The following is a 111961-nucleotide window of genomic DNA, read 5'->3' as shown; positions in this document are numbered from 1 at the left end:
GCTTCGCCATCCACCGCGGCTTCCGCCGCAACGGCTGGATTTAGGGGCCCCTCAGGGCCTCTTCCTGTCGGCGAGGACGACCAGCGCCAGTCCCGCCAGGATCACCCCGAGCGCCGGGTAGGCCGCCACCGGCGGCACCTGGCCCAGCCACAGGGCGGCGACGAGGGCCGCGCCCGGGGTCTCCAGCAGGATGGCGGTCGAGGTGGTGGAGGGGCCGAGGCCGCGTACGACGCGGTTGAGCAGGCTGTGCCCGAGGAGTTGGGCGGCCACGGTGAGGGCGACGAGCTTGGCCCAGGTCGTCGCGTCGTAGCCGCCCAGTGCGGAGCCCGAGGCGAGGCAGACGGCCAGCAGCACGACGGCGGTCGTGGCGTAGCAGACGTACGTGTACGCAGTCGTGCTGACGGTCCGTCGGACCTCGGCGCCCAGCAGTACGTACGCCGCTGCGGCGATGCCGCCGCCCAGCGCGAGCGCGTCGCCCGCGAGGGCGCGGGGTGACAGGCTCAGGTCGACGCCGGTCAGGATCACGACCCCGACCACGGCCAGCACGGTGCCCGCCCAGACCATGGCGGGCGGGCGGTGGCCGCGCAGGCGGAGGAAGATCGTCGTCCAGATCGGGGTGGTCGTGCACAAGGCGGTCGACGAGGCCACGGAGGTCATGGACAGGCTCGGCAGCCAAAGCCCGAAGTGCAGGGCGAGCACGACGCCCGCGGTCACCGACAGCAGCAGCGCGCGGCGGCCCATGCGGCGCAGTTCGCCGCGGTTGTGGCGCCGGAGCAGGGCGAAGGGGCTCAGCGCCCCTACGGCCATGGCGTTGCGCCAGAAGGCGATCGCCAGTGCGGGGGCGGCGGTCGCCGCGATCAGCGGGGCGGAGAAGGAGACGCCGGTGATCGCGATCGCCAGCAGCGTGAAGTCCAGCGGGGTGGCTGCGGTGGCTGCCACAGGGGCCGCCGCTGCGGCTCTGCTCTTGGCGCTGCGCGCCTGCGTGCTGGGCACAGCTCTCCTCGGGAGGGGGTTACGGACCGGACCCCACCAGCGTAAGGCCCATCATGGCCTGTACTCATGACAATGGATCCGTACCCCGACGCTGTCGGGGTACGGATCCATTGCTGGGATCAGCCGTTGTCGCCGGCGGTGGCGCCCGCGCGGGTGCGGCGGCGACGGCGGGCGGGCTTGGCCTCGGCGTCGGTGTCGGCGGACGCGGCGGCGGGGGCCTCGGCGGGGGCCGGGGCTTCGACGACCGCTGCGACGCGGGTGCGGCGGCGGCGACGGGGCGCGGGCTTGGCGTCGTCGTCGGCGGCGGGAGCGACCTCGGCCGGGGCGGGGGTCACCTCGGCCGCGTCGGGCGTCTGACCGGCGCGGGTGCGGCGGCGCTGGCGCGGGGGACGGGCGGGGCGCTCTTCCTCCGTGACGGGAGCGGAAGCGGCGGCGGCGGGCTTGCGGCCGCCACGGGCACCGCGGCCGCCGGTCTCGCCGAGGTCCTCGACCTCCTCCGCGCCGAGGCCGGCGCGGGTGCGCTCCGCACGGGGGAGGACACCCTTCGTGCCGGCGGGGATGCCGAGCAGCTCGTAGAGGTGCTCCGAGGTCGAGTAGGTCTCCTCGGGCTCGTCGAAGGGCAGGTCCAGCGCCTTGTTGATGAGCTTCCAGCGCGGGATGTCGTCCCAGTCGACCAGCGTGATGGCGATACCGGACGCGCCCGCGCGGCCGGTGCGGCCGACGCGGTGGAGGTAGGTCTTCTCGTCCTCCGGCGTCTGGTAGTTGATGACGTGGGTGACGCCTTCCACATCGATGCCGCGAGCCGCGACATCCGTGCAGACCAGGACGTCGACCTTGCCGTTGCGGAAGGCGCGCAGCGCCTGCTCGCGGGCGCCCTGCCCGAGGTCACCGTGGACCGCGCCGGAGGCGAAGCCGCGCTTCTCCAGCTGCTCGGCGACATCGGCGGCGGTGCGCTTGGTGCGGCAGAAGACCATGACGAGGCCGCGGCCCTCGGCCTGGAGCACGCGCGAGACCAGCTCGGGCTTGTCCATGGAGTGGGCGCGGAAGACGTGCTGGGTGATGTTGGCGACAGTCGCGCCCTCGTCGTCGGGCGAGGTGGCGCTGATGTGCGTCGGCTGCGACATGTAGCGGCGGGCCAGGCCGATGACGGCGCCCGGCATCGTGGCCGAGAAGAGCATCGTCTGGCGCTTGGCCGGCAGCATGTCCATGATCTTCTCGACGTCCGGCAGGAAGCCGAGGTCGAGCATCTCGTCGGCCTCGTCGAGGACGAGCGCGCGGACGTTGCCGAGGTTGAGCTTCTTCTGCCCGGCCAGGTCGAGCAGCCGGCCCGGGGTGCCGACGACGATCTCGACGCCCTTCTTCAGGGCTTCGACCTGGGGCTCGTAGGCCCGGCCGCCGTAGATCGCGAGGACGCGTACGTTGCGGACCTTGCCGGCGGTCAGCAGGTCGTTGGTGACCTGCTGGCACAGCTCGCGGGTGGGGACGACCACGAGGGCCTGCGGGCCGTTGACGAGGGCCTCGGGCTTGGCGCGGCCGGCCTCGACGTCGATGGGGACGGTGACGCGCTCCAGGAGCGGGAGGCCGAAGCCCAGCGTCTTGCCGGTGCCGGTCTTGGCCTGGCCGATGACGTCGTTGCCCGCGAGGGCCACGGGGAGCGTCATCTCCTGGATCGGGAACGGGGTGACGATGCCGACAGCCTCAAGGGCCTCGGCGGTCTCGGGGAGAATCCCGAGGCTGCGGAAAGTCGTGGTGGTGGTCAGGATGCTTGCCTCTTCTGTGAGACGCGGCACTGAGCAGTGAGGGGGGTCGAGCGACGAGGTAAGGCGTAACCAATACGTACGTCACTGACCGCGCGGGGTGTTGGTACACAGCCGTGAGTGGCTGAGAAAGCGCGGGACCGCTGCCCTCGCACGTGTCGCGAGTGGGCCCCTCCCCATGTGAGGAGGGTGGTCGTGGAGCCGATCGGGCCACCGACCGGGCATCCAATTGCAATGCGTGCATTTCGTGCGTTTAATGCGTCACCCGCCTGTGTGAAACCGGCGGGCTCATATCACTGTACCCCGGAATCACGCAGCTGCGGCGGATGGATTTTCCCGGCATGCGAGACGGCACGCGAGCCGGACGGTCGGATCGGCGACCGACAGGGTGGTTGCCGCCCAGCCCAGGCGGGCTATTGTGCCCAGCATGGAGACGCCTGACCAGACGCCTGACGAGACGCCTGACGAGACCGAAACGACGATCGCCGCCAAGAACTGGGCGGCGGCCTCCGCCGAGCCGCAGTACCGCGCGGCGGTGGTGGACCTGCTGGGCGCCCTTGCTTACGGCGAGCTGGCCGCCTTCGAGCGGCTCGCGGAGGACGCCAAGCTCGCGCCGACCCTGTCGGACAAGGCGGAGCTGGCGGCGATGGCCTCCGCCGAGTTCCACCACTTCGAGCAGCTGCGGGACCGCCTCACCGCGATCGAGGCGGAGCCGACCGCCGCGATGGAGCCCTTCGCGGCCGCCCTGGACGAGTTCCACCGGCAGACCGCGCCGTCGGACTGGCTGGAGGGCCTCGTCAAGGCCTATGTCGGCGACTCGATCGCCTCCGACTTCTACCGCGAGGTCGCGGCCCGCCTCGACTCCGATACGCGCAAGCTCGTCCTGTCCGTCCTCGACGACACCGGCCACGCGTCCTTCGCCATCGAGAAGGTCCGCGCCGCGATCGAGGCCGAGCCCCGCGTCGGTGGCCGGCTCGCCCTCTGGGCCCGCCGCCTCATGGGCGAGGCCCTCTCCCAGGCCCAGCGGGTCGTCGCCGACCGCGACGCGCTCTCCACGATGCTCGTGGGCGGCGTCGCCGACGGCTTCGACCTCGCGGAGGTCGGCCGCATGTTCACTCGCATCACGGAGGCCCACACCAAGCGGATGGCCGCGCTGGGCCTGGCGGCGTAGTGCGGTGGCCGGGGACGTTCGGCGGGTTGCGCAGCCGCCGGCTGCGCTTAGGGCCTGTCCGGGCGATCATGAACGGCCCCTTCGTCGCCGCCGCGACATCAGCCGCTGGCGCGGCGGGCGGCACCTCGCGGCGTTGCCGGAATGCCCACAGACGAACCAGTCTGCGGGCATTCCGGCGCCTTGCGATGCACCGCACCAGACGACGCCGCTGTGACATCAGCCGCTGGCGCGGCGGGCGCCCATGATCGCCCGGACAGGCCCTAGTCCTCAATCGCCGGACGGGCTGAATTCAGCCGCTACGCGGGCCGGGGCGATGACGAGCGGGGGCCGCGCCGGTCCGCCGGGCGGACGAGCAGCGAGAGGAGCGCCACGGCGACGGCGGCGGCCACCATCAGGGTGAGCAGCACATGCCCGGCCCCGAGGATCGCGCGGGCCAGGAAGCCACCGATCAGCGCCGCCACCGGGCCGGTCGCGAGGACGAGGGCCGGTGCGGGCAGTCTGGCGGCGAGCAGCCGCACCGCGGCATAGGCGGCGGCCAGCCCAAGGGCTGCGAACGCGAGCGCTTCCCACATCATCGTGGCCCTCCCCGGGGATTGTTCGGACGATGACGCTCATACCCCAGGAAGAGGGGAAACGAAACGGCGGGCCGCCCCAATGGGCGACCCGCCGCAGCGTTTTGCTGGAGCTAGAGCGAGGCGCCGAAGCCGACCCGGCGCGCGGCCGGTTCGCCGATCTCGACGTACGCCAGCCGGTCGGCGGGCACGAGCACCTTGCGGCCGTGCTCGTCCGTCAGGCTCAGCAGCTTGGCGGCGCCGGAAAGGGCGTCGGCGACGGCCTTCTCGACTTCCTCGGCCGACTGCACGCTCTCGATGTTGATCTCGCGCGGCGCGTGCTGCACGCCGATCTTGACCTCCACGGCTTTTGTCCCTCCGATGGTCTGGCGGTGTACGCAGCTCACATTAGCCGCGTGGACGCTTTCGTGATCCGCAGGCCGCAACGCCCACAGCGAACAGAATCAGTGCTCGGATCAGTGCTCGGACCCGTGCAGCGGGAAACCCGCGATGCCGCGCCAGGCCAGCGAGGTCAGCAGCTGCACGGCCTGGTCGCGCGGGACCGGGCTGCTGGTGGCCAGCCAGTAGCGGGCGACGACCTGGGAGACCCCGCCGAGGCCGACGGCCAGCAGCATGGCCTGGTCGCGGGAGAGCCCGGTGTCCTCGGCGATGACCTGGCAGATGGCCTCGGCGCACTGGAGCGAGACCTTGTCGACCCGGTCGCGTACGGCGGGCTCGTTGGTGAGGTCGGACTCGAAGACCAGCCGGAAGGCGCCGCCCTCGTCCTCGACGTAGGCGAAGTAGGCGTCCATGGTCGCGTGGACGCGCTGCTTGTTGTCGGTGGTGGAGGCGAGAGCCTCGCGCACCGCGTCGTACAGGGCCTCGCAGTGCTGGTCCAGGAGCGCGAGGTAGAGGTCGAGCTTGCCGGGGAAGTGCTGGTAGAGCACGGGCTTGCTGACGCCCGCGCGCTCGGCGATGTCGTCCATGGCGGCCGCGTGGTAGCCCTGGGCCACGAAGACCTCCTGGGCTGCCCCGAGCAGCTGGTTCCTGCGGGCCCGGCGCGGCAGGCGGGTCCCGCGAGGGCGCGCCTCAGTGTGCTCGATGGCTGTCACGCCGCCTCCCATGTGGTTCGTTCCAGTGCACTGCGAGTGCGCTGCGGTGGCCATCGTACTTTTCAGTAGCGGGGCCGCGCGCCGTGCGAACGCACATTCTCACTGGCTGGGAATCCGTACACCCTCCTCGGCTTCGTACCGTGGCTCGGTTCAGCGGTAGTCGTCCTCGTCCAGCTCCACGACGCGGCGCTGGTCGGCGGCGTCCGCCGGGTCCGCGTCGTCGGGGCGTTCGGTGATGGGAACGTCGCGGTGCTGGAGCAGTTCGATGTGCTGGTCGGCGGCGTCGGCCTCGGGGGCCTCCAGGTCGAGCTCGGCGTCGTCCTCTGTGTCATCGCTGTCAAAGGCGTTCTCGAATGTCTCGATGTCGTCGGACACGGCTCGTCCTCTCTGAGCTGTCTGGACCCGTCGCCTTCCCCTACCTGCGAGCGTAGGAGAGAGTGCCCTGGCGCGCAGAGTGGCAACCAACGCTTTGCGACCTCGGGAGGAAACCAGGCGGACGCGAGTGGCGGCGAACACACAAGCGGATGCGTGATCGTCTCGTAATATGCCTCCATGTCCTCGACGGAGTCCCCCGAAGCGGCCGTTCTCGCCACAGTGCCCGTGCCCCCCTCCGGGGCGAGAGCGGGCGACGGTGAAGCGGTGCGCGAGGTGACGCTCGCCGGCCTGACGCTGACCGTGCGCTCACGGACCGGCACGGGCGGTGAGCCGGCGGTTTTCGTGCACGGCCTGGGCGGCTCCTCGACCAACTGGTCGGCGCTCATGCGGCGCCTCGACGACCGGCTGGACTGCGAAGCGCTGGACCTGCCGGGCTTCGGCTACTCCCCGCCGCCGGACGACGGCGACTACTCGGTCGCCGGGCACGCGCGGGCGGTGCTGCGGCTGATGGAGGCGGACGGACGGGGCCCGGTGCACCTGTTCGGCAACTCGCTGGGCGGGGCGGTGGCCACCAAGATCGCGGCGGCCCGGCCCGATCTCGTACGCACCCTGACCCTCATCTCTCCCGCCCTCCCCGAGGTCCCGCCGCAGCGCAGCGCCCTGCCGACCGGCCTGCTCGGCCTGCCCGGCGTCCCGGCGCTGGTCACCCGGGCCACCCGGGACTGGCCGCCGGAGCGCCGTACGCGCGAGCTGCTGGCGCTTTGCTACGGGCAGCCGGACGAGGTCGGCGAGGAGGCCTTCGCCGAGCACGCGGGGGAGTACGAGCGCCGGGTGGCGCTGCCGTACTTCTGGGACGCGCTGTCGCGATCCGCGCGCGGGGTCCTGGACGCGTACACGCTCGGCGGCCAGCAGTCGCTGTGGCGGCAGGCCGAGCGGGTGCTGGCCCCGACTCTGCTGGTGTACGGCCGCCTGGACAGGCTGGTGTCCTTCCGGATGGCGGCGCGGGCGAGCCGGGCGTTCCGGGACTCGCGGCTGCTGGCGCTGACCGACAGCGGGCATGTGGCGATGATGGAGCACCCCGATCTGGTGGCGCGGGCGGTACGCGAGCTGCTGGACGACACGGCCCACCACGGCACGGCCTATACGGACGGGGGTCCGAAGTAGCCCATGGGCAGGCACAGCGCATCCGGCGGCCGTGAGGGCCGCAGCGACGGTATGGCCGGGGGCTCCGGCTCAGGCTCAGGCATTCCGGGCGGTCCGCCGCCCTCCCCGGCCGCCCCCGGCACGGGCCGGCGGCGGCGGGCTCCCGGCCGGTCGCTGCAGCCCCCTGCGCCCGCCCGGCAGCCCGCCCGGCGCCCGGAATGGGCCTACTCCCATCCCGAGCACCGCGAGCACGACGCCTGGGGCGGCGCCGAGTCCTGGAGCGCGGGCCGCGGCGGTTCCGCCGGGCTGCTCGGCCCGGACGTGGACGACCTCCTGGAGGACGACAGAACGGGCGTGCCCTTCGGCGCGCCCCCGGCCGCCCCGAGGTTCCCCCGCCAGCGCACGCCCGGTGGACGAATACCGGCGCCCCGCCGCGACTTCGTCGAGGCCTTCGACGACCTGCCCCCGGACGGACCCGATTCCGGGTCCGGTTCCGGTTCCGCGGGGCCCCCGCCGAAGGGGGGCGGCAAGGGCCGTACCTTCGGCGGCGCCGGGGCCGCCGCCGTGGTCACCGTCCTGGCCGTCGTCGTCGCCGGGCAGCTCGCGGGTGGCGGCAAGCAGCCCAGTTCCGCCTCCGGCCGGACCTCCGCCACGGCCGCCCGCGCCTCGGACGGCTCGGCCTCCCGCTCCGACTCCCGCGCGACCCCGTCCACCCCGGCCTCGCCCTCCGCTTCGGCGCTCACGTACGAGCAGGCCATGGTGCGCCCGTACGCCCTCAAGGCCGACCTCGCCCTATCGGGCCGCTTCCGCACCATCGGCGGCCACCAGAAGGCCCCCGGCAAGGGCAAGGTCTACCGCGTCCGGGTGGACGTGGAGCAGGGCCTCCCGCTGGACGGCGAGGTCTTCGCCCAGGCGGTCTACAAGACCCTGAACGACAGCCGGAGTTGGGGTCACGGCGGCACCAAGACCTTCGAGCGGGTGTCAACGGGCGCCGCCGACATCGTCATCACCCTCGCCAGCCCCGGCACCACCGATGTCTGGTGCGCCAAGTCCGGTCTGGACACCTCCGTTGAAAACGTGTCATGTGACTCGGCGTCAACTCCGCGCACTCTGATCAACGCCTACCGCTGGGCGCAGGGCTCCGAGACCTACGGCCCGTCCAGGATGCTCATGTACCGCCAGATGCTGATCAACCACGAGGTCGGCCACCGGCTCGGGCACCGCCACGAGCTGTGCCCGAAGAACGGCGCGCTAGCGCCGGTGATGATGCAGCAGACCAAGTTCCTGACCGTGAACGGGCTCACCTGCAAGCCGAATCCGTGGCCTTACCCGAAGGGGTGACAGGCACTGGCCGACTGTTCGTATGCTGATCCGGTTTTGACATCGGACAGGTGCATCATCCAATCTCTTTCGCATGTCCGATGACCGCGCCACCCAGTACGCCGGCTTTCAGCTGGCGCTGATCGGCGTGACCGGGCACACCGTGTCCGACATTCTCTGTCGTTGACCTCCACGGCACCGGACACGTCGAGACCTACCGTCTGACAACGCTGTCACCGTTCCGGCTGCCTTCCCGCGGAAACCTTCCCTCCGCCCTTTTGTCGCCATTTCCCACCACTCGCAGCCGCGAAAGGCCCATTCCCATGCGTCCACTGTCCGTCTCACCTCGCCGCGCCTCGGCGGCAGCCGTCGTACTGGCCCTCGTCGGAGGGGCCGCCGCGTGCGGCCCGGAGGACAGCAGCGCCAAGGCCGGCAACACCGGCACGCCGCAGAAGGGCGGCACGCTCACCGTCCTCAACCAGGCGGCCCAGGAGGACTTCGACCCGGCCCGGCTGTACACCTCCGGTGGCGGCAACGTCCCGTCCCTGGTCTTCCGTACGCTCACCACCCGCAACCGCGAGAACGGCGCCGCCGGTTCCAAGGTCGTCGCCGACCTGGCCACGAACACCGGCGAGCCGAGCGAGAACGCCACGGTGTGGACGTACCACCTCAAGGACGGCCTCAAGTACGAGGACGGCACCGCGATCACCTCGGCCGACATCAAGTACGGCATCGAGCGGTCCTTCGCCGCCGAGCTGTCCGGCGGGGCCCCGTATCTGCGCGACTGGCTGATCGGCGGTACGGACTACCAGGGCCCGTACAAGGACAAGGGCGGCCTCGACTCGATCGTGACGCCGGACGCGAAGACCATCGTCTTCCACCTCAACAAGCCCGAGGGCGAATTCCCCTACCTGGCCACGCAGACCTCCTTCGCACCGGTCCCGCAGGCCAAGGACACCGGCACGAAGTACGAGAACCACCCGATCTCCTCGGGCCCGTACAAGGTGCAGAAGAACGAGAACGACGGCGAGCACATCGTCCTGGTACGCAACACGTACTGGTCGGCCAAGACCGACGCCGAGCGCAAGGCCTACCCGGACAAGATCGACGTCCAGTCCGGCCTCGACGCCGCCGTCATCAACCAGCGGCTCACCACCGGCTCCGGCAAGGACGCCGCCGCGGTCACCACCGACACCAACCTCACCGCCGCCGAACTCGCCAAGATCATCGGGGACAAGGCGCTGGCGAGCCGTGTCGGAACCGGCCACTTCGGCTACACCGACTACATCGCCTTCAACCCGAAGGTGAAGCCCTTCGACAACCCCAAGGTGCGTGAGGCGATCTCCTACGCCATCAACCGCACCACGGTCGTCAACGCGCTCGGCGGCTCCTCCCTCGCCGAGCCCGCCACCACCTACCTGCCCGAGCAGGCGTCCTTCGGCTACCTCGCCTACGACGCCTTCCCGGCGGGCAAGACCGGCAACGCCGCCAAGGCGAAGGCGCTGCTGAAGGAGGCCGGTTACCCCAACGGCCTGACGATCACCCTCACCCACGACCTGACCAAGAACGACGAGCAGGGCCCGGAGGTCGCCACCGCGGTCCAGGAGGCGCTGAAGGCGGCCGGCATCACGGTCAAGCTCGACGGGCAGGAGCACAGCGCCTTCGGCGAGAAGATCCACAGCATCAAGACCGAGCCGGGCATCTTCCTCACCGGCTGGGGCGCGGACTGGCCGTCCGGCGGCCCCTTCCTGGCGCCGATCTTCGACGGCCGGCAGATCGTCAAGGACGGCTGGAACTTCAACAACGCCCAGCTCGACGACGCTTCGGTCAACAAGGAGATCGACGAGATCAACAAGCTGACCGACCTCACGGCGGCGGCCGAGCGCTGGGGCGCGCTGGACAAGAAGATCGGCGAGCAGGCGCTGACCGTGCCGCTGGTCCACCCGGTCTACAAGCGGCTGTACGGCAAGGACATCAAGAACGTCGTGATCAGCGACTGGACCGGCGTCCTGGACATCTCGCAGGTCTCCGTCAAGTGAGGACCGAGGGCCAAGGGCAGGTCTGGCGACGGCTGCGCGCACAGCGCGCGGCCGTCGCCGGCGGCGCCGTGATCGCACTTCTCGTCCTCGTGGCGGTCGCCGCCCCGCTGTTCACCGCCATCGAGGGCCAGAACACCACCGCCTACCACCCCGAGCTGGTCAACTCCGCCGCCGGCGGCGTACCGCTCGGCTCCTTCGGCGGCATCAGCGCCGACCACTGGCTCGGCGTGGAACCCGGCACGGGACGCGATCTGTTCGCCCGGCTGATCTACGGCGCCCGGATCTCGCTCGGCGTCGCCATCGGCGCCACCGTCGTCCAGGTGCTGCTCGGGGTCGTCATCGGCCTCGCCGCCGGCCTCGGCAACCGCTTCCTCGACGACCTGCTGAGCCGCACCACGGATGTCATGCTCGCGCTGCCGTCCCTGGTCTTCGCCATCGCCCTGCTCGCCGTCGTCCCCTCCGGCTTCCCGCGCCCGGTCCTGCTGGTGCTCGTCATCGGCCTGCTCGGCTGGGGCGGCACCTCGCGGATCGTACGGGCCCAGGTCCTCACCCTGAAGTCCCTCGACTATGTGGCCGCCGCCCGCCTCGGCGGCTCCGGCACCTGGCGGATCGCCCGCCGCGAACTGCTGCCGTCGCTGGCCGCGCCCGTCATCACGTACGCGGCCGTCCTGCTGCCGCTGAACATCAACTCCGAGGCAGGCCTGTCCTTCCTCGGCATCGGCGTCCAGCCGCCCACCCCGTCCTGGGGCCAGATGCTCTCCTCGGCGACCACCTGGTACGAGGCCGACCCGGCGTACGTCCTGCTGCCCGCCGGCTTCCTCCTGGTCACCGTCGTCGGCTTCACCCTGCTCGGCGAGGGGGTCCGTACCGCCCTCGACCCCCGCGCGGCCTCGCGGCTGCGGGTGGGCACCGGGCGCAAGCGCGAGGAGGCCTCCGTATGACCGGCCTGTTCACCTTCCTGCTGCGCAGGGCCGGCAGCGCCGTACTCGTGCTGCTCGTCCTGTCGGCGGTCCTCTACGCCGTCTTCTACATCGCCCCCGGCGATCCCGCGCAGCTCGCCTGCGGCCCCAAGTGCGGCGCCGAACAGCTCGCCCAGGTGCGGCAGAACCTCGCCCTCGGCGACCCGGTGTGGCTCCAGTACTGGCACTTCCTCCAGGGCATCGTCAGCGGCCACGACTACAGCACGGGGACGGGGACCGAGCACTGCGGCGCGCCCTGCCTGGGGCTGTCGTACCAGAGCGGCGAGCAGGTCACCGGCATCCTCGGCGACAAGCTGCCCGCCACCGCCTCGCTCGCGATCGGCGCGATGGTGCTGTGGCTGATCATGGGCGTCGGCTCGGGGCTCGTCTCCGCCGTGCGGCGCGGCCGCTTCACCGAGCGCGCGCTGACCGGCTTCACCCTCGTCGGCACGGCCACCCCGGTCTTCATCACCGGCATCCTGCTGCTGATGCTCTTCTGCTCGGTGCTGCAGTGGCTGCCTTATCCGTCGTACGTCCCCTTCACCGACGACCCCGAGCAGTGGGCCTGGAACATGGTCCTGCCCTGGTTCGCGCTGGCTTTCCTCGAATCGGCCAAGTACGCCCGCATCACCCGCAGTTCGCTGCTGGAGACACTGGCGGAGGATCATGTGCGTACCTTCCGCGCCTACGGGGTCAGCGAGCGCGCGATCGTCTGGCGGCACGCCCTGCGCGGCGCGCTGCCGCCCGTCATCGCCCTGTCCGCGATGGACTTCGGCACGCTGTTCGGCGGCGCCGTCCTCACCGAGACCCTCTTCGGGATCCCGGGTATCGGGCAGAAACTCGTCACGTCGGTCCGCACGGAGGACCTGCCGGTGGTGCTCGGCGTGACGCTCGCCATGGGCTGCTTCGTGGTCCTCGCCAACGCCGTCGCGGATGTCCTGTACGCGCTGGCCGACCGACGGGTGGTCCTGGCATGACGTCCCTTGTCGAGGTCACCGACCTCACCGTTGACTTCTCGTCCGACTCCTCGGCGTCGGTCCGGGCCGTGGACGGCCTCAGCTTCACCCTGGAGGCGGGCGGCGCCCTCGGCCTCGTCGGCGAGTCCGGCAGCGGCAAGAGCGCGACGGCCTTCGCCCTGCTGGGGCTGCACCGGGGGACCGGCGCGAAGATCGGCGGCTCCATCCGGGTCGACGGCACCGATGTCCTCACGGCGCAGGACGCCGAGTTGCGCCGGCTGCGGGGCGGGCGGGCCGCGATGGTCTTCCAGGACCCGCTGTCCTCCCTCGACCCGTACTACGCCGTCGGCGACCAGATCGCCGAGGTGTACCGCGTCCACCACCCCAAGGCCTCCCGGCGCGCGGCCCGCGAACGTGCGGCGGAAGTCCTCGACCGCGTCGGCATCCCCGACGCGCGGCGCCGGGCCCGCTCCCGCCCCCACGAATTCAGCGGCGGCATGCGGCAGCGCGCCCTCATCGCGATGGCCCTGGCCTGCGAGCCGCGCCTGCTCATCGCCGACGAGCCCACCACGGCCCTTGACGTCACCGTCCAGGCACAGATCCTCGACCTGCTGCACGACCTGCGTGCCGAGACCGGCATGGGTCTGCTCCTGGTGACCCACGATCTCGGTGTCGTGGCGGGCAGCGTCGACGACGTGCTGGTCATGAAGGACGGCCGCGCGGTGGAGCGGGGCCCGGTGGCCGACGTACTGCGGTCCCCGCGCGAGGCGTACAGCCGCGCGCTCGTCGAGGCCGTCCCCCGGCTCGACGCGGTGCGGCCCGCGAGCCACCCGCAGGAGGACGTACTCCTCGAAGCGGTCGATCTGCGGCGGGAGTTCGGCAGGACAGCGGCCGTGGACGGGGTCTCCCTCACCGTCCGGCGCGGCGAAACCCTCGGCGTCGTCGGCGAGTCCGGCAGCGGCAAGACCACCCTCGGCCGCATGCTCGTCGGCCTGATCGCCCCCACCAGCGGCGACCTGCGCCACACCGTCCCGCGCCGAGCCCTCCAAATGGTCTTCCAGGACCCCGTCTCCTCCCTCAACCCCCGTCGCAGCATCGGCGAGTCCATCGCCGACCCGCTGCGCGCGGCGCGCGAACTGGACGACGCCGCGATCACCGCCCGCGTACGGGAGCTACTGGAGCGCGTCGGCCTCAACCCCGACTGGTACCACCGCTACCCGCACGAGTTCTCCGGCGGCCAGCGTCAACGCGTCGGCATCGCCCGCGCCCTCGCACCCAGCCCCGCGCTCATCGTCTGCGACGAGCCGGTCTCCGCGCTGGATGTCACCACCCAGGCCCAGGTCGTCGACCTCCTCGGCGAGCTCCAGCGCGACCTCGGCCTGTCCCTGGTCTTCGTCGCCCACGATCTCGCGGTCGTCCGGCAGGTCAGCGACCGCGTCCTGGTGATGCAGGGCGGCCGCGTCGTCGAATCCGGTCCGTCCGACCGCGTCTACGACGCGCCCGAGCACCCCTACACGCAGGCACTGCTGGCCGCCGTCCCGGTCCTGGACCCGGAGGAGTCGGCGGCCCGGCGGACGGCACGGCGGGCGCTGCTGCCCGTGGGGTGACCGGTCAGGCCTGGCCGGTCTCCGTCGTGAGATACCGGTCGAAGGCATCACGACTGTCGGGGGTGAAACGCCACCGCTGCAAGGCGGGCCGCAACTCGGACTCGGTCAGCCAGTCATGCCAGGCGACCTCGCGGGGATCTGGAGCCACGACGTCCGCGATGACGGCTTCGTGGACGCCGAGCCAGTGCGGACTGAGCCCGCTTCGGTTCAGGTATCTGAACAGGAAGCGCACCGGCGCCCGGACGCTCATTTCCTCGCTCAACTCCCGTGCCGCCGCGGCCTCGTAGGATTCCCCGACATGCACGGCTCCCCCGACCATGACCTCGTAGTGCCCGGGGAAGCGGGCCAGGCCCTCGGACCGCCGATGGATGAGGATCCGCCCGTGTCCGTCACGGCACACCGTAGAGGCGATCCGGTGCAGCCAGCCGTTACTGATCGCGTCCCTGCGTCTGACCACCCTCAGGACACGGTCCTGATCGTCGACCTGCTCCACCATTTCGTCCATGACGAGCACGATCGCAGGACCTACTGACAGTGGCCCTGCCGGCTGGTCTCGGCAGGCGGCCGCACCATGAAGACATCGACCGGGTCCTGGCTCTCCACCACGAAGCCGTGCCGCTCGTACAGGCGTTGCGCTGCGCTGCCCTGCAGGACGTTGAGGCGGACCGCGCAGCCCCGCGCGTCGGTCCCGGCGAGGAGCGTGCGCAGGACGGCGGAGCCGAGGCCGCGTCCTTGGTGGGCGGGGGAGAGGTAGAAGTGCTCCAGCCAGTGGGAACCGGTGTCGGTGTCCGGCCTCAGGGCGACGCATCCGGCGAGGAGGCCCTCGACGGCGATGACCGAGGTGTGCTGAGGGGAGAAGGCGTCCCGGAAGCGCTGGCGGACGCGGTGGGGGTCGAAGCGGCCGAGGCGTTCGAGATCCGGGCGCATGACCTCGGCGCGGATCTCCACGATCGGTTCCACGTCCTCCGGGGCGGCGGGGCGCAGCGTCCATACTGATTCGATCATGGAGGCAGTATGCGGGGGTTCGGGACGACCGGGGAGGTCAGGTGCGCAGACGTACGTTCATAGCCGCCGGCGCGGCGGGTGCCGTGGCGGTCGGCGGGACCGTTGCGGGGGCCGGGGTGGCGACGGAGACGCTGCCGGGGAGTGTGGCGCTGCGCCGCAGGCTGGGGTGGACGGGGCCGGACGGGACGGTGCCGGATGTGCCTGCGGGGCGGATCGTGCGGCGCGGCGTGACGTCGAAGGCGCGTGGGACGGGCGTCGAGGTGGTGACCATCGCGTCGGCCGGGGTGTCGGAGGCGGCGGCCCGCAGGCTGCCGGTGTGCGTGATGCTGCATGGGCGGGGGTCGTCGGCGTACAGGTTCGTGGGGCTGGGGATGCCGCAGTTCCTCACGCAGGCGGTACGGGGCGGGGCGGAGCCGTTCGTGCTGGCGGCGGTGGACGGGGGAGAGGCGTCGTACTGGTACGGGGACGCGATGACGATGCTGGTCGATGAGGTGCCGGGCTGGCTCGGGGCGGAGCCGAGTGCGGTGCTGGGGATCTCGATGGGCGGCTTCGGGGCGCTGCTGTACGCGCGTGAGCGGGCGGGGCTGGGCGCGGCGGCGCTGCTGAGCCCGGCGCTGTTCCGGACGTGGGCGGACGCGCGGACGGTGGGGCCGTTCAAGGGGGAGGCGGAGTGGGCGGCGGTGGAGCCGCTGCGGCACACCGGACAGCTCCGGCTCCCGGCGCGGGACATCGGGGTGTGGTGCGGGCGGGAGGACCCCTTCCACGGCTCCGCGCAGGCCCTCGCGGCGCTTGTGAAGCCCGGCGTCGCGTCCTTCGGCCACGGGGCCCACGACCAGGGCTACTGGCGGCGCGTGGCGCCTGACGCACTGCGCTTCATCGGCGAGCGTATCGCCGCCAACGCGTAACACTCGCGAAGGTTACGTGCGTTCACCCCTTTTGGTGGTGCGATGGACAACCGTCCGTCGCGCCACCGCCCGCCCGGCATAGCGTCAACGCGCCGAGTCGAGGAGAGAGAAGGGGGGCGCACGTGCGCATCGCATTACTCACAGAGGGTGGTTACCCGTACGCGCGGGGCGATGCCGGGGGCGCTTGGTGCGACCGGCTCGTACGCGGGCTCAGTGGCCACGACTTCGAGGTGTACGCGCTGGGGGGAGGCGGGCGTGGCGGGCGGCCTTTCGAGCTGCCGCCGAACGTCACGCGCGTGCGGACTCCGGAGGACGAAACCGCGCATGCGCATGCGGCGCAGGCCGGACGGCGCCGGTCGCTCGCGCTCGCGCAGTTCGAGGATCTGGCGGGCGTGCTCGCGGAGTGCGGCGCCGAGGCGGCCGGGGCGCTGGCGGACCGTTTCGCCACGGCGCTGTACGGGCTGGCGGACCTGGCGCGGGAGGACGGCGGGCTGCCGGCGCTGTTGCGGTCGGAGCCGGCCTTGCGCGCGCTGGAGGACGCCTGCCGTGCGCAGGGCGTACGTCCGTTGCTCGGCGAGGCGGGCGTCCATGACGTGCTGACGGCCGCCGGTCTGCTGGAGCGGGCGCTGCGGGCGCTGTCGGCGCCCTGGTACGACCCGTACGGCGAGGAGCTGGCCGTCGCCGACCTGTGCCACGCGGTGTCCGGGGGGACGGCGGTCCTGCCGGGGCTGCTGGCCAAACGGTTCTTCGGGACGCCGCTGCTGGTGACCGAATACGGCGTCCGGCTGCGCGAAACGCTGCTCGCGCATCGCGCCGCCGGGTACTCCGCCCCCGTGCGGGCGCTGCTCGCCGCCTTCCACCGGCTGCTGGCCGGTGAGGCGTACCGCCAGGCCGCGTTGGTCACCCCGGGCAGCACGCATGCGCGGCGCTGGCAGGAGCGCTGCGGGGCGGACCGGAGCCGGATCCGGACGGTCCATCCCGGGTACCCGGGGCTCGAATCGCTCGCCGCGCCCCCGGAATCGGAGGGCGGGGACCCGACGCTGGTCTGGGTCGGCCGGATCGATCCCGCGAAGGACCTGATCGCCCTGCTGCACGCCTTCGCCGCCGTGCGCAGGCAGGAGCCCGGCGCCCGGCTGCGCATCATCGGCGCCCCCGGCCCGGCCGGCTCCGCCGGTTACCTCGCGCACTGCCGGGGGCTGGCCGCCCAGCTCTTCCCGGACGAGGCCGCGAACGCGGTCAGCGTGGGCGAGAACCCGGTCTCCTTCGACGAACTCGGCGCGCCCGGGGTGCAGGAGCTGAGCGAGGCGTACGCGGCCGGGGACGTCGTCGTGCTCTCCAGCATCGTGGAGGGCTTCCCGGTCACACTCGTCGAGGCGATGGCCTGCGGCCGGGCGACGGTCTCGACGGATGTGGGGGCGGTACGCGAGGTCATCGGCGGCACGGGCCTGGTCGTACCGCCGCGCAACCCCCGGGCCCTGGCCGAGGCGTGCGTCGCGCTGCTCCGGGACCCGGAACGGCGGCAGCGGCTCGGGGCGGCGGCGCGGGAGCGGGCGCTCGAACTCTTCACGGTCGAGCAGAATCTGACGGCCTTCCGGGAGGCCTACCTGGACCTGGTGGCGCATCACGCGGCCGCGTCCGCGCCGGAGCCGGTGCCGTTCGGGTGCCCCGCGGAGGCGCAGGTGCCGGGCCGCTGGACGGCTCCCGCCCCGGCCTGGGCGGACCTCGCGTGAGCGCGCCGCGTGGGGCTGCCTTGCCCGCGCCCGGCGACGGTGCGCACTTCGACGGTGCTGGGCCGGTGGTGCCTCGGCGGCTGACCGTCCGAGGGGAGGGGGATTCCCCCACCCCGCCCCTTCCCGAAACCAGGGGGCAAGCCCCCTGGACCCCCCAACGCCCTCCGGGCGTGTCCTCAAACGCCGGACGGGCTGAAGGGCGCCGTAATCGTCGCGGCCCCGCCGACCCCGTGCGGGAGCTGATGCACCGCCACGCCGCGCTCTGCGCGAACGCCGTGGACCCGCTGGAGATCGCCGCGGGCCTGGAGGCCCAGGGCCTGACGGACCGGGTGGCGGGACGCTTCCGGCACCGGGATGTGTTCGGCCTGGCCGAGGAGCTGTACGCGCGGGTGCCCGGACCTCCGGTCAGGACCCCCGCACCCGCTCCCGTACCCGCCCCTGCGCAGGCGCCGCGAATCGCGCTGCACCTGCTCCCCGGCGGCATCTGCGCGATCGCGGCGCTGCTGGCGCGCGTATGGGGGCCGGCGGTGTGCGTGGTCGCGGTGCCGCTGACGCTCGCGGCGCTGTTGACGATTCTGCGGGCGGGGCCGTTGCGCGCGCCGGGGCGGCTGGCGGCGGGCGGGGCGTTGTGGACGTGCTGGCTGCTGGGCTTCGCGGTGTACGGGGAGCGGACGATGACCGCACTCGCGAGCGGACACGTGCATGCGCAGGGCCTGTTCACCCCGGCCTCGACGGCGGCGCTGGTGGCGATCACCCTGGCGCCCGCGCCCGCCGCGTGGTGCGCACACCGGTTCGCCGTACGGGCGCGTGCGCATCTCGCGCCGAGCCGTGGGCTGAAGGACTTCGCGGGAGCCGTGAGGCCCCTGCTGGCCGGCACGCTCGGGCTTTTCCTGCTTGCGCAAGTGGCACTGCTGAGCGCGGCGTACGCGGCCGCCGGGGCACCGGTGACACCGACGGCGCTCGCGGGTCCGGCGGCGCTCGGGCTGCTGCTGTTCACGGCGCGGCTGCTGACCGTCCACGGCTATGCGCAGGGCGCGGTGGCCGCGACCGGCACGGCGTGTGCGGCGGAGGGCTTCGCGCTGGTGGCCGCGCCTTTTCACCGGCTGGTCGTCGACCCGGCGGCCGTGGCCGCCGCGGCCTGCGGCTGTGCCGCGCTCGTGCTGGGCGCGTACGCGCTCGGCGTGCTGGCGCGGGCATCCGCGCACACGCACACGCACACGCACTCCTCACACCAAGACCTGGAGCAATGAACGACATGAGAGTCCTCCTGCTGGGCGCCGACGGATTCCTCGGCCGCCATGTGGCAGAACGGCTGCTCGCCGACCCCGCCGTGACGCTGACGACCCTGGGGCGCGGCGACGAGGCGGACGTACGGTTCGACCTGTCCACCGGTAGCCCCGGCGCGCTGGCCCGCTTCGTGGACGCCGTCCACCCCGGCGTGGTCGTGAACTGCGCGGGGGCGATCCGGGGCGGGGCACGGGAGCTGACCCGGCACAACACGATCGCGGTGGCGACGGTCTGCGAGGCGCTCCGGCGCGGCAGCACCGGGGCGCGCCTGGTCCAGCTCGGCTGCGGGGCGGAGTACGGGCCGTCGCCGGCCGGGTCGTCCACGGCGGAGGACGCGGTGCCGCGCCCCGGGGGGCCGTACGGGGTGAGCAAGCTGGCCGGGACGGAGCTGGTGCTGGGCTCGGGGCTGGACGCGGTGGTGCTGCGGGTCTTCACACCGGTCGGCCCGGGGACGCCGACCGGCTCCCCGCTCGGGCGGCTCGCGGACGCGCTGCGCAGGGCGATGCAGAGCGGGGACGGCGAGCTGAAGCTCGCGGGGCTCGGCGTGCAACGCGACTTCATCGATGTACGGGATGTCGCGCGTGCCGCCCATGCCGCGTCCCTGTCCGCCGCGCAGGGCGTGGTGAACATCGGGGGCGGCCGCGCAGTGCGTATGAGGGAGGCGGCGGCCGCGCTCGCGCACGTCGCGGGCTACCAGGGCGTGGTGCACGAGCTGGAGGACCCGCCCATCGCCTACCCCGACGGCTGCGGGGCCTGGCAGCAGGCCGACGTGCGCACAGCGCGCGACCGCCTCGGCTGGCGGCCCCGGATCGCCCTCGAGGAGTCGCTCGCCGATGTCTGGATGGAGGCGGCATGCCGCGTCTGACGCCGACCGGGCTGCGCAGCCGCCTCGGCAGCGGTGACCGGCTCGGCTTCGGAGTCCCCGCGTACGCCCACCCGCTCCTGGCCCCGCAGGAGTGGGCCGAACTGGCCCGCCCGGGGACGCCGCTGCACTGGGTGGCCCTCAATGTGTCCAGGGGCCCGGGCAGCCGGCCCGACCCCCTCTATACGCGGGCCGTGGCGCGGCTGCGCGAGGCGGCGGTGCCGGTGCTCGGCGTCCTGGACACCCGGTACGGGGCCCGGCCCTTCGCCCAGCTGCTCGCGGACGCTCACCGCTACCTGGACTGGTACCGGGTGGACGGCTTCTACCTGGATCGCGCGCCGACCGACGGAGCCGCGCTCCCGGACTGCCGCCGGACCACGACCACCCTGCGGCAGCTCCTGGGCGCGGACGACGGCGGCGAGGGGCACCTTGTCCTCGGCCACGGCAGCCACCCCTGTCCCGGCTACGCCGAGATCGCCGACCAGCTCGTCACCTTCTCCGGCCCCTGGACGACCTACCGCTGGTCCGAGGCCCCGCAGTGGACCGCCGACCACCCGCCGGAGCGCTTCTGCCACCTCGTCCACGGCATGCCCGCGCCGCACCTGGACAACGCCATAAGGGTCGCCCGGTGGCAGGGCGCGGCCACCGTCTTCTTCACCGACCGTACGGATCACGCGGCCTGGGAGGGGCTGCCGGGCTACTGGGACGAGGCGTCGAGGATGCTCCGACGGCAGCCGCTGCCCGGCATGTGACCCAAAACCGTCTCGCACCTCGGGACGACGGTCTCGGAATGAAGAGGGCCGTGGCACTGTTACGGAGAGAAGAACCCGTAATGCTTTACCGACCAACGGAGACCCCGTGTCGCTGCCACCCCTGGTCGAGCCGGCCGCCGAGCTCACCGTCGACGAGGTCCGCAGGTACTCCCGCCACCTGATCATCCCCGATGTGGGCATGGACGGGCAGAAGCGGCTGAAGAACGCCAAGGTGCTGTGTGTGGGCGCCGGCGGCCTCGGCTCGCCGGCGCTGATGTACCTGGCCGCAGCCGGTGTCGGCACCCTCGGCATCGTGGAGTTCGACGAGGTCGACGAGTCGAACCTGCAGCGCCAGATCATCCACAGCCAGGCCGACATCGGCCGCTCGAAGGCCGCGTCCGCCCGCGACTCGGTCCTCGGCATCAACCCGTACGTGAATGTCGTCCTCCACGAAGAGCGGCTCGAAGCCGAGAACGTGATGGAGATCTTCGCCCAGTACGACCTGATCGTCGACGGCACCGACAACTTCGCGACCCGCTACCTGGTCAACGACGCGGCCGTGCTGCTGAACAAGCCGTACGTCTGGGGCTCCATCTACCGCTTCGACGGCCAGGCCTCGGTCTTCTGGTCCGAGCACGGCCCCTGCTACCGCTGCCTGTACCCCGAGCCCCCGCCGCCGGGCATGGTCCCGTCCTGCGCCGAGGGCGGCGTGCTGGGCGTGCTCTGCGCGTCCATCGGCTCGATCCAGGTCACCGAGGCCATCAAGCTGCTCACCGGCACCGGCGAGCCGCTGGTCGGCCGTCTGATGATCTACGACGCCCTGGAGATGACCTACCGCCAGGTCAAGGTCCGCAAGGACCCGGACTGCGCGGTCTGCGGCCCCAACGCCACCGTCACCGAGCTGATCGACTACGAGGCCTTCTGCGGCGTCGTCAGCGAGGAGGCCCAGGAAGCGGCGATGGGCTCCACGATCACTCCGGCGCAGCTCAAGGAGTGGATCGACAACGACGAGAAGATCGAGATCATCGACGTTCGCGAGCAGAACGAGTACGAGATCGTCTCGATCCCCGGCGCGAAGCTGATCCCGAAGAACGAGTTCCTGATGGGCAAGGCCCTCCAGGACCTCCCGCAGGACAAGCGGATCGTCCTGCACTGCAAGACGGGTGTCCGCAGCGCGGAGGTCCTCGCGGTGCTGAAGTCCGCCGGCTTCTCCGACGCCGTGCATGTCGGCGGCGGCGTGATCGGCTGGGTCAACACGATCGAGCCGCACAAGCCCGTGTACTGACAGCGGTTTCCCCGCGCCCTCAAGGGCGCGGGGAACTGCGCGGGCAACCACAGCTCAGATCAGCTTTCCGAAGAACTCCCGCACATCCCCCGCCAGCAGCTCCGGCGCCTCGATCGCCGCGAAGTGCCCGCCCCGGTCGAACTCCGTCCAGTGCGTGAGCGTGCCGTACGCCCGCTCCGCGAGCGCGCGGGCCGGCAGCGCCAGGTCGTGCGGGAACACCGCGACCCCCAGTGGGACCGGGCACGGCTTGGGCTTGGTCCGGTCGGCGAAGGACTCCTTGTACAGCCGGGCCGAGGACGGGGCGGTGCCGGTGAGCCAGTAGAGCATCACGTTCGTCAGCAGCCGGTCCCGGTCCACGGGCCGCAGCGCCGGGTCGGTCCACTCGTCGAACTTCTCGGTGATCCAGGCCAGTTGGCCCACGGGTGAGTCGGTCAGGGCGTAGCCCAGGGTGTGCGGCCGGCTGGACTGCACGACCATGTGCCCGTGGGGCGCGGCCACATAGGCCCTCGTGCGGGCGATCCGGTCCAGGTCCTGCGCCGGGAGGCCGTCGAGCTCCGCACCGGGCGGGGGCAGCGTCGGCAGGTAGTTGAGGTGCACACCGACGACCCGGTCCGGTTCGTACGCGGCCAGCAGCAGCGCGATGCCCATGCCCCAGTCGCCGCCCTGGACCCCGTACGTGTCGTAGCCCAGGCGCAGCATCAGCTCGGCGTAGGCGCGGGCGATGCGCTCGGCGCTCCAGCCGGTCTCGCGGGTCGGGCCGGAGAGGCCGAAGCCGGGCATGGACGGGATGACGAGGTGGAAGTCCTCGGAGAGCGGCTCGATGACGTCGAGGAACTCCACGATCGAGCCGGGCCAGCCGTGGGCCAGGAGCAGCGGCAGGGCGTCGGGTCCGGCGGCGGAGCGGATGTGCAGGAAGTGGATGTTCGCGCCGTCGATCGTGGTGGTGAACTGCGGCAGTTCGTTGAGCCGTGCCTCCTGCGCGCGCCAGTCGTAGCCGTGCTGCCAGTAGTCGGCCAGCTCCCTCAGGCGGGCGATCTCCACGCCGTACTCGGATCCGACGCCGGGCAGGGGCAGTTCGGCCGGCCAGCGGGTGCGGGCGAGGCGGTCGGTGAGGTCGTCGAGGTCCGCCTGGGGGATGTCGATGCGGAAGGGCGTGATCATGTCGGACCGTCCATTGGTCGAATCAATGTTGGCTCGACCAACATAACACCCGAATCGTAGGCCGGGCCAATGAATTGCTAATCTGCGTCCATGGACGTGACCCCCACCGCCGCAGCCGCCGCCCCCGCCCGGCTCACCGGCCGCCCCAGCTGGCTGATCACCCAGACCGCCGCCCATGTGCACCGCATGATGGCCGAGGCCTTCGGCTCCGCCGGTGGCATCCGCTACGGCTATGCCCTGCTCGCCGCCCTGGAGGAGTTCGGCCCCGCCAGCCAGGCCTCGCTGAGCCGCCGCACCGGCGTCGACCGCAGCTACATCGTCGCCGCCGTCAATGAACTGGCCGCCGCCGGGCTCGCCGAGCGCGCCCCCGACCCCGACGACCGGCGCCGCAACGTCGTCGCGATCACCCCGGCCGGCGTGGCGGAACTACGGCGGCTGGACCCGGTTCTGGACCGGGTCCAGGATGAGCTGCTGGCCCCGCTGTCGCAGGACGAACGGGCGCAGCTCGTGCGGCTGATGGGCCGGGTCCGCGAACATCAGGCGGCCCGCTAGGGCCTGGTGCGGTGTGGCTATCCGACCGCGCTCTCGATGACGTCCGGCCGGTTGGTGATGATGCCGTCGACCCCGAGGCCGGCCATCGTCGTGGCCCACACCGTGTCGTCGACCGTCCAGGTGTTGACTCGCATGTCCACCCCGTGCGGCCCGCGCGTGTGGTGCACGGCGTCGACATACGACCAGGTCACCGCCGTGTCGCTCGGGTTGATCTGGTCGGCGAAGGCCGCGTACGACGGCAGCTCGCGGACCGCCGGATTGCCGAGGAAGCCGGTCCGCACGGCCGGGCGCAGCCGGTGCGTGGTGCGCAGGGCGGCGGCGCTGAAGCTCTGGATGACGAGCCGGTCGGCGATGTGGGGGCCGTCGAGCCAGCCCGCCTTGTCCAGCAGGGCGAGGGTCTGCTTCTCGATGCCGGGGTAGAGCTGCGGCTGCTTCAGTTCGAGGAGCACGCCCTGACCGGTGCGGTCGAGCTGCCCCATGTACTGGGCGAGGGTGGGGATGCGCTCGCGCGCGTACTTCTTGCTGAACCAGCTGCCCGCGTCCAGCCGCTTGATCTCCCGGAGCGTGAAGTCCGCGACCCGCCAGGGCTTGCGCGCGGGGTAGAGCTTCTCGACATTCGTCGTGCGGGCCAGCGTCGCGTCATGGATGACGACCAACTGGCCGTCGCGCGTGCGCTGTACGTCGTTCTCGACCCACTCGGCGCCCAGCCGGTGCGAGTTGCGGATCGCGGCCAGCGTGTTCTCCGGTGCGTACGCCGCCCCGGCCCGGTGCGCGTAGATGACCGGCCCGGAGGCGGCGTGCGCGGGGGGCGCCGCCGGGAGGGGGAGGGTGAAAGCCACGGCCAGCGCCAGCAGCGAGCCCATTGCGGTCATGCGTACTCCTCATGTCTGCCGACTTCGGTACGTGAGCGAATCGTGACAGACCGGAACCGAATATGGTCATCCGATTCACCCAGGAGAGTGAGGCCGATGGTCGCAATGGGGGCGCGACACGGGGGTGCGTCCGTTCGGCTTACCTGACGTGCGTATTGTGTTACGAGAGGTAACTCTGTGAAGTGACCTGTTCGCGCTCTCAAAGGGAGACACCCATGCGCATCCGTCGTCTGCTCGCCACCGGTGCTGTCGGCGCCGCGGCCCTCACGGCGCTTGTCGGCTCCGCGGCACCCGCCATGGCGCACGACAACGACCACGGCCGCCCCAGCCACAACCGTCCGTGCGACCACGGCCAGGACCACGACCATGGCCAGGACCACGGCAACTGGGGCCACGACCAGTGGAACGACAACGACGACTGGGGCCACGGCAACTGGGGTCACGACCAGTGGAACAACCACGACGGTCATGACGACCACGGGCACCAGGGCCACCAGTGGAACCAGTGGAACCACCACTGACCACCGCTGGTACCCATGCCAAGGGCGCCCGGCACAGCTCCTGCCGGGCGCCCTTGGCGTAACGACCTGGGGGGCAATAGGGAGCGGCGTCGCGACGACCGGCACGGCCGCTCGCCGCGTTGCCAAAACGCCCTGGTAGCTCCGCTACAAGGGCCTTCCGGCGCCTTGCGACCGACCGCACCGGACGCCGCTCCTCAATCCACTCCCTATTGCCCCCCAGGTCGTAAGCGCGTCACTCCTGCGGCGGCCTGTGCTTCGCCCGGCTCGGCTGCACCCGCAGCGGTTCACCCGGCATCTTCGGGTGGTCCGGCGGATAGGGCAGGTCCCCGAGCCCGTGCTCGCGCTCGTCGCGCGCGGCCAGGTCCAGTACGGCGTCGAGGCGGCACAGGGCCGCCGGGTCGTCCATGCCCGCGTGCACATCGCCGACCTCGGCGTAGCGCCCGGGCATGGTCCCGAGGTCGAAGTCCTCGGGGCGGGCGTCCGGCACCTCGTCCCAGCGCAGCGGGGCGGAGACGGGGGCGTGCGGGCGCGGACGGATGGAGTAGGCGCAGGCGATGGTGCGGTCGCGGGCCGTCTGGTTGTAGTCGACGAAGATCTTCTCGCCCCGCTCCTCCTTCCACCACTTGCTGGTGACCTGCTCCGGCATCCGCCGCTCCAGCTCCCGCGCGATGGCGATCGCCGACCTCCGCACCTGCGTGAAGTCCCACTCCGGCGAGATCGGCACGAAGACGTGCAGCCCGCGCCCCCCGGAGGTCTTGGGCCACCCGCGCAGGCCGAGTTCCTCCAGCAGAGCGCGCAGCTCGTGCGCGGCTCGCACGGCGTCCGGGTAGCCGGTGCCGGGCTGCGGGTCCAGATCGATGCGCAGCTCGTCCGGGTGTTCCAGGTCCGCTCGCCGCACCGGCCACGGATGGAAGGTCAGGCAGCCCAGATTGGCCCCCCACACCACCGCGGCCGGTTCCGTCGGGCAGATCTCGTCCGCGTACCGGCCGCTCGGGAAGCGGATCCGGCCGGTGGGGATCCAGTCGGGCAGGTTCTTCGGCGCCCGCTTCTGGAAGAAGGACTCGCCCTCCACCCCGTTCACATACCGCTCCAGCGTCGTCGGCCGGTCGCGCAGCGCGCGCAGGATCCCGTCGCCGACCGCGATGTAGTACTGGGCCACGTCCAGCTTGGTCCAGCCGCGCTCGGGGAAGTACACCTTCCCCGGGTTCGACAGCCGGACCTTTCGCTCTCCCACGGTCAGCTCGACAGCCTCTCCCATGCGGCCAACGGTAGGCCCGGCGCGCGGGCGGCGCCCGGTGGGCGCAAAATCGGGCTCATGGACCTTCCGGTGATGCCACCGCTGAAGCCGATGCTGGCGAAATCCGCGGCGAAGATCCCGCCCGGCATGCTCTACGAGGGCAAGTGGGACGGCTTCCGGGCCATCGTGTTCCGCGACGGCGACGAAGTCGAGATCGGCAGCCGCACCGGCAAGCCGCTCACCAGGTACTTCCCGGAGCTGGTGGAGGCCGCGAAAGCCGGGCTGCCGCCGCGCTGCGTCGTCGACGGGGAGATCGTGATCGCGACCGCCGGACGGCTGGACTTCGAGGCCCTCCTGGAGCGCATCCACCCCGCCGACTCCCGCGTACGGCTGCTCGCGCAGCGCACCCCCGCCTCGTTCATCGCCTTCGACCTGCTCGCCCTCGGCGACGCGTCCCTCATGGCCGACCCCCTCACCTGGCGCCGTCAGGCCCTCGTCGACGCCCTCGGCTCCGCACCGCCGCCCATCCACATCGCCCCGGCCACGACCGACATCGAGCTCGCCCAGGAGTGGTTCGAGCGCTTCGAGGGCGCCGGCCTCGACGGCGTCATCGCCAAGCGCCCCGACCTCGGCTACCGCCCCGACGAACGGGTCATGATCAAGGTCAAGCACGAGCGCACCGCCGACTGCGTCCTCGCCGGTTACCGCCTCCACAAGTCCGGCCCCGTCGTCGGCTCCCTCCTCCTCGGCCTGTACGACGCCGGGGGCCGGCTCCAGCACGTCGGCGTCTGCGCCTCCTTCCCCATGGCCCGCCGTGCGGCCCTCGTCGAGGAGCTCGAACCGCTGCGCATGCCCACCGTCGAGGGCCACCCCTGGGCCGACTGGGCCGAGGCCGAAGCCCAGGCCACCGGCCGCATGCCTGGCGCCCAGAGCCGCTGGAGCGCCGGCAAGGACCTGTCGTGGGTGCCGCTGCGGCCGGAGCGCGTCGTGGAGGTCGCGTACGACCACATGCAGGGCGACCGCTTCCGCCACACCGCGCAGTTCCGCCGCTGGCGGGACGACCGCGACCCCGCCGGCTGCACCTACGCACAGCTGGAGGAGCCGGTGGGCTACGACCTGGCCGGCATCTTCCCTGACAGCGAATAAGACGTGCCGTCCTAGACTGACCGCATGTCAGCTTCGGATCTCCGGCGCACAGCCGCATTCCGTGCTTCCTTCGCCCGGCGCCAGGCGGCCGAAGTCAGGGAGTCCGAGGGCTGCATGACGGTCCTGGATCCGGACTACGCGGCCTCCCACGAGCACAATCAGCTGGTAGTCGACGGCAGCCCGTCTCCCTCCCGGCTGCTCGCCCGCGCGCTTCCCCACCGCCGGATCACCGTTCTCGACGACGCCGTCGGCACCGCCTGCGCGCCCCTGCTGACAGCGGCGGGTTACGAGCACGAGGCCGAACTCGTCATGACGTACTCGGGGGTTGGGGCCGAGACCGGGGGCTCCGCGGAGGAGGTCGCCCTCGACGACCTGCTGCCCGCCGTCACCCGGCAGTTGCGTGTCTGGATGCCGAACGCGTCGCAGGACGTGGTCCGTCAGCTCGCGGAGCGCCGCACCGCCCGCCGTCGCGGCGCCGCCGACGTCCGCTTCATCGCCGCCCGTGCCGAGGACGGCACGATCGCTTCATGGGCCGATCTCTACCTCGACGGGGACCAGCGGATCGGCCAGATCGAGGACCTCGTCACCGCCGACGCCCACACCCGGCGCGGCCACGCGGACGCCGTCCTCGCCACCGCCCTGCGGCTTGCCGCGCGCTCGTGCGACCTCTTCTTCCTCATGGCCGACGCCGAGGACTGGCCCCATACCTGGTACGCCCGCCGGGGATTCACCCCGATCGGCCGCTCCCACGTCTTCACTCGCTAGGCGGTTGGCGGCGCAGTCCCAGCCGCCGGGGCTTGGCGTCGGACGCGGGCAGCAGGTGGGGAGCGTGCTGTGCGACGGCCGCCATGACCTGCTGCGTCGACGGATTCACCATCGCCGTGCCGGCGATGGTCACGGTCGGCACGGTCTCGTTCCCGTCCGCGACCGAGCGGACGAAGGCCGCCGCCTCCGGGTCCTGCCAGATGTCGACCTCGGTGTGCTGCAGGCCGGTACGGCGCATCCCGAGCCGCAGCAGCATGGAGTACGGGCAACCGGGCCGCGTGTACACGACCACCTCATCGGCTTGCGTGGACATGTTTCCCCTCGCGGCTTGTCGGATCGTCGGCGTATCGGCGTATCGGCGTATCGGCTTGTCGGAGATGGGCCGACGTCATTGTCTCCTTACAGCGCGCCCTTTCGGGTGAGGTGCGTGAACGACAGCCACCCCGGCAGCACCGGGAGCCAGAAGGTCAGCAGCCGGAAGAGCAGCACCGCGGGCGTGGCTACGTCGTTGCCGAGCCCGGCGAGGACCAGGGCAGCGGTCGTGGCGGCCTCGATGGCGCCGACGCCGCCAGGGGTGGGAACGGCGGAGCCGACGGCGTTGGCGGTGAGGAAGACCACCGCGACGCTGGCGTAGCTGAGGCTGCCGCCGAAGGCGCGTACGCAGGCGTCGAGGCAGATGACGTTGACGAAGGTGAGGGCCAGGGTGCCGCCGATGCCGGTGATGAGCTTGGCGGGGCGCTGGAGGACGTCGAGCATGCGCGGGATGACGCCCGCGAAGAGGGAGCGCACCCGGGTGGAGACGAACTTGCGCAGCGCCGGGATCGCGGTGACCACCAGGACCAGGACGCCGGCGGTGAGCAGACCGGCCATGACGGTGCGGGAGGGGGAGAGGGAGGGGGTCTTCTCGGTGCCGGTGATGTAGCCGAAGACGAGCAGCAGGCTGATGTGGGAGCCGAGGCCGACGAGCTGGGAGGCCCCGACGCTGGCGACGGCGAGGCCGGGGCGGACGCCGGACTTCTGGAGGTAGCGGGTGTTGAGGGCGACGCCGCCGACCGCGGCCGGGGCGACGAGCTTGACGAAGGAGCCTGCGACCTGCGCCATGACCGTTTTCACCATGGACAGCCGCTCGGGGACGAAGCCGGCGAGCGAGCACGCCGCCGCCACGTAACTGAGCGCGGAGGCGACGAGGGCGACCGCCGCCCAGCCCCACTTGGCCTCGGCGATGGCGTCGGTGAGGGGGACGCGGCTGATCTGGGAGAGCAGGTAGTAGACGGCGATGGCGCCCGCGATGAAGGTGACCAGGGTGCGCGGCTTGATGCGCTCCAGCCGGACCGGCTCGACCGGGGCCTGCGGGCGGATGAGCAGCATCTCCTGGCGGATCCGGGAGAGCAGGTCCTCCTCGCGGGCCTCGTCGAGCGCGGCCTCGATCGCCTTGCGCTCGGCCCGCTTCTGGGCCTTCGGGTCCGCAGGCTTGCCGTCCACGGCCTCGGTCGCGGCCGCCTTGGCGCTGGTCGCGGCGAGCACGGCCTCGCGCTGGCGCTGCGCCCGCTCGCGCGCGAGCTGCTTGAGCATGGCCCGGGTCGTACGGCTCAGAGCGATCGGCTGGAGCACCGGCAGCGAGTCCGCGACCATGTCGGGCCCGAGCACGGCCACGCCGGAGGCCACCGCGCGCTCGGGGCCGACCCGCAGCGCCAGCGTGGTCAGCAGCTGCGCGACGTCCATCCGCAGGATCATGTCGCCGGCGGCGATCTCGCCGCCCCGCAGGTCGGTCAGGAAGACCGTGCCGGAACGATCCACCAGCAGCGACTCGCCGACCAGCCGGCGGTGCGCGATGCGGCGCGACTGCAGGGCCTTGACCTGCTCCCAGGCGCCCAGCAGCAGGTCGTCGCTCACCGCCTCGTCGGGCAGCGCGTCCAGCGGGTGGCCGCCGATGTGCTCGTAGACCAGCATCACGGCGTCCGGGCCCAGCTCGGAGGTGGCGATCAGCTTCGGGGCGTTCGCCCCGGCGGCGATGGCCGCGTACGCGAGCAGCGCCTCCTGCTCCAGCGCCTGGCGCAGCGACTGCAGACTGCGTCTCTGGTTGATGCCGCGCAGCGCGAGACGGCGCCATACGCGGTAGAAGAAGCCGTGCGCCTGCTGCTCGCGGTCGACGACGGTGACATCGAGCAGGGGGCCGTTTTCGAGGGTGACGATGTAGCGGCGGCCGCGCTCGGAGTCCGGCGACTCGGGGAACTCCTCCTCGGCCCGTACGGCGGTCAGCGGCGCGAAGCCGACGCGGCGCAGGCCGGCCAGGAGGTTCTGGCCGGTGGGGCGCACATTGGGCGAGCCGACGGCGTAGAGCGTTCCGTACGCGACGGTCCAGCCGATCAGGACGGTCGTGATGATCGAGAACGGTGTCGTGTAGCCGCCGACCAGGACCGCGAAGGCGTCCAGGATCAGGACCGCCCACAGGGCGACCCGCCAGCGGGGGCGGCGGGCCATGCCGACGGCCGTCATGTACGCGATGACCGGCGCCAGATAGCCGTGGACGGGGTCGGTGATGCCGCCGCTGGGCGCGTCGCGGGTGAGGGCGTCGCGGATGGCGGCGGGGGCGGCGTCGGAGACCCACAGGTCGGTGGCCAGGGAGACGCCATGCGCAAGGACGGCCGCGAGCACGCCGTCCGCGATGCGCAGGCCGTCCCGCTTGATCAGCCGCTCGACCGCGAAGGCCACGGGCACGATCAGCACCGCCACGCTCGCCGTGAACCCGGCGAACGCGATCAGGGCGTCCGGCGCGTGCGTAGCCCCGTCGGCGATGTCCTGCTCGACGCCCGAGGTCGTCGCGTGCGCGAAGCCGGCGATGCCCAGGACGATGGCGATGCCCAGCATGCCGAACAGGAACCGCATCAGGTCGACGGGCCGGTGCACGCGCGCGGGCAGGATCGGCTCGTCCCGGGCGACGGGATCCGGGTGCGGGGCGCCTTCGCCGGGCTCCGGGCAGCCGGGCTCCGGGCAGCCGGGGTCCGGGCTGTCGGGGTCCGGGTTCTGGGCCTGGCCCTGATCCTGGTCCTGGCCCGGATCCTGGCCCGGGTCCGGGTCCTTGGCCGGCTCCGGAGCGGCGTGGCCGTTCACGCCGGGGTCGCCCGCGGGGGCAGGCGAAGGTGCGCGGGGGGCGTCGCTCGCCCCCGCGTCGTGTTCGTCGGATGTCGCTCGTTGATCTCGTATCACCAGTCACCGCCCCGGAAGATGGTGGCACGAGGCGTGCGCGAGTGGGCGCACGAGGGGGCAATTGCTCGTTCCGCGCGCCCTCGGGGCGCCGTCGCGCCGGGTGCCGAGGCCCGTTGTCGGTGGTCTGCGGCAGGATGTGAGGGGTGAGCGCAGACGAACTGCCGGAGGTCCCGGAGCTCCCGGAGTACGCGGAGCGGGTGCTCGCGGCCGCCGAGGGGATCCCGCCCGGCAAGGTGATGACGTACGGGGATGTCGCGGAGTGGCTGGGGGAGGGCGGCCCCCGGCAGGTGGGGCGCGTCATGGCGCTGTACGGCGGCGCCGTGCCGTGGTGGCGTGTGGTGCGCTCGGACGGGGGCTTCCTTCCGGGCCATGAGCTGGAGGCCCTGGGCCACTACCAGGAGGAGGGCACGCCGCTGCGTGTGGCGTCCCGGGCCGCGCAGGGGCACATACCGCGGCTGGACATGCGACAGGCCCGCTGGGACGGCTCCGGGGACGGACCCGAGGACGGGACCGCGTCCGGAGACGGGGACTGAGGACCGGTGCACGACGACGCTCACACCATCCAGCTTCCGCCATCCGGACCCCGTCCATGCGACGGGCCGTCCGTACGGAGTAGGACGTATCCGTGCGGGACGCCCCGGGGAAGCGGCGGGAGCAGCCCGTGATCTTGCCGCAGGTCGCGTACCGTCGGCACCCGACCGCAACCTGAACAGGCACACACAGAACCGGCGAACCACGTGACCACCTCCTCCACCACCCGATCGCAGTACCGGGGGACGGGCACGCCGGTCGGCGGTTACCGGCTGTTGCGGACCCCGCCCGCACCTGTGACGCCCCCTGTGCTGGACGCCGCCCAGCGGGCCGTGGTCGATCACCGGGCAGGCCCGCTTCTCGTGCTGGCCGGGCCCGGCACCGGCAAGACCACGACCCTGGTCGAGGCGGTCGCCGAGCGGGTGCGGCGCGGGACGGACCCGGAGCGGATCCTCGTCCTCACCTTCAGCCGCAAGGCCGCGGTCGAGCTGCGGGACCGCATGGCCGCGCGCATGGGCAACCAGGCGGTCCCGCCGGTGGCCACCACCTTCCACTCCTTCTGCTACGCCCTGCTCCGCGCCCACCAGGACCCCGAGCTGTTCGCCGACCCGGTGCGGCTGATGTCCGGACCCGAGCAGGACGTCTTCGTACGCGAACTGCTGGCCGGCGAGCTCGAACTGGAACGGGAGGGCCGCCCCAAGAACCGCTGGCCGGACGAGCTGCGCGCCGCCCTCACCACCCGTGGCTTCGCGGACGAGGTCCGCGCCGTGCTCGCCCGCAGCCGCGAGCTGGGCCTCGGCCCGGGAGCGCTCGCCGCCTTCGCGGCCCGCGCGGGACGGCCGGACTGGCGGGCGGCGGCCGTCTTCCTCGCCGAATACCTGGACGTCCTCGACCTCCAGGGCGTCCTGGACTATGCCGAGCTGGTGCACCGCGCCGTGCTGCTCGCCGAGCGGGACGAGGTCGCGCGCGTCCTGGCCACCCAGTACGAGACCGTCTTCGTCGACGAGTACCAGGACACCGACCCCGCCCAGGTCCGGCTGCTGCACGCCCTCGCGGGCGGCGGGCGCACCCTGGTCGCCTTCGGCGATCCCGACCAGTCCATCTACGCCTTCCGCGGCGCCGACATCAACGGCATCCTCGACTTCCCCGACGCCTTCCCGCGCCGGGACGGCCGCCCGGCCGACGTACGCGTCCTCACCGTCTCCCGCCGCTCCGGCGCCCGCCTCCTCGCCGCCACCCGCCTGCTCACCACGCGCATGCCGCTCACCCGGCTCCCCGCGGCCGCCGTCCGCGCCCACCGCGAACTGCGCCCCGTACGGGACGGCGGCGCCCTGTCGGTGCGCACCTATCCCACCCCCGGAGCCGAACTCGACGGCATCGCCGACCTGCTGCGCCGCACCCACCTGGAGGACGGCGTCCCCTGGAACGACATGGCCGTCCTGCTGCGCGCCGGCGCCCGGTCCATTCCCGGCCTGCGCAGGGCGCTCACATCCGCCGGCGTCCCCGTCGAGGTCGACGGCGACGACCTGCCGCTGCACCAGGAGCCCGCGGTGGCCCCGCTGCTCCTCGCACTGCGCGCATGCGCGCGTGACGAGTCCGCCCTCGCCGTGGACGAGGCCCTGACCCTGCTCGGCTCACCGCTGGGCGGCATGGACGCCTCCGACCTGCGCCGCCTCGGCCGCGCCCTGCGCGACGAGGAACGCGCCGCCGGCCAGGCCGTCCCCCGGCCCTCCGACGTACTCATCGCCGAGGCGCTGAGCGAGCCCGAGCGGCTCGTCGCCCACGACCCCGCGTACGCGCGCGGCGCACAGCGCCTCGGCACGCTGCTGCGCACGGCGCGCGAGCTGCTGACGCACGGCGGCACCGCCGAAGCCGCCCTGTGGGCCCTGTGGGACGGCACCCCCTGGCCCGCCCGCCTGGAGCGGTCCGCCGCCCGGGGCGGCGCCGCCGGGCGCAACGCGGACCGGGACCTGGACGCGGTGTGCGCCCTGTTCGAAACGGCGTCACGCGCAGAGGAGCGTACGGGCGGCCGCGGCGCCCTCAACTTCCTCGAAGAGCTCGATGCGCAGGACATCGCCGCCGATGTCCTCACCCGGCGCGCGGTCCGTCCGGACGCCGTGCGCCTGATGACCGCGCACCGCTCGAAGGGTCTGGAGTGGCGGCTCGTCGTCGTCGCCGGTGTCCAGGACGGGCTCTGGCCCGACCTGCGCAGGCGCGGTTCCCTGCTGGAAGCGGACCGCATCGGGCGCGACGGCCTCGCCGAACCGCTCTCCCCGGGCGCGCTCCTCGCCGAGGAGCGCCGGCTCTTCTACGTGGCCGTCACGCGCGCGCGTGAGCGGCTCGTCGTGACGGCGGTCAAGGCAGCCGCCGATGACGGCGACCAGCCCTCCCGCTTCCTCACCGAGCTCGGCGTCGAGCCCATCGACGTGACCCAGCGCCCCCGCCGGCCCCTGTCCGTCGCCGCCCTCGTCGCCGAACTGCGCGCCACCACCGTCGACCCCGCCGCCTCTCCCGCCCTGCGCGACGCAGCCGCCCAGCGCCTCGCCCGGCTGGCCTCCCTCGAGGACGGCGGCCACCTCCTCGTCCCCGCCGCCCACCCCGACCGCTGGTGGGGCCTGTACGAGCCCACCCGCTCCGCCGTCCCCCTGCGCGACCGCGACCACCCCGTCGCCCTCTCCGGCAGCGCGCTGGACCAGCTCGCCAACACCTGCGCCCTGCAGTGGTTCCTCGGACGGGAGGTCAAGGCCGAGCCGCCCTCCACCGCGGCCCAGGGCTTCGGCAACGTGGTTCACGTACTGGCCGACGAGGTCGCCTCCGGACGGACCGCCGCCGATCTGGACGTGCTGATGGAGCGGCTGGACTCGGTCTGGGACGCGCTCGTCTTCGACGCCCCCTGGAAGTCCAGGCAGGAGAAGGAGAACGCCCGCGCGGCCCTGGAGCGGTTCCTGCGCTGGCACGTCATGGAACGCGGTGACCGGTCCTCGGTCGGCACCGAGCACGCCTTCGACGTCACCTTGAACGCGGGCGACGTCGAAGTGCGGATCCGCGGCAGCATGGACCGCGTCGAGACCGACGGCGAAGGGCGCGCGTACGTCGTCGACTTCAAGACGGGCAGGTCGAAACCGACGGCGGCCGAGGTCGCCCGCCACCCCCAGCTCGCCGTCTACCAGCTCGCCGTGCGCGAGGGAGCCGTCGATTCGCTGTTCGGCGACGAACGGCCCCCGCTGGGCGGCGCCGAGCTGGTGCAGCTGCGGCTGGGGGCGGCGAAGCGGGACGGCGGCGACGCGGTGCCCGCCGTCCAGGCCCAGGAGCCGCTGGCGGGGGAGTGGGTCGAGGACCTGCTGGCGGGGGCGGCCGGGCGGGTGCTGGACGAGCGCTTCACGCCCGCGACGGGGCAGCACTGCGCGCATTGCGCCTTCCGGTCGTCCTGCAGCGCGCGGCCGGAGGGCCGGCACGTGGTGGAGTAGCCGGATCCAGCGACCCTGCCCGACCCCGTCGCGCGGCCGCCCACTGTCAGAGCCGCCCGATAGCCTCACTCCCGTGCCTTCCCGACTCTCCGACCCCGAGCAGCTCAAAGAGCTGCTCGGCATCCCGTTCACCCCGGAGCAGCTGGCCTGCGTCACCGCCCCGCTCGCCCCGCAGGTCATCGTGGCCGGAGCCGGATCGGGGAAGACGACCGTCATGGCGGCCCGGGTCGTGTGGCTGGTCGGCACGGGCCAGGTCGAGCCGGACAGGGTCCTCGGGCTGACGTTCACGAACAAGGCGGCCGGTGAGCTCGCGGAGCGCGTACGCAAGGCCCTGCTCAAAGCGGGCGTCACCGAACCCGACCCCGCCGATCCGGAGCACGCGCCGGGCGAGCCGCAGATCTCGACCTACCACGCCTTCGCGGGGCAGCTGCTGAAGGAGCACGGCCTGCGCATAGGCCTGGAGCCCACGGCCCGCCTCCTCGCGGACGCGACGCGCTACCAGCTCGCCGCCCAGGTGCTGCGGGCCGCGCCCGGCCCGTTCCCGGCGCTGACGAAGGGCATTCCGACGCTGGTGAGCGATCTGCTCGCGCTGGAGGGCGAGCTGGCGGAGCACCTGGTGCCGCTGGACGGCCTGCGCGCGCATGACGAGGAACTGGCGGAGCGCCTCGGCGGGATCGACCCCGCCAAGCGCGGCTTCGCCTGGGCGAAGGACGTACAGACGGCGATCCGCGCACGCCTGGACCTCGCCGGGCTGGCGGCCGGGTACCGGGAGCAGAAGCGGCGCCGCGACCTGCTGGACTTCGGCGACCAGATCGCGCTGTCGGCGACGCTGGCCGGGACGCGCCCCGAGGTGGGCGGGATCCTGCGCGAGAGTTACGAGGTCGTGCTGCTGGACGAGTACCAGGACACCTCCGTCGCGCAGCGGCTGCTGCTCGCCGGGCTGTTCGGCGGCGGCACCGGCCACCCCGTGACCGCCGTCGGCGACCCCTGCCAGGCGATCTACGGCTGGCGCGGCGCGTCCGTGGCGAACCTCGACGACTTCCCCCTGCACTTCCCCCGCGCCGACGGCGCCCCGGCCGGCCGGTTCTCCCTCTCCGAGAACCGCCGTAGCGGCGGCCGCCTGCTCGACCTGGCCAACGGCCTCGCCGCCGAACTGCGGGCCCGCCACGAGGGCGTGGAGGCGCTGCGCCCGGCCCCGGGCGCGGAGCGGGACGGCGTGGTGCGGTGCGCGCTGCTGCCCACGCAGGCCGACGAGATCGCCTGGATCGGCGACTCGATCGCCCACCTCGTACGGACCGGCACCGAGCCCGGCGAGATCGCGGTGCTGTGCCGTACGACCTCCCACTTCGCCGACATCCACGCCGCGCTCGTCGAGCGGGACATCCCGGTGGAGGTCGTCGGCCTGTCGGGGCTGCTGCATCTGCCCGAGGTCGCCGACCTGGTCGCGGTGTGCGAGGTGCTGCACGACCCGACTGCCAACGCCGCGCTCGTACGGCTGCTCACCGGCCCTCGCTGGCGCATCGGCGCCCGCGACCTGGCCCTGCTGGGGCGCCGGGCGCGGCTGCTGGTGCCGGGACGCGGCGATGCGCAGGACCGGCTCGCGGCGGCCGTGGAGGGCACGGACCCGGCGGAGGTGATCTCCCTCGCCGACGCGCTGGAGACCTTCCTGGAGGGCGAGCCCGAGGACCGGCTGCCGTTCTCCCCCGAGGCACGGGTGCGCTTCGCGCGCATGGCGGCGGAGATACGCGACCTGCGCAGGGCGCTCGCCGATCCGCTCATGGACGTACTGCACAGGGTGCTGGCCGTCACCGGGCTGGAGGTCGAGCTGTCGGCATCGCCGCACGCGCTTGCCGCGCGGCGGCGCGAGACGCTCAACGCGTTCATGGACATCGCCGCCAACTTCGCCTCCCTGGACGGCGATGCGACGCTGCTCGCCTTCCTCGGGTTCCTGCACACCGCCGCGCAGTACGAAAAAGGCCTCGACAGCTCGCTGCCCGGCGGCGAGAACACGGTCAAGGTGCTCACCGCCCACAAGTCCAAGGGCCTGGAGTGGGATGTCGTGGCCGTCCCCGGTCTCGTACGCAAGGGCTTCCCGAGCGAGCGCGGCCGCGAGCTGTGGGCCACCAACGCCAAGGTGCTGCCGCACGGCCTGCGCGGCGACGCCGCGACCCTGCCGGAGGTCGAGGAGTGGACCAAGGCCGGGCTCGACGGCTTCCGCGAGGCCATGGCCGAGCACAACCGGGTCGAGGAGCTGCGCCTGGGCTACGTCACCTTCACCCGGCCGCGCTCCCTGCTGCTCGGCTCCGGACACTGGTGGGGCCCGACCCAAAAGAAGCCCTTCGGCCCCTCCGCCTTCCTCGACGCCCTGCGCGCGCACTGCGAGGCCGGCCACGGCGAGATCGAGCACTGGGCCGAGCCGCCCGCCGAGGACGCCGAGAACCCCTCGCTGGCCCTCGGCGCCGACCACGCCTGGCCGCTGCCGCTCGACCCGATCGCCCTGGAGCGCCGCCGCCAGGCCGCGAAGACGGTGCTCGCGCATCTGGACGCCCCGGCGCAGGCGGACGCCTACGCCGAAGACCCGGACTGGCCCCCGCCGCCCCCGGAGGAGGAGTACGACTACGAGGACGGCTACGGCTACGAGGACGACTGGTACGCGGAGCCGGACCCGGAGTTCGAACCGGACCCGGAGCCCGCACCGGCGCACGAGCACGTCCCCGCGCCGCGCTCCGCGCTCGTCCCCGAGGAGGCCCGGCTCATCGCCTCCTGGGACCGCGACCTCGACGCCCTCGCGGGCGAACTGCGCCGCGCCCGCGCCACCGTCCGCGACGTCCCGCTCCCCGCCGCCCTCACCGCCTCCCAGCTCATGCGCCTCGCCGCCGACCCCGACGCCTTCGCCCGCGACCTGGCCCGCCCCATGCCCCGTCCACCCCAGCCCGCCGCCCGCCGCGGCACCCGCTTCCACGCCTGGGTGGAGTCCCGCTTCGAGGAACTGCCCCTCCTGGCCCCCGAAGACCTCCCCGGCCTCGAAGGCGACGACGAGATCGCCGACGAACGCGACCTCGCCGCCCTCAAGGACGCCTTCCTCGCCACCCCCTACGCCGACCGCACGCCCTTCCGCGTCGAAGTCCCCTTCCAGCTCGCCCTCGCCGGGCGCGTCATCCGGGGCCGCATCGACGCCGTGTACCGGGACGGCGAGGGCGCCTACGAAATCGTCGACTGGAAGACCAACCGCGCCCCCTCCGCGGATCCCCTGCAGCTGGCCGTCTACCGCCTCGCGTGGGCCGAGCAGCGGCAGCTTCCGCTCGACCGGGTCTCGGCCGCCTTCCTCTACGTCCGCACGGGCGAGGTCGTCCGCCCTGCGGACCTCCCGGACCGCGCGGCGCTGGAGCTGCTGCTGACGGGCGATGCGAACGCGGCCCGCCGGGCCGGATAGGCTCGGTTCCATGAGCACGACCCCGGACAGCGCCGTCCGTAGCGTCCGTACGTACATCGAGGCCCACAAGGCCGCGTTTCTCGATGACTTGGCCGACTGGCTGCGCATCCCCTCCGTCTCGGCGGACCCGGACCGGAACGCCGATGTGCGCGCGAGCGCGACGTGGCTCGCGGCCAAACTGGGCGAAACCGGGTTCCCCGTGGTCGAGATCTGGGACACACCGGGCGCGCCCGCCGTCTTCGCGCAGTGGCCCTCCGCCGACCCGGACGCGCCGACGGTCCTGGTGTACGGGCATCACGATGTGCAGCCCGCCGACCGTACGGACGGCTGGGACACGGACCCGTTCAACCCCACCGTGAAGGGCGACCGCCTCTATGCGCGCGGCGCGGCGGACGACAAGGGCCAGGTGTTCTTCCACACACTCGGGGTCAGGGCCCACCTCGCCGCCACCGGCCGCAGCACCCCCGCCGTGCATCTGAAGCTGCTGATCGAGGGCGAGGAGGAGTCCGGTTCGCCGAACTTCCCGGCGCTGATCAAGGAGCACTCGGCCCGTCTCGCCTGCGACGCCGTCATCGTGTCGGACACCGGCATGTGGTCGGCGGACACCCCGACCGTCTGCACCGGCATGCGCGGGCTGGCCGACTGCCAGATCGACCTCCACGGCCCGGATCAGGACATCCACTCCGGCTCGTTCGGCGGCGCGGTGCCCAACCCGGCAGCCGAGGCCGCCCGCCTGGTCGCGGCGCTGCACGACGCGGATCACCGCGTCAGCATCCCGGGCTTCTACGACGGCGTCGTACCGCTCACCGACCGGGAGCGCGAGCTGATCGCGCAGCTGCCGTTCGACGAAGCGGAGTGGTTGCGCACCGCGAAGTCGTACGCGGCCGTCGGCGAGGCGGGCCACAGCACGCTGGAGCGGATCTGGGCCCGGCCGACGGCCGAGGTGAACGGAATCTACGGCGGCTATCAGGGCCCGGGCGGTAAGACCATCGTGCCGGCGTCGGCACATCTGAAGCTGAGCTTCCGGCTGGTGGCCGGACAGGACACGGACCGGATCCAGGAGCTGGTCGCGCAGTGGGTCGCGGACCGCCTCCCGGCGGGCGCGGGCATCCGGCACGAGATCACCTTCTGGGGCGCGACCCGCCCGTGTTTGACGCCGCTGGACCACCCGGCGCTGGAGTCGGTGGTGCGGGCGATGGGAAGGGCATTCGGTACGGAGATCCGGTTCACCCGCGAGGGCGGTTCCGGTCCGGCCGCGGATCTGCAGGACGTACTGGACGTTCCGGTGCTGTTCCTGGGAATTTCGGTGCCTTCTGACGGTTGGCACTCAGTGAACGAAAAGGTCGAGATCGACCTGCTCATGAAGGGCGTGGAGACCTCCGCTTACCTGTGGAGCGATCTCGCCGAGGCACATACAACGGGGAGTTGGCGGCAGAGTTGAACGGGATGAACGGCACAGGGCTCGTACCGGACACGACGGGACGGCCGCTGGCGCTCGCCCACCCGGGCCTGGACCGGGCCGCGCACCACCGCCTCGACGAGGCGTGGCTGGCCGCGGCCTGGAGCCACCCGACGACCCGGGTCTTCGTGGTCTCCGGCGGCCAGGTGCTGGTCGAGGACACGGACGAGGGCCCGCGGCTGGTCATGACGCCGTCCTTCGACGCGCCGCCGACCGAGGCGCACCGCTACTTCCTCGGCATCGACGAGGACGGCGTGCGCTACTTCGCGCTCCAGAAGGACGCCCTGCCCGGCCGCATCGACGCCGACGAGCGACCCGCCGGGCTGCGCGAGGTCGGCGGACTGCTGCCGCCCGACGAGGCCTCGCTGATGGTCCACGCGGTCGCGCTGGAGAACTGGCAGCGCATGCACCGCTTCTGCTCCCGCTGCGGCGAGCGCACCGTCATCGCCGCCGCGGGCCACATCCGCCGCTGCCCGGCCTGCGGGGCCGAGCACTACCCGCGTACCGACCCGGCGGTCATCATGCTGGTCACGGACGCCGAGGACCGCGCCCTGCTGGGCCGCCAGGTGCACTGGCCGGAGGGCAGGTTCTCCACGCTGGCCGGCTTCGTCGAGCCGGGCGAGTCCATCGAGCAGGCCGTGGTGCGCGAGGTCGCCGAGGAGGCGGGCGTCACCATCGGCTCGGTCTCGTACGTCGCCAGCCAGCCCTGGCCGTTCCCCTCCAGCCTGATGCTGGGCTTCATGGCGCGCGCCACGTCCTCCGACATCGAGGTCGACGGCGACGAGATCCACGAGGCCCGCTGGTTCTCCCGCGAGGAGTACCGCAAGGCCATAGAGGCGGGCGAGGTGCTCGCGCCCTACGGCATCTCGATCGCCGCCCGCCTCATCGAGCTCTGGTACGGCCGGCCGCTGCCGACGACGGACAAGTTCTGACGGGGTCAGACGCCGAGCTTCTGCTTCACCTGGGCCAGCGACGGGTTGGGGAGCGCGGACCCGTCGGGGAACAGCAGCGTCGGGACCAGCTGGTTGCCGTTGTTCACCTGCTCCACGAACTTCGCCGACTCCGGGTCCTGCTCGATGTTGATCTCCTTGTACGCGATGCCCTCGCGCTCCATCTGGCTCTTCAGCCGACGGCAGTAGCCGCACCAGGTGGTGCTGTACATCGTCACAGTGCCCGACATCGCTGTTCGCTCCTAAGGTCAGATGGCCGATCGGTCTGGAGAACGCTAACTCCCGGCCGGGACATTCCTCGTCATCCATCGTGGTCCGAATATCACACCTCAGCTGTGGATAACTTTCCCGGCCGCAACTGCGGACCTGGGAGCATGAGGGGGTGACCGCAACAACCCACTCCCCGCTCTTCCCGGAGTTCCCGGCCGTCCCGGACTCCGCGGACGCCGTGCTCGCCGGGCTCGACCCGGAGCAGCGTGCCGTCGCCACGGCCCTGCGCGGGCCGGTCTGCGTGCTGGCCGGGGCCGGCACCGGCAAGACCCGTGCGATCACGCACCGGATCGCTTATGGGGTGCGGGCCGGGATACTCCAGCCCGGCAGTGTGCTCGCGGTCACCTTCACGGCCCGGGCTGCCGGGGAGATGCGGGGCCGGCTGCGGCAGCTCGGCGCGGGCGGGGTGCAGGCGCGCACCTTCCACTCGGCCGCGCTGCGCCAGCTCCAGTACTTCTGGCCGCGCGCGATCGGCGGCGACATGCCACGCCTGGCCGAACGCAAGATCCAGCTCGTCGCCGAGGCCGGGGCGCGCTGCCGGATCCGGCTGGACCGGGGCGAACTGCGCGATGTCACCGGCGAGATCGAGTGGTGCAAGGTCACCCAGACCGTGCCCGAGGACTACGCGGCCGCCGCCGCGAAGGCCGGGCGGGAGGTGCCGCGCGACCCGGCGGAGGTCGCCCGGATCTACACGGCGTACGAGCAGCTCAAACGCGACCGGGGGGTCATCGACTTCGAGGACGTGCTGCTGCTCACGGTCGGCGTGCTGCAGGACCGCCCGGATGTCGCGGACGCCGTCCGCGAGCAGTACCAGCACTTCGTCGTCGACGAGTACCAGGACGTCAGCCCGCTCCAGCAGCGCCTGCTCGACCTGTGGCTCGGCCCCCGCGACAGCATCTGCGTGGTCGGCGACGCCTCGCAGACCATCTACTCCTTCACCGGCGCCACCCCGGACTACCTGCTCGGCTTCCGCACCAGACACCCGGACGCCACCGTCGTGAAGCTGGTCCGCGACTACCGCTCGACCCCCCAGGTCGTGCACCTGGCCAACGGGCTGCTCGGGCAGGCGCGCGGGCAGGCCGCCCAGCACCGCCTCGAGCTCATCTCGCAGCGCGAGGCCGGTCCTGAGCCGTCCTACGCCGAGTACCCGGACGAGCCGGCCGAGGCGGAGGGCACCGCCCGCCGTATCAGAGCGCTCATCGACGGAGGGGTGCGACCCAGCGAGATCGCGGTGCTCTACCGCATCAACGCCCAGTCCGAGGTGTACGAGCAGGCGCTGGCCGATGCCGGGGTGCCGTACCAACTGCGGGGCGCGGAGCGGTTCTTCGAGCGGCCCGAGGTGCGCGAGGCCGGGCTGCTGCTGCGCGGCGCGGCCCGCGCGGCCTCGGTGCCGGACGCCGAGGACGCCTCGGTGCCGGACCAGGTGCGGGCGGTGCTCGGCTCGCGCGGCTGGTCCGCCGAGCCCCCGGCCGGCTCGGGGGCGGTGCGGGACCGCTGGGAGTCGCTGGCGGCGCTCGTACGGCTCGCGGAGGACTTCTGCCGGGTGCGGCCGGCCGCGACACTCGGCGATCTGGTGGCCGAACTGGACGAGCGGGCGGGCGCCCAGCACGCCCCGACCGTCGAGGGCGTCACGCTGGCCTCGCTGCACTCCGCCAAGGGTCTGGAATGGGACGCGGTGTTCCTGGTCGGCCTCAGCGAGGGCACGATGCCGATCACCTACGCCAAGACCGACGAGCAGGTCGAGGAGGAGCGCCGGCTGCTCTATGTCGGCGTCACCCGCGCCCGGTTCCACCTCGGCCTGTCCTGGGCGCTGTCCCGCTCACCCGGCGGGCGCGCCGGCCGGCGGCCCTCGCGCTTCCTGGACGGCCTGCGGCCGGGCTCGGCGGCCAGGGGCGCCGGCGGCCGCCCGGCGGCCGCCACAGGCGCGTTGGAGCGCGGCCCGGCCGCCGCCAAGCGCAGGCGCGGGCCGGTGTTCTGCCGGGTCTGCGGGCGCACCCTGTCCGACGCGGGCGAGATCAAGCTGATGCGCTGTGAGGACTGCCCCTCCGACCTGGACGAGGCGCTGTACGAGCGGCTGCGCGAGTGGCGGGTGGCGCAGGCCAAGGCCATCGGCCAGCCGGCGTACTGCGTCTTCACCGACAAGACGCTGCTCGCGATCGCCGAGGTGCGGCCCTCCGACCCGCACGAACTGGCGGTTATCGCCGGGGTCGGGGCCCGCAAAATGGACAAGTACGGCGAGGACGTGCTGGCGCTGTGCGCGGGCCGGGAAGTGGGCGGGGAAGCGGCCGGGGAAGTTGATTCGGAAGAGACGGAAAAATAGTTTGCGCACCGCGCGGAAAGCCCCATAGCCTTCGGGACGTGGTCGCCGCGGCTCTTCCAAGAGCGGCGGGAACCATGATGTACTGAGCTTGCACCACCTGCCCTGTCAGCCTTACGAGACGCCGAGAGGAGGCGAAGACCAATGACCATCATCGAGACCAAGCCCGTCAGCACCGTCAAAATGACCGATCGCTCGGTCGTCGCCGCCTGCCCGCTCGGCATTTCGCTCCGTGGCACCGGTGCGTCCGGCCGTCTGCTGCCCATGTCCTCTGTCGTTCTTGAGGTCGTCCGGGAGCGCAGCGAGCGACCGGTCCAGGCACCGGCGGTAGCGGTTGCGGCAGTGGCACAGGTTCAGGCCTATGCCTTTGCGGCGACCACCAACGGTGCCGGAACCAATGGATACGCCGGCCTCGGCGGCTCCAACGAACAGCACGCAGAGCAGAAGACGCAGCACAACCTGAAGTGGGCCTTCCGCGGGCTCGAACCCTGGAGTGATCCAGCCTGATCCACGATCAGGCCGGCACCTTCCAGGGCCGCGGAATCCCAGACCGGGATCCGCGGCCCTTCTGTTTTCAATAAGCCCGAACAACAGATGAGGAACGAACCGACCGTGCACTCCACCCCGCCTGCACCGTCCGTCACCGACCCGAAGCTCCCGCCCGATCACCCGGAGGTCCCCTTGCTGCCCCTGACCGAGCTCGACGACGAGATCGAGCGCCTCGGCGTCCCCGTCCCGTGCCGGACGTTCGACCCGGAGGTCTTCTTCGCGGAGTCCCCGGCCGATGTCGAGTACGCCAAGTCGCTCTGCCAGACCTGCCCGGTCCGCGAGGCCTGCCTCGCCGGCGCGAAGGACCGCCGTGAGCCCTGGGGCGTCTGGGGCGGCGAGCTGTTCGTCCAGGGCGTCGTGGTGCCGCGCAAGCGTCCCCGTGGCCGTCCGCGCAAGAACGCGGTCATGGCATGACCCGTCACGCCCGCCACGCCATCGGAACGATCGACCATCCCCTCACGCACGATCCGAAGAAGCAGGACCCAACGATGAATCCGTCCCTCCACGACACCCCCGCCCCGGCGTCCGACGCGATGACCTCGCGTCAGAACAGGAACCTCGAAATGCAACTCATGCCAGAAGCCCTGGCCCGTGCCCATATGCAAGAACGCCTCTCCGAGGCCGAGCATGAACGCATGGCCCTCCGGGTGGTCCGCGCCCGGCGTCTCCAGCGGCGGGCCGAGCGTGCTTCGCTGCGCGCCCGTCGCGCGCTGGCCATGGCCGTGATGCAGTAGTGACGCGATAGCACGTCACGGCTCTTCACGCAGTAGTAACCGACACATAACGCGGGGCCGGTCGTTTTCGACCGGCCCCGCGTTATTGTCGCGAAGTGGACCAGAAGACGACGGTCGCGACGACCGGAACGACCATCTGCGGCCGCTGCGAATCCGCCCACGACGGACCGCCACCGCTCACCTGGACCTGCTCGGTGGAGAACGGGGTCCGCGTCTATTTCTGCGAGGACTGCGCCCGCACCCACCTCCGCAGCATCGAGGGCCGCCTCGACTCGTCCTGGTGGTGAGACCCGCCGGCCTCGGGTCTGCCCCAGCCTCAGGCCGACTCCGCCTCGTCCCCTTCCGCGAAGCCGGGCAGCCACTCGCGCAGTTCGTCGCGCAGCCGCACCGTCGCCGCCAGCTGGCACAGCACGCCGATGGTGCTCAGGGTCACACGGTGGATCAGCAGATACGACGGCGGCAGATTGAGCTGCTTGCCCAACTGGTGCGCCGGTGACCTCGGGTCCGCGATCCGGGCCGCCTGCGCCCGCATCCAGCCGCGCGCGAAGGCGAACTCCTCCGCCCCGGCGGGCTCGATGATCGGCCGCAGATAGTCCAGTACGGCGTCCGGGTCGAGCTTGATCGTCGGCTTGACGAAGCCCTCCTGGCGCAGCATCGCGTGCACGGCCTCGGCGTCACCCGCCAGGGCCAGCCGCAGTGCCGTGCCGATCGGCAGCGGCAGCCCGTCGGGCAGCCGGTCGACGGTGCCGAAGTCCAGCACGCCCAGCCGCCAGCCCTCCGCCGGGCCGTCGTCGACCAGCAGCCGGAAGTTGCCGGGGTGCGGGTCGGCGTGCAGCAGCCCGGTGCGGGCCGGGCCGGCGAAGAGGAAGTACGCCAGCAGCTGCCCGGCCCGGTCGCGCATGGCCTGGGTGCCGCCGGAGATCACCTCGGACATCGGCATCCCGTGCATCCACTCGGTGACCAGCACCTGGTCGGTGCGGTGCACCACCTCCGGCACCATCACATCCGGGTCACCGGCGAACTCGGTGGCGTGGATGTGCTGGGCCTGGGCCTCCAGCTCGTAGTCCAGCTCCTCCGAGATCCGGTCGCGCAGCTCGGCGATCAGCGGCTTGATGTCCATGCCCGGGATCAGAGGACCGAACAGCCGGGCCACCCGGCCCAGTTGGTTCAGATCCGACAGCAGCGCGTCCCCGGCCCCCGGGTACTGCACCTTGACCGCGACCTCCCGCCCGTCGTGCCACACCGCGCGGTGCACCTGCCCGATCGAGGCCGCCGCGGCCGGCTTGTCCTCGAATTCGGTGAACAGCGACCGCCAGTCCGCGCCCAGCCGCTCCGCCAGCACGCCGTGCACCGTGCGGGCGGGCATCGGCGGCGCCGCGTCCTGCAGCTTGGTGAGCGCCGCCCGGTAGGGGCCCGCGACCTCCTCGGGCAGTGCCGCCTCGAACACCGACAGGGCCTGGCCGAACTTCATGGCCCCGCCCTTCAGCTCGCCGAGGACCTTGAAGAGCTGATCGGCGGTGCGCTGCTGGAGCTCGGTCGCGACCACCTCGGCCGGGCGCCCGCCGAGTCTCTTGCCGAGTCCGAGGGTCGCCCGCCCCGCGAACCCCAGAGGGAGTGCCGCCAACTTGGCCGTACGGGTCACTGCTTTGCGCGGAAGATCAGACATGCGCCCCCTCTTTCCGGTCGGTCACGTCGTCATTGTCCCCTGCCTCTCCTGAACCGACTCACCGAGTTCGCGGGTCGCACCACATAGGCATCTTTTGTCACCCGGCACCGGCCGCAGCTCCATCGCCAGCCGGGCCAGTCCCACTTCCACCCGGGCCCCGCAGCTGGCCGGCTCGCCACCGTCCAGAAAGGCCAGGGCGTGGGCCGTGGCCAGCCCCGCGACCACCGTCGCCAGCGCGATGTCGCAGGCCGGGACGCCGGACCCGCGCCGGGACCGCAGCTGGGCCAGCACCCGTGGCCAGGCCGGGTCCGCGTCGGCCCGCCGCAGGGCCAGGCAGCCCGCGCAGGCCGTGCGTCCCGGCAGGACCAGCGGGCCGATCACCCCTGTGCCCTCCAGCACGCCGGTATAGAGGTGTGGGATGCCCGCGGCGAGCAGCGGCTCCGCGTCGTCCGGGTCGGGTGCGTACGCGTCCAGGCCGTCGCGGGGGGCGATCACGACGAGCCCGAGCCCGTTCTCGGGTACGGCACTTCGCCGGCTGCCGGGTGCCGCCGCCCGCGGGTCGGGCGCGGCCCGGCGTACGGCTCCGCGCGCGGCCGCGTCCCGGCGGTCGCCGATGTGCTCGGCGGGGATGCCGCAGGGCGAGGTGTCCCAGGGCTCGACCCGGCCGCCGTCGCGGACCTCGACCCGGCCGACGCCGGCCGCGGACAGCAGCGCCGCCACGGCCGCGCCGACCCGGCCCGCGCCGATCACCCGCACCCGGGCCGCCCGGCGGTCCCGTATCCGCGCCGCCGCCCCGCCGGGCCCGGAGTGGATCACGGAGAGTGCCGCCAGGTCGGGCCGTAGCCGGTCGAGGGCGGCGGTGCGATGCCGTATCGAGTCGGCCAGTTCGGCATGGGCCGCCGCATCGTCCAGTACGCCGCCCTGCGCGAGCAGCCCGAGCAGCCGCCGGGCCTGCGGTGGTTCGAGCCCGAGGGCCTCGGCCTCGCGGGCCAGCGGGCCCAGGCCCCGGGTGCCGTCCAGTAGGTCGAGGAAGCCGGCTGCGGCTCCGTCCACCGCGTCCAGTACGACGGCGTGGGCCGGATCCACCCCGAATTGGATGCTTTCGCGATTTCGCCAGCTCCGGCGCATCGCGGTCTTGAGCATGGGACGCATGGCCACCCCCGTGGTATCCGTTCGGTCCGGTTCGTGTGACAGGTCCAGAATGCCCGGCAGGGCCGACAATCGCAGAAAGTTATCCACAGGCTGTGAGGGATAGTCATTCGATATGCGCAAGACGTCGATGGAATCCACAGGCAACCGGCCGGGGGACAGGACCCACGGGTCCCCGTACCGGTAACGTCGACACGTGTCCGCCGAACCGGCTCACAGCCTTTCCAGCCAGTCCCCACTCACTTCCGCACGCACCAGCGCGGTCGAGGTACGCCGTAGCGCCCGCCGCCGCCGTACGGTCTCGGCCTACCGCGAGGGCGACCGCACCATCGTCCTCATCCCGGCCCGGATGTCCGCCGCCGAGGAAAAACGCTGGGTCACGCTCATGCTCGACAAGCTTGCCGCCCAGGAAAGCCGCCGGATGCTCGGCGACGAGGAGCTGGCAGCCCGGGCCGAGCAGCTGTCCGGCCAGTATCTCGGCGGCCGGGCGGCCCCGGACACCGTGCGGTGGGTGACCAACCAGAATTCACGATGGGGCTCGTGCACCCCGTCCGAGGGCAGCATCCGCCTTTCGCACCGGCTCCAGGGCATGCCGGAGTATGTGATCGACTACGTACTCCTCCATGAACTGGCGCACCTTCTGGTGCCCGGTCACGGGCCGCGCTTCTGGGAACTGCTGGACGACTATCCGCGCACCGAACGGGCCCGCGGCTATCTGGAAGGCGTGGTGGCCGCGGGCCGGCTGCCGCATCTGCCGACCGGTCGCGAGGAATAGCGCGGATCGGACGGCCCTGCTGTCACAGGTAGCCGTTAACCTGTCGAAAGCACCACATGCACGTACTTACGGATGGGGGACGGTCGTTCGTATGGCCAGGGAATTCCAGCGTGGCCACAAGGCCAAGATCAGCGATCTGACGGCGGGGACAGATCTGTACATCGGTGTGCAGATCGCCGGTGCCGGGTTGTCGTTCGACATCAGCTGCTTCGGGCTCGACGCGAGCGAGCAGCTCTCGGACGACCGGTACTTCATCTTCTTCAACCAGCCGAAGTCCCCCGAAGAGGCGATCCAGCAGCTCGGGCCGCAGGCCGGAGACACCGAATCCTTCAGGGTGACGCTGGAGAAGATCCCCCAGCAGATCCAGAAGCTCTCCTTCACCGCGACCATCGACGGAAACGGCGTCATGTCGCAGGTCGGCCCCGGCTATATCCGGATCGTCGCGGGCGGCGAGGAAGTCGCCCGCTACGCCTTCACCGGTGCCGAGTTCACCACCGAGCGCGCAGTGATGCTCGCCGACGTCTACCTCAAGGACGTCTGGCGCTTCGCGGCCGTCGGCCAGGGCTTCGACGGCGGCCTGGACGCGCTGCTCAAGAACTTCGGCGGCGAGGTGGCCGAGGAAGAGCCGCCGCCCGCCCCCGCGTCCGCCGCCCCGGGCTTCGCGCCCCCGGCCTTCGCCCCGCCCGCCGCCGCTCCGCCCGTCCCCGCCCCCGCGGCCCCGGCCCCCGCCCCGGCCTTCGGCGCGCCAGTCGGCCCGCCGCAGCCCGCCCCGCCCGTCCACGCCGCGCCCACCATGGTCGCGCCGATCGCCGCGCCGGCGGCGCCACCGTTCGGCCAGGTCCCACCGCCCCAGCCGCCGCCGGGCCAGCCGCCTTACGGACAGCCGCAGTTCGGCCAGCAGCCGTCCGGGCAGCAACCGCAGTTCGGCCAGCAGCCGCAGTTCGGGCAGCCCGCGCCGGCCCCCTTCGCGCAGCCCCAGCTCGGGCAGCCGCCCGCCGGGCTCACCGTCGCGCTGGAGAAGTACCGCGAGGCGCCGACCGGCCAGCGCTGGACGCAGCAGAACTCCAAGCTGATCCGCGCCGACCTCTCCCAGGCCGGCGGCCAGCCGGTGCTCGCCAAGCAGGGCAGCATGGTGCTGTACCAGGGCAAGGTCGAATTCGGCTACAAGGGCGCCGGATTCACCGGCCGCATCGTCGGCAACGCCACCGGCCAGGAGATGCAGCTGATGCGCTGCACCGGCCAGGGCCAGGTTTTCTTCGCCGACAACGCCGCCAACCTGCACCCGATCGAGCTCCAGGGCGACGCGATCTGCGTCTCCGCCGAGAACGTCCTCGCCTTCGACGAGTCGTTGCAGCACGAGGTACGCCGCATCGAGGGCCACGGCATCCCCGGCGGCGCCCTGTTCACCATGCTCTTCCAGGGCACCGGCACCGTCATCGTCAAGACCCACGGCACCCCGGTGGTGCTCCCGGTCACCCCGACCACGTACGCCGACAGCAACGCCATCGTCGCCTGGTCCGCCGCCTCGCAGGTGATCCTCTCCAGCCAGGTGCGGCTGCGCCGCACCGCCTACCCGGGCCACAGCGGGGAGACCGTCAACCTCCAGTTCCGCGGCGCCCCCGGCAACTTCATCGTCGTCCAGCCCTACGAGGTGTGACCCGCAATGGACCAGACCCTGATCGCGGGCTTCGCACCGACCCCGGTGACCGCCCGGATGGAAGCCCACGGCGGCAAGATGCTCAAGGTCGCCATGCAGACCGGCCAGGACCTCTTCGCCCGCACCGGCTCGATGGTCGCGTACGAGGGCTTCGTCCAGTACGAGCCCAACCCGCCCGCCGTCCGCCAGATGGCCTCCCAGTGGATCACCGGCGAGGGCGCGCCCATCATGAAGTGCACCGGCGACGGCCTGCTCTACCTCGCCGATTACGGCGCCGATGTCGTGCCCGTCTACCTCAACAACGAGTCCCTGTCGGTGAACGGCAGCAATCTGCTGGCCTTCGACGCCCAGCTCCAGTGGGGCGTCGAGCGCGTCAAGGGCTTGGCGAAGTTCGCGGGCCAGGGCCTGTTCAACGTCGCCGTCTCCGGTACCGGCTGGGTCGCCGTCACCTCGCGCGGCACACCGATCGTCGTCGACTGCGGCCGGGGCGATGACGAGACGTACGTCGACCCGGACGCGCTGGTCGCTTGGTCCTCCGGCCTCAAGACCAAGCCCAAGCGCAGCTTCAAGGCCTCCTCGCTCATCGGGCGGGGCAGCGGCGAGGCCTTCCAGATCGGCTTCTCCGGGCAGGGATTCGTCGTCGTACAGCCCAGTGAAGACAGCACCGACCGCCTCCGAGCACGGGGCTGAGGGGGAACGACACACCATGCAGAGCCCGCTCTTCGCATACACCGAAGTCCAGTCCGACGACCACTACACCCTCCAGAACGACCAGTTGCTGAGGGTCCGGCTCGACGGCAACACCGACTGTCTCGCCCGCAAGGGCGCGATGGTCGCCTACCAGGGCCTGATCGAATTCGACGGCGAATACCGCAGCCAAGGCCAGGCCTACGCCCGTGCCCGCACCGGCGAGGGCCTGGACCTCATGCGCTGCTCCGGCCAGGGCACGGTCTATCTCGCCAACCTCGCCCAGCACATCCATGTCGTGGACGTCGACCACGAGGGCCTGACGGTCGACGCGGCGTATGTGCTCGCGCTCGACTCCGGGCTCCACTACGACGTCATCGCCGTCGACAGCCAGTTCGGCATCTCCGGCACCGGCGCGTACAACCTGAACATCAGCGGACGGGGGAAGGTCGCCCTCATGACCTCCGGCAAGCCGCTGCTGATGCCGGTCACCCCCGACAAGTACGTCTCGGCCGACGCCGACGCGGTGGTCGCCTGGTCGTCGTCGCTACGGGTCCAGATGCAGGCCCAGACCTCCTCGTCCAGCGTCTGGCGCCGGCGCGGGAACACCGGGGAAGGCTGGGAGCTCAACTTCGTGGGGGAGGGGTATGTGCTCGTCCAGCCGAGCGAGCTCATGCCGCCGCAGGGGGCGCAGGTCGGGCAGGGGCTTGCCGCGCAGTACGGATTCGGTCAGCAGGGCGCGCACGGGCAGAACCAGGGCAACATCTTCACGAACCGGTAGGGGGATGCGGGCCGGGGGCGGCTTTCCGCCCCCGGCCCGCATCAAACACCGGACGGGCTGAGATCAGACGCCGATGACGGCTCGCGTACGGGCCAGCAGCGCCTCGACCGAGCCGTCGGCCACCGCAGCGACCTCGTCGAATCCGTACCACTTCAGGTCGAGCGACTCCTCGCTGATCGCCTCGACCGCCCCAGGCTCCGCGATCGCCGCGTACTGGACGTCCAGATGCCATGCGCACGGCGTCTCGTGCCGGTCGAGCTTGACCGGCTCCGCCCGCAGCAGGGTGAGCCCGGCGATGCCGGACTCCTCGGTGGCCTCCCGCAGGGCGGAGTCGGCGAGGGTTGCGTCGCCGGGCTCGCAGTGGCCGCCCATCTGGAGCCACATTTTCAGCTTGCGGTGGAGGGTGAGCAGCACCCGCTCACCGACGGGGTCGATGACGAGCGCGCTGGCTGTGATGTGCCCGGGGCGGCACGGCTTCCACATGCCGTCGTCGTGCTGGGCGAGGTGGTCCAGGTAGTCGAGCCGCAGCTGCTCCTGGGCGGCGTCGGGCGCGTCCCAGTCCTTGAGGACGCGCACCGCGTCCGCGTGCAGTTCACTCACTTTTCGCTGTCGCCCTCGTCCGTTTCGCCATCCGTTTCGCCCCGTGCGGCGTCGCCCAGCATCTTGTCGAGCTCCGAGAAGTCGATCGACTCACGGTGCACGAAGCCGTCCGGGTCGTCCAGGTCTGCCGCGGTCGGCAGCATGTCGGGGTGGGCCCAGAGGCCGTCGCGGCCGTCGACGCCACGGGCGTCGGTCAGGGAGGCCCAGAGCCGGGAGGCGTCCCGCAGACGGCGCGGACGGAGCTCCAGGCCGATGAGGGTGGCGAAGGTCTGCTCGGCGGGACCACCGGTCGCACGGCGGCGGCGCAGGGTCTCGCGGAGGGCGGCAGCCGACGGCAGGTGGGGGGCGGCGGCCGCGTGGACGACGGCGTCGACCCAGCCTTCGACGAGGGCGAGGGCGGTTTCGAGGCGGGCGAGGGCCGCCTTCTGCTCGGGGGTGTCCTCGGGCTGGAACATGCCCTGCTGGAGCGCGTCCTGAAGGGCCTCGGGGTTCGACGGGTCGAGCTGGCCGACCGCGTCCTCCAGCTTGGCGGTGTCGACCTTGATGCCGCGGGCGTAGCCCTCGACGGCGCCGAAGAGATGGGCGCGCAGCCACGGCACGTGGGCGAAGAGCCGCTGGTGGGCGGCCTCGCGCAGCGCGAGGTAGAGCCGCACCTCCTCCTGGGGGACGCCGAGGCCGTTGCCGAAGGCGGCGACGTTCGCGGGCAGCAGGGCGGCCTTGCCGGCCGGGCCGAGGGGCAGGCCGACATCGGTGGAGCCGACGACCTCACCGGCCAGGGTGCCGAGGGCCTGGCCGATCTGCGTACCGAACATCGCGCCGCCCATGGAGCGCATCATGCCGAGCAGCGGGCCGGCCATGGCCTGCATCTCCTCGGGCAGAACATCGCCCATGGCGGCGCCGACCCGCTCGGCGACCGGGTCGACCAGGTCCTTCCAGACCGGGAGGGTCGCCTCGACCCACTCGGCGCGGCTCCAGGCAACCGCAGAGCCGGCCCCGGAGGGCAGCGAGGTCGCGCCGTCCAGCCACAGGTCGGCCAGCCGGACGGCCTCCTCGACCCAGGCGCGGTCGGCGGGGCCGACGCTGGCGTCCTTGGTGCCGTCGGCGGTGCCCTGGGCGACGGTCTGGCGGGCGATGTCCTTGGCCATGTCCCAGTTCACCGGGCCGCCCTCGTAGGAGAGCATCTGGCCGAGCTGCTGGAAGGCGGCGCCGAGGTCGTTGGGGTTCAGGGAGCCGAACATCGCGGCGAAGGGGTTGTCGCCCGCGCCGCCGCCCATGCCGCCGAAACCGAATGGGTTATTGCCGCCGGAAGGCCCTCCTGAGCCGCCGGAGCCGCCCGGCTGCTTGCCGCTGTCCCCGTCCTCGGGCTCCTCGGGAGGGACGCCGAATCCGAATGGGTGGTCGCTCACGGGTTTCCTCGGCTCTGTGTGTTGTGGGCTGTACCTCCAGCCTAGACACCCGTCAGGCAGGATGGCTGCGTACTGAATGTGCGCACCTCGCACTAGAAACAACCGTGGGAGACACCCGGTGAGTTCCCCAGAACCGTCCGTTCGCCCAGAGCGCAGCGCCGAGCGGGGCCCCGCCAAGGCCCCTTCCGGGCCGGTCGTCGCCGTCACCGGCGCGGCCTCCGGTGTCGGCCGGCTGCTCGCGCTGCGGCTCGTCGAGTCCGGCCATGTCAGGAAGGTCGTGGCGATCGACGAGCGGCGCGGCGACGTGCCCGGCGCGACCTGGCGGGTCCTGGACGTACGCGACCCGGTGATCGCCGAGCGACTGCGCGGCGTCGACGTCGTCGTCCACCTCGGGCTCGACCTCGACCTCGAATCCGACCCCAAGGCCCGCACCGCCTTCAATGTGCGCGGTACGCAGACCGTGCTCACGGCCGCCGCCGCGGCGGGGGTACGCCGGGTCGTGCTCTGCACCTCCGCCATGGTCTACGGCGCCCAGCCCGACAACGACATCCCGCTGGCCGAGGACGCGCCGCTGCGCGCGACGGCCGAGGCCAGCTTCGTCGGCGACCTGCTGGAGATCGAGCGCCTCGGCAAGCGCGCGCCGCGTGCGCATCCCGGCCTGAACGTGACGATCCTGCGGCCGACCGTCCTGGTCGGCGGCACGGACACCGCGCTGACCCGGTACTTCGAGTCGCCCCGGCTGCTGGTGGTGGCCGGCAGCCGGCCCTGTTGGCAGTTCTGCCATGTCGACGACCTGGTCACGGCCCTTGAGTACGCGGTCCTGGAGAAGGTCGACGGCGAGATGGCCGTGGGCTGCGACGGCTGGCTCGAACAGGAGGAGGTCGAGGAGCTCAGCGGCATCCGCCGCATGGAGCTGCCCCCGACGATCGCCCTCGGCGCGGCCTCCCGCCTCCACCGGCTCGGGCTCACCCCCTCCCCGGCCGGTGACCTCACCTACACCATGCACCCCTGGGTCGTCAGCGGCAGCCGGCTCCACGAGGCGGGCTGGCGGCCCCACTGGACCAACGAGGAGGTCCTCGCCGAGCTCCTCGAAGAGGTCGCCGGCCGCAACTCCGTCGTCGGCCGCCGCCTCGGCCGTAAGGACGCCGCCACGCTCGGCGCCGCCGCGTCCGCCACGGTCGCCCTCGTCGGCACCGCCGCGATGGTCCGCCGCGCGCGCAAGCGGCGCGGCTTGTAGCGGGCGGGCTTGGTCGGCGCGGGCCGCTGAGGCAGCATGGGGCGTATGGAACAGACGATCCGCCTGCTCGCCATCCGCGACACCGACCTCTCCGTGGACGAGGTCTTCCGCGCCGTAGGGGACGACGCCGCCGGCGGCACCGCGCTGTTCGTCGGGACGGTCCGTGACCACGACGGCGGCTCCGGCGCCGAGGTGACGGGTCTCGCGTATTCGGCGCACCCCTCCGCCGAGCAGGAACTGCGCCGCGTCGCCGAGAAGGTCGCGGCGGACTTCCCCGTTCGGGCGCTCGCCGCGGTACACCGTGTGGGTGAGCTCCAGGTGGGTGATCTCGCGGTGGTCGTGGCCGTCTCCTGCCCGCACCGCGCGGAGGCGTTCGCCGCCTGCCGTCGCCTGATCGACGACCTCAAGCGCGAGGTGCCGATCTGGAAGCACCAGCGTTTCGCCGACGGAACCGACGAATGGGTGGGCGCCTGCGCGCACTAGCCCGAATTCAGCCCGTCCGGCGATTGAGGACAAGCGCAGCCGGCGGGCTGCGCAACCCGGCGAATGCTCGCGGTCACCGCACCGGCGCCCGCACTAGGCCGCGGCCTGCGGTTGCGTAACTTCCTACCCGCCCTGAACGTTGAAGCACTGGGTGGTTAATCTGCTCATACGTTCATGATCGGCATGTTCGGCGTACGTCCGGCATGCGTGGGGTCGGGAGGCCGCAATGGCAGCGCTCGCATGGTTGCTCATTCCGGTGGTTGCCGCGGTCGCGGCTGCGGTCTGGGGCAGTTGGGCTGCGCGGACACGGACCACCGGTGACGGGTCGTCGCTGGCGGATTACGAGCGCTTCCGCGCGGCGATGAGCAAGTCGGAAGCCGGGTCGCGATAGGGGCCGTGGGGCGACTGTCGGACCCGTCCCGTACTGTCGTTCCATGCCACGCCGCACCGCGACGCTGCTCGCTTCGACCCTGACGCTGATAGCGCTGCTCTGCGCCGGACTGCTGCTGCCGGTGCCGTATTCGGAGATGTCTCCCGGCCCGACGGTGAACACCCTGGGGGAGCACGGCGGGGAGCCGGTGCTGCAGATCTCGGGGCGGAAGACGTACAAGACGACCGGCCATCTGAACATGACGACGGTCCGGGTCACGAGCGCGGACTACTCGATGAACCTGGTCGAGGTGGTCGCGGGCTGGCTGGCGGGCGACCAGAAGGTGGTCGAGCACGACACGCTCTACCCCAGCGGCCAGACGGCAGAGCAGGCCGACCAGGAGAACGCCGAGGAGTTCACCCAGTCCCAGGACAGCGCGAAGGTGGCAGCGCTGAAGGAGCTGGGCATCCCGGTGGGCTCGCGGGTGATCGTGTCGGCCGTGGTGAAGGGCGGCGCGTCCGAGGGCCTGCTGCACGCGGGCGACGCGATCAAGGCGGTGGACGGGACGACGGTCAAGGCGGCCGCCGATGTCGCGGAGCTGGTCACCAAGCATCAGCCGGGGGAGAAGGTCGTCTTCACGGTCGTCCCGGCGAAGGACGCGGGCAAGAAGAACGCCGCGACCAAGGATGTGGCGATCACCACCAAGAAGTCGGACGACGACGGCAAGGCGCGTGCGGTCGTCGGCATCCAGGCGGGGGTCGAGCACACCTTCCCGTTCAAGATCGACATCAAGCTGGCGGATGTGGGCGGTCCCAGCGCGGGCCTGATGTTCGCCCTGGGCATCGTGGACAAGCTGACCCCGACCGACCTCACCGGCGGGAAGTTCGTCGCCGGCACCGGAACGATCGAGGACGACGGCGCGGTCGGGCCGATCGGCGGCATAGACATGAAGACCATCGGCGCGCGCAGCAAGGGCGCCCAGTACTTCCTCACCCCGGCGGACAACTGCGCCGAGGCGGCCAAGGACACCCCGTCCGGGCTGCGGCTGGTCAAGGTGAAGACGATCGACGACGCGATGGCCGCGCTCAAGAAGATACGGACCGGGGACACGGCCTCCCTGCCGAGCTGCTCGGCAGGGTGACCGGTTGTCCCCTTGTCCCCGGCGGGCGAGTGAGCCGAAGCGGAGCGGCCGCTGTCGAAAGGGAGAACGCGCGGAGGCTCGCGAGGAACGAGCGAGTCGAGCACGATCGACCGTCGACAGTGGCTGAGCGCAGCGGAGGCGAACCGAGCCCTTAGGAGAACGTCGCCGCCAGCGCCTCGGCCAGCCCCGGGACCAGGCCGGAGCCGGTCAGTACCTCGGTCGGTGAGTCCTTCTCGCGCAGCCGCACCGCGGACTCGCGCGTGCCGTCCCGCAGGACGGCGACCGTCATACGGACCTCCTGGCGCTCGGGGTGGGCGGCGACCCACTTCGCCAGCGCGGTGTCGTCGAGCCCGTCGGGGATGGCGGCTTCGGCGGTCGGCGGGAGCATCAGCCGCTCCACGGTCATCGCGCAGCCGGCGATGACGTCGGGCCAGGCGATCGTGGCGAGGAACTCGTCGAGCGGGGTGCCGGCGGGCAGCTCGTCCTGCTCGATGGGGGTGAGGGCCCCGGCGGTGTCCTCCCCGAGGCCGAGCTGGTCGGCGAGGCCGGGCTCCTGGGTGCGCAGCTGCGCGGTGTCGACGAGGGCGAAGAGGCGGGCGGGCTGGTCCCAGCCGAGCCCGGAGGCGTAGCCGTCGATTTCGAGCACGGCACGGGTGAGGGGGGTGGCGGCAAGTGGTGCACCATCGGACGCAATGTTGGACATGGTCAATATCCTGCCTGTTCCGTGACCAAAACCGGGAACCGAGTAAACGCTGAGTAAGTTGCACCAGTGAAGCTCAATCCACTGAAGCTCAGACGACCGAACGCCCGAACCGATTCTTCGAGGTGCGCACCTTGGTATTCCAGATGCCGGACCACGGCGGAGGTCCGCCGGGGCCGCGGATGAGAGTGGGCCGCCCGTCCCGCCGTACCCGGACGCTGCTCATGACGCTGGGCGTACTGGCCGTGCTGGCCATCGCCTTCGTCATGTTCGCCGGCTTCTGGACCGACTGGCTCTGGTACCGCTCCGTCCACTACTCCTCGGTCTTCACGACCACCCTGTGGACCAAGATCGGGCTGTTCTTCGTCTTCGGGCTGCTGATGGCCACCGCCATCGGGATCAACATCTACCTCGCACACCGGCTCCGCCCCCCGCTGAGCGCGATGTCGCTGGAGCAGCAGAGCCTGGACCGCTACCGGATGGGCATCGCCCCGTTCAAGAAGTGGGCACTGCTCGCCATCTGCTCCCTGGTCGGGCTGATCGCCGGTGCCTCGGCGGCCGGCCAGTGGCGGACCTGGCTGATGTGGACCAACTCCACTCAGTTCGGCACCAAGGACCCCCAGTTCCACATGGACGTCGCGTTCTACGCGTTCGACCTCCCCTGGTACCGCTTCCTGCTGAGCTTCGGCTTCGCCGCCGTCGTCCTTTCGCTGCTCGCCTCCGCTCTGGTCCACTACCTCTACGGCGGCCTGCGCATCACCTCCCCCGGGGGCCGGGCCACGGCGGCCGCGACCGGGCACCTCTCCTTCCTCCTCGGCCTGTTCGTGTCGCTGAAGGCGGTCGCGTACTGGCTGGACCGGTACTCGCTGGCGGTGAAGGCGGGCAACCTGAAGTCCAGCAACTGGACGGGCCTGCGGTATGTGGACGCCAACGCGTACCTGCCCGCCAAGACGATCCTCTTCGCGATCGCCATCATCTGCGCGCTGCTGTTCTTCGCGACGCTGTGGCGGCGCACCTGGTCGCTGCCGCTGATCGGCTTCGGTCTGATGGTGCTGTCGGCGATACTGATCGGCGGGCTGTATCCGGCGATCGTGCAGAAGTTCCAGGTGCAGCCGAACGAGGCCGCCAAGGAGACTCCGTACATCCAGAAGAACATCGATGCCACGCGCGAGGCGTACGGCATCGACGACACCCAGGTGACGGACTACTCGGGCATCAGCACGAGCTCGAAGCAGCAGCTGCGGGACGCCGCCGACAGCGCGGCCGCGATCCGGCTGCTCGACCCGAACGTGGTCTCGCCGACCTTCCAGCAACTGCAGCAGACCAAGGGCTACTACACGTTCCCGTCCACGCTCGACGTCGACCGCTACACGGTGAAGGGCCAGGAGCAGGACACCGTGGTGGGCCTGCGCGAGCTGAAGGTGAGCGGGATCCCGCAGCACAACTGGATCAACGACCACTTCAAGTACACGCACGGTTACGGCGTGGTCGCGGCCAAGGGCACCACGGTCAACGCCAACGGTTCCCCGTCCTTCACGGAGCAGGATCTGCCCGCCACGGGCAATCTGGGCGACTACGAGCAGCGGATCTACTACGGCGAGCAGACCAAGCAGTACTCGATCGTCGGGGACTCCACCACCAAGGAGATCGACTACACCGACGACGACGGCGAGAAGTCCTACACCTACACCGGCAACAGCGGTGTCGGGCTGTCGAACCCGGTCACCCGGGCCGCGTACGCCGTCGCCTTCGGCGAGCCGCAGATCTTCTACTCGGGTGCCATCGGCAGCGACTCGAAGATCCTCTACAACCGCACCCCCAAGGAGCGGGTCGAGGCGGTCGCGCCCTGGCTGACCATCGACGGCGACGTCTATCCGGCGGTGGTCAACGGCCGCGTCCAGTGGATCGTCGACGCCTACACGACGAGCAACGGCTATCCGTACTCCTCGCGCACCACGCTCGGCGACACCACCGCCGACTCGCTGACCACCGGCCAGCGCGCGGTGCTGGCCCAGCAGAACCAGGTCAACTACATCCGCAACTCGGTCAAGGCCACGGTGGACGCCTTCACCGGCGAGGTGAAGCTGTACCAGTGGGACACCAAGGACCCGGTGCTCAAGACCTGGATGAAGGCCTTCCCGGGCACGGTGAAGGCGAAGAGCGCGATCAGCAGTGAGCTGATGGCGCACCTGCGCTACCCGCAGGACCTGTTCAAGGTGCAGCGCGAGCTGCTGACGAAGTACCACGTCACCAAGGCGTCCACCTTCTACAGCGGCAGCGAGGTCTGGCAGGTCCCGGACGACCCGGCCGCCAAGACCGGCAAGTCCGTGCCGCCGTACTACCTGAGCATGAAGATGCCGGGCCAGACCTCGGAGGCCTTCTCGCTGACCACCACCTTCACCCCCAACCGGCGTGACAACCTGGGGGCCTTCATGGCGGTGGACGCGGACGCGACCAGTGCGGACTACGGCGCGATCAGACTCCTCAAACTGCCCTCCAACACCACGGTGTCCGGACCGCAGCAGGTGCAGAGCCTGTTCAACTCCGATCCGGCGGTCGCAGAGAAGATCAAGCTCCTCAAGGGCGGCGACTCCACGGTCGAGTACGGAAACCTGCTCACCATCCCGCTCGACGGCGGCCTGCTGTACGTCGAGCCGGTCTACCTGCGCGGCGCCGACACCAACTATCCGCTGCTGAAACGGGTCCTGGTCCACTACGGCGACGACACGGCCTTCGAGACGACCCTGTCGGAGGCGCTCAACGCGGTCTTCGGAGTCGACAGCGGCGGCACCACCAGCCCACCGGACACCGGCAGCGGGGACGGGGACGGTACGACGACCCCGCCGACCGACTCCACCGTCGCCCAGGCGCTGGAGGACGCCCAGAAGGCCTACGACGCCGGGCAGAAGGCACTGCAGTCCGGGGACTGGGTGGCGTACGGCGAGGCGCAGAAGGACCTGGCAGACGCGCTGAAGCGGGCGCAGGCGGCCGAGAAGGCAGCGGAGAAATCGGGCTGAGGTAGCTGAGTCCAGGCACACCCCCGCGTCGTGGTACGGTTAGGACACAACGGCGCGGGGTGGAGCAGCTCGGTAGCTCGCTGGGCTCATAACCCAGAGGTCGCAGGTTCAAATCCTGTCCCCGCTACTGCATGAAAAGGCCCGGAGTCAACAGACTCCGGGCCTTTTCACTTGTACGAGGGAAGTACCGGTAAAACGCGGGGTAGTTGCACGGCCCGAGGTTTCACCTGGCATCATGTCGGGAAGTCGACAAGTCACTGTAGTGACCTATTGGGTTGCCACATACCAGGTGTGCTGCGGGTACGGATGGTGCGACTATGGACTTTATGGGGGATGGTGCAAGGCTGCTGAATACTCGTCAGACCCATGACAAGGGGCCGACGGGCGAGACTGCGGTGCCCGCGACCAAGCCGACGGTCGCCGAGCTGCTGCCCGGCCCGCGTTCGGCCGATGCCGACGCAGCGTACACCGGCGCGCACTCCGGCACGCACACGGGCTCGTACAGCGCTGCCGACGAGGACCGCCTCGTCGAGTCCGAACTCCCGGACGAGGAGAGCCTGGAGGCCCGCGAGGAGGCCGAGCTGGAGGCCCGCACCCGCCGGGCCGCCGAGCACGGTGACCCCGTCGCCATGAGCATCCTCGGCACCATGCTGCTGCGCCGCGGCGACCTCGAAGGGGCCGAGCCGTACCTGCGCAGCGCCACCGCGAACGGCGACCGCGCCGCCGCCAACAACCTCGGCCTGCTGATGCACCAGCGCGGTTACGCCGACGAGGCCGCCGGCTGGTGGCGGATCGCCGCCGTCGCCGGCTCCTCCGCCGCCGCGCACGCGCTGGGCCGGTACTTCCGCGAGCGCGGCGACGAGCCCGGCGCCGAGTACTGGCTGCGCCAGGCCGCCGAGTCCGGCCACGTACTGGGCGCCTACGCGCTCGCCGACCTGCTGGACCACCGGCGTGATGTCGGCGCCGAGCGCTGGTTCCGGGCCGCCGCCGAGCACGGGCACCGCGAGGCCGCGTACCGCCTGGCCCGGATCTGCGCCGAGCGCGGCGAGGAGCAGGAGGCAGAGCAGTGGTACCACCAGGCGGCCGCCCGCAGGCACCGCCGTGCCGCGCTGCGCCTCGGCACGATCCTGGAGGAGCGCGGCGACAACGCCGAGGCCACCCGCTGGTATCTCACCGCCGCCCGTGACGGCGAGCCCCGCGCCGCCTGCGCACTGGGCTTCCTGCTGCGCGACGCCGGTGACATCGACGGCGCCGCCACCTGGTGGCGCCGCGCCGCCCAGGCGGGCGACGGCAACGCCGCCAACGCGCTCGGCGCGCTGCACGCGCAGGAGGGCGAGACCCAGACCGCGGAGCGCTGGTACCGCGCCGCCCTGGACGCCGGTGACATCAACGGTGCCTTCAACCTCGGCCTGCTCTGCGCCGGCCAGGCCCGCACCGCCCAGGCCGAGCAGTGGTACCGCAAGGCGGCGTACGCGGGCCACCGCGAGGCCGCCAACGCCCTTGCCGTGCTGCTGCTCCAGCGCGGCGACGCGGCGGGCGCCGAGCCGTGGTTCTCCAAGGCCGCCGAGGCGGGCAGCGTCGACGCCGCCTTCAACCTCGGCATCCTGTACGCCAGCCGCGAGGACCAGGCCATGGCACGCCGCTGGTACGAGCGGGCGGCCTCGGCCGGCCACAGCGAGGCCGCGCTCCAGGTCGCCATCACGCTGCAGAAGGAGGGCGACTCGCACGGCGCCGAGCGCCACCTGCGCTGCGCTGCGGGCGGCGGCAGCCCCGAGGGAGCCTTCCGCCTCGGTGTGCTCCTGGACCGCAGCGGCAGCCCCGAGGAGGCCGAGGAGTGGTTCACCCGCGCCGCCGGCCAGGGCCACCGCCGCGCCCAGGTGCGGCTCGGCATGTACGCCGCCAAGCGCGGCGACGTCGTCGACGCCGCCCACTGGTACCGCGAGGCCGCCGAGGCCGGCAGCAGCAACGGCGCCTTCAACCTCGGCCTGCTCCTCGCCCGCGAGGGCGCCGAGCCCGAGGCCGCGATGTGGTGGACCCGTGCCGCCGACGCCGGCCACGGCCGCGCCGCCCTGCGCCTGGCCCTGCTGGCCGCGCGCCACGGCGAGCTGGCCGACGCGCAGTCGTGGTGCGCGCGTGCCGCCGAGTGCGGGCCCGCGGAGGTCGCGGAGCGTGCGGGGCGGCTGGCCGACGCCCTGCGACACGAGCTGTCGGCCTAGGGCCGGTCCGGCCCTAAGTGATTTGCGCTGCTCAGCGGGGGCGAGCTACAGTGAGGACACAACGACGCGGGGTGGAGCAGCTCGGTAGCTCGCTGGGCTCATAACCCAGAGGTCGCAGGTTCAAATCCTGTCCCCGCTACTGCGAAGAAGGCCCGGAACTTCGGTTCCGGGCCTTCTTGTCGTTCGCCGTCCGAATGAGTACGAGCTTGGCTCTCTTCTTGACTTGGACTCTGTCCAGTATAGGATCGACTCTGACGGCCGGGGTCAGGGTTCGTCCAGGGATCCTGACCCCGGCCGACCCATGTTCTGAGCGGCCTACGCGCCCTACGCGGTCTACGCGGTCTACGCGGTCTACGCGGGCACGGCGGAGGCTCGTACGGGCGCCCAGCAGCGCACGATGTCGCGCACCGACACCACGCCCGCCGGGATGCCGCCCTCCTGGACGATCAGGTGCCGGAAGCCGCCGTGGACCATCGCGGCGGCCGCCTCCTCCAGGGTCCACCGGGGGCCGGCGAAGACCACGTCGGTGGTGGTGTGGCGCTGGGCGGTCTCGGTGTCGGGGTTGAGCCCCGCCCCGATCGCGTCGAGGATGTCACGCTCGGTGAGGATGCCGAGGCCGCAGGTGTCGGGATCGAGGACCACCGCCGCGCCGACCCGCCGGGCGGACATCAGCTGGGCGGCCTGGCGGAGGGTGTGGGTGGGGCCGATTGTGAGGACGACGGTGCTCATGGCGTCACGGACGAGCATGGAGTACCCCTTGGGAAACCGTTCACAAGTTCACAAGCTCGGGCATTCTCATGTTCACATGCGCCGCTCGGAGCAGCAAGAGGACTGCGTAGAGTAATCGAATCCGATCAGGCGCTGATCGCAAATCGCTCAAGAACGACCGAGATACCCCAGCAGGTCCTCGTGCAGCAGCCCGTTCGACGCCGCCGCGTTCCCGCCGTACGGCCCCGGGACGCCGTCGAGGCTGGTGAAGCACCCGCCGGCCTCGCGCACCACGACCTCGCACGCGGCCATGTCCCACAGGCTCAGCTCGGGCTCCGCGCAGATGTCCACCGACCCCTCGGCGACCATCATGTACGACCAGAAGTCGCCGTACGCCCGGGTCCGCCACACGTCCCGGGTCAGGTCCATGAAGCCGTCGAGGCGGCCCTGCTCCTCCCAGCCGCTGAGCGAGGAGTACGAGAAGGAGGCGTCGCTCAGGTCCCGTACGTTCGACACGTGGAGCCGGGTCGCCGAGGACAGGCTGCGCCCGGTGTACGCGCCCGTGCCCTTCGCGGCCCACCAGCGGCGGCCCAGGGCGGGCGCGGAGACGACGCCGACCACACCCTCGTCGCCGCCCTCGCCGCGCACCATGAGGGCGATGAGGGTGGCCCAGACCGGCACGCCGCGTACGTAGTTCTTGGTGCCGTCGATCGGGTCGATGATCCAGCGCCGTGGGCCGGTGCCCTCGACGCCGTACTCCTCCCCCAGCACCGCGTCGCGCGGGCGGGCGCGGCCGAGCTGGCCGCGGATCAGCTCCTCGGCCCGCTTGTCCGCTTCGCTGACCGGGGTCATGTCGGGCTTGGTCTCGACCTTGAGGTCGAGAGCCTTGAAGCGCTCCATGGTCGCGGCGTCGGCTGCGTCGGCCAGAATGTGGGCGAGGCGCAGATCATCATTGAAGTCCGGCATGAAGCGAACAGTATCGATCGCAAGCCGTCGAGGTCACGCATGGGACGCCCGGAGCCTTGACACAGGCCGACGGCGAGTCAATTCTGACCGCACGGCCCCGGCCACGGCCCGGCTCTGACCTGGCTCTCCCCCGGCCTCCGGGGCCCTGGAGACGACGATGCCCACAGCACGAGATTCCCTGCTCGACGCGGCCCTGTCGGCGCTCGCGGAACACCCCTGGGCGGCGATCCGCATGGTCGACGTCGCCGCCACCGCCGGAGTGTCCCGGCAGACCCTCTACAACGAGTTCGGCAGCAAGGAAGGCATCGCTCGCGCCCTCGCCCGCCGCGAGGCCGACCACTTCCTCGCCGGCGTCGAGCGCGCCCTGTCCGCCGCCCAGCACGGCGGCGCCGACGCCGGTGACTGCTTCGCCGCCGCCACCGCCTGGATGCTCCACGCCGCCCGCCGCAACCCCCTCGTCCGCGCCACCCTCACCGGCTGCCGCGGCGACAGCCTCCCCGCCGCCGTCGTCACCGTGCCCGCCCAGCGCCGCCTGCGCGCCCGTCAGGACGACCAGCCCCTCACCTCCGGCGAGATCGTCGCCGGCATCCGCGCCCTCGCCGTCCTCACCCTCGAAGCGGGCTTCCCCAAGCTCGACCCCGCCGACATCTCCTGGGCCTGCGAGTGCGCGGTGCGGCTCGCGCTCTCGTACGTCGTCGCACCGGCGGGCACGGACGAGGAAGCGTGCCTCCAGGTCGCGAGGCTCGTACGGGGGCTGCTGGCGCGGGGGTGGTGAGCCGCCGGGCTCTCACAGGGTCAGTGCGACGACCCCGACAGCTGGAGCCCGATGACTCCCACGATGACCAGTGAGATCGAGACGAGCTTCAGCGTGGAGACGATGTCGTCGAGGAAGGCCATGCCGTAGATCGCCGTCCCCGCCGCGCCGATGCCCGTCCAGACGGCGTAGGCGGGGCCGACGTCGAGCTTGCGCAGGGAGAGGGTGAGGAGCCCGAAGGAGCCGAGGGCGAAGAGGCAGAAGGCGATGGTGGGCCAGAGACGGGTGAAGCCGTGGGAGAGCTTGAGGCAGACGGCGAAGCCGGTTTCGAGGATGCCTGCGACCACCACGAGCAGCCAGGCCATGGAATGCCCTCCGGTTTCCGTCTCTGCGGTGCCTGTGTGATGAGCGATCATCACACAGCATGCCCGGAAAAGGAGGTTCAGTCCCCTTCCTTGCGCTCCCGAGTCGCGAGAAGCCGGCGCAGCGAGAAAAGGCGGGCGGGTTCGGCGTGGCCGTCGGCGACCCAGGCGTCGAGCGCGCAGTCGGGTTCGTTGTGGCTGCAGGCGCGGGGGCAGCCCTCGGCGCCGGGTTCGAGGTCGGGGAAGGAGTGGATGACGCGGGAGGGGTCGATGTGGTGGAGGCCGAAGGAGCGGACGCCGGGGGTGTCGATGACCCAGCCGTCGTCGCCGGGGAGGGGGAGGGCCAGCGCTGAGGTCGTCGTGTGGCGGCCTCGGCCCGTCACGGCGTTGACGCCGCCCGTGGCTCGCTGACGCTCCACCAGGGCGTTGACCAGGGTCGTCTTTCCCACGCCGCTGTGGCCCACGAACGCGGTCATGCGGCCCTTGAGGCGCTCGCGGATCTGGTCGACGCCGCCGGTGAGGAAGTCGTCCCGGTTCGTCACCACGTAGGAGATGCCCAGGGGGGCGTAGGTCTCCAGGAGGTGATCAGCTGGGGACAGGTCCGATTTCGTGAGGACCAGGAGCGGTTCCAGGCCCGCGTCGTACGCCGCGACCAGGCAGCGGTCGATGAGGCGGGGGCGGGGCTCGGGGTCGGCCAGGGCGGTGACGATGGCGAGCTGGTCGGCGTTGGCCACGACGACGCGCTCGTAGGGATCGTCGTCGTCGGCCGTCCTGCGCAGGACGGAGTCGCGCTTCTCGACGCGGACGATGCGGGCGAGGGTGTCCTTGGCGCCGGTGAGGTCGCCGACGACGGCTACGCGATCGCCGACGACCGCGCTCTTACGGCCGAGCTCGCGGGCCTTCATGGCGATGATCTGGCGGTCGTCGATGAGCACGTGGAGGCGGCCACGGTCGACGGTGAGGACCATGCCCTCGGCGGCGTCCTCGTGCTTGGGGCGGATGCTGGTGCGGGGCCGGTTGCCCTTGGGGTTGGGGCGGACGCGGATGTCGTCCTCGTCGGGGTTCTTGCCGTAACGCCGCATGGCCTTCAGGCCCGTACCGGGGACACAGGGGAAAGCATGGCGGTCCACATCTCGGGGAAGTCGGGGAGGGTCTTGGCGGTGGTGGCCACGTTCTCCACCTGGATGCCGGGCACGGCCAGGCCCAGGATGGCGGCCGCGGTGGCGAGGCGGTGGTCGTCGTACGTGTGGAAGACCCCGGAGTGCAGCGGGCGGGGGCGGATGCGCAGACCGTCCTCGGTCTCCGTGACATCGCCGCCGAGCTCGTTGATCTCCTTGGTGAGGGCGGCGAGCCGGTCGGTTTCGTGCATGCGCAGGTGGCCCACGCCGCGCAGGACGGACTCGGAGTCGGCCAGCGCGGCGACGGCGGCGATGCCGGGGGTGAGCTCGCCGACATCGCCGAGGTCGGCGTCGATGCCGTGGATGCTGCCGGAGCCGGTGAAGGTGAGGCCCTTTTCGTTGAGCTCGCAGGAGCCGCCCATGCGCGTGAAGAGTTCGCGCAGGGCGTCGCCCGGCTGGGTGGTGCGCTCGGGCCAGTCGGGGATGGTGACGCGGCCGCCGGTGATGAGGGCGGCGGCGAGGAAGGGCTGGGCGTTGGACAGGTCCGGCTCGACGGTGATGTCGCTGCCGAGCAGCGCGCTCGGGTCGACCCGCCAGACGTTCGGCTCGCCGCCGTGCTCGGGGGTGTCCACCTTGGCGCCGGAGGCGCGCAGCATCTCCACCGTCATCTTGATGTGTGGGAGGGAGGGCAGCGTGGGGCCCACGTGGCGCACCTCCACGCCCTGGTTGAAGCGGGGCGCGGACAGCAGCAGCGCGCTCACGAACTGGGAGGACGAAGAGGCGTCGATGGTGACCCGGCCGCCGTCCAGCGCCCCGTTGCCGTGCACGGTCAGCGGCAGCGCGCCGCGCCCCTCGTCGTCGATCCGGGCGCCCAGCACGCGCAGGGCGTTGATCACGCCGTGCAGCGGCCGCTCGTACGAACGCGGGTCGCCGTCGAACCGGATGGCGCCGTCGGCGAGCGCGGCCACGGGGGGCAGGAAGCGCATCACGGTGCCGGCATTGCCGACGTCGACCGTGGCCGGGCCGTGCAGCCCTGCGGGGATGACCCGCCAGGCCTCGCCGCCGTACGGGTTCACGGTCTCGTCGATCTGGACGCCCATCGCGCGCAGCGCCTCGGCCATCAGCACGGTGTCGCGGCTGCGCAGCGGCCGGCGCAGCCAGCCGGGCTCGGAGGCGAGCGCGGACAGTACGAGGGCGCGGTTGGTGACCGACTTCGACCCGGGCACGGTGACGGTCGCGTCGACGGGGCCGGACGCGATCGGGGCGGGCCACAGGGCGGTGTGCGCGGTGTTACCGGTCATGGGTCACAAGCGTAGTGGCTGACGCGAAGGGAGAATCTTGATCGTATCGGGCGAAACCTGAGTGAAACGAATATCTGGTACGCCCTCCGTCCGGAACCCCTCCCGGAACCGCGCCCGGAACCCCGCCCGTCAGAGCCCCAGCAGCCAGCGGCCGCCGCCGAACAGGCCGATCAGCCCGATCGCGTAGAAAAGCAGCATCCACAAGGCTGCCGGGGTGTGGGTGAGGCGCGCGAGCTGGTCGGCGTCCGACTGCGGCGCTCCGCCGTGGCGGCGCTTGCCCTGCAGCTCGAAGACCGGACGCAGGCCGCCGACGAGCAGGAACCAGACGACCAGATACGCGAAAGCGGCCTGCACGGCCGCTGTCGTCAGCCACGACACCAGCAGAAAGGCCGCGCCCGTGAGGATGACGGTCAGTGCTCCGTACGCGTTCCGGATCATCGCCAGCATCGCGATCAGCAGCGCCGTCGCGCCCCACAGCAGGGCTGTTATGTGGCCGTCGGCGAGCAGCAGCGCGCCCAGGATGCCCAGGAGCGACGGCGCGGAGTAGCCCGCGGCGGCGGTCAGCACCATGCCGAGGCCGCGCGGCTTGCCGCGCGAGACGGTGAGGCCCGAGGTGTCGGAGTGCAGCCGGATGCCGTCGAGACGGCGGCCGGTCAGCAGGGCGACCAGGCCGTGGCCGCCCTCGTGCGCGATCGTGATCGCGTTGCGGGTCAGCCGCCATATGCCGTGCGGCACGACGGCGACGAGCGCCACCAGCGCGGTGGCCGCCACGAGCCAGGGGGACGGGTCCGGCTGGGAGCCGACGACTTCGTTCCAGACGTTGGTCACTTGGGTGAACTGCACGAGGGGCACCCTATGACGGCGAGCTGTCAGTCGGCCGTGGCAATCTGGCAACTATGTGCGGACGATACGCAGCGAGCCGAAAGCCGGAGGACCTCGTCGGCCTGTTCGACGTGCGCCAGTGGGACCCGGAGGAGGCGCTCGCCCCGAACTGGAACGTCGCGCCCACGGACACCACGTACGCGGTCCTGGAGCGGCCCGACAAGGAGACCGGCGAGGTCGTCCGGCAACTGCGCACCCTGCGGTGGGGGCTGGTGCCGGGCTGGGCCAAGTCGCCGGACGTCGGCGTGAAGATGATCAACGCCCGGGCCGAGACCGTGCACGAGAAGGCCTCCTTCCGGCGGCCCTTCGCCGCGCGCCGGTGCCTGCTTCCCGCGGATGGCTACTACGAGTGGGTCACGGCGGCGGGGGAGCGGCAGCTTGAGGAGGAGGGGAAGAAGAAGCGGGGCCGCAAGCAGCCGTATTTCGTGACGCCGGTGGACGGGTCCGTGATGGCCATGGCCGGGCTGTACGAGTTCTGGCGGGACCGCACGCTCGCCGATGACCATCCCCTGGCCTGGTGGGTGACCTGCACCGTCATAACCACCGCCGCGGACGTCGAGCCCTTCGCCGAGCCCGCGGCCGAGGACCGGCCGCGGTCCCTGGCTGAGATCCACCCGCGCATGCCGCTGGTGCTCACCCCGGACCGGTGGGACGACTGGCTCGACCCGGCGCGGACCGACCCCGACGCGCTGCGCGACCTGCTGGTGCCTCCGGCGGCCGGGTGGCTTCGGGCGTACCCGGTGCGGACGGAGGTCAGCAACGTGCGCAACAACGGGCCCGAGCTGGTGGAGCCGCTGCCGGCTCCGGAGGAGCAGACGCTGTTCTGACGGTGCCCGGTGCGAAACTGCCCTCATGAGCGAGAGCGAGATCGTCCCGACGGCTGCGGGCGACGCCCGCATCACCTGGCACCGGGCGCGCGACGCGCGCGGCATCGTCGCCCTGAGTCATGGCGCCGGTGGCGGCATCGAGGCCCGGGACCTTCAGGCGCTGGCAGCCGTACTGCCGCGCCGCGGGGTCACCGTGGCGCTGGTGGAGCAGCCGTGGCGGGTGGCGGGCAAGAGGATGGCGCCGGCGCCGAAGGCGCTGGACGCGGCGTGGCGGGAGGTGTGGCCGGTGCTGGCGAGGCCGGGGCTGCGGGTGGTGGCCGGCGGGCGCAGCGCGGGGGCGCGGGTGGCGTGCCGGACGGCGGGGGAGCTGGGGGCGGTGGGGGTGCTGGCGCTGGCCTTTCCGCTGCATCCGCCGGGGAAGCCGGAGAAGTCCCGGGCGGAGGAGCTGCTGGGGGCCGGCGTGCCCACGCTGGTGGTGCAGGGCGGGCGCGATCCGTTCGGGCGGCCGGAGGAGTTCCCGGCGGGCGTGGCGCCCGTCACGGTGCCGTACGGGGACCACGGCTTCGCGGTGCCGAAAACGGCGGACGTCACGCAGGAGAAGGCGCTCGCGCTGCTCACCGACGCCGCCGAGGGATGGCTGGAGGGCGTCCTTCCGTAATGGCGACGTAAGGGCGGCGTGAGGGGAATGAGCCGCCTGCCGTATGCGTTGTGGCGGTCGTACACACGAAAACGGATGCGCAAGCACACGCATGAGTGAGGAAGGCAGCCGCATGGTCTCATCCGCATGCCAGCCCCGCGCCACAGCGCCATATCTGTCATGGCCGCAGTGGCCGGTGGGGGGCGCCGGGAAGGGCTCTGCCGCGGACACGTCCGGCACGCCGATCTCCAGCGGGATATCCTCCGATTCGAGCGGGACCGGTTTTGGCCCCGTGACCGTCTTGGAGGAGGTGGGTCCGGTCACCGGCACCGAAGACAGCACGGCCGCAGGTCCCCAGGAGACGGGCGCCGAGCGCAATGCGCGCTTCGAGCGTGACGCCCTGGAGTTCCTCGACCAGATGTACTCGGCCGCGTTGCGCATGACCCGTAATCCGGCCGATGCCGAAGACCTGGTGCAGGAGACGTACGCGAAGGCGTACGCGTCCTTCCACCAGTTCCGTGAGGGCACCAACCTGAAGGCCTGGCTGTACCGCATTCTCACCAACAGCTTCATCAACTCCTACCGCAAGAAGCAGCGTGAACCGCAGCGCAGCGGCACGGAGGAGATCGAGGACTGGCAGTTGGCGCGCGCCGAGTCGCACATGTCGACGGGGCTGCGCTCCGCGGAGTCGCAGGCGCTGGACCACCTGCCGGACTCCGATGTGAAGACGGCGCTGCAGACGATCCCGGAGGAGTTCCGGATCGCCGTGTATCTCGCCGATGTCGAGGGCTTTGCGTACAAGGAGATCGCCGACATCATGGGGACACCCATCGGCACGGTGATGTCCCGGCTGCACCGGGGGCGGCGGCAGCTGCGCTCGCTGCTTGAGGACTATGCGCGGGAACGCGGGCTCGTCCCGGCGGGCGCGGGAGATGAGAAGGGCTCGGGCACATGAGCTGCGGCAACCCGCATGAGACGGACTGCTCCGAAGTACTCGATCACCTGTACGAGTACCTCGACAACGAGATGTCCGACGACGGCTGTGCGAAATTCAAGCAGCACTTCGACGAGTGCCACCCCTGCCTGGAGAAGTACGGGCTGGAGGCGGCGGTGAAGAAGCTGGTCAAGCGCTGCTGCGGACAGGACGACGTGCCGACGGACCTGCGCGCGAAGGTGCTCACCCGGATCCAGCTGATCCGGGCGGGCGAGGTCCCGCCGGCCGTGCCGGAGCCGTCGGCGGAGGTCGAGGCGGCGGCCGAGGGCTCGCCGGCCACGTAGGCCCCGGGCCCGGGCGTACCACACTGACAAGACGAAAACGCTCTTCGCGCTGGCGAAGGGCGTTTTTCGTACGCCCGGCCGAGGCGCTGACCAGGGACGTTGTCCGGGACGGGGACGGAACCGGACGGTAAGGAGCGGCGGCACCGGTTCCCGTGGTTGGATGCCGCTGAGCGGCACCATGTCGCCAAACCGACAAGCCCGGTGGGGTGTGGATACGCCCGCCGATGGCAAGGAGGACAGATGGGCACCCGCGGCACAACAGCGCAGACGCGGTAACCGGGATCGGCAGGCGGACATTGAGGATCTTCGGCAGAGGACGGCACCGGCCCTCCGCCACCTGGCGGCAGGCGACCGACCGTGCGTTCACGCTGATCGGCGACGGGCGGTACGAGGACGCCGGCGCGCTGCTCACCCGTGCCGCCGACCTGGAGCCCTGGCTCTCGGAGTCCTGGTACAACCTGGCCCTGCTGCACAAGTTCCGGCACGACTGGGAGCAGGCCCGCACCGCCGGGCTGCGCGCCGTCGCGCTGCTGGACCGCGCCCCCGGCGCCCCCGACTGGTGGAACGTCGGCATCGCGGCCACCGCCCTGCAGGACTGGCCGCTCGCGCGCCGCGCGTGGCAGGCGTACGGCCTGAGCATGCCGGATTCCGCCGGTTCCACGGGTGACGGCCCGCTGGAGATGGAGCTGGGCAGCGCGGCCGTCCGGCTCTCCCCGGAAGGCGAGGCCGAGGTCGTCTGGGGCCGCCGCCTGGACCCCGCGCGGGTCGAGGTGCTGAGCATCCCGCTGCCGTCCTCCGGGCGGCGCTGGGGCGAGGTCGTCCTGCACGACGGCGTCCCGCACGGCGAGCGCGCCACGGCCGACGGGGCCGCGTACCCCGTGTTCGACGAGATCGAGCTCTGGGCGCCCTCTCCGGTCCCCACATGGCTCGTCCTGCTCGAAGCGGCCACCGAGGCCGACCGCGACGCCCTGGAGCGGCTCGCCGCCGACGCCGGCTTCGCGGCCGAGGACTGGTCGTCCTCCGTACGGCTGCTGTGCCGTACGTGTTCCGAGGGGCGGATGCCCACGGACGACGGCTCCGGCTCCGCCGCCGCCCGTGACCCGCACGACCACAGCGAGCCCGGCCACCCCGGCCACCTCAGCCACCGAAGCGCCGGCGCCCTGTGGGTGCCCGAGCGCGAGTGCGGCATCGCGGCCCCGGCCACGCTGGTGCGCGGGCTGCTGGACAGCTGGGTCGCCGACAGCCCGGAGAGCCGGGACTGGCGTGATCTCGAAGAGGTCTGCTGAGCGCGCGGTCGCACGTACCCTTGACGGGCCAATGACGAGAAGCCCCAGGAAGGCGTACGGCACACCATGTCGCAGCAGGACACCGAGCAGACCGCGTTCACCGACGATGTGACGGACGCCGAGGAGCGCGAAGCCGCCCACCGCGCCCGTGGCACCGCCCGCCCCATCACCGTCGTCGGCAATCCGGTGCTGCACCATCCGTGCCGGCCCGTGAGCGAGTTCGGCACCCCTGAGCTCGCGCAGCTCATCGACGACATGTTCGCCAGCCAGCGCGCCGCCGAGGGCGTCGGCCTGGCCGCCAACCAGATCGGCGTCGACCTGCGGGTCTTCGTCTACGACTGCCCCGACGACGACGGCGTCCGCCACACCGGCCACATCATCAACCCCGTCATCGACGACCTCCCCGCCGACCAGCGCATCCTCGACGACGGCAACGAGGGCTGCCTGTCCGTCCCCGGCGCGTACGCCGAGCTCCCGCGCCCCGACTACGCGGTCTGCCGCGGCCAGGACCAGCACGGCAACCCGGTCGTCGTCGGCGGCAGCGGTTTCTTCGCCCGCTGCCTCCAGCACGAGACCGACCACCTCAACGGCTACCTGTACATCGACCGGCTCTCCAAGCGCGACCGCAAGGACGCGCTCAAGCAGATGGCCGAGCTCACGCCGAAGTACGAGACCGTGCCCAACGAGGGCTGAAGCTCCCCCGCCGGGGGACACCGGACCGGCGCGTGATGGGGTGGGGCCCGTGATCGGACTCGGCACCCTCGGCGCTCTGCAGATATCCGCGCTGCTCGCGGCCGCCCTGCTGGTGGGTTTCTCGAAGACGGCGATCAGCGGCGTCAGCGCCGTCAGCATCGCCCTCTTCGCCTCCGTGCTGCCCGCCCGGGAGTCGACCGGGGCGCTCCTGCCGCTGCTGCTGGTCGGCGATGTGGTCGCCGTACGCGCCTATCGGCGGCACACGGACTGGCCGGCGCTGCTCAGGCTGCTCCCGTCGGTGGCGGTGGGGGTGCTGGTGGGGGCGGTGTTCGTGGCGCTGGTCGACGACATCGTCATGCGGCGTACGATCGGCGGCTTTCTGCTGGCGATGGCGGTCTACCACGTGTGGCAGCGGCGCCGGGCGCGGGAGGACGTTCCCGATGCCGGACCTGATGCCGGACCCGGTGCCGGACCACGGCGCCCGCACCACGGCCGGGCGCTGGTCTTCGGCCTCCTCGCGGGCTTCACGACGATGGTGGCCAACGCGGGCGGCCCGGCGATGTCCCTGTACCTGCTGTCGGCCGGCTACACGATGCTCGGCTTCCTCGGCACGGGCGCCTGGTTCTTCCTCATCGTGAACCTGTTCAAGCTTCCGTTCAGCATCGGGCTGGGGCTGATCGACGGCCAGTCGCTGGCGCGGGACGCCCTGCTCGCGGGGGCGGTGCTCGCGGGGGCGTACATCGGCCGGGTCGTCGTCCACCGCATCGACCAGAAGCTGTTCGAGCGGCTGGTGCTGCTCTTCACGGTGCTGGCGAGCGTCAATCTGCTGCGGTGAGGGTCCACTTCGCTGGACAGGACCTAGATGTCGAACTCGCCGTCGATGGCGCCGAGTTGGAACGCCCGCCACTCGGCGGCCGTGTAGCGCAGCACCGGCCCCTCCGGCTCGGCCGAATTGCGCATGGCGACGGCTCCGCCCTCCAGGAAGGCGAGTTCGACCTGCCCCTCGGCGGGGTCGCCGCCGGCGCTGACCCAGGTCACGCCGGAGATGTCCATCCCGTACAGCTCGTTCTTCTCGGCCTCCTTGCGCGCGGCGCGCTCCTGCTCCGACTCCTGCGCGTGGTCCTGCGCCTGCTCTGACATGCCGGGTTCCTCCCCGTCCGGTTCGTGCGGTCGTGCGGTCACGCGGTGTTGCCTGCCGTGGACGCCAGCGTAGTGGCGATGTGCGTGATCAGTTCAAGGGAATCACGCGAGGGCAGGGCGGCTGCCCGGACTTCGTCGAAGAGGATGCGGTGGGTCTCGACGTGTGCGTCGTCGTGGAGGTAGCGGCTGCCGGTCGAGTCGGTCACTTCGAGGACGTCGAGCGCGGTGGAGGACGAGTGGAAGAGCACCCGGAACGTCCCGTGGAGCCCTGGATGGACTCCCCGGCGCAGCGGCACGACCTGTAGGAGGGTCCTCGGCCGGTGGCCCAGGACGACGAGTCTGCGGAGCTGGGCGGCCATCACCTCCGGCCCTCCGACCGGGCGGCGCAGAACGCCCTCGTCGAGGACGCAGATGAACTGCGGGGGCGGGTCGCGGTCGAGGATCCGCTGGCGCTGCATGCGCAGTTCGACGCGGTGCCGTACCTGTTCCTGCGGGAGGTGGGGGCCGAGGCCTTCGATGAGGGCGCGGGCGTACTCGGGGGTCTGGAGGAGGTCGGGGACGATCGTGCCGCTGAAGTGGGCGATCCGGTCGCAGTCCGCCTCCAGGGAGAGCATCTCGCGGGCGTCCGCGTCGAGGGTGTCGTCGTGCTGGTGCCACCAGCCCTTCTTCCGGGTGTCCCGTAAGAGGGACAAGAGCGATTCGCGCAGGGCTTGGTCGCCCACCTTGTAGAGGTCGAGCAGGGCGATCAGTTCGAGGCGGCGGATGTGCTGGCGTCCCGTCTCGATCTTGGAGAGCTTGGCCTGTCCGCCGTCTATATGCTCGCTCGCATATTTCTGTGAAATCCTCGCCGACTCGCGGAGCTTCCGCAGTTCGGATCCCAGGTGCTTTTGCCGGATGCTGGGTCCCTGTCGATCTGTCATGCCTCTTCCCTGACGGAATCGAATATATTCCAGAAAGCAATGTGCGAATGCTCCGCGCGTTGTGGGCAACACCCTAGACCGTCGGTGGAAAACAGCCTGAAAGACCGGTCCTGGTACTCACCGCACTCATGTCGTGGTGAGATAACTGCTCGTCCTGGTCTGTGCGTTCGGGTCCGGATTGCCCATGGTCAATTCCAAGAAAAACTCAGGGATGACAGTCGAAAGTTTACCTGGTTCTTATGGAATTCAAAGACGGAGGGACCACGCTCCCGCCTCATGGAAATAAGAGATCTTGCGGCGGGGCCGCAACTCAACCGGCGTCGGTTCATCAGTGGCTTAGTGGGCGGCGGGACCGCCCTCGCGGGAGTTACTTCCGCGCTTTCCCTCATCTCCCTCTCCGGCGGAGATCCGGCGGCGGCGGCCACCGCGACCACCGCTCTCACCATCCCCGAATTGCTCAGCCCGACCACCACGGACGGCGTCGACGTCTACACGCTCGACATGCAGACCGGCACACACGAAGTGATCAGCGGGGTGACGAGCAGCAGCGCGGGCTTCAACGGCTCCTACCTCGGCCCGACCATCAGGGTGTCCAACGGGGACAGCGTCCGGATGGACGTCACCAACAACCTCGGCGCGGACACCACCGTCCACTGGCACGGCGCCCACGTCCCCGCCAAGGTCGACGGCGGACCGCAGGTCGCCTTCGCCAACGGCGAGACCTGGAGCCCGGCCTTCACGATCAACCAGGAAGCCGCCACCCTCTGGTACCACCCGCACGCGCTGGGCACCACCGCCAAGCAGGTCTCCCAGGGCCTGGCCGGGATGCTCATCGTCGACGACGACTCGGACGCCTCCGCCGCGCTCCCCAGCGAGTACGGCGTGGACGACATCCCGGTCATCCTGCAGTGCCTGGCCTCGTCCGCCGCGGGCGACGTCAAGTACGACGTCGCGGGGTACCGGACATCAGGCCTGGTCTTCCCGGTCCTCGTCAACGGCGTCAACGCGGACAACACCACGTTCACCTTCGCCGCGACCAAGCGCCGCATCCGGCTGCGCTTCCTCAACGCCTCGCTGTCGGACATCATCACCATCCAGCGGAGCGACGGCGCCACCCTCACCCAGGTCGCCACCGAGCAGGGCTACCTCACCTCGGCCACCGAGGTGTCCACGATCCGCCTGGTCGCGGGCTCCCGCGCCGAGGTCGTCATCGACGCCGCCGACGCGCCCACCATCCAGGCGGTCATCACCACCGGCTGGATAGCCGGCGGCAGCGGCACCTACCCGATCCTGTCGATCACGGACAGCTCCTCCGACACCCCGGCGGACCTGCCCGACACGCTCAACACCATCACCCGCTACGACACCAGCAGTTTCACGGCCCGCACCATCACCCTCGGCCAGTCCGGGGCGACCATGCTCATCAACGGCGTCGCGGGCACCACCGAGGCGGCCATGGAAGCCAACATGATCATGACGACCCTCGGCGCCAAGGAGATCTGGACCATCAAGAACAGCACGCAGCTGGAGCACTCGTTCCATCTGCACGACGTGCCGTTCCAGGTCATCTCGATCAACGGAACCGCCGCCAGCGGAGTCGACCTCGGCTGGAAGGACACCGTCGAGGTCATCGGCACCGGGACCGTCGTGATCGCGATGGAGTTCACCGACTACACCGACGACACGTACATGTACATGCTCCACTGCCATCTCGCCCAGCACGAGGACGAGGGCATGATGGCCGGCCTCATGGTCACCGCGAGCTGACCGTCGCCCGCACACGCGTCAGCCCCGCCCGACGCAACCGGGCGGGGCTGACGACCTGACCAGCGTGCCAGATCAGCGGATCAGATCGGCGGATCGGAAGCGGATCAGAAGTCGTCGTCGAAGGAGACCGAGCCTTCGACGGCGACCTGGTATGCGGAGGCGCGGCGCTCGAAGAAGTTGGTCAGCTCCTGGACGTTCTGGAGCTCCATGAAGGAGAAAGGGTTCTCCGAGCCGTAGCGGGCGGGCAGCCCGAGGCGTACGAGCCGCTGGTCGGCGACGCACTGGAGGTACTCGCGCATGGACTCGGTGTTCATACCGGGCAGCCCCTCGCCGCACAGGTCGCGGGCGAACTGGAGCTCGGCCTCCACGGCCTCCTCCAGCATGCCGGTGACCTCCTTGGCCATGTCGTCGTCGAAGAGGTCGGGCTCCTCCCGGCGGACGGTGTCGACGACATGGAAGGCGAAGTCCATGTGCATGGACTCGTCGCGGAAAACCCAGTTGGTGCCCGTGGCCAGGCCGTGCAGCAGGCCGCGGGAGCGGAACCAGTAGACGTAGGCGAAGGCGCCGTAGAAGAACAGGCCCTCGATGCAGGCCGCGAAGCAGATCAGGTTGAGCAGGAAGCGGCGGCGGTCGGCCTTGGACTGGAGGGAGTCCAGCTTCTCGACCTCGTTGATCCACTTGAAGCAGAACTGGGCCTTCTCGCGGATGGAAGGGATGTTCTCGACCGCGTCGAAGGCGGCGGCGCGCTCGTCCGGATCGGGGAGGTAGGTGTCCAGGAGGGTCAGATAGAACTGGACGTGCACGGCCTCCTCGAAGAGCTGCCGCGACAGGTACAGCCGCGCCTCGGGGGAGTTGATGTGCTTGTAGAGGGTCAGGACCAGGTTGTTGGCCACGATCGAGTCGCCGGTCGCGAAGAAGGCGACGAGGCGGCCGATCATGTGCTGCTCCCCGGCGGAGAGCTTGGCGAGGTCGGCGACGTCGGAGTGGAGGTCGACCTCCTCCACGGTCCAGGTGTTCTTGATGGCGTCGCGGTAGCGCTCGTAGAAGTCCGGGTAGCGCATCGGACGCAGGGTCAGCTCGAAGCCCGGGTCGAGGAGGTGCTTCTCGGTGGTGGTGGAGCTCATTACTGGCAGGCCTCGCAGGACTCGGGGTTTTCCAGGGAGCAGGCGATCGCGTCGGCGTCGGGGGCCGCCTGCTGTACGGGAATGGGTGCCGCCGCCCGCGCGGACTGCGCGATGCGGGTGGCCGGGCGGGAACGCAGGTAGTACGTGGTCTTCAGGCCCTGCTTCCAGGCGTACGCGTACATCGAGCTGAGCTTGCCGATGGTGGGCGAGGCCAGGAAGAGGTTCAGGGACTGGCTCTGGTCCAGGTACGGGGTACGGGCGGCGGCCATGTCGATCAGGGCGCGCTGGGGGAGCTCCCAGGCGGTGCGGTACAGCGCGCGCACCTCGGCGGGGATCCAGGAGAAGGCCTCGACGGAGCCGTTGGCCTCGCGCAGCGCCTCGCGGGTCTGGGTGTCCCAGACGCCGAGCTTCTTGAGGTCGTCCACGAGGTAGGAGTTGACCTGGAGGAACTCACCGGAGAGCGTCTCGCGCTTGAAGAGGTTGGAGACCTGCGGCTCGATGCATTCGTAGACGCCCGCGATCGAGGCGATGGTGGCGGTGGGCGCGATCGCCAGGAGAAGCGAGTTGCGCATGCCGGTTTTTGCGATGCGCGCGCGCAGGGCGTCCCAGCGCTCGGGCCAGCTCACGGTCACGCCGTAATGGTCGGGGTGCAGGACGCCCTGTGCCGTGCGGGTCTTCTCCCAGGCGGGGAGGGGGCCGTTGCGCTCGGCGAGGTCCGCCGAGGCCTCGTAGGCGGTGAGCATGATGCGCTCGGCGAGCTTGGTGGACAGGGCCTTCGCCTCGGCGGAGTCGAAGGGCAGCCGCAGCTTGAAGAAGACGTCCTGCAGGCCCATCGCGCCCAGGCCGACGGGGCGCCAGCGGGAGTTGGAGCGGCCGGCCTGCTCGGTCGGGTAGAAGTTGATGTCGACGACCCGGTCCAGGAAGGTCACGGCGGTACGGACGGTGGCGTCCAGGCGCTCCCAGTCGATGTCTCCGTCGGCGCCCTCGCCCACCACGAAGGCGCCCAGGTTGACCGAGCCGAGGTTGCAGACGGCGGTCTCCCCGTCGTCCGTCACCTCCAGGATCTCGGTGCACAGGTTGGAGGAGTGGACCGTGTGGCCCGGCTCGGCGGTCTGGTTGGCGGTGCGGTTGGAGGCGTCCTTGAAGGTCATCCAGCCCTGGCCGGTCTGCGCGAGGGTGCGCATCATCCGGCCGTACAGGTCCCGGGCGGGCATGGTCTTCTGGGCGAGTCCGGCCGCCTCGGCCTTGCGGTACGCCGCGTCGAACTCATCGCCCCACAGGTCGACCAGCTCGGGGACGTCGGAGGGGGAGAACAGCGACCACTGGCCGTCGGTGTCGACCCGGCGCATGAACTCGTCGGGGATCCAGTGCGCGAGGTTGAGGTTGTGCGTACGCCGGGCGTCCTCACCGGTGTTGTCGCGCAGTTCCAGGAACTCCTCGATGTCGGAGTGCCACGTCTCCAGGTAGACCGCGGCGGCGCCCTTGCGCCGGCCGCCCTGGTTCACGGCGGCGACCGAGGCGTCCAGGGTCTTCAGGAACGGGACGATGCCGTTGGAGTGGCCGTTGGTGCCCCGGATGAGGGAGCCGCGGGAGCGGATGCGGCTGTACGAGAGGCCGATGCCGCCGGCGTGCTTGGAGAGGCGGGCGACCTGGTGGTAGCGGTCGTAGATGGAGTCCAGCTCGTCGAGGGGGGAGTCCAGGAGGTAGCAGGACGACATCTGGGGGTGCCGGGTGCCGGAGTTGAAGAGCGTCGGGGAACTGGGGAGGTAATCCAGGCGGCTCATCAGGGCGTAGAGAGCGGCGACTTCGTCGGCGGCGCGGGCGCTGTGGTCCTCGGCGAGGCCGGAGGCGACGCGCAGGAGGAAGTGCTGCGGGGTCTCGATGACCTGGCGGGTGATGGGGTGGCGCAGCAGGTAGCGGCTGTGCAGCGTGCGCAGGCCGAAATAGCCGAACAGGTCGTCCGCGGTCGGGTCGATCAGCGCGTTCAGGCGGGCCGCATGCGCATGCACGAATTCGGCGGTGCCGTCGGCGATCAGACCCTCGCGGTGGCCGACCGCGATGGAGGTGGTGAAGGAGGTGACGCCCTGTCCGGCCGCCTCGTCGGCGATGGCGCGGGTGAGCAGGCGCGCGGCGAGCCGGGAGTACTGCGGGTCCTCGGAGATGAGCCCGGCGGCGGACTCGATGGCCAGCATGCGCAGCTCGGCCTCGTCGGCGACGGCGCTGCGGCCGCGCAGCACGGCGGCGGCGACCCGGCCGGGGTCGGTGTCGGGGAGGTCGGCGGTGAGCTCCGTCAGGATGCGCAGCAGGGCGGTTCCCACAGAAGGGACTTCTGCTGCGGCAGGCGGTGCGGCGGGCGCGATGGTCACGTGTGCTCTCTCCCTCGTACGGCGGCCGCACGAGGGAAGGTGAGCGCACACGGGCAGCAGGGCATGCCGCGGCGCGTCCACCGGCCCAATCCGCGAGGCCCGGACATGACGGCACCCGGGAGTGGGTTCTCGGGTGCGCTGCCGGCAGGCGGCCGGACTTGCGGGCACGCAGGAACGCAGCCCGCTCACCGTTGCGGGGCAGCTCCGGATTCTCACCGGATTCCCCTGCGGTGGCAGCGCTGCTGAGCATACATCTAGTGGTGCCCTTCGGAGGCACCCCCAGATGTTGTGTCCGGCGTGTTGCCGAGCTCACAGATCCGTGACGAGCTCCAGGGAATAGCAGCGCAGATGAATGCCCGGCACCGGGGTCCAGTCCCGCTCGGGCAGGCGGGCGAAGCCGAGGCGTTCGTAGAGCCGGTGGGCGGTGTGCATGCGCGGGCCGGTCGATATGACGATCCGGGACATACCGAGCTCCCGAGCCCGGTTCACGCACGCCCGCACCAACGCGTCGGCCGCGCCCCGGCCCTGGTGCGCCGGGTTCACGGCCAGCATCCGGAACTCGCCCTCGCCGTCCCGGGCCACCTCCGTATAGGCCGAGCCGTGGGGCACGAACGCGACACTGCCGAGCACATCGCCGCCGCCGTCCGCCGTGTCCACGGCGACCAGCAGTTCGGTGTGCTCGGCGCGGTGCCGGGCATTGCGCAGCTCCTCGAGGTAGCTGTCGCCCTCGGGGAGCACGGCCGCGTAGGCCCGTGCGGTGATCTCTCCGACGGCCGTGAGTTCATCGGGCCGTGCGTGGCGGATGGTGATGTCCATCGGGCCAGTCTGACGCAGGGGTCCGGCACCCGGAGACCGGACAGGTCCTGGGTCAGGCCGCGATGACCCACTCGTCGCGGGCGGCCTCGGCGGCGCGGGCCGCGCGCAGCTGGCGGTCGATGCGGCGCTCGTGGGCCAGGCCCACGAGGACGGGGGCGGCGATGACGAGGAAGAAGGCGATGACGGCTGCGAAGGCGAGGTATGTGTTCATGCATCCAATGTGCTCCTCCCGGCCCGGGGATGGGAGTGGCAGGACTGCCGTACTACCTCGAATTCCTGCCACGCCTGTGTGACACTGGACCCATGCTGAAAAACGTCGCTGTCGTGCTCCTGGACGGGGTCCACCCCTTCGAGTTCGGCGTGGTATGCGAGGTCTTCGGGGTCGACCGGAGCGAACAGGGCCTGCCGGTGTACGACTTCGCCGTGGTCGCCGCCGAGCGGTCGCCGGTCCAGGTGCACGGCGGCTTCACCATCGACACCCCGTACCGGCTGGACCGGCTCGCCGAAGCCGATCTCATCGCCATTCCCGCCGGCTGCAACCTGCCGGAGCAGGAGACGTATCCGGCTGATCTGCTGCTCGCCCTGCGCGACGCGGTCGAGCGTGGCGCGCGGGTGCTCAGCGTCTGCTCCGGGGCCTTTGTGCTCGGCGCCGCCGGACTGCTCGACGGGCGCGGGTGCACGACGCACTGGCGGCACACGGATGCGCTCGCGCGGAGGTTTCCGCTCGCGCGGATCGAGCCCGATGTGCTCTACGTGGACGAGGACCCGGTGATCACCTCGGCCGGCACTGCCGCCGGAATCGACGCCTGCCTGCACCTCGTACGCAAGGAGCAGGGCAGCGCCGTCGCCAGCGCGATCGCCCGACGGATGGTCGTGCCGCCGCACCGGGAGGGCGGCCAGGCGCAGTACGTCGACCGGCCGGTGCCCAGCCGCACGCAGTGCGACACGGTGGGCGAGGTCCTCGGGTGGATGGAGCGGCACCTCGACCGTGAGGTCACGGTGGAGGAGCTGGCGGAGCGCGCGCACATGTCGCCGCGGACCTTCGCGCGGCGGTTCCAGCAGGAGACGGGGACCACGCCGTACCGGTGGCTGCTCGGGCAGCGGGTGCTGCTCGCCCGGGAGTTGCTGGAGGGCACGGACGACACGGTCGACACGATCGCCGCGCGGGCGGGGTTCGGCAACGCGGCGACACTGCGGCATCACTTCGGGCGGTGGGTGGGGACGACGCCGCAGGCGTACCGGCGCACGTTCCGGGTGCCGGCGGGTTAGCCGGGTCGGGGTCCAGGGGCAGAGCCCCCGGACCCCGGAACTCAGGCCACTGGGACCGGGTCTGCCGGCTTGACGTCGGTGTCGCCGGTCTCGCCGGCGTCGTCCGCGTCGGCCGTGTAGTCGGCCGGGGCCGTCTCGTCCAGGCCCTCCGGCGCCTTGAGGGCCCGCAGGGCGAAGGTGAGGGCCACCGCCACGACCGCGTTCAGCAGGAAGGCCGTCAGGCCGATGTAGCCGATCTGACCGATCACGGGAATCGTGTCGGAGGACCCGCCGAAGTGCTTCTGGGCGGGGCTGGCGACGCCGTACGCGGTCCACGTGCCGTAGGCCATGCCGACGGCCCAGCCGGCCAGCAGGGCCCAGCGGTGGAACCAGCGGGTGAAGAGGCCGCCGACGAGGGCGGGGAAGGTCTGGAGGATCCAGATGCCGCCGAGGAGCTGGAAGTTGATGGCCACCGTCTTGTCCATGGTGAGGACGAAGGCGAGGGCGCCGACCTTGACCAGCAGGGAGACGAGCTTGCTGACCTTGGTCTCCTGCTCGGGAGTGGCGTCGGGCTTGAGGAAGTCCTTGTAGATGTTGCGGGTGAAGAGATTGGCGGCGGCGATGGACATGATCGCGGCCGGGACCAGCGCGCCGATGCCGATCGCGGCGAAGGCGACCCCCGCGAACCACGAGGGGAACATGTTCTCGAAGAGCTGCGGGATGGCGAGCTGGCCGTTGTAGCCGACGACGCCCTTCCCGACGCCGCTCGCCAGGGCCATGAACCCGAGCATCGCCAGCAGCCCGAGCATCAGCGAGTACAGCGGCAGCACGGTCGTGTTCCGGCGGATCACGTTGCGGCTCCTGCCGGACAGGACGGCCGTCACCGAGTGCGGGTACATGAACAGGGCCAGGGCCGAGCCCATCGCCAGCGTCCCGTACGCCCACTGGGCGCCCTCGCCGGGGGCCAGGGCGCCGCGCGGCTTGCCGGTGGCGGGGTTGACCTGGGCGTACGCGTCACCGGCCTTGGCGAAGATGTCGTCGAAGCCGCCGAGTTTGTACGGGATGTAGATGATCGCCACCGCGATGACGATGTAGATCAGGGTGTCCTTGACGAAGGCGATCAGGGCGGGGGCCCGCAGCCCGGAGGAGTAGGTGTACGCGGCCAGGACGCCGAAGGCGATGAGCAGCGGGAGGTCCTTGACGAACCAGTTGCCCGACGCCCCGCCGCCGACGCCCATCACGTCGAGGACGGCCTGGATGCCGACCAGCTGGAGGGCGATGTAGGGCATCGTGGCGAGGATGCCGGTGATCGCGACCGCCAGCGACAGGCTCTTGGAGCCGAAGCGGCCGCGCACGAAGTCGGAGGTGGTGACGTAGCCGTGCTTGTGGGAGACGGACCACAGGCGGGGCAGGAAGGTGAAGATCAGCGGGTAGACGAGGATCGTGTACGGGACGGCGAAGAAGCCGGCGGCGCCCGCCGCGTAGACGGCGGCCGGGACCGCGACGAAGGTGTAGGCGGTGTAGAGGTCGCCACCGAGCAGGAACCAGGTGACCCAGGAGCCGAAGGAGCGGCCGCCCAGGCCCCACTCGTCCAGGTGGAGGGCGTTGTCGGCCTTGCGCCAGCGGGCGGCGTAGAAGCCCATCACCGTGACGGCCAGGAAGAAGATGATGAAGACGGCGAGTGCGACGCCGTTCACGCCGTCCTTCATGCCTGCTCCCCCTTGCGTGCGCGCTCTTCGCGGCGGATCAGCACGTACGCGGTGAAGGTCAGCGCGGACGACAGGAACACCCAGAGCATCTGGTACCAGTAGAAGAACGGGATGCCGATGAACTCGGGTGTGAGCTTCGCGTACGAGCCGACCCACAGCATGGCGACGAAGGGTATGAACAAGCACACGCCGGCGATGACGCGCGTCGGTGTGACGACCGGCAAGCGGCCGTCCGTTCCTGGCAAAGGTGAATCGGACACGGCTGCGGCTCCGTCTCTCTCTGTCCCACAGGTGGTCCCACAGGTCCCTGTAATGCGCAGGAAATCTAGGGCAGAGATCAACTGGTCGTCCAGACCGCGTCCGCGTCCGCGGCCCTCAGCAGCAGCGGAAGCCCTCGCGCGGATCGGCCTCCCGCGCGTCGGTGCGGCGGCGCTCGAACTCCCGGCGGGTCAGCAGGGCCCCGCCCGGATCGTGCCGCCGGGCGTGGGCGGCGTAGTGCTCGTACGCCGCCTCGCCGGTCAGCTCCCGTACGTACCACCGCGCTGTGCGCGGGACGCGGGCCAGGGCCGAGGCGATCCTCCTCACCGCGACTCCTCTCCGACCGCGGCCAGTTGCTCCGCCTTCTCCTCCCTCGTGGGGATCAGCCCGGATGGAGCGACGATCCGGGACGGCAGGTGCGGGGCCTCCTTGAGGGTGGTCGCCGCTGGCCGCCGGACGGATGCGACGCAGACGCGGGCGGCGTCGGCCAGGACGAGGATGACGAGGACCGCGAAGAAGGCGGAGAGGACGCCGTCGACCGTGGAGTTGGTGACGACGGTGTGCATGTCGGCCATGGATTTCGCCGGTGGCAGCACCGTGCCGGCGTCGATCGCGTCGGCGTAGCGGGTGCGCTGGGCGAAGAAGCCCAGCCGGGGGTCGCCGGAGAAGACCTTCTGGAAGCTGGCGGTGAGGGTGACGGTGGCGTCCCAGGCGAGCGGAACGCCGGTCACCCAGGCCCACTTGAGCCTTCCGGATTTGATGAGCAGCGTCGTGCAGACGGCCAGGGCGACGGCGGCCAGCAGCTGGTTGGCGATGCCGAAGAGCGGGAAGAGCTGGTTGATGCCGCCGAGCGGTTCGTGGACGCCGACCCAGAGGAAGTAGCCCCAGGCGCCGACCACGATCGCGCTGGCCGCCCACACCCCGGGCCGCCAGCTGACATTGCGGAAGGGCTTGATGACATTGCCCAGCATGTCCTGGAGCATGAAGCGGCCGACCCGGGTCCCGGCGTCCACCGTCGTGAGGATGAACAGCGCCTCGAACATGATCGCGAAGTGATACCAGAAGGCCTTGAGGCCGTTCCCGCCGACGACCTTCGAGAAGATCTCCGACATGCCGACGGCGAGCGTGGGCGCCCCGCCCGTGCGCGAGAGCAGCGACTGCTCCTCCACGGCCTTCGCGGCAGCGGCCAGTTGAGCTGGTGTGATGCTGAATCCGAGCCCGGTGACGGCCTGCGAGGCGGACTGGACGGTGGTGCCGACGACACCGGCGGGGGAGTTCATGGCGAAGTACAGCCCCGGGTCGATGATGCAGGCCGCCGTGATCGCCATGATGGCGACGAAGGACTCCATCAGCATCGACCCGTAGCCGATCATCCGGACCTGGGTCTCCTTCTGGATCATCTTCGGGGTCGTCCCCGAGGAGACCAGTGAGTGGAAGCCGGACAGGGCTCCGCAGGCGATGGTGATGAAGACGAAGGGGAACAACGACCCGGCGAAGACCGGCCCCTTGCCGTTGGAGGCGAAGTCGGTGACCGCGTCCATCTTCATCGCGGGCAGGGCGATGACGACGCCCAGCGCGAGCAGGGCGATGGTGCCGATCTTCATGAAGGTCGAGAGATAGTCGCGAGGAGCAAGCAGCATCCACACCGGCAGGACGGAGGCGACGAAGCCGTAAGCGACCAGCCAGATCACCAGGGTCCCCGGGCTCAGCGTGAAAGCGCTCGCCCACGACGACTCGTTCACCCACCCGCCCGCCACGATCGCGAGCAGCAGCAGGGCGACGCCGATCAGCGAGACCTCGGTGACCCGGCCCGGCCGCAGCACCCGCAGGTAGAAGCCCATGAGCAGGGCGATGGGGATGGTCATGGCGATGGAGAAGGTGCCCCAGGGTGACCCGGCGAGGGCGTTGACGACCACCAGGGCCAGCACCGCCAGCAGGATGATCATGATGGCGAAGACTGCGATCAGCGCGGCCGCCCCGCCCACCGGGCCGATCTCGTCCCGGGCCATCTGGCCCAGGGACTTGCCGTCGCGACGCATGGAGAAGAAGAGCGTCACCATGTCCTGTACCGCACCCGCGAAGATCACCCCGACGATGATCCAGATCGTGCCGGGCAGATACCCCATCTGCGCCGCCAGCACCGGCCCGACCAGCGGCCCGGCCCCCGCTATCGCCGCGAAGTGGTGGCCGAGCAGCACCCGCCGGTCGGTGGGGTGGTAGTCGATCCCGTTGTCCAGCCGCTCGGCCGGGGTGGCGCGGGTCTTGTCGAGCCGCAGCACCTTGCCGGCGATGAAGCGCGAGTAGAAGCGGTACGCGATGGCGTACGAGCCCAGTGCCGCCGCCACCATCCAGGCGGCCGACACCTCCTCGCCCCGCGCCAGCGCCAGCATCGCCCAGCCGAGGGCGCCGACCAACGCAACCAGTGCCCAAACGGCCAGAGTCCGTCCCCTGAGTGCACTCATGGGGCGGAATGTAAAACCAACCGGTCGATCTGGCTATGGGGCCCGCGTACATCCGGACAGCGCCGGGGCCCAGGGCCCCGGGCCCCGGACTCAGCCCTGCGGCCGCTGCAGGCGCGCGACGAACTTGTACCGGTCGCCCCGGTACACCGACCGCACCCACTCCACCGGTTCGCCGGTGGTGTCGATGGAGTGCCGGGACAGCATCAGCATCGGCAGACCCACATCGGTGCCGAGCAGTCCGGCCTCGCGCGGGGTGGCCAGCGAGGTCTCGATGGTCTCCTCCGCTTCTGCGAGGCGTACGTCGTAAACCTCGGCGAGAGCGGTGTAGAGCGAGGAGTACTTGGTGAGGCTGCGACGCAGCGCCGGGAAGCGCTTGGCCGACAGGTGGGTGGTCTCGATCGCCATCGGCTCGCTGTTGGCCAGCCGCAGGCGCTCGATACGCAGCACGCGCCCGCCGGGTTTCATGTCGAGCAGCTCGGCGAGCCGGTCGTCGGCGGTGATGTAGCCGATGTCCAGCAGCTGGGAGGTCGGCTCCAGGCCCTGGGCGCGCATGTCCTCGGTGTACGAGGTGAGTTGGAGCGCCTGCGAGACCTTGGGCTTGGCGACGAAGGTGCCCTTGCCCTGGATGCGTTCGAGCCGGCCCTCGACGACCAGTTCCTGCAGGGCCTGGCGCACCGTCGTACGCGAGGTGTCGAAGTCGGCGGCCAGGGTGCGCTCGGGCGGCACCGGCGAGCCGGGCGGCATGGTCTGGGTGAGCTCCAGCAAATGCCGCTTGAGCGTGTAGTACTTGGGCACGCGCGCGCTCCGCCCCGCGACCGCGGCGCCGTTGTCCGTTCCGTCCAGGGCCTGCGCGCCCTGTGGTGCGACCTGTGTTCCCTGCACTTCGGGTTCCCCGCCGCTGCTCATGCTTCCTCCGTTACTGCTGAAACCCACATCGTGGCACGGGCCGTGCCGGGCGTGCGGGCCAGGCCCAGGTGTCGGTCCGATAACGGACACGCCAGGGGTTCTTATACACCCTTGACACCCCGAAAGGTCTAGGCCAAGCTCTGGACCACTGGTCTACACCACTTGGTAACCCTGGCCCTGGGGAGGGTGTTGTGAAGCGCAAGCTGATCGCCGCGATCGGTCTCGCGGGAATGGTCGTCGGCGTTGCGGCCTGCGGTTCGGACAAGGCGTCCGACAAGGCAGAGTCGACGCCGAAATCCATCACTGTCTGGCTCACCGTCGACGCACAGAACAACTGGCCTGAGCTGGTCAAGCAGGCCGACGCAGCGCTGAAGAAGGCGCACCCCGGCGTCACCGTCAAGCACGAGTACTACGCCTGGGGCGACAAGAACACGAAGTTCGACGCGGTGCTCGCCTCGGACAAGGCCCCCGACGTGATCGAGATGGGCAACACCGAGATGCTCGGCTACGAGATCAAGGGTGCCTTCGCCGAACTCGACGCCTCCAAGTTCGACAACTCCTCCGCCTGGCTGGACGGCCTCAAGGCCTCCGGCGAGTACGCGGGCAAGACCTACGGCGTCCCGTACTACGCCGGTGCCCGCGTCGCCGCCTGGCGCACGGACATCGCCAAGAAGGCCGGGGTCACCACCACCCCGACCACCTACACCGAGCTGACCGCCGACCTGGACAAGATCCAGGAGAAGAACGGCAGCAAGTTCAGCGCCTGGTACCAGCCCTCCCGTGACTGGTACGCGGCGATGTCCTTCGTCTACGACGCCGGCGGCGCCATCGCCACCGACTCCGGCGGCGGCAAGTTCACCGCGAGCCTGTCCAGCGCCGAGTCGGTCAAGGGCCTGACCGCCTGGAAGGCCGCCATCGGCAAGTACATGCACGGCGACCTCACCAAGGACGAGTCCGACCGCTACATCGTGTTCGGCCAGGGCAAGTCCGCGATGATCTACGGCGCCAGCTGGGAGGGCGGCGCGGCCGCCGACCCGAAGGTCGACAAGACCGGCGGCAAGCTCAAGACCAACCTGGCCCAGTTCGTCTTCCCGGGCCCGTCCGGCAAGAACATGCCGGTCTTCCTCGGCGGCTCCGACCTGGCCGTCCCGGTCAAGTCCAAGGCCCAGGACCTGGCGGCCGAGTGGATCAACGACTTCACCGGCACCGCCGGCCAGAAGGTCCTGATCGGCAAGGGCAACCTGCCCAACAACACGACCCAGCTGGCTCCTCTGAAGTCGGTCGAGGCCACCAAGGCCACCGCGACCGCCGCCGAGAGCAGCTGGTTCATCCCGGCCGCGACCGGCTGGAGCAACGTCGAGAAGGCGCAGATCCTCCAGGACATGCTGCAGTCCATCGCCACCGGCAAGAAGACCGTCGCCGAGGCGACGGCGGACGCCGACACGGCGATCGACAAGGTCATCAACAACAGCTGACCGTACGACGGTTCGACGAGGGATCGCTGAGGAGCAGTACGTGATGAGTGCCGCCGAAACCACCACCACAAAGGTGCCGCCGACGCGGCACTCATCACCGCCCCCGCTCCATGCGGCCCCCAGACCGGGCAAGCGGCGTTCGGCTGCCGGCGCCGCCGGTGTGCCCTGGCTGCTGCTCGCCCCGACGCTGCTGGTGCTGCTGCTCGTCCTGGGCTATCCGCTCGTCAGACTGGTCACCCTGTCCTTCCAGCACTTCGGGCAACCCCAGCTGTGGGGCTTCAAGCCCGCCGAATGGGCCGGGTTCGGCAACTTCAGCTCGATCCTCGGGGACGGCGAGTTCTGGTCCGTCGTCTGGCGGACCGTGTGGTTCGCGGGCGGCGCGGTGCTGCTCACCATGGTGCTGGGGATGCTGCTGGCGCTGCTCCTGCAGCGGGTGTCCCCGTGGGTGAAGACCCTGGTCAACATCGCCCTGGTGGCCAGCTGGGCGATGCCGGTCATCGTCGCCGTCACCGTCTTCAAGTGGATGTTCGACAGCGACTACGGCGTCCTCAACTGGCTGATCAGCAGGCTGCCGGGCGTCGACTTCGACGGCCACAACTGGTTCGCCACCGGCCCGCAGGGCCTCGCCGTCATCATGCTGCTGGTGGTCTGGGGCGCGGTGCCCTTCGTCGCGATCACCCTCGGCGCCGGACTCACCCAGGTCCCCAAGGAGCTGGAGGAGGCCGCCCGTCTCGACGGGGCGGGAGCGCTGGGCATCTTCCGCTACGTCACGCTGCCGATCCTCAAGCCGATCATCGTCATGCTGACCACGCTGTCGGTGATCTGGGACATGGGCGTCTTCCCGCAGGTCTACCTGATGCGCGGCGGCCACCCCGAGCCGGAGTTCCAGCTGCTCACCACCTACTCGTACACCAAGGCGTTCGTCGTCAACGACTACGGCGGCGGCTCGGCGATCGCCCTGATCACCGTGGCCCTGCTGCTGGGCGTGGTCGCCGTCTACATGCGTCAGATGCTGAAGATCGGAGAGGTCGAATGACGGCCGTGAAAGCTGCGAAGGCTGTGAAGCCGGGTCGTCCCGGCTACAACGCCCTGGGGCTGCTGGCCTTCATCGGCTTCGGCTTCCCCGTCTACTGGATGCTCAACACGGCCTTCAAGCCGGCCAAGGACGCCATCGACCCGGACCCGCACTTCATACCGTGGCCCCTGTCCCTGGAGAACTTCCGCCGGGCGCTGTCCATCGCGGACTTCTGGGGACCGGTCGGCCGCAGCCTGATCGTGTCGCTGAGCACGGTCGGCATCGGCCTGGTGGTCGGTCTGCTGGCGGCGCTGGCGATCTCCCGCTTCGCCTTCCGGGGCCGGAAGATCGTGATCGTCGGCATCCTCGCGGTCCAGATGGTGCCGCTGGTCGCGATGATCATCCCGGTCTTCCTGCTGCTCAACGACCTCGGTCAGTACGACAAGCTGCCCGGTCTGATCCTCACCTACCTGACCTTCATCCTGCCCTTCACGGTCTGGACCCTGCGCGGCTTCATCGTCAACATCCCGAAGGAGCTGGAGGAAGCGGCGATGGTCGACGGCTGCAGCCGCACCGGCGCCTTCGTCCGCGTCGTCTTCCCGCTGCTCGCGCCCGGGCTGGTCGCCACCTCGATCTATGGCTTCATCCAGGCCTGGAACGAGTACCTGTACGCCCTCATGCTGCTCAGCCAGCAGCACCAGACGGCCACCGTCTGGCTCAGCAGCTTCACCACCAGCCACGGCACGGAGTACGCACCGATGATGGCCGGTTCCACGATGATGGCGATCCCGGTCGTCATCCTGTTCCTCATCGTCCAGCGCAAGATGGCCGCCGGTCTCACCGCCGGAGCGGTGAAGGGATGACCTCCGTGACCTCCTCGACCTCCGCGTCACTCGCGCACGACGCGCTCACCGTCCTCCAGCCCGGCTTCCACGGCACCTCCGCGCCCGGCTGGCTGCTCGACAGGCTCGGCGAAGGCCTCGGCTCCGTGGCCCTGTTCGCCCGCAACATCGAGTCCCCCGAGCAGCTGGCCAAGCTCACCGCCCAGCTGCGCAACGTACGCCCCGACGTGCTGGTCGCCGCCGACGAGGAGGGCGGCGACGTGACCCGGCTGGAGGCCCGCGGCGGCTCCTCCTTCCCCGGCAACCTCGCCCTCGGCGCCGTCGACGACGCCGAGCTCACCCGCGCCGTCGCCGCCGAGCTCGGCCGCCGCCTGGCCGCCTGCGGGGTCAACCTCAACTGGGCGCCCTCCGCCGACGTCAACTCCGACCCCGAGAACCCGGTCATCGGCGTCCGCTCCTTCGGCGCCGAGGCCTGGCGCGTGGCCCGGCACACCGCCGCCTACGTGGAGGGGCTGCAGTCGGCCGGCGTCGCCGCCTGCACCAAGCACTTCCCCGGCCACGGCGACACCGCCGTCGACTCCCACCACGCCCTCCCGCGCGTCGACGTGCCGCTGGCCACCCTGCGCACCCGCGAACTGCTGCCCTTCCGGGCCGCCGTCGCGGTGGGCACCAAGGCCGTCATGAGCGCCCACATCGTCGTCCCCGCCATCGACCCCCACCGCCCCGGCACCCTCAGCCGCGCCGTCCTGACCGGCCTGCTGCGCGAGGAGCTCGGCTACGAGGGCCTCATCGTCACCGACGGCATCGAGATGCGGGCCATCGCCGACGCGTACGGCATCGAGCGCGGCACCGTCCTGGCCCTGGCCGCCGGGGCCGACGCCATCTGCGTCGGCGGGGGACTGGCCGACGAGGAGACCGTCCTCGCCCTTCGCGACGCGATCGTACGGGCGGTGCGCGAGGGCGACCTCGCGGAGGAACGGCTCGCCGACGCCGCCGCGCGAGTGCGCGAGCTGGCGGCGTGGACCGTCTCGGCGGCCGGCGCCGCACAGGGGTCGGCGCCGGACCCGGACATCGGCCTCGCCGCCGCCCGCCGCGCCCTGCGGGTGACCCGCACCGAGGAGTACGTACCGCTGGACGCGGCTCCTTACGTGGCCGCCTTCACGCCCGTCGCCAACATCGCCGTCGGCGACGAGACGCCCTGGGGGATCTCCGCCGAGCTGGAACGGCTGCTCCCCGGCACGGTGACGGGAAGTTTTCGGGCGGATGACGCTTTGACCGCAAATGTGCTGCGCCTCGCGGGTGACCGTAGGATCGTCGCTGTGGTCCGCGACGTCCACCGCCATCCCTGGATGGCGCAGGCCCTCGGGTCCCTGCTCGCCGCCCGGCCCGACACGGTCGTCGTCGAGATGGGGGTGCCGCAGGCGCGGCCCTCCGGCGCCCTGCACATCGCGACCCACGGCGCGGCCCGCGTCTGCGGGCAGGCGGCCGCGGAGGTCATCGCCGGCCGGGACTGAAGGCTACGACCGCACGACTATGGAGGCACCGACCATGTCCGACCCGACTCCGGCCCAGCCCGTCCCCGTACCGGGCCGGATCATGTCCGGTGAGATGGCCGAACAGCCCGCGGTCCTGCGCCGCCTCCTCGAAGAGGGCGCCCCCCGCATCCGCGAGGTCGCCGAGCGCATCGCCGCGCGGAACCCGCGCTTCGTGCTGCTCACCGCCCGTGGCACCTCCGACAATGCCGCCCTCTACGCGAAGTACCTGATCGAGATCCTGCTCGGCAAGCCGGCCGGGCTGACATCGATGTCCACCACCACGGCGTACGGGGCCGAGCCCGACCTCACCGACGTCCTGGTCATCACCGTCAGCCAGTCCGGCGGCTCGCCCGACCTCGTGGCCTCCACCAAGGCGGCCCGTGAGGCGGGCGCGGTGACGCTCGCGGTCACCAACAACCCCGACTCGCCGCTCGCCGAGGTCTCCGAATTCCACATCGACGTCCTGGCCGGCCCCGAAAAGGCGCTCCCGGCGACGAAGACGTACACGGCTGAACTGCTCGCCCTCTATCTCTTCGTCGAAGGCCTGCGCGGCGGCGACGGCAACCCCGCCAAGGTCCTCCCCGAACTCGCCGAGCAGGTCCTCGCCCGCCGCGACGAGGTCCGCGTCCTCGCCGGGCGCTACCGCTTCGCGGACCGGCTCGTCCTCACCTCGCGCGGCTACGGCTACCCCACGGCCAAGGAAGCCGCCCTGAAGCTGATGGAGACCAGCTACATTCCGGCCCTTTCCTTCTCCGGCGCGGATCTGCTGCACGGGCCGCTCGCCATGGTCGACAACGTCTCGCCGGTGATCGCCATCGTCACGGAGGGCAAGGGCGGCCAGGCGCTGCAGCCTGTTCTCGACCGGCTGCGGGGGCGCGGTGCCGACCTGGTCGTCATCGGCAACCGGGAGTCCGTCGAGGCCGCCTCGGCCGGCTTCGTCCTTCCGACGGAAGGCGTCGCCGAGGAGGTCCAGCCGATTCTGGAGATCCTGCCGCTGCAGATGCTCGCCTACGAGGTGACGATCGCGCGCGGCCAGGACCCGGACGCGCCGCGCGCTCTCGCGAAGGTCACGGAGACTCACTGACCGGGCCAGGAATCCACAGCGCAGACCCGTGGACAAGCCACCCACGGCCCGCAGGTGGGCATGCACCGACGGTGTACCGGCATCAAAAAAGGGGGCCTTCGGGCCCCGGAATCACTTCGGGCCGCGGCGCCGAGACGGGACCCTCAGCCCGTCCGGCACCGCAGCCCGGAGCTGCCGTCGGACCGTAGCGCGCGTGGTGTGCGGTGCCTCGCGCGCCCGTAGGGCCGACCGTGAGGCCTGGGCGCAGTCAGGGCAGAGAGCGCCGGGGCCTCGCTCCGTCCTCCTGTGCGGGGAGGGCGGAAGTCAAAGCAATTGGTGATGGTGCGTGTGTTCAATTCTGGACTAGACCACTCATCGTTGTCCACAAAAACCAAGAACAACACAGTCAGATCATAAGGCGTCCAACGCCCGTGTGGGGAATGGATCCAAGCGCGATGTGAGCGCTTGCCATGAGCGCGGGTACGCTCACTTGTGTGCCCTCCATGAACGATCTCGTACGCCAGCACACCGCACTCGATGATTCCGATCTCGAATGGCTGCACCTGCTGGTCTCGGAGTGGCAACTGCTCTCCGACCTCTCCTTCGCCGACCTGGTCCTGTGGGTCCCGACCCTCGACGGCACCCGGTACGTGTCCGTGGCGCAGATGCGCCCGAACACCGGGCCGACCTCCTATCAGGACGACATGGTCGGCCACCTGGTTCCGCGCGGCCGGCGGCCGATGCTGGACGCGGCGCTGGACGAGGGCCGGATCGTGCGGGAGGGCGACCCGGAGTGGCGGGAGGAGGTGCCGGTGCGGGTGGAGTCGATCCCGGTGCGCCGGGAGGGGCGGGTGCTGGGGGTGATCGCCCGCAATACGAATCTGCTGACCGTACGGACCCCGAGCCGGCTGGAGCTGACCTACCTCCAGAGCGCGTCCGACCTGGCACAGATGATCGCGGCCGGGACCTTCCCCTTCCCGACCGAGCAGGTCGACATGGACGCCTCGCCCCGGGTCGGCGACGGCCTGATCCGGCTGGACGCGGACGGCATGGTCCAGTACGCGAGCCCGAACGCCCTGTCGGCGTACCACCGGCTCGGCCTGGCAGCGGACCTGGTTGGCCACCACCTGGGCCGGACGACGGCCGAACTGGCCCCGGCGCGCGGGGCGGTGCACGAGGGGCTGGTGAAGCTGGCGAGCGGATGGGCGCCGCGCGAGACGGAGTTCGAGGGCAACGGCGGGGTGATCCAGATGCGGGCGATCCCGCTGAGCCCGAAGGGGAACCGGATCGGGTCGCTGGTGCTGCTGCGGGACGTGACGGAACTGCGCCGCCGCGAGCGGGAGTTGATCACCAAGGACGCGACCATCCGGGAGATCCACCACCGGGTGAAGAACAACCTCCAGACCGTCGCCGCGCTGTTGCGGCTGCAGGCGCGGCGGATCGACTCCGAGAGCGGCCGGGAGGCGCTTGAGGAGGCCGTACGCCGGGTCGGGTCGATCGCGATCGTGCACGAGACGCTGTCGCAGAACCTGGACGAGCGGGTCGAGTTCGACGAGATCGCCGACCGGGTGCTGGCCATGGTGGCCGAGATCTCACCCGGCAAGGTCGTCACCCGCCGGGCCGGCCGCTTCGGCATCCTCACCGCCGAGGTGGCGACCCCGCTGTCCATGGTGCTCACCGAACTCCTCCAGAACGCCCTGGAGCACGGCTTCGGGCCGGGGGAGGAGGGCTCCGTCGAGGTCACCGCCGCCCGGGGGCCCGAGCAGCAACTGACGATCACCGTCCGGGACGACGGGCGCGGGCTCCCCGAGGGCTTCGACCCGCAGCGGGGCGGCAATCTGGGCCTGCAGATCGTACGGACGCTGGTGGTCGGTGAGCTCGGCGGCACGTTCGACATGGTGCCGTCGGCGGAGGGGCGGGGTACCGAGGTGGTCCTGGAGCTTCCACTGGACGCGTAGACACGGTGGTACGTACGCGGACAGCAAGAGGCCCCGGCCGCTTCGAGAAGCGGCCGGGGCTCTGCGTCCAACATCTAGCGTCTTACGTTAAAGCTGGGTGCTGCGCGTATTAGGAGGTGCTGCGCGCTGCGGCTCGGGGGTAAGCGGGCGCGTCAGGCGCTGGCGTTGCGGGCGCGGTTGCGGGCGGCGCGGCGCTTCATCGCGCGACGCTCGTCCTCGCTGAGGCCACCCCACACGCCGGCGTCCTGGCCGGTCTCGAGTGCCCACTGCAGACACTGCTCCATGACGGGGCAGCGGCGGCAGACGGCCTTGGCTTCCTCGATCTGCAGCAGCGCAGGACCGGTGTTGCCGATGGGGAAGAAGAGCTCGGGGTCTTCCTCGCGGCAAACGGCGTTGTGACGCCAGTCCATGGCTGCTCCATCTCCTTGTGTTGCATACAGGTTGCTTGTGAATGTGAACGCTTTCACGAATCCCGGGACACGACACGGGACGTCGCCCAGTCTCCTGGTGCGGTCCCGCTGGGGTGTTTGTGAGGATTCGGGCTCTTCGGTGGCCCCTGTGGAGGGGCCGTTCCGATCGCCAAGAAGAGACTCGCAAACCTGGGCGGCGGATACAACCCCTTCCGGAAACTTTTTTTTGATTCCTCGGTGTCGACTAGGTCACAGCCGTACTTCCATGGGGTGTTGGGCAGCCTAAACGTTCGAGTAAAAGGAATGTAAGTCGTTCTGCTTACACAATCACACGCAGTGCCCGGCGTACGCCTGTGAAGGTTGCGCTCGTACGCAGTCCCAGGTGGTCTCCGTCCACCTGGAACGGCAGTGGCGCCTGCGAATGCAAGGTGAAGTCCGTCAGATCGTGCAGAGCCGTCGCGTGCTTGCCGTGCGGTCCGCGTTCCGGAGTGGAAAGCAGCAGCTGGGTGGCGTAGCGGGCCACGGCGGGGGTCGACAGCCGGGAGAGAGCGAGCAGGTCGAGGCCGGTGTCGAAGGACGCCTGGGGTGACGCGTACACCGGGCGGTTGCCCAGGAAGGTCCACGGCGAGGTGTTGCAGACTATCGCCAGGATCAGCTCCCGCACCGGGTCCGTGTCCGGGCGCTCCAGGGTGATTCCACCGCCCTTACGGCGGTTCGGTTCGGCCACGAACTGCCGGATCATCTGGCGTATGTAAAGCGCGTGTGTCGACTTCCGGCCGTGTTCGCGCTGCTGTTCGACCCGGCCCACGACGCCGGCGTCGAAGCCGAAGCCCGCGCAGAACGTGAACCAGCGCGACGGCACCCCTTCGTCCTCGGTGCCCGGCGTTCCGCTGACCAGCCCGAGACCGATGGTGCGGGAGGTGCGGTCGCGCAGCGCGTCGAGCACGGCGCCGGTCGCCTCGACGGCGTCGTTCGGCAGCCCGAGCGCCCGCGCGAACACATTCGTCGAGCCGCCGGGGACCACGGCGAGCTTCGGCAGCCGGTCCGGGTTCGGGCCGTTGTGCAGAAGGCCGTTGACCACCTCGTTGACCGTGCCGTCGCCGCCGAGCGCGACGACGAGCTCGATCTCCCCGCCCTCGGCGGCCTGTCGGGCCAGGTCTCTCGCGTGGCCGCGGTACGCGGTCTGCGCGACCTCCAGCTTCAGATCGCTGGCGAGTGCGTGCGCGAGCACGTCACGCGTGCGCGCGCTGGTGGTAGTGGCGGCGGGGTTGACCACGAGGAGAGCGCGCATGGTCGCCAGATTACCCACCGGTTGCCAAGTCACGCGCCCGGGTACCGCCCCGTCCTCGGACTCCGGACGGGCCGGACGGTGCGGCTACGCTGCAGGCGTGAGCGCAGAACAGACTTCAGGCCCCCAGGGGCAGCGTACGGGGCGACTGGCGGCCGCGGCCGCCGTGGCGGGTGCTGAGGGCGCGGCGCTGGCCGCGTGGGGCGTCGTGATGCTCGTCATGGGCCTCGTGGGGGACCCGGACAGTCCGCTGCAGGCGGAGGCGGGCGGGCTGACCGTACTCGCGCTGGCGGCGATGCCGCTGGCGGCGGCGTACGGGCTGTGGCGGGCGCGGCGCTGGAGCCGGGGGCCGGTGCTGATCATCCAGGTGGTGGCGCTGCCCGTGGCGTGGACGATGATCCAGAGCGGCGGGCCGATGATCGGGGTGGGGGCGGCGCTGGGCGCGGCCGCGGTGGCGGAGCTGGTGCTGCTGGTGCACCCGGCGGCGACCGATGCGCTCGGGATCGGGCGGTAGCGGTTCGCTCCGCGATGCCGGTTCGCGTGCGTCTGCGGGCCGTGGGTGGCTTGTCGCGCCGTTCCCCGCGCCCCTTTGGGGCGCAGTCGTGTCGCCGCCGTCAGCCACGGCCCGCACTGTCCGCGTCACTCCTCCACAAGCAGCTTGTCGCGCAGTTGCGCGAGCGTGCGGGCCAGCAGCCGGGAGACGTGCATCTGGGAGATGCCGACCTCCTCGGCGATCTGCGACTGCGTCATGTTGCCGAAGAAGCGGAGCAGCAGGATCTTCTTCTCGCGCGGCGCCAGCTGCTCCAGGAGCGGCTTGAGCGACTCCCGGTACTCCACGCCCTCCAGGGCGTCGTCCTCGGCGCCGAGGGTGTCCGCGACGGCGGGCGACTCGTCGTCCGTGTCGGGGACGTCCAGGGAGAGCGTGCTGTAGGCGTTCGCGGATTCGAGGCCTTCGAGGACCTCTTCCTCCGTGATCTTGAGGTGCTCGGCCAGCTCGTGGACGGTGGGTGCGCGTCCGTGCCGCTGGGAGAGCTCTCCGGTGGCGGTGGTGAGGGAGAGCCGCAGCTCCTGGAGCCGGCGCGGGACGCGCACGGCCCAGCCCTTGTCGCGGAAGTGCCGCTTGATCTCACCGACGACGGTCGGAGTCGCGTACGTGGAGAACTCCACGCCGCGGTCGACGTCGAAGCGGTCGACGGACTTGATCAGGCCGATCGTGGCGACCTGGGTGAGGTCGTCGAGCGGCTCGCCGCGGTTGCGGAAGCGGCGGGCGAGGTGCTCGACCAGCGGGAGGTGCATGCGCACCAGCTGGTTGCGCAGCTCGGCGCGCTCGGGGGAGCCGGGTGCGAGCGTGCTGAGCTGCACGAAGAGCGCCCGGGCGCCGGCCCGGTCGTGCGGGTCGTGGCGCTCCGGTGCGGGCTCGGGCTCGGGCGTCGGCGTGGGTTCGGCCACTGCCTCCGCCACCGCTTCTGCCACTGCCTCGGCTGTCGGCGGTGCCTGCTCCGGCAGCTCCTGCTTACCTTGCTGGTCCTGGTCCATGGGATCCTGCTCCGCCGCGTCCGTTCCGTCTCGGTCGTTGGGGGGCACGGGATGTTGCCGCGCTGACTGCTGGGCAGGCACGGCGCGGCCGCGCACATGGGATGCGCTGCTCTCAAGATCACTCATGGCGATCCCCCGTTCCGAGCACGGTTGGCACGGTTGTACCGCTACCGGTTCCGAAGGGAGCCGGGACACGCTGACCCCAGTGGGCTGCCTGCATCTGTGGACCTCACGACTGTCCGGGGCCGGCACCGCGCTTCTTGTGCAGGCTGATGCTGACGGTTTTGTCCTCGGCCACGGTGGAGTCGACCTCGCCGGCCAGTGCGGACAGCACCGTCCAGGCGAAGGTGTCGCGCTCCGGCGCGCGGCCGTCGGTCGTGGGTGCCGAAACGCTCACCCACAGGGCGTCTCCGACAAGCCGGAAGACGCAACTGAGCACACTGCCCGGGACGGCCTGCTGCAGCAGGATCGCGCACGCCTCGTCGACAGCGATGCGCAGATCTTCGATCTCGTCGAGGGTGAAGTCCAAACGGGCCGCGAGTCCGGCTGTGGCCGTACGCAGCACCGACAGGTAGGCCCCCGCCGCGGGCAGCCGGACCTCGACGAAGTCCTTCGACCCGGGCTCGCCTGCGATCTGGGACACCCACACCTCCACTGGTTCTCTTCGTTCGCGGTTCGGCAGCGACGCTATCGCGATCTGCACCCCGATGTCGCCCGGACGGAGCACGAGCACCCTACGCTCTGTCACCAATGGTAAGCGCATGAGTACGCACCGTGGCTAGAGGGTGGGCGGTCTCAATTCGAAAGCGTTGCCTCGCTGTTGACGCCTGCGCTGACTTCTGCCTGCTCGGCGAGGGCGCCGAGCGCCTTGCCGGTGAGCCGCTGGACCGTCCATTCGTCCTGGGGAAGGGCGCCGATCGCCCGGTAGAAGCCGATCGACGGCTCGTTCCAGTCCAGTACTGCCCACTCAAACCGCTCGTAGCCGCGTTCGACGCATATTGCTGCCAGCGCGGCCAGCAGCGCCTTCCCGTGGCCGCCGCCGCGCGCCTGCGGGCGTACGAAGAGATCCTCCAGGTAGACGCCGTGCGTGCCCGTCCAGGTGGAGAAATTCCGGAACCACAGGGCGAAGCCGACCGGCGCACCCGTCGTGTCGTCCTGCGCGATCAGTGCGAACACCGCCGGATCGGCGCCGAACAGCGCGTCGTGCAGCTGCTCCGGGGTCGCCCGCGCGCTGTCCAGCTCCCGCTCGTACTCCGCCAGTTCGCGGATCATCGAGTGGATCACCGGTACGTCGGCGGGCAGCGCGGGTCGGATCATGCGCCAAGGCTAACGCGCGCCTGTGACAACGGCCGCCACCGTCGTGCCGGGAGCGAAGGCGCCCTCGGTGGCGGCCGTGAAGACGCCGTACAGCATCTTGGCGACGTAGACCGGTTCCGGGGCCAGGCCGTGGCGGGCCGCGAAGTCCGCGCCGAAGGCGTCCAGCTCCGGGGTGCTGCGGGCGTAACCGCCGCCGTGGAAGCGGTCGTCCAGCCGCCAGTCGCCGCGGCGGCCGCCGAAGGCCTCCCGCTGCAGGCGCAGGACGTCCTCGGCGAGGAAGGCCCCGCCCTTGAGGACCGGGAAGCCGATCGCCCGCTGCCCGGGGCCCAGGCCCGCCGCGAGGCCGGCCAGGGTGCCGCCGGTGCCGCAGGCGACGGCGGCGATGTCGGCCGAGCCGCGGAGCTCGCGGCCCAGGGCCGCGCAGCCGCGGGCGGCGAGGGCGTTGCTGCCGCCCTCCGGGATGACGTAGGCCGGGCCGAGGCGGTCCAGGAGGGCGGCCAGGACCTCGGGTTCCGCCTTGCGGCGATAGGTCGGGCGGTCGAGGAAGTGCAGGCGCATGCCGTCGGCGGTGGCCCGGGCGAGGGAGGGGTTCAGCGGGCGGCCGGCGAGCTCGTCGCCGCGCACGACGCCCACGGTCCGCAGGCCGAGGAGGCGGCCGGCGGCGGCTGTGGCGCGCAGGTGGTTGGAGTAGGCCCCGCCGAAGGTGAGCAGGGCGCGGTGCCCGGCCTCGGCGGCGGCCCGGAGATTGAGGTGCAGCTTGCGGTACTTGTTGCCGGGCAGGTCCGGGTGGATCAGGTCGTCCCGCTTGAGCAGCAGGCGCACGCCGTGCCGGAGAAGCCGCTCGTCGTCGAGGACGACGAGCGGCGACGGCAGGGTCACCTGCAGGGCGTCCGGGGTCTCCACCCGGCCATTGTCACTGTTCCGGGGTGGCGGGCGAGAGGAAGACCCGGTAGCCGACGCGCGAGCGCCCATGAAGGCCGGTCAGCGGGCGCGAGGTCCAGTGGCGGGCGTAGGAGGGCACCTTGCCGCCCGGCGGTACGAGGACGGCCACGGGCCGGCGGGCGGCGGTGGCGAGCAACTCGGCGCGGGTCAGGTTCTCGTTGCTGCCGGAGAGGTTCCCGGCGCTGCAACGGGCCTGGTAGGCGACAGGGATGGCGGGGCCCGATCCGGTGATCAGGCAGGGCGGCCGCACCCCGTATGCCCGCAGGTCGGCGGCCATGCGGGCGTAGTCCTCGGTGCCGGCGGTGGCGTTTCGCACGGCATGGCGTAGGACCACCTGCTGGCTCAGCAGCTGGCCCACGACCGCGAGGGCGACCAGCGAGGTGGCCGCCAGACGGAGCCGGGGGCGGCGCCGGAGGCGGGCGGGGCGGGCGGCGGCGATGAGGAGGTCGGCGACGGGGATGGAGAGCAGGGCGTAGGCGGGGAGCAGGAAGCGCGGGGCCGCGTAGCCGATGAACAGCAGGTACTGGACGGCCACGGACAGACCGCACAGGGCGGGCAGCAGTGCGGTGGCCCACTCCCGCCGGCGCCGGGCGGACACGTACACCCCGGCCGCCGCCGCGAACGGCAGGGCGAACCACCAGATCGCCACCACCGGGTTCGGGTTGGCGGCGTGGCAGGGGCGGCAGAGCATGGGGCCGCCGGCGAGCGTACGGAACTGGTCGATCAGGGCGGACGGGTTCCAGCCGAGGCCGCCCTGGATCTCGCTGGAGCGGTGCAGACGGGCGGTGAGGCCGCCGTACGAGACATAGGCCTCGATGATCCACTCCGCGCTGCCGAGGACCAGCCCGCCGGCCAGCGCGGCCAGCAGCAGCGGGCGCCGCCAGCGGCGTACGAGCAGGGCGCCGGCGGCCATCGGGAGGCTGAGCCAGACCGCGTCGGTGGGCCGGAGCAGGGCGGCGGCGGCCAACGACAGGGCGAGGCCGACCAGGGCGCGGCGGTCGGCGGGGTCGGCGCCGGCCCGCAGGAAGCAGCCGACGGCGGCGAGCCCGCACAGCGCGATCCACACATTGGGCATCGCCTGGAAGCCGTAGATCTGGGTGACCCACAGGCCCGCGAAGAGCAGCCCCGCCAGCGCCAGCACCGGCACCGGGCGCAGCCGCCGCCACACCCACAGGGCGAGGAAGAGCCCGGCCCCGGACAGCACGGCGAGGTAGACCCGCAGCGCCGCCTCGGAGTCGGTCAGCAGCACCAGCGGGGCGACCACCACCGAGGTGCCCCGGGAGCGGGGCGCGCTGAAGTACGCCGACGGTATGTGCGGGGCGACCTGGCTGACGTACACCGACTCGTCCCAGCCGAGGCCGAGCCCGGGCCCTACGAAAAGTAACTGGGCCGCGGTGAAGGCGGCCGCCACGGCGACCAGCCACCACACGGCCCGCCGCCCCCCGGGCACTCTCCGGTCCTGGCCCCGGCCCTGGCCCCCTTCCCGCCCCCGCTGCTGGACCAGTTGCTGTTTCTGTTTCTGCTGTTGTTCCTGCTTCGTCGACATGGTCTCCCCCTCCAGTCACCCTACGGGTTGTAAGGTGCGGTTATGGCAGCCACTGATCACCCGGACAAGTCGGCGCGCCGCAGCCCCGGCGAACTGGAGAGTGAGATCCTCGCCACGTTGTGGGCGGCGGACAGTGCGATCACCCCTGCCGACATCCAGGCCGAACTCGGCGGCGACCTCGCGTACAACACCGTCCACACGATCCTGAAGCGGCTGTACGACAAGGGAATGGTCATCCGCGACGCGGACGGGCGGCGGGGTGCCTACCGGCCGACCAAGAACGCCGCAGAGCTCACCGCCGAGGCCATGCACCAGGCGCTCGACCGGGGCCCGGACCCCATCGCCGCGCTGCAGCAGTTCGTGACCGGCCTCAGCCCGGCCGAGGAGGAAGCGCTGCGGCTGTTCCTGGCGGAGGGCGACGGCTCGGCCTAGGGCCTGTCTTGTGGATCTCCGTGGGGAAGGAGCGGGGTCTGGTGCGTGCGATCGCAAGGCGGAGGAGGGAAGCGACGCGGAGCGTCGTTGACCGACGACAACGCCGCGAGCGTGCGTGCCAGGGCGCGCGACGCCGCGGAGATCCACAAGACAGGCCCTAGGGCCGCCGGACAGGCCCTAGCGGCCTGCCTCGCCCCGGCCCGCCTCCGCCGCGCGGGCGAGCAGCAGTTCGCGCTCGCGCTCGTTGCGGGTGAGCGCGGCCGCGCGCTCGAACTCCGTCCGGGCCTCGGCGTGCCGGCCGAGGCGGGCTAGGAGGTCGCCGCGGACGGTGGGGAGGAGGTGGTAGCGGCGCAGAGCGGGCTCGTCGGACAGGGCGTCGACGAGCTTGAGGCCCTGTTCGGGACCGTGGGCCATGGCGACGGCGACGGCGCGGTTGAGCTCGACGACGGGGGAGGGGACGAGCCGGGCGAGGGCGTCGTACAGCTCGGCGATGCGCGGCCAGTCGGTGGCGTCGGGGGTGAGGGCGCGGGCGTGGCAGGCGGCGATGGCGGCCTGGAGGGCGTACGGGCCGGGGAGACCGGGGAGCGCGTCGGCGCGGGCCAGGGCGGCGAAGCCGCGGCGGATGAGGAGCTGGTCCCAGCGGCGGCGGTCCTGGTCGGTGAGCAGCACGGGCTCCCCGGAGGGGCCGGTACGGGCGGCGGCGCGCGAGGCCTGGATCTCCAGCAGGGCCACGAGCCCGTGCACCTCCGGCTCGCGCGGCATCAGCCCGGCCAGCACCCGGCCGAGCCGCAGCGCGTCCTCGCAGAGCGCGGGCCGCATCCAGTCGTCGCCGGCGGTGGCCGAGTAACCCTCGTTGAAGATCAGGTAGATGACCTCCAGGACGGACGCCAGCCGCTCCCGGCGTTCCTCCCCCTCCTCCGGCACCTCGAAGCGCACACCCGCCTTCGCGAGGGTCTTCTTGGCCCGTACGATCCGCTGCGCGACCGTCGGCTCGCCCACCAGGAACGCCCGCGCGATCTCGGCCGTCGTCAGCCCGCCCAGCAGCCGCAGCGTCAGTGCCACCCGCGCCTCGGTCGCCAGCACCGGGTGGCACGCGGTGAACACCAGGCGCAGCAGGTCGTCCTCGATGTCACCGTCCGCCGCCGCCTCGGCCGCCGCGAAGTCCGCCTCCTGGGAGTCCTGGTCCTGTGATTCCAGCCGGTGGCCCAGCTCTTCGAGCTTGCGCGCGTAGCGCTCCTTGCGGCGTACGAGATCGATCGCGCGGTGCTTGGCCGTGGCCATGAGCCAGGCGCCCGGATTGTCCGGGACACCCGACTCCGGCCACTGTTCGAGCGCGGCGACCAGCGCGTCCTGCGCCAGCTCCTCGGCGATGCCGAGGTCGCGTACGATCCGCGCCACGCCGGCGATCACCCGGGCGGACTCGATCCGCCACACCGCGTCGATCGCCCGGCGGGCGTCGTCGTCGCAAGAACCGCTACCCGTCACAGCGACCCATCAGAGCAGCCGCACCGGGCAGCGGCAAGCGCGGCGCCCGGCTGTCGCGCTCGGCTGCTGCGCTCAGTCGAAGTCGGGCCCCTCGACCTGCCGGAGCTCACACGTGATGTCCCAGTCCTCGCCGTGGATCCGCAGGAAGCGCGAGGTCCACTCGATCGCCTCGTCCTTCGACTTCGCCTCGATGAGCGCGTAACCGCCGATGAACTCCTTCGTCTCGGTGAACGGCCCGTCCGTCACCGACAGCTCCCCGCGGTTCCAGCGCAGCCGCGTGCCCTCCGAGGTGGGCCGCAGCCCGGCGGTGTCGAGCAGGACCCCGGCCTTGGTCATCTCCTCGATGAGCTTGCCCATCTCCTCCATCAGCTCGGGGCCGGGGCCGCCCTCGGGGACGGCGTCCTCGTCGATCCTGATCAGCGACATGTAGCGCATGGCGTGCTCCTCATCGTGTTGCGTGTGCTGCGGGGATTTCCCGCCTGCCTTCCCGCTTCTGCATACGCGTCGAACGGCGGGCGGGCGGATCGACACGGCCGGAGAAGTTTTTTGGGCGCCCTCGTGGGCGCCCTCGGTGCCCCCGGTACGATGCGCTCGCCCGACCGAGCAAAGGACCCGTTCCGTGCGTGAGCGAGAGATCGCCGTCTTCAGCGGCAGTGCCCACCCCGAGCTGGCCGCCGCGGTCTGCTCCCACCTGGGTGTACCGCTGCACCCGGTGCGCATAGACCGCTTCGCCAACGACTGCCTGGAGGTCCAGCTCCAGGCCAACTGCCGCGAGCGCGACGTCTTCATCGTCCAGCCGCTCGTACGGCCCGTACAGGAGAACCTCGTCGAGCTGCTCCTCATGCTCGACGCCGCGCGCGGCGCCTCCGCCGCCCGTACGACCGTCGTCATGCCGCACTACTCCTACGCCCGTTCCGACAAGAAGGACCGCCCCCGCATCTCCATCGGCGGCCGCCTCGTCGCCGACCTCATGGTCGCGGCCGGCGCGAGCCGCGTCCTGGCGATGACCCTGCACTCGCCCCAGGTGCACGGATTCTTCAGCGTGCCGGTCGACCACCTGCACGCCCTGCGCGAGCTGGCCGACCACTTCGCCCAGTACGACCTGAGCAACGCGGTTGTCGTGTCACCCGACCTCGGCAACGCCAAGGAGGCCGCCGCCTTCGCCCGGCTCCTCGGCGTCCCCGTCGCCGCCGGTGCCAAGCAGCGCTTCGCCGACGACCGGGTCAGCATCAGCGCCGTCATCGGCGAGGTCGCCGGGCGCGATGTCATCGTCCTCGACGACGAGATCGCCAAGGGCAGCACCGTCCTCGAACTCCTCGACCGCCTCCGCGAGCTCGGCGCCGCCTCGATCCGCGTCGCCTGCACCCACGGACTCTTCTCCAGCGGCGCCCTGAAACGCCTCAGCGACCAGCCCGACGTCCTGGAGATCGTCTGCACCGACACCGTCCCCATCCCGGCCGACGAGCGCACTGCCAAACTGCGGGTCCTCTCCATCGCCCCCGCCCTCGCCGAGGCCATGCGCCGGATCCACAACGGCCAGTCCGTGAGCGTCCTCTTCGACAGCTAGGGCCTGTCTTGTGGATCTCCGTGGGTGAAGGAGCGGGGTCTGGCGCCTGCGATCGCAAGGCGGAGGAGGGAGGCAACGCGGAGCGTTGTCGACCGACGACAACGCGGCGAGCGCTGGTGCCAGGGCACGCGACGCCGCGGAGATCCACAAGACAGGCCCTAGGGCCCTGTCCCGGTCCGGGCGACGAGTTCGACCTCGAACCCGTCGGCGTTCTCCAGATACGCCGCGTAGTGCCCGGGCCCACCGGCGTACGGATGCCGCTCAGGGAACATCAGCGTCCAGCCCCACTCCTGCGCCTCCTTCACCAGTGCCTCCACCGCCGCCACGTCCCCGGCGTGGAACGCCAGATGGTTCAGCCCGGGCCTGCACCGGTCATGCCCGGACGCGGTGAGCGCCGGCGACTGCTCGAAGACGATGTACGTCGCCCCCGCCCCCTGCCCCTGCCGCCAGCTCCGCCCGCAGGGCCAGTCCTGGAAGACGGCGTAGCCGAGCCGCTCCAGCAGCCTGCCCCACTGGTCGGTGGCCCGGCCCAGATCGGGTACCCAGATCTCGATGTGGTGCAGCATGCCGGTCGCCGTCATGACCCCAGTCAACCGAAACGCCGAGGCGTTTTCCACCGCGCTCCCGGCGGGCCAACAGTGTAGGAATTCGTTGTGTGTGATGGCACTGACAACGAATACGATTGCTTTGTGGTCTTGGAGGAACCGAATCAGTAGTCTCGCTCCATGGCTCATAACCGCACACTCCGCGAAACCGACCGCACCCGGCACCGCCGCCTGCGCGAGCAGGGCAGCCTCGACCGCGGCCAGCTGGACGCCGTCCTCCAGGCGGGCTTCGTCTGCCACCTCGGCGTGACCCTCGACGGCGCGGTCATGGTCGTCCCCACGGTCTACGGCTCCGACGGCGACACCCTCTACTTCCACGGCTCGGTCGCCAGCCGCAGCCTCCTCGCCTCGCCGCAGGCGCCGGTGTGCGTGACCGTCACGCATGTCGACGGCCTGGTGCTCGCCCGGTCCGTCTTCGAGCACGGCGTCAACTACCGCAGCGCGATGATCTACGGCGTCCCGCGGCCGGTCACCGACCCCGAGCACAAGCTCGCCGGTCTCCGCTGCCTCACCGAACAGGCCGCCCCCGGCCAGTGGGACTACGCTCGCCGGCCCAGCCGTAAAGAGCTGGCCGCGACATCGCTCCTCGCCCTCTCCCTCGACGAGGCCTCCGTCAAGCTCCGCTCCGGCCCCCCGGACGACGGCGACAGCCCCGACGCGGAACTGGGCATCTGGGCCGGCGTCCTCCCTCTCCACACCGTCTGGGGCGCCCCTGAGCCGGATCCCGCGCTGGCGCCGGGGACGGCGGTCCCGAAGCACATCGGACTACGGGAGGGGATGTGAGATGTGTGGTGAGGAGCGGGGCCGGCGGGCATGCGGACGGCCGGGGGGAGGCGGAGAATGGGTGCGGGGCGCCGATTGAGGAGGCCCTTATGCATACGTACCCGATCGGGCGCGATGTGAGCGTGATCGCCGACCAGCTCGCTGTGCCCGGGATCGGTTTTCTGCCGGTCAACGCATTCGTGCTGCACGCGGCGGAGCCCGTGGTGATCGACACCGGGCTCAGCCTGCCGGACCGCGACTTCCTCGACGTGCTCGGCTCGGTCCTCGACCCGGCCGACGTCCGGTGGATCTGGCTGACGCACCCGGACCGCGATCACACCGGCGGTCTCTTCGCTCTGCTCGACGCCGCCCCGAAGGCACGGGTCGTGACCACGTTCCTGGGCGCGGGGATCATGTCGGCCGAGAGGCCGCTGCCGATGGACCGGGTCCGCCTGGTCAACCCGGGCCAGTCACTGGACGTCGGCGACCGCACGCTGACCGGATTCCGGCCGCCGCTGTTCGACAACCCGGCCACGGTGGGCCTGTACGACCACAGCTCGCACACCTGCTTCAGCTCCGACTGCTTCGGCGCGCCCATGCCCTCGGCCGAGCTCGCCGCGGGCCACGACGTGGCCGACCTCCCGGCGGAGGAACTGCGGGCCGGCCAGCTGCTGTGGGCGACCGTCGACAGCCCGTGGGTGCACATGGTCGACCGTGACGCCTACCTGGCCGCCCTCCAGCCCCTGCGGGTGATGCACCCCGAGGTCGTCCTCAGCACGCATCTGCCCCCGGCGGCCGGGATGACGGCCACCTTCCTGGACACGCTCGCCCTCGCGCCGGACGCCGATCCGTTCGTCGGGCCGGACCAGCATGCCCTGGAGGAGCTGCTCGCGAGCTTCGAACCTGAGACATCGATGTCCCGATGATGTCCCGAAAGCGTTGCGGCGTGGGCGATCCGCTCACAGATTTGGGTACTCTGCTGCCCTTCGCTTCGGCGAACCTCCGGCAGGGCCCATGTGGTTGATGCGGTCGATGTGATTGATGCGGTCGATGCGGCCGGGGGTGCTCCTTGTCACTCCTGATCCTGGAAGGACGCCGCCATGACGGCTTCCCCCGACGACCGGACGGCCGCAGCCGCCGAGGCGTCGCCGCTGCCTCGCCGGACGCAGAAATCGTCCGCGATCGCCGATGCCGCCTCCGGCGCGAACGCCAGGCGGGCGGCCAACAAGGGTGGCCCGGCAGGGACGGCAAGTGCCAGGCGGGCCGCGGCTGTTCCCGCGGTCCCGGCGGCCGGCTCCGGGGAGTCCGAGGACCCGGCCGGGGCCACGTCCTCCTTCGCCGACGGCTTTGCGGCCGGGCTCGCGTTCGCGCCGCTCCATGGCGCCGGCCAGAACGCCTTAGCCGCTGACGCCGACGGCATAGCCACCGGGAGCCGGCCCGGACAGCCCGGCCGGCCCGACGGGAACAGGCCGCCCCGACGGCGCCGCAAGGCGCTGCTGGCCGGCGGGGCCGTGCTGGGCGCCCTGCTCATCGGTATCCCGCTGTTCCTGCTGCTCGGGCGTGGCGCCGGTGACGCCAGGAAGGACGCGTCGGCGTCGGTCACCGCGCCGGGCGACGAGTCCGACCAGAACGCGACGGGCGCGGGCGCCTTCAGCTCGATGTCGCCGTCCATCGACAGCAGCAGCTCTCCGCTCCAGTCGCCCACGGGCAGCCCGTCCGCCTCCGCCGGCACGAAGGGCAGCGCCGGCCCGGGCGTCGCGAGCGGTGACACCAAGACCGCGGGCGGCTCGGTGGTGCATGCCACGCCGAGCACCTCGGCGACCAGCAAGTCCACCAGCAGCGCCGACGGGGTGAAGCTCGTGAGCTACGCCTCCGGCCGCTGCATCGACGTCAGTGGCGGCAGCGGCACGTCCGGCGCCCGGCTGGAGATCATGGACTGCACCGGCGGCGCCCGCCAGACGTGGAAGTTCATGACCGACGGGACCGTGCGGGCGATGGGCCTGTGCATGGACGTCAACGGGGGCTCGCGGGAAGACACCGCTTGGGTCCAGCTGGTCACCTGCAACGGCACCGGGGCACAGCAGTTCGTGCTCAACTCGGCGCACGACCTGGTCAATACGCAGGCCGACAAGTGTGTCGACGTCACGGACTCGGAGACCGCGAACGGCACCTACCTGCAGCAATGGACCTGCAACGGCGGCTCGAACCAGAAGTGGCACACCGGCTGACGCACCGCGCCCCCCTGGGCCTCAGGCCACGACCCGCCCCCGCAGGATGATCCGGCTCGGGTGCGCCAGAGCCTCCGGGGTCAGCGTCGGGTCCGTGTCGAACGCCACCAGGTCCGCCGGGGCCCCGTCCGTCAGCCCGGGCAGTCCGAGCCAGGACCGGGCCGCCCAGGACGCGGCGCCGACCGCGGCCTCGGCGGGCAGGCCGGTGCGGGCCAGCCAGGCCGCCTCGGCGGCGACCGTGCCGCAGGGGAAGCTGTCGGTGCCGGCCAGGACGGTGACTCCGGCCTCGTGGGCGGCGCGTACGTTGCTCTGCATCCCGGCCCAGCCGGTCAGCCAGGCGTCGCGGCTGCCGCTGGGCTCCTCCGCCCGCCTGGCGTCCGCGCGGGCCCCGAACACCCCGAGGGTCGGTACGTACGCCGTGCCCTGCGCGGCCATCCGGTCCAGCAGGTCGGGGGCCAGGTGCATGCCGTGCTCCAGGCTGTCGGCGCCGGCCAGCACCGCGTTGTGGCAGCCCTCCGCCGTCTGGCAGTGCACGGCGACCCTGCCACCGGCGGCGTGCACGGCCGCCACCGCCGCCGTCATGAGGTCCAGCGGCACGGCGGGGTCGTTCCACTTCCAGTCACCGATGATCTTGCACCACCCGGAGGACGACTCGGCCTCCTCCACCGCCGCCCGTACGAGCTCGTCCTCCCCGATGTCCCGCCCGTACCCCGGAAAGAACCGCCCGGGGGTCGCCAGCCACCGCCCCGCCGACCGGACTCTCGGCAGCTCAGGATCCTCGTCCACCCACTCCGGCACGCGCGCGGACGTCCCCGGCGTACGCACCAGCAGTACGCCCGCGTCCCGGTGCTCCGTCAGATGCCGGCGCAGCGTCTCGTCGTCGAAGGTGCCCTCCTTGGCCTCCTCGGTCCCGGGATGCGTATGCACATCCACCAGCCCCGGCAGCAACCACCCGCCGTCGACGACGGCTTCCCCACCTCCGACGGGGTCGGTACGCAGCCGGTCCCCGTCGATCCGGAACGTCCGCTCCTCGCGCTCCGGAAGAACGATGCCCCGCACTCGCATCACAGCAGGCCGAGGTCGTCGAGTTCTTTGTGCAGGTCCGCGCGGGGGCCCTCGGCGAGGGCAGGCGGCGCAGCGGCTGGGCGGGGGCGGCGGTCGCGGCGGTCGCGGAAGAGCCAGGCGCCCACCAGGCCGCCGATGAGGCCGCCGAGGTGGCCGAGCCAGCTGATGCCAGGGGTGCCGGGGATGGCGATGGTGAGGAGGTACGCGAAGGAGGCGGCCATGACTATGCCGATGAGGGTGTCGATGAGGTGCCGGTCGAAGAGCCCCCGGACGACGACGTAGCCGAGGTAGCCGAAGACCAGGCCACTGGCGCCCACGGTGTCGGCTCCGCCGCGCTCGAAGAACCAGACCGCGAGGCCGCTGGTGACGGCGACGAGCAGGCTCAGCCCGAGAAAGCGCACGACGCCCCGGTAGGCGGCGAGGAAGCCGAAGATGAAGAGCGGGCCGGAGTTGGACTCGATGTGCGCCCAGCTCCAGTGCAGGAAGGGGGCGGTGAC

108 protein-coding genes, 2 tRNA genes, 1 pseudogene and 1 riboswitch (2 of these 112 running past the window's edge) are annotated in these 111961 nt (G+C 71.4%); of the genes and pseudogenes, 63 read left to right on the top strand and 48 right to left on the bottom strand.

Annotated features, from left to right (window positions below):
• Nucleotides 1-44: the end of a magnesium and cobalt transport protein CorA gene (locus tag OG607_RS15585; protein WP_405723628.1), read on the top strand. 1072 nt of this gene lie to the left of the window's left edge; only the last 44 of its 1116 coding nucleotides appear in the window; its start codon lies beyond the left edge, outside the window; its stop codon occupies nucleotides 42-44.
• Nucleotides 45-51: 7 nt separating this feature from the next.
• Here the strand turns inward: OG607_RS15585 and OG607_RS15580 are convergent, their stop codons facing one another.
• A complete protein-coding gene (locus OG607_RS15580) occupies nucleotides 52-939 on the bottom strand; it encodes a DMT family transporter (RefSeq protein WP_405736791.1) in 888 nt (295 codons plus the stop codon).
• 188 nt (nucleotides 940-1127) lie between these two features.
• Nucleotides 1128-2790, bottom strand: a pseudogene (locus OG607_RS15575) (DEAD/DEAH box helicase); the annotation flags it as partial.
• A 387-nt stretch (nucleotides 2791-3177) separates the two neighbouring features.
• On the opposite strand from OG607_RS15575, the gene OG607_RS15570 reads away from it, so the two are divergent.
• On the top strand, nucleotides 3178-3921 hold the full coding sequence (locus tag OG607_RS15570) for a ferritin-like fold-containing protein (RefSeq protein ID WP_405723626.1): 744 nt from the start codon (nucleotides 3178-3180) through the stop codon (nucleotides 3919-3921).
• Between the two features lie 296 nt (nucleotides 3922-4217).
• Here the strand turns inward: OG607_RS15570 and OG607_RS15565 are convergent, their stop codons facing one another.
• From OG607_RS15565 to OG607_RS15550, 4 genes are all read right to left on the bottom strand, one after another.
• Nucleotides 4218-4496 carry a hypothetical protein gene (locus OG607_RS15565; RefSeq protein ID WP_405723624.1) on the bottom strand — a complete coding sequence of 93 codons (279 nt, stop codon included), beginning with the start codon at nucleotides 4494-4496 and terminating at the stop codon, nucleotides 4218-4220.
• 110 nt (nucleotides 4497-4606) lie between these two features.
• Nucleotides 4607-4837 carry a DUF3107 domain-containing protein gene (locus OG607_RS15560; protein ID WP_329312844.1) on the bottom strand — a complete coding sequence of 77 codons (231 nt, stop codon included), beginning with the start codon at nucleotides 4835-4837 and terminating at the stop codon, nucleotides 4607-4609.
• 111 nt (nucleotides 4838-4948) lie between these two features.
• Complete coding sequence (locus OG607_RS15555; protein WP_405723623.1) at nucleotides 4949-5584, bottom strand: TetR/AcrR family transcriptional regulator; 636 nt, start codon at nucleotides 5582-5584, stop codon at nucleotides 4949-4951.
• A 150-nt stretch (nucleotides 5585-5734) separates the two neighbouring features.
• Nucleotides 5735-5959, bottom strand: coding sequence for a hypothetical protein (locus OG607_RS15550; RefSeq protein ID WP_329312840.1), 225 nt, complete (start codon nucleotides 5957-5959; stop codon nucleotides 5735-5737).
• A 177-nt stretch (nucleotides 5960-6136) separates the two neighbouring features.
• Here OG607_RS15550 and OG607_RS15545 point away from each other — a divergent pair, with 177 nt between their 5' ends.
• From OG607_RS15545 to OG607_RS15515, 7 genes are all read left to right on the top strand, one after another.
• On the top strand, nucleotides 6137-7123 hold the full coding sequence (locus tag OG607_RS15545) for an alpha/beta fold hydrolase (RefSeq protein WP_405723620.1): 987 nt from the start codon (nucleotides 6137-6139) through the stop codon (nucleotides 7121-7123).
• 3 nt (nucleotides 7124-7126) lie between these two features.
• On the top strand, nucleotides 7127-8443 hold the full coding sequence (locus OG607_RS15540) for a DUF3152 domain-containing protein (protein WP_405723618.1): 1317 nt from the start codon (nucleotides 7127-7129) through the stop codon (nucleotides 8441-8443).
• A gap of 73 nt (nucleotides 8444-8516) precedes the next feature.
• Nucleotides 8517-8609, top strand: coding sequence for an Ms4533A family Cys-rich leader peptide (locus tag OG607_RS15535; protein ID WP_329312835.1), 93 nt, complete (start codon nucleotides 8517-8519; stop codon nucleotides 8607-8609).
• A 136-nt stretch (nucleotides 8610-8745) separates the two neighbouring features.
• Nucleotides 8746-10461, top strand: coding sequence for an ABC transporter substrate-binding protein (locus OG607_RS15530; RefSeq protein WP_405723616.1), 1716 nt, complete (start codon nucleotides 8746-8748; stop codon nucleotides 10459-10461).
• Nucleotides 10458-11402 carry an ABC transporter permease gene (locus OG607_RS15525; RefSeq protein ID WP_405723614.1) on the top strand — a complete coding sequence of 315 codons (945 nt, stop codon included), beginning with the start codon at nucleotides 10458-10460 and terminating at the stop codon, nucleotides 11400-11402. Before OG607_RS15530 ends, OG607_RS15525 begins: the two co-directional genes overlap by 4 nt.
• Complete coding sequence (locus tag OG607_RS15520; RefSeq protein ID WP_405723612.1) at nucleotides 11399-12397, top strand: ABC transporter permease; 999 nt, start codon at nucleotides 11399-11401, stop codon at nucleotides 12395-12397. Before OG607_RS15525 ends, OG607_RS15520 begins: the two co-directional genes overlap by 4 nt.
• Nucleotides 12394-13983, top strand: coding sequence for a dipeptide ABC transporter ATP-binding protein (locus tag OG607_RS15515; RefSeq protein WP_405723610.1), 1590 nt, complete (start codon nucleotides 12394-12396; stop codon nucleotides 13981-13983). The genes OG607_RS15520 and OG607_RS15515 overlap by 4 nt, the downstream gene beginning before the upstream one ends.
• A 4-nt stretch (nucleotides 13984-13987) precedes the next feature.
• On the opposite strand, the gene OG607_RS15510 is transcribed toward OG607_RS15515, so the two are convergent.
• Together OG607_RS15510 and OG607_RS15505 are read right to left on the bottom strand one after the other, a co-directional pair.
• Nucleotides 13988-14488 (bottom strand): NUDIX hydrolase, encoded by a 501-nt coding sequence (locus OG607_RS15510; RefSeq protein WP_405723609.1) that lies wholly within the window; start codon nucleotides 14486-14488, stop codon nucleotides 13988-13990.
• Nucleotides 14489-14508: 20 nt separating this feature from the next.
• A complete protein-coding gene (locus OG607_RS15505) occupies nucleotides 14509-14988 on the bottom strand; it encodes a GNAT family N-acetyltransferase (protein ID WP_405723607.1) in 480 nt (159 codons plus the stop codon).
• A gap of 41 nt (nucleotides 14989-15029) precedes the next feature.
• Between OG607_RS15505 and OG607_RS15500 the strand changes: the two genes are divergently transcribed.
• The 6 genes from OG607_RS15500 to moeZ all read left to right on the top strand — a co-directional run bounded on the left by OG607_RS15500 (nucleotide 15030) and on the right by moeZ (nucleotide 21809).
• Nucleotides 15030-15893 carry an alpha/beta hydrolase gene (locus tag OG607_RS15500; protein ID WP_405723605.1) on the top strand — a complete coding sequence of 288 codons (864 nt, stop codon included), beginning with the start codon at nucleotides 15030-15032 and terminating at the stop codon, nucleotides 15891-15893.
• A 122-nt stretch (nucleotides 15894-16015) separates the two neighbouring features.
• Nucleotides 16016-17623, top strand: a complete 1608-nt coding sequence (pelF, locus tag OG607_RS15495; protein ID WP_405723603.1) for a GT4 family glycosyltransferase PelF — start codon at nucleotides 16016-16018, stop codon at nucleotides 17621-17623.
• A 170-nt stretch (nucleotides 17624-17793) separates the two neighbouring features.
• Nucleotides 17794-18873 (top strand): hypothetical protein, encoded by a 1080-nt coding sequence (locus OG607_RS15490; protein WP_405723601.1) that lies wholly within the window; start codon nucleotides 17794-17796, stop codon nucleotides 18871-18873.
• A 5-nt stretch (nucleotides 18874-18878) separates the two neighbouring features.
• On the top strand, nucleotides 18879-19775 hold the full coding sequence (locus OG607_RS15485) for an NAD-dependent epimerase/dehydratase family protein (RefSeq protein WP_405736788.1): 897 nt from the start codon (nucleotides 18879-18881) through the stop codon (nucleotides 19773-19775).
• Nucleotides 19763-20524, top strand: a complete 762-nt coding sequence (locus tag OG607_RS15480) for a spherulation-specific family 4 protein (protein ID WP_405723599.1) — start codon at nucleotides 19763-19765, stop codon at nucleotides 20522-20524. The genes OG607_RS15485 and OG607_RS15480 overlap by 13 nt, the downstream gene beginning before the upstream one ends.
• 106 nt (nucleotides 20525-20630) lie before the next feature.
• Nucleotides 20631-21809, top strand: coding sequence for an adenylyltransferase/sulfurtransferase MoeZ (moeZ, locus tag OG607_RS15475; protein ID WP_405723598.1), 1179 nt, complete (start codon nucleotides 20631-20633; stop codon nucleotides 21807-21809).
• 54 nt (nucleotides 21810-21863) lie between these two features.
• Here moeZ and OG607_RS15470 read toward each other — a convergent pair whose 3' ends face one another.
• A complete protein-coding gene (locus OG607_RS15470; protein ID WP_405723596.1) occupies nucleotides 21864-22970 on the bottom strand; it encodes an epoxide hydrolase family protein in 1107 nt (368 codons plus the stop codon).
• 90 nt (nucleotides 22971-23060) lie between these two features.
• On the opposite strand from OG607_RS15470, the gene OG607_RS15465 reads away from it, so the two are divergent.
• Nucleotides 23061-23522 carry a MarR family winged helix-turn-helix transcriptional regulator gene (locus tag OG607_RS15465; RefSeq protein WP_405723594.1) on the top strand — a complete coding sequence of 154 codons (462 nt, stop codon included), beginning with the start codon at nucleotides 23061-23063 and terminating at the stop codon, nucleotides 23520-23522.
• Nucleotides 23523-23539: 17 nt separating this feature from the next.
• On the opposite strand, the gene OG607_RS15460 is transcribed toward OG607_RS15465, so the two are convergent.
• Nucleotides 23540-24394, bottom strand: a complete 855-nt coding sequence (locus tag OG607_RS15460; RefSeq protein ID WP_405723592.1) for a glycerophosphodiester phosphodiesterase — start codon at nucleotides 24392-24394, stop codon at nucleotides 23540-23542.
• A 215-nt stretch (nucleotides 24395-24609) separates the two neighbouring features.
• On the opposite strand from OG607_RS15460, the gene OG607_RS15455 reads away from it, so the two are divergent.
• A complete protein-coding gene (locus OG607_RS15455; RefSeq protein WP_405723591.1) occupies nucleotides 24610-24915 on the top strand; it encodes a hypothetical protein in 306 nt (101 codons plus the stop codon).
• A gap of 232 nt (nucleotides 24916-25147) precedes the next feature.
• Here OG607_RS15455 and ligD read toward each other — a convergent pair whose 3' ends face one another.
• Nucleotides 25148-26173 carry a non-homologous end-joining DNA ligase gene (ligD, locus tag OG607_RS15450; protein ID WP_405723589.1) on the bottom strand — a complete coding sequence of 342 codons (1026 nt, stop codon included), beginning with the start codon at nucleotides 26171-26173 and terminating at the stop codon, nucleotides 25148-25150.
• A 57-nt stretch (nucleotides 26174-26230) separates the two neighbouring features.
• Between ligD and OG607_RS15445 the strand changes: the two genes are divergently transcribed.
• Nucleotides 26231-27298, top strand: a complete 1068-nt coding sequence (locus OG607_RS15445) for an ATP-dependent DNA ligase (protein WP_405723587.1) — start codon at nucleotides 26231-26233, stop codon at nucleotides 27296-27298.
• 24 nt (nucleotides 27299-27322) lie between these two features.
• Nucleotides 27323-28063 carry a GNAT family N-acetyltransferase gene (locus OG607_RS15440; protein ID WP_405723585.1) on the top strand — a complete coding sequence of 247 codons (741 nt, stop codon included), beginning with the start codon at nucleotides 27323-27325 and terminating at the stop codon, nucleotides 28061-28063.
• Here the strand turns inward: OG607_RS15440 and OG607_RS15435 are convergent.
• A complete protein-coding gene (locus OG607_RS15435; protein WP_405723583.1) occupies nucleotides 28053-28376 on the bottom strand; it encodes a glutaredoxin domain-containing protein in 324 nt (107 codons plus the stop codon). The genes OG607_RS15440 and OG607_RS15435 overlap by 11 nt on opposite strands.
• Nucleotides 28377-28462: 86 nt before the next feature.
• A complete protein-coding gene (locus OG607_RS15430; protein WP_405723581.1) occupies nucleotides 28463-31174 on the bottom strand; it encodes a flippase-like domain-containing protein in 2712 nt (903 codons plus the stop codon).
• A 239-nt stretch (nucleotides 31175-31413) separates the two neighbouring features.
• Between OG607_RS15430 and OG607_RS15425 the strand changes: the two genes are divergently transcribed.
• The 5 genes from OG607_RS15425 to nudC all read left to right on the top strand — a co-directional run bounded on the left by OG607_RS15425 (nucleotide 31414) and on the right by nudC (nucleotide 41092).
• Nucleotides 31414-31803, top strand: coding sequence for an MGMT family protein (locus tag OG607_RS15425; RefSeq protein WP_405723579.1), 390 nt, complete (start codon nucleotides 31414-31416; stop codon nucleotides 31801-31803).
• Between the two features lie 204 nt (nucleotides 31804-32007).
• Nucleotides 32008-35268, top strand: a complete 3261-nt coding sequence (locus tag OG607_RS15420) for an ATP-dependent helicase (RefSeq protein WP_405723578.1) — start codon at nucleotides 32008-32010, stop codon at nucleotides 35266-35268.
• Nucleotides 35269-35341: 73 nt separating this feature from the next.
• Nucleotides 35342-38701 carry an ATP-dependent helicase gene (locus OG607_RS15415; RefSeq protein WP_405723576.1) on the top strand — a complete coding sequence of 1120 codons (3360 nt, stop codon included), beginning with the start codon at nucleotides 35342-35344 and terminating at the stop codon, nucleotides 38699-38701.
• 10 nt (nucleotides 38702-38711) lie between these two features.
• The gene (locus tag OG607_RS15410; protein ID WP_405723574.1) at nucleotides 38712-40142 is read left to right on the top strand and encodes a dipeptidase; all 1431 of its coding nucleotides are present in this window, start codon (nucleotides 38712-38714) and stop codon (nucleotides 40140-40142) included.
• A 5-nt stretch (nucleotides 40143-40147) separates the two neighbouring features.
• On the top strand, nucleotides 40148-41092 hold the full coding sequence (gene nudC, locus OG607_RS15405) for an NAD(+) diphosphatase (protein ID WP_405723572.1): 945 nt from the start codon (nucleotides 40148-40150) through the stop codon (nucleotides 41090-41092).
• A gap of 5 nt (nucleotides 41093-41097) precedes the next feature.
• On the opposite strand, the gene OG607_RS15400 is transcribed toward nudC, so the two are convergent.
• Complete coding sequence (locus OG607_RS15400) at nucleotides 41098-41340, bottom strand: mycoredoxin (RefSeq protein ID WP_405723570.1); 243 nt, start codon at nucleotides 41338-41340, stop codon at nucleotides 41098-41100.
• Between the two features lie 152 nt (nucleotides 41341-41492).
• Here OG607_RS15400 and OG607_RS15395 point away from each other — a divergent pair, with 152 nt between their 5' ends.
• The 5 genes from OG607_RS15395 (at nucleotide 41493) to OG607_RS15375 (ending at nucleotide 45267) form a co-directional block, all read left to right on the top strand.
• On the top strand, nucleotides 41493-43700 hold the full coding sequence (locus OG607_RS15395) for an ATP-dependent DNA helicase UvrD2 (protein ID WP_405723568.1): 2208 nt from the start codon (nucleotides 41493-41495) through the stop codon (nucleotides 43698-43700).
• Nucleotides 43701-43841: 141 nt separating this feature from the next.
• Entirely contained in the window at nucleotides 43842-44204 is a 363-nt protein-coding gene (locus OG607_RS15390; RefSeq protein ID WP_405723567.1) for a hypothetical protein, read from the top strand.
• 87 nt (nucleotides 44205-44291) lie between these two features.
• The gene (locus OG607_RS15385) at nucleotides 44292-44660 is read left to right on the top strand and encodes a WhiB family transcriptional regulator (RefSeq protein WP_405723565.1); all 369 of its coding nucleotides are present in this window, start codon (nucleotides 44292-44294) and stop codon (nucleotides 44658-44660) included.
• Complete coding sequence (locus OG607_RS15380) at nucleotides 44657-44980, top strand: hypothetical protein (protein ID WP_329312787.1); 324 nt, start codon at nucleotides 44657-44659, stop codon at nucleotides 44978-44980. The genes OG607_RS15385 and OG607_RS15380 overlap by 4 nt, the downstream gene beginning before the upstream one ends.
• Nucleotides 44981-45075: 95 nt before the next feature.
• Nucleotides 45076-45267 carry a hypothetical protein gene (locus OG607_RS15375; RefSeq protein WP_329312785.1) on the top strand — a complete coding sequence of 64 codons (192 nt, stop codon included), beginning with the start codon at nucleotides 45076-45078 and terminating at the stop codon, nucleotides 45265-45267.
• A gap of 29 nt (nucleotides 45268-45296) precedes the next feature.
• On the opposite strand, the gene OG607_RS15370 is transcribed toward OG607_RS15375, so the two are convergent.
• Both OG607_RS15370 and OG607_RS15365 read right to left on the bottom strand, forming a co-directional pair.
• The gene (locus tag OG607_RS15370) at nucleotides 45297-46646 is read right to left on the bottom strand and encodes an ABC1 kinase family protein (protein ID WP_405723563.1); all 1350 of its coding nucleotides are present in this window, start codon (nucleotides 46644-46646) and stop codon (nucleotides 45297-45299) included.
• Nucleotides 46647-46667: 21 nt separating this feature from the next.
• The gene (locus OG607_RS15365) at nucleotides 46668-47732 is read right to left on the bottom strand and encodes a TOMM precursor leader peptide-binding protein (protein ID WP_405723562.1); all 1065 of its coding nucleotides are present in this window, start codon (nucleotides 47730-47732) and stop codon (nucleotides 46668-46670) included.
• Nucleotides 47733-47991: 259 nt separating this feature from the next.
• Between OG607_RS15365 and OG607_RS15360 the strand changes: the two genes are divergently transcribed.
• The 4 genes from OG607_RS15360 to OG607_RS15345 all read left to right on the top strand — a co-directional run bounded on the left by OG607_RS15360 (nucleotide 47992) and on the right by OG607_RS15345 (nucleotide 51695).
• Nucleotides 47992-48570: a M48 family metallopeptidase gene (locus OG607_RS15360; RefSeq protein WP_405723560.1), complete on the top strand. Its 579-nt coding sequence runs from the start codon at nucleotides 47992-47994 to the stop codon at nucleotides 48568-48570.
• Nucleotides 48571-48661: 91 nt separating this feature from the next.
• Nucleotides 48662-50227 (top strand): TerD family protein, encoded by a 1566-nt coding sequence (locus OG607_RS15355; RefSeq protein ID WP_405723558.1) that lies wholly within the window; start codon nucleotides 48662-48664, stop codon nucleotides 50225-50227.
• A 6-nt stretch (nucleotides 50228-50233) separates the two neighbouring features.
• Nucleotides 50234-50917: an AIM24 family protein gene (locus tag OG607_RS15350; protein ID WP_405723556.1), complete on the top strand. Its 684-nt coding sequence runs from the start codon at nucleotides 50234-50236 to the stop codon at nucleotides 50915-50917.
• Nucleotides 50918-50933: 16 nt separating this feature from the next.
• The gene (locus OG607_RS15345; protein ID WP_405723554.1) at nucleotides 50934-51695 is read left to right on the top strand and encodes an AIM24 family protein; all 762 of its coding nucleotides are present in this window, start codon (nucleotides 50934-50936) and stop codon (nucleotides 51693-51695) included.
• Between the two features lie 63 nt (nucleotides 51696-51758).
• Here the strand turns inward: OG607_RS15345 and OG607_RS15340 are convergent, their stop codons facing one another.
• Complete coding sequence (locus OG607_RS15340; protein WP_405723553.1) at nucleotides 51759-52295, bottom strand: NUDIX domain-containing protein; 537 nt, start codon at nucleotides 52293-52295, stop codon at nucleotides 51759-51761.
• Complete coding sequence (locus OG607_RS15335; protein WP_405723551.1) at nucleotides 52292-53701, bottom strand: zinc-dependent metalloprotease; 1410 nt, start codon at nucleotides 53699-53701, stop codon at nucleotides 52292-52294. Before OG607_RS15335 ends, OG607_RS15340 begins: the two co-directional genes overlap by 4 nt.
• Before the next feature lie 118 nt (nucleotides 53702-53819).
• Here OG607_RS15335 and OG607_RS15330 point away from each other — a divergent pair, with 118 nt between their 5' ends.
• The 4 genes from OG607_RS15330 to OG607_RS15315 all read left to right on the top strand — a co-directional run bounded on the left by OG607_RS15330 (nucleotide 53820) and on the right by OG607_RS15315 (nucleotide 56932).
• Complete coding sequence (locus OG607_RS15330; RefSeq protein ID WP_405723549.1) at nucleotides 53820-54938, top strand: SDR family oxidoreductase; 1119 nt, start codon at nucleotides 53820-53822, stop codon at nucleotides 54936-54938.
• Nucleotides 54939-54983: 45 nt separating this feature from the next.
• Nucleotides 54984-55421: a molybdenum cofactor biosynthesis protein MoaE gene (locus OG607_RS15325; protein ID WP_405723548.1), complete on the top strand. Its 438-nt coding sequence runs from the start codon at nucleotides 54984-54986 to the stop codon at nucleotides 55419-55421.
• Between the two features lie 226 nt (nucleotides 55422-55647).
• Nucleotides 55648-55812 carry a hypothetical protein gene (locus tag OG607_RS15320; protein WP_405723546.1) on the top strand — a complete coding sequence of 55 codons (165 nt, stop codon included), beginning with the start codon at nucleotides 55648-55650 and terminating at the stop codon, nucleotides 55810-55812.
• A 43-nt stretch (nucleotides 55813-55855) separates the two neighbouring features.
• Entirely contained in the window at nucleotides 55856-56932 is a 1077-nt protein-coding gene (locus OG607_RS15315; protein ID WP_405723545.1) for a PDZ domain-containing protein, read from the top strand.
• Between the two features lie 151 nt (nucleotides 56933-57083).
• Here the strand turns inward: OG607_RS15315 and OG607_RS15310 are convergent, their stop codons facing one another.
• Entirely contained in the window at nucleotides 57084-57635 is a 552-nt protein-coding gene (locus tag OG607_RS15310) for a PPA1309 family protein (RefSeq protein WP_405723543.1), read from the bottom strand.
• Between the two features lie 143 nt (nucleotides 57636-57778).
• Here OG607_RS15310 and OG607_RS15305 point away from each other — a divergent pair, with 143 nt between their 5' ends.
• From OG607_RS15305 to OG607_RS15290, 4 genes are all read left to right on the top strand, one after another.
• Entirely contained in the window at nucleotides 57779-60649 is a 2871-nt protein-coding gene (locus OG607_RS15305; RefSeq protein ID WP_405736786.1) for a UPF0182 family protein, read from the top strand.
• Nucleotides 60650-60702: 53 nt separating this feature from the next.
• A tRNA-Met gene (locus OG607_RS15300) sits at nucleotides 60703-60776 on the top strand.
• 190 nt (nucleotides 60777-60966) lie between these two features.
• A complete protein-coding gene (locus OG607_RS15295; protein ID WP_405723542.1) occupies nucleotides 60967-62865 on the top strand; it encodes a tetratricopeptide repeat protein in 1899 nt (632 codons plus the stop codon).
• 65 nt (nucleotides 62866-62930) lie between these two features.
• Nucleotides 62931-63004 (top strand) — tRNA-Met (locus OG607_RS15290).
• Nucleotides 63005-63216: 212 nt separating this feature from the next.
• Here OG607_RS15290 and OG607_RS15285 read toward each other — a convergent pair.
• Nucleotides 63217-63612: a cyclic nucleotide-binding/CBS domain-containing protein gene (locus OG607_RS15285; protein WP_405723540.1), complete on the bottom strand. Its 396-nt coding sequence runs from the start codon at nucleotides 63610-63612 to the stop codon at nucleotides 63217-63219.
• Between the two features lie 129 nt (nucleotides 63613-63741).
• Complete coding sequence (gene hisN / locus OG607_RS15280) at nucleotides 63742-64539, bottom strand: histidinol-phosphatase (RefSeq protein WP_405723538.1); 798 nt, start codon at nucleotides 64537-64539, stop codon at nucleotides 63742-63744.
• A gap of 157 nt (nucleotides 64540-64696) precedes the next feature.
• Between hisN and OG607_RS15275 the strand changes: the two genes are divergently transcribed.
• Nucleotides 64697-65314 carry a TetR/AcrR family transcriptional regulator gene (locus tag OG607_RS15275; RefSeq protein ID WP_405723536.1) on the top strand — a complete coding sequence of 206 codons (618 nt, stop codon included), beginning with the start codon at nucleotides 64697-64699 and terminating at the stop codon, nucleotides 65312-65314.
• Between the two features lie 20 nt (nucleotides 65315-65334).
• Here the strand turns inward: OG607_RS15275 and OG607_RS15270 are convergent, their stop codons facing one another.
• The 4 genes from OG607_RS15270 to OG607_RS15255 form a co-directional block, all read right to left on the bottom strand.
• The gene (locus tag OG607_RS15270; protein WP_329312748.1) at nucleotides 65335-65658 is read right to left on the bottom strand and encodes a multidrug efflux SMR transporter; all 324 of its coding nucleotides are present in this window, start codon (nucleotides 65656-65658) and stop codon (nucleotides 65335-65337) included.
• Nucleotides 65659-65735: 77 nt separating this feature from the next.
• On the bottom strand, nucleotides 65736-66737 hold the full coding sequence (rsgA, locus tag OG607_RS15265) for a ribosome small subunit-dependent GTPase A (RefSeq protein WP_405723533.1): 1002 nt from the start codon (nucleotides 66735-66737) through the stop codon (nucleotides 65736-65738).
• A gap of 5 nt (nucleotides 66738-66742) precedes the next feature.
• Complete coding sequence (gene aroA / locus OG607_RS15260; protein ID WP_405723531.1) at nucleotides 66743-68074, bottom strand: 3-phosphoshikimate 1-carboxyvinyltransferase; 1332 nt, start codon at nucleotides 68072-68074, stop codon at nucleotides 66743-66745.
• A 129-nt stretch (nucleotides 68075-68203) separates the two neighbouring features.
• Nucleotides 68204-68917 (bottom strand): M50 family metallopeptidase, encoded by a 714-nt coding sequence (locus OG607_RS15255; RefSeq protein WP_405723529.1) that lies wholly within the window; start codon nucleotides 68915-68917, stop codon nucleotides 68204-68206.
• Nucleotides 68918-68970: 53 nt separating this feature from the next.
• On the opposite strand from OG607_RS15255, the gene OG607_RS15250 reads away from it, so the two are divergent.
• The 7 genes from OG607_RS15250 (at nucleotide 68971) to OG607_RS15220 (ending at nucleotide 74512) form a co-directional block, all read left to right on the top strand.
• Nucleotides 68971-69783 (top strand): SOS response-associated peptidase, encoded by an 813-nt coding sequence (locus tag OG607_RS15250; RefSeq protein ID WP_405723527.1) that lies wholly within the window; start codon nucleotides 68971-68973, stop codon nucleotides 69781-69783.
• Nucleotides 69784-69808: 25 nt separating this feature from the next.
• Nucleotides 69809-70441, top strand: a complete 633-nt coding sequence (locus tag OG607_RS15245; protein ID WP_405723525.1) for an alpha/beta family hydrolase — start codon at nucleotides 69809-69811, stop codon at nucleotides 70439-70441.
• A gap of 289 nt (nucleotides 70442-70730) precedes the next feature.
• Nucleotides 70731-71375: a sigma-70 family RNA polymerase sigma factor gene (locus tag OG607_RS15240; protein WP_405736783.1), complete on the top strand. Its 645-nt coding sequence runs from the start codon at nucleotides 70731-70733 to the stop codon at nucleotides 71373-71375.
• Complete coding sequence (rsrA, locus tag OG607_RS15235) at nucleotides 71372-71698, top strand: mycothiol system anti-sigma-R factor (protein WP_405723524.1); 327 nt, start codon at nucleotides 71372-71374, stop codon at nucleotides 71696-71698. The genes OG607_RS15240 and rsrA overlap by 4 nt, the downstream gene beginning before the upstream one ends.
• Before the next feature lie 296 nt (nucleotides 71699-71994).
• Nucleotides 71995-72984 (top strand): tetratricopeptide repeat protein, encoded by a 990-nt coding sequence (locus OG607_RS15230; RefSeq protein ID WP_405723522.1) that lies wholly within the window; start codon nucleotides 71995-71997, stop codon nucleotides 72982-72984.
• A gap of 66 nt (nucleotides 72985-73050) precedes the next feature.
• A complete protein-coding gene (gene def / locus OG607_RS15225) occupies nucleotides 73051-73677 on the top strand; it encodes a peptide deformylase (RefSeq protein WP_405723520.1) in 627 nt (208 codons plus the stop codon).
• A 49-nt stretch (nucleotides 73678-73726) separates the two neighbouring features.
• Nucleotides 73727-74512 carry a sulfite exporter TauE/SafE family protein gene (locus OG607_RS15220; RefSeq protein WP_405723518.1) on the top strand — a complete coding sequence of 262 codons (786 nt, stop codon included), beginning with the start codon at nucleotides 73727-73729 and terminating at the stop codon, nucleotides 74510-74512.
• Nucleotides 74513-74535: 23 nt separating this feature from the next.
• On the opposite strand, the gene OG607_RS15215 is transcribed toward OG607_RS15220, so the two are convergent.
• Nucleotides 74536-74817 carry a DUF397 domain-containing protein gene (locus tag OG607_RS15215; protein WP_405723516.1) on the bottom strand — a complete coding sequence of 94 codons (282 nt, stop codon included), beginning with the start codon at nucleotides 74815-74817 and terminating at the stop codon, nucleotides 74536-74538.
• Between the two features lie 38 nt (nucleotides 74818-74855).
• On the bottom strand, nucleotides 74856-75737 hold the full coding sequence (locus OG607_RS15210; RefSeq protein WP_405723514.1) for a helix-turn-helix domain-containing protein: 882 nt from the start codon (nucleotides 75735-75737) through the stop codon (nucleotides 74856-74858).
• Nucleotides 75738-76076: 339 nt separating this feature from the next.
• Between OG607_RS15210 and OG607_RS15205 the strand changes: the two genes are divergently transcribed.
• Nucleotides 76077-77504 carry a multicopper oxidase family protein gene (locus tag OG607_RS15205; protein WP_405723512.1) on the top strand — a complete coding sequence of 476 codons (1428 nt, stop codon included), beginning with the start codon at nucleotides 76077-76079 and terminating at the stop codon, nucleotides 77502-77504.
• A gap of 104 nt (nucleotides 77505-77608) precedes the next feature.
• Here the strand turns inward: OG607_RS15205 and OG607_RS15200 are convergent, their stop codons facing one another.
• The 4 genes from OG607_RS15200 to OG607_RS15185 all read right to left on the bottom strand — a co-directional run bounded on the left by OG607_RS15200 (nucleotide 77609) and on the right by OG607_RS15185 (nucleotide 82021).
• Nucleotides 77609-78628, bottom strand: a complete 1020-nt coding sequence (locus OG607_RS15200; RefSeq protein ID WP_405723510.1) for a ribonucleotide-diphosphate reductase subunit beta — start codon at nucleotides 78626-78628, stop codon at nucleotides 77609-77611.
• Nucleotides 78628-80994 (bottom strand): ribonucleoside-diphosphate reductase subunit alpha, encoded by a 2367-nt coding sequence (locus OG607_RS15195; RefSeq protein ID WP_405723508.1) that lies wholly within the window; start codon nucleotides 80992-80994, stop codon nucleotides 78628-78630. Before OG607_RS15195 ends, OG607_RS15200 begins: the two co-directional genes overlap by 1 nt.
• Nucleotides 80995-81119: 125 nt before the next feature.
• Nucleotides 81120-81256: riboswitch (cobalamin riboswitch) on the bottom strand.
• Between the two features lie 47 nt (nucleotides 81257-81303).
• A complete protein-coding gene (locus tag OG607_RS15190) occupies nucleotides 81304-81810 on the bottom strand; it encodes a GNAT family N-acetyltransferase (RefSeq protein ID WP_405723507.1) in 507 nt (168 codons plus the stop codon).
• 52 nt (nucleotides 81811-81862) lie between these two features.
• Nucleotides 81863-82021, bottom strand: coding sequence for a hypothetical protein (locus OG607_RS15185; RefSeq protein WP_405723505.1), 159 nt, complete (start codon nucleotides 82019-82021; stop codon nucleotides 81863-81865).
• Between the two features lie 92 nt (nucleotides 82022-82113).
• On the opposite strand from OG607_RS15185, the gene OG607_RS15180 reads away from it, so the two are divergent.
• Complete coding sequence (locus OG607_RS15180; protein WP_405723503.1) at nucleotides 82114-83079, top strand: helix-turn-helix domain-containing protein; 966 nt, start codon at nucleotides 82114-82116, stop codon at nucleotides 83077-83079.
• Between the two features lie 41 nt (nucleotides 83080-83120).
• Here OG607_RS15180 and mctP read toward each other — a convergent pair whose 3' ends face one another.
• The 5 genes from mctP to OG607_RS15155 all read right to left on the bottom strand — a co-directional run bounded on the left by mctP (nucleotide 83121) and on the right by OG607_RS15155 (nucleotide 88393).
• Complete coding sequence (gene mctP / locus OG607_RS15175; protein WP_405723501.1) at nucleotides 83121-84767, bottom strand: monocarboxylate uptake permease MctP; 1647 nt, start codon at nucleotides 84765-84767, stop codon at nucleotides 83121-83123.
• Nucleotides 84764-85027, bottom strand: coding sequence for a DUF3311 domain-containing protein (locus OG607_RS15170; RefSeq protein ID WP_405723499.1), 264 nt, complete (start codon nucleotides 85025-85027; stop codon nucleotides 84764-84766). Before OG607_RS15170 ends, mctP begins: the two co-directional genes overlap by 4 nt.
• 115 nt (nucleotides 85028-85142) lie before the next feature.
• A complete protein-coding gene (locus OG607_RS15165; protein WP_405736781.1) occupies nucleotides 85143-85343 on the bottom strand; it encodes a CstA-like transporter-associated (seleno)protein in 201 nt (66 codons plus the stop codon).
• 5 nt (nucleotides 85344-85348) lie between these two features.
• A complete protein-coding gene (locus OG607_RS15160; RefSeq protein ID WP_405723497.1) occupies nucleotides 85349-87487 on the bottom strand; it encodes a carbon starvation CstA family protein in 2139 nt (712 codons plus the stop codon).
• Nucleotides 87488-87577: 90 nt separating this feature from the next.
• Nucleotides 87578-88393, bottom strand: a complete 816-nt coding sequence (locus OG607_RS15155) for a GntR family transcriptional regulator (protein ID WP_405723495.1) — start codon at nucleotides 88391-88393, stop codon at nucleotides 87578-87580.
• A gap of 191 nt (nucleotides 88394-88584) precedes the next feature.
• On the opposite strand from OG607_RS15155, the gene OG607_RS15150 reads away from it, so the two are divergent.
• The 6 genes from OG607_RS15150 to OG607_RS15125 all read left to right on the top strand — a co-directional run bounded on the left by OG607_RS15150 (nucleotide 88585) and on the right by OG607_RS15125 (nucleotide 96281).
• Entirely contained in the window at nucleotides 88585-89868 is a 1284-nt protein-coding gene (locus OG607_RS15150; RefSeq protein WP_405723493.1) for an extracellular solute-binding protein, read from the top strand.
• Between the two features lie 43 nt (nucleotides 89869-89911).
• Entirely contained in the window at nucleotides 89912-90904 is a 993-nt protein-coding gene (locus tag OG607_RS15145; RefSeq protein WP_405723491.1) for a carbohydrate ABC transporter permease, read from the top strand.
• Nucleotides 90901-91746 (top strand): carbohydrate ABC transporter permease, encoded by an 846-nt coding sequence (locus tag OG607_RS15140; protein WP_405723489.1) that lies wholly within the window; start codon nucleotides 90901-90903, stop codon nucleotides 91744-91746. Before OG607_RS15145 ends, OG607_RS15140 begins: the two co-directional genes overlap by 4 nt.
• Nucleotides 91743-93239, top strand: coding sequence for a glycoside hydrolase family 3 protein (locus OG607_RS15135; RefSeq protein WP_405723487.1), 1497 nt, complete (start codon nucleotides 91743-91745; stop codon nucleotides 93237-93239). The genes OG607_RS15140 and OG607_RS15135 overlap by 4 nt, the downstream gene beginning before the upstream one ends.
• 34 nt (nucleotides 93240-93273) lie before the next feature.
• The gene (locus OG607_RS15130; RefSeq protein WP_405723485.1) at nucleotides 93274-94344 is read left to right on the top strand and encodes an SIS domain-containing protein; all 1071 of its coding nucleotides are present in this window, start codon (nucleotides 93274-93276) and stop codon (nucleotides 94342-94344) included.
• A 482-nt stretch (nucleotides 94345-94826) separates the two neighbouring features.
• Entirely contained in the window at nucleotides 94827-96281 is a 1455-nt protein-coding gene (locus tag OG607_RS15125; protein WP_405736778.1) for a sensor histidine kinase, read from the top strand.
• 152 nt (nucleotides 96282-96433) lie between these two features.
• Here OG607_RS15125 and OG607_RS15120 read toward each other — a convergent pair whose 3' ends face one another.
• Both OG607_RS15120 and OG607_RS15115 read right to left on the bottom strand, forming a co-directional pair.
• Nucleotides 96434-96691, bottom strand: a complete 258-nt coding sequence (locus tag OG607_RS15120; RefSeq protein WP_018563321.1) for a WhiB family transcriptional regulator — start codon at nucleotides 96689-96691, stop codon at nucleotides 96434-96436.
• A gap of 319 nt (nucleotides 96692-97010) precedes the next feature.
• Entirely contained in the window at nucleotides 97011-97982 is a 972-nt protein-coding gene (locus OG607_RS15115; RefSeq protein ID WP_405723483.1) for a diacylglycerol/lipid kinase family protein, read from the bottom strand.
• 97 nt (nucleotides 97983-98079) lie between these two features.
• Between OG607_RS15115 and OG607_RS15110 the strand changes: the two genes are divergently transcribed.
• Entirely contained in the window at nucleotides 98080-98493 is a 414-nt protein-coding gene (locus tag OG607_RS15110) for a hypothetical protein (protein WP_405723482.1), read from the top strand.
• A gap of 125 nt (nucleotides 98494-98618) precedes the next feature.
• Here OG607_RS15110 and OG607_RS15105 read toward each other — a convergent pair whose 3' ends face one another.
• The 5 genes from OG607_RS15105 to OG607_RS15085 all read right to left on the bottom strand — a co-directional run bounded on the left by OG607_RS15105 (nucleotide 98619) and on the right by OG607_RS15085 (nucleotide 103320).
• A complete protein-coding gene (locus OG607_RS15105; RefSeq protein ID WP_405723480.1) occupies nucleotides 98619-99641 on the bottom strand; it encodes an RNA polymerase sigma factor SigF in 1023 nt (340 codons plus the stop codon).
• Nucleotides 99642-99744: 103 nt separating this feature from the next.
• On the bottom strand, nucleotides 99745-100158 hold the full coding sequence (locus OG607_RS15100; protein WP_329321940.1) for an anti-sigma regulatory factor: 414 nt from the start codon (nucleotides 100156-100158) through the stop codon (nucleotides 99745-99747).
• Nucleotides 100159-100310: 152 nt separating this feature from the next.
• Entirely contained in the window at nucleotides 100311-100832 is a 522-nt protein-coding gene (locus OG607_RS15095) for a GNAT family N-acetyltransferase (RefSeq protein WP_405723478.1), read from the bottom strand.
• A 9-nt stretch (nucleotides 100833-100841) separates the two neighbouring features.
• Nucleotides 100842-101804 carry a 1-aminocyclopropane-1-carboxylate deaminase/D-cysteine desulfhydrase gene (locus OG607_RS15090; protein WP_405723476.1) on the bottom strand — a complete coding sequence of 321 codons (963 nt, stop codon included), beginning with the start codon at nucleotides 101802-101804 and terminating at the stop codon, nucleotides 100842-100844.
• Nucleotides 101746-103320 carry a hypothetical protein gene (locus tag OG607_RS15085; RefSeq protein ID WP_405723474.1) on the bottom strand — a complete coding sequence of 525 codons (1575 nt, stop codon included), beginning with the start codon at nucleotides 103318-103320 and terminating at the stop codon, nucleotides 101746-101748. The genes OG607_RS15090 and OG607_RS15085 overlap by 59 nt, the downstream gene beginning before the upstream one ends.
• Nucleotides 103321-103362: 42 nt before the next feature.
• On the opposite strand from OG607_RS15085, the gene OG607_RS15080 reads away from it, so the two are divergent.
• Nucleotides 103363-103752, top strand: a complete 390-nt coding sequence (locus OG607_RS15080) for a BlaI/MecI/CopY family transcriptional regulator (RefSeq protein WP_405723472.1) — start codon at nucleotides 103363-103365, stop codon at nucleotides 103750-103752.
• Nucleotides 103753-103929: 177 nt separating this feature from the next.
• Here OG607_RS15080 and OG607_RS15075 read toward each other — a convergent pair whose 3' ends face one another.
• Together OG607_RS15075 and OG607_RS15070 are read right to left on the bottom strand one after the other, a co-directional pair.
• Complete coding sequence (locus OG607_RS15075) at nucleotides 103930-105237, bottom strand: RNA polymerase sigma factor (protein WP_405723470.1); 1308 nt, start codon at nucleotides 105235-105237, stop codon at nucleotides 103930-103932.
• 72 nt (nucleotides 105238-105309) lie between these two features.
• On the bottom strand, nucleotides 105310-105672 hold the full coding sequence (locus tag OG607_RS15070; protein ID WP_405723468.1) for a YciI family protein: 363 nt from the start codon (nucleotides 105670-105672) through the stop codon (nucleotides 105310-105312).
• 184 nt (nucleotides 105673-105856) lie between these two features.
• On the opposite strand from OG607_RS15070, the gene OG607_RS15065 reads away from it, so the two are divergent.
• A complete protein-coding gene (locus tag OG607_RS15065) occupies nucleotides 105857-106804 on the top strand; it encodes a ribose-phosphate diphosphokinase (protein WP_405723466.1) in 948 nt (315 codons plus the stop codon).
• A gap of 158 nt (nucleotides 106805-106962) precedes the next feature.
• Here the strand turns inward: OG607_RS15065 and OG607_RS15060 are convergent, their stop codons facing one another.
• Nucleotides 106963-107385 carry a VOC family protein gene (locus OG607_RS15060; protein ID WP_405723464.1) on the bottom strand — a complete coding sequence of 141 codons (423 nt, stop codon included), beginning with the start codon at nucleotides 107383-107385 and terminating at the stop codon, nucleotides 106963-106965.
• 144 nt (nucleotides 107386-107529) lie between these two features.
• Between OG607_RS15060 and OG607_RS15055 the strand changes: the two genes are divergently transcribed.
• From OG607_RS15055 to OG607_RS15045, 3 genes are all read left to right on the top strand, one after another.
• Nucleotides 107530-108192 carry a pyridoxamine 5'-phosphate oxidase family protein gene (locus OG607_RS15055; RefSeq protein WP_405723462.1) on the top strand — a complete coding sequence of 221 codons (663 nt, stop codon included), beginning with the start codon at nucleotides 107530-107532 and terminating at the stop codon, nucleotides 108190-108192.
• A gap of 89 nt (nucleotides 108193-108281) precedes the next feature.
• Complete coding sequence (locus OG607_RS15050; protein WP_405723460.1) at nucleotides 108282-109097, top strand: MBL fold metallo-hydrolase; 816 nt, start codon at nucleotides 108282-108284, stop codon at nucleotides 109095-109097.
• Nucleotides 109098-109271: 174 nt separating this feature from the next.
• Nucleotides 109272-110399 (top strand): ricin-type beta-trefoil lectin domain protein, encoded by a 1128-nt coding sequence (locus OG607_RS15045; protein ID WP_405723458.1) that lies wholly within the window; start codon nucleotides 109272-109274, stop codon nucleotides 110397-110399.
• A 21-nt stretch (nucleotides 110400-110420) separates the two neighbouring features.
• Here the strand turns inward: OG607_RS15045 and OG607_RS15040 are convergent, their stop codons facing one another.
• Together OG607_RS15040 and OG607_RS15035 are read right to left on the bottom strand one after the other, a co-directional pair.
• Nucleotides 110421-111464 (bottom strand): amidohydrolase family protein, encoded by a 1044-nt coding sequence (locus OG607_RS15040; protein ID WP_405723456.1) that lies wholly within the window; start codon nucleotides 111462-111464, stop codon nucleotides 110421-110423.
• Nucleotides 111464-111961: the 3' portion of a rhomboid family intramembrane serine protease gene (locus tag OG607_RS15035; RefSeq protein WP_405723454.1), read on the bottom strand. 192 nt of this gene lie beyond the right edge of the window; the window shows 498 of its 690 coding nt (coding positions 193-690); the start codon falls outside the window, past its right edge; its stop codon occupies nucleotides 111464-111466. The genes OG607_RS15040 and OG607_RS15035 overlap by 1 nt, the downstream gene beginning before the upstream one ends.

This window comes from Streptomyces sp. NBC_01537, from assembly GCF_045040445.1.
Classification (GTDB): Bacteria; Actinomycetota; Actinomycetes; order Streptomycetales; family Streptomycetaceae; genus Actinacidiphila.
The sequence above is the reverse complement of the archived record's forward strand: the minus strand, read 5'-3'. Positions and strand labels throughout refer to the sequence as shown.

Coding starts and splice junctions, on each gene's coding strand:
- OG607_RS15570 (WP_405723626.1), top strand. CDS start 3,178: ATGGAGACGCCTGACCAGACGCCTGACGAGACGCCTGACGAGACCGAA.
- OG607_RS15565 (WP_405723624.1), bottom strand. CDS start 4,496: ATGATGTGGGAAGCGCTCGCGTTCGCAGCCCTTGGGCTGGCCGCCGCC.
- OG607_RS15545 (WP_405723620.1), top strand. CDS start 6,137: ATGTCCTCGACGGAGTCCCCCGAAGCGGCCGTTCTCGCCACAGTGCCC.
- OG607_RS15540 (WP_405723618.1), top strand. CDS start 7,127: ATGGGCAGGCACAGCGCATCCGGCGGCCGTGAGGGCCGCAGCGACGGT.
- OG607_RS15535 (WP_329312835.1), top strand. CDS start 8,517: ATGTCCGATGACCGCGCCACCCAGTACGCCGGCTTTCAGCTGGCGCTG.
- OG607_RS15530 (WP_405723616.1), top strand. CDS start 8,746: ATGCGTCCACTGTCCGTCTCACCTCGCCGCGCCTCGGCGGCAGCCGTC.
- OG607_RS15520 (WP_405723612.1), top strand. CDS start 11,399: ATGACCGGCCTGTTCACCTTCCTGCTGCGCAGGGCCGGCAGCGCCGTA.
- OG607_RS15515 (WP_405723610.1), top strand. CDS start 12,394: ATGACGTCCCTTGTCGAGGTCACCGACCTCACCGTTGACTTCTCGTCC.
- OG607_RS15510 (WP_405723609.1), bottom strand. CDS start 14,488: ATGGACGAAATGGTGGAGCAGGTCGACGATCAGGACCGTGTCCTGAGG.
- OG607_RS15505 (WP_405723607.1), bottom strand. CDS start 14,988: ATGATCGAATCAGTATGGACGCTGCGCCCCGCCGCCCCGGAGGACGTG.
- OG607_RS15485 (WP_405736788.1), top strand. CDS start 18,879: ATGAGAGTCCTCCTGCTGGGCGCCGACGGATTCCTCGGCCGCCATGTG.
- OG607_RS15480 (WP_405723599.1), top strand. CDS start 19,763: ATGCCGCGTCTGACGCCGACCGGGCTGCGCAGCCGCCTCGGCAGCGGT.
- OG607_RS15470 (WP_405723596.1), bottom strand. CDS start 22,970: ATGATCACGCCCTTCCGCATCGACATCCCCCAGGCGGACCTCGACGAC.
- OG607_RS15465 (WP_405723594.1), top strand. CDS start 23,061: ATGGACGTGACCCCCACCGCCGCAGCCGCCGCCCCCGCCCGGCTCACC.
- OG607_RS15460 (WP_405723592.1), bottom strand. CDS start 24,394: ATGACCGCAATGGGCTCGCTGCTGGCGCTGGCCGTGGCTTTCACCCTC.
- OG607_RS15455 (WP_405723591.1), top strand. CDS start 24,610: ATGCGCATCCGTCGTCTGCTCGCCACCGGTGCTGTCGGCGCCGCGGCC.
- ligD (WP_405723589.1), bottom strand. CDS start 26,173: ATGGGAGAGGCTGTCGAGCTGACCGTGGGAGAGCGAAAGGTCCGGCTG.
- OG607_RS15445 (WP_405723587.1), top strand. CDS start 26,231: ATGGACCTTCCGGTGATGCCACCGCTGAAGCCGATGCTGGCGAAATCC.
- OG607_RS15440 (WP_405723585.1), top strand. CDS start 27,323: ATGTCAGCTTCGGATCTCCGGCGCACAGCCGCATTCCGTGCTTCCTTC.
- OG607_RS15435 (WP_405723583.1), bottom strand. CDS start 28,376: ATGTCCACGCAAGCCGATGAGGTGGTCGTGTACACGCGGCCCGGTTGC.
- OG607_RS15410 (WP_405723574.1), top strand. CDS start 38,712: ATGAGCACGACCCCGGACAGCGCCGTCCGTAGCGTCCGTACGTACATC.
- nudC (WP_405723572.1), top strand. CDS start 40,148: ATGAACGGCACAGGGCTCGTACCGGACACGACGGGACGGCCGCTGGCG.
- OG607_RS15400 (WP_405723570.1), bottom strand. CDS start 41,340: ATGTCGGGCACTGTGACGATGTACAGCACCACCTGGTGCGGCTACTGC.
- OG607_RS15390 (WP_405723567.1), top strand. CDS start 43,842: ATGACCATCATCGAGACCAAGCCCGTCAGCACCGTCAAAATGACCGAT.
- OG607_RS15385 (WP_405723565.1), top strand. CDS start 44,292: ATGAGGAACGAACCGACCGTGCACTCCACCCCGCCTGCACCGTCCGTC.
- OG607_RS15380 (WP_329312787.1), top strand. CDS start 44,657: ATGACCCGTCACGCCCGCCACGCCATCGGAACGATCGACCATCCCCTC.
- OG607_RS15370 (WP_405723563.1), bottom strand. CDS start 46,646: ATGTCTGATCTTCCGCGCAAAGCAGTGACCCGTACGGCCAAGTTGGCG.
- OG607_RS15355 (WP_405723558.1), top strand. CDS start 48,662: ATGGCCAGGGAATTCCAGCGTGGCCACAAGGCCAAGATCAGCGATCTG.
- OG607_RS15350 (WP_405723556.1), top strand. CDS start 50,234: ATGGACCAGACCCTGATCGCGGGCTTCGCACCGACCCCGGTGACCGCC.
- OG607_RS15345 (WP_405723554.1), top strand. CDS start 50,934: ATGCAGAGCCCGCTCTTCGCATACACCGAAGTCCAGTCCGACGACCAC.
- OG607_RS15325 (WP_405723548.1), top strand. CDS start 54,984: ATGGAACAGACGATCCGCCTGCTCGCCATCCGCGACACCGACCTCTCC.
- OG607_RS15320 (WP_405723546.1), top strand. CDS start 55,648: ATGGCAGCGCTCGCATGGTTGCTCATTCCGGTGGTTGCCGCGGTCGCG.
- OG607_RS15315 (WP_405723545.1), top strand. CDS start 55,856: ATGCCACGCCGCACCGCGACGCTGCTCGCTTCGACCCTGACGCTGATA.
- OG607_RS15310 (WP_405723543.1), bottom strand. CDS start 57,635: ATGTCCAACATTGCGTCCGATGGTGCACCACTTGCCGCCACCCCCCTC.
- OG607_RS15305 (WP_405736786.1), top strand. CDS start 57,779: ATGCCGGACCACGGCGGAGGTCCGCCGGGGCCGCGGATGAGAGTGGGC.
- OG607_RS15295 (WP_405723542.1), top strand. CDS start 60,967: ATGGACTTTATGGGGGATGGTGCAAGGCTGCTGAATACTCGTCAGACC.
- OG607_RS15285 (WP_405723540.1), bottom strand. CDS start 63,612: ATGCTCGTCCGTGACGCCATGAGCACCGTCGTCCTCACAATCGGCCCC.
- hisN (WP_405723538.1), bottom strand. CDS start 64,539: ATGCCGGACTTCAATGATGATCTGCGCCTCGCCCACATTCTGGCCGAC.
- OG607_RS15275 (WP_405723536.1), top strand. CDS start 64,697: ATGCCCACAGCACGAGATTCCCTGCTCGACGCGGCCCTGTCGGCGCTC.
- OG607_RS15270 (WP_329312748.1), bottom strand. CDS start 65,658: ATGGCCTGGCTGCTCGTGGTGGTCGCAGGCATCCTCGAAACCGGCTTC.
- rsgA (WP_405723533.1), bottom strand. CDS start 66,737: ATGCGGCGTTACGGCAAGAACCCCGACGAGGACGACATCCGCGTCCGC.
- aroA (WP_405723531.1), bottom strand. CDS start 68,074: ATGACCGGTAACACCGCGCACACCGCCCTGTGGCCCGCCCCGATCGCG.
- OG607_RS15250 (WP_405723527.1), top strand. CDS start 68,971: ATGTGCGGACGATACGCAGCGAGCCGAAAGCCGGAGGACCTCGTCGGC.
- OG607_RS15245 (WP_405723525.1), top strand. CDS start 69,809: ATGAGCGAGAGCGAGATCGTCCCGACGGCTGCGGGCGACGCCCGCATC.
- rsrA (WP_405723524.1), top strand. CDS start 71,372: ATGAGCTGCGGCAACCCGCATGAGACGGACTGCTCCGAAGTACTCGAT.
- def (WP_405723520.1), top strand. CDS start 73,051: ATGTCGCAGCAGGACACCGAGCAGACCGCGTTCACCGACGATGTGACG.
- OG607_RS15215 (WP_405723516.1), bottom strand. CDS start 74,817: ATGTCAGAGCAGGCGCAGGACCACGCGCAGGAGTCGGAGCAGGAGCGC.
- OG607_RS15210 (WP_405723514.1), bottom strand. CDS start 75,737: ATGACAGATCGACAGGGACCCAGCATCCGGCAAAAGCACCTGGGATCC.
- OG607_RS15200 (WP_405723510.1), bottom strand. CDS start 78,628: ATGAGCTCCACCACCACCGAGAAGCACCTCCTCGACCCGGGCTTCGAG.
- OG607_RS15190 (WP_405723507.1), bottom strand. CDS start 81,810: ATGGACATCACCATCCGCCACGCACGGCCCGATGAACTCACGGCCGTC.
- OG607_RS15185 (WP_405723505.1), bottom strand. CDS start 82,021: ATGAACACATACCTCGCCTTCGCAGCCGTCATCGCCTTCTTCCTCGTC.
- OG607_RS15180 (WP_405723503.1), top strand. CDS start 82,114: ATGCTGAAAAACGTCGCTGTCGTGCTCCTGGACGGGGTCCACCCCTTC.
- mctP (WP_405723501.1), bottom strand. CDS start 84,767: ATGAAGGACGGCGTGAACGGCGTCGCACTCGCCGTCTTCATCATCTTC.
- OG607_RS15160 (WP_405723497.1), bottom strand. CDS start 87,487: ATGAGTGCACTCAGGGGACGGACTCTGGCCGTTTGGGCACTGGTTGCG.
- OG607_RS15155 (WP_405723495.1), bottom strand. CDS start 88,393: ATGAGCAGCGGCGGGGAACCCGAAGTGCAGGGAACACAGGTCGCACCA.
- OG607_RS15145 (WP_405723491.1), top strand. CDS start 89,912: ATGAGTGCCGCCGAAACCACCACCACAAAGGTGCCGCCGACGCGGCAC.
- OG607_RS15140 (WP_405723489.1), top strand. CDS start 90,901: ATGACGGCCGTGAAAGCTGCGAAGGCTGTGAAGCCGGGTCGTCCCGGC.
- OG607_RS15135 (WP_405723487.1), top strand. CDS start 91,743: ATGACCTCCGTGACCTCCTCGACCTCCGCGTCACTCGCGCACGACGCG.
- OG607_RS15130 (WP_405723485.1), top strand. CDS start 93,274: ATGTCCGACCCGACTCCGGCCCAGCCCGTCCCCGTACCGGGCCGGATC.
- OG607_RS15125 (WP_405736778.1), top strand. CDS start 94,827: ATGAACGATCTCGTACGCCAGCACACCGCACTCGATGATTCCGATCTC.
- OG607_RS15120 (WP_018563321.1), bottom strand. CDS start 96,691: ATGGACTGGCGTCACAACGCCGTTTGCCGCGAGGAAGACCCCGAGCTC.
- OG607_RS15115 (WP_405723483.1), bottom strand. CDS start 97,982: ATGCGCGCTCTCCTCGTGGTCAACCCCGCCGCCACTACCACCAGCGCG.
- OG607_RS15105 (WP_405723480.1), bottom strand. CDS start 99,641: ATGAGTGATCTTGAGAGCAGCGCATCCCATGTGCGCGGCCGCGCCGTG.
- OG607_RS15095 (WP_405723478.1), bottom strand. CDS start 100,832: ATGATCCGACCCGCGCTGCCCGCCGACGTACCGGTGATCCACTCGATG.
- OG607_RS15090 (WP_405723476.1), bottom strand. CDS start 101,804: ATGGGCGCTCGCGCGTCGGCTACCGGGTCTTCCTCTCGCCCGCCACCC.
- OG607_RS15085 (WP_405723474.1), bottom strand. CDS start 103,320: ATGTCGACGAAGCAGGAACAACAGCAGAAACAGAAACAGCAACTGGTC.
- OG607_RS15080 (WP_405723472.1), top strand. CDS start 103,363: ATGGCAGCCACTGATCACCCGGACAAGTCGGCGCGCCGCAGCCCCGGC.
- OG607_RS15070 (WP_405723468.1), bottom strand. CDS start 105,672: ATGCGCTACATGTCGCTGATCAGGATCGACGAGGACGCCGTCCCCGAG.
- OG607_RS15060 (WP_405723464.1), bottom strand. CDS start 107,385: ATGACGGCGACCGGCATGCTGCACCACATCGAGATCTGGGTACCCGAT.
- OG607_RS15055 (WP_405723462.1), top strand. CDS start 107,530: ATGGCTCATAACCGCACACTCCGCGAAACCGACCGCACCCGGCACCGC.
- OG607_RS15050 (WP_405723460.1), top strand. CDS start 108,282: ATGCATACGTACCCGATCGGGCGCGATGTGAGCGTGATCGCCGACCAG.
- OG607_RS15045 (WP_405723458.1), top strand. CDS start 109,272: ATGACGGCTTCCCCCGACGACCGGACGGCCGCAGCCGCCGAGGCGTCG.
- OG607_RS15040 (WP_405723456.1), bottom strand. CDS start 111,464: ATGCGAGTGCGGGGCATCGTTCTTCCGGAGCGCGAGGAGCGGACGTTC.